This is a genomic window from Marinobacter sp. CHS3-4 (genome assembly GCF_030053415.1).
GTDB lineage: Bacteria > Pseudomonadota > Gammaproteobacteria > Pseudomonadales > Oleiphilaceae > Marinobacter.
Genome location: NZ_JASGBJ010000001.1, coordinates 56,270 through 170,329, shown reverse-complemented (window position 1 = coordinate 170,329; position 114,060 = coordinate 56,270). Strand labels below are relative to the sequence as shown.

The 114,060-nt window shown below is 57.1% G+C and carries 106 protein-coding genes (2 of these 106 only partly in view); 61 read left to right on the top strand and 45 right to left on the bottom strand.

The annotated features are described in order from the left end of the window. The 7 genes from QLQ17_RS00805 to QLQ17_RS00775 form a co-directional block, all read right to left on the bottom strand. A protein-coding gene (locus QLQ17_RS00805) for a DoxX family protein (protein ID WP_283207638.1) crosses the window boundary here: on the bottom strand, positions 1-359 show its 5' portion. It extends 28 nt beyond the left edge of the window; only the first 359 of its 387 coding nucleotides appear in the window; it begins with the start codon at positions 357-359; its stop codon lies beyond the left edge, outside the window. 25 nt (positions 360-384) lie between these two features. Beyond that, positions 385-831, bottom strand: coding sequence for a group I truncated hemoglobin (locus QLQ17_RS00800; protein WP_283207637.1), 447 nt, complete (start codon positions 829-831; stop codon positions 385-387). Positions 832-847: 16 nt separating this feature from the next. After that, a complete protein-coding gene (locus tag QLQ17_RS00795) occupies positions 848-1,729 on the bottom strand; it encodes a DUF3034 family protein (RefSeq protein ID WP_283207636.1) in 882 nt (293 codons plus the stop codon). Beyond that, on the bottom strand, positions 1,726-4,101 hold the full coding sequence (locus QLQ17_RS00790) for a putative bifunctional diguanylate cyclase/phosphodiesterase (protein ID WP_283207635.1): 2,376 nt from the start codon (positions 4,099-4,101) through the stop codon (positions 1,726-1,728). Before QLQ17_RS00790 ends, QLQ17_RS00795 begins: the two co-directional genes overlap by 4 nt. Next, positions 4,101-4,757, bottom strand: coding sequence for a methylamine utilization protein (locus QLQ17_RS00785; protein ID WP_283207634.1), 657 nt, complete (start codon positions 4,755-4,757; stop codon positions 4,101-4,103). The genes QLQ17_RS00790 and QLQ17_RS00785 overlap by 1 nt, the downstream gene beginning before the upstream one ends. Before the next feature lie 26 nt (positions 4,758-4,783). After that, positions 4,784-5,431 carry a hypothetical protein gene (locus QLQ17_RS00780; protein ID WP_283209025.1) on the bottom strand — a complete coding sequence of 216 codons (648 nt, stop codon included), beginning with the start codon at positions 5,429-5,431 and terminating at the stop codon, positions 4,784-4,786. 162 nt (positions 5,432-5,593) lie between these two features. Beyond that, positions 5,594-6,898 (bottom strand): MATE family efflux transporter, encoded by a 1,305-nt coding sequence (locus tag QLQ17_RS00775; RefSeq protein ID WP_283207633.1) that lies wholly within the window; start codon positions 6,896-6,898, stop codon positions 5,594-5,596. 271 nt (positions 6,899-7,169) lie between these two features. Here QLQ17_RS00775 and coxB point away from each other — a divergent pair, with 271 nt between their 5' ends. The 3 genes from coxB (at position 7,170) to QLQ17_RS00760 (ending at position 10,894) form a co-directional block, all read left to right on the top strand. Further along, positions 7,170-8,294, top strand: a complete 1,125-nt coding sequence (coxB, locus tag QLQ17_RS00770; protein ID WP_283207632.1) for a cytochrome c oxidase subunit II — start codon at positions 7,170-7,172, stop codon at positions 8,292-8,294. 46 nt (positions 8,295-8,340) lie between these two features. After that, positions 8,341-9,927, top strand: a complete 1,587-nt coding sequence (ctaD, locus tag QLQ17_RS00765; RefSeq protein WP_283207631.1) for a cytochrome c oxidase subunit I — start codon at positions 8,341-8,343, stop codon at positions 9,925-9,927. 79 nt (positions 9,928-10,006) lie between these two features. Next, positions 10,007-10,894 carry a cytochrome c oxidase subunit 3 gene (locus QLQ17_RS00760; protein WP_283207630.1) on the top strand — a complete coding sequence of 296 codons (888 nt, stop codon included), beginning with the start codon at positions 10,007-10,009 and terminating at the stop codon, positions 10,892-10,894. 18 nt (positions 10,895-10,912) lie between these two features. Here the strand turns inward: QLQ17_RS00760 and QLQ17_RS00755 are convergent, their stop codons facing one another. Beyond that, positions 10,913-11,116 (bottom strand): twin transmembrane helix small protein, encoded by a 204-nt coding sequence (locus QLQ17_RS00755; protein ID WP_283207629.1) that lies wholly within the window; start codon positions 11,114-11,116, stop codon positions 10,913-10,915. A gap of 50 nt (positions 11,117-11,166) precedes the next feature. Here QLQ17_RS00755 and QLQ17_RS00750 point away from each other — a divergent pair, with 50 nt between their 5' ends. The 6 genes from QLQ17_RS00750 to hrpB are packed head-to-tail and all read left to right on the top strand — an operon-like array spanning position 11,167 to position 17,823. Continuing rightward, complete coding sequence (locus tag QLQ17_RS00750) at positions 11,167-11,901, top strand: SURF1 family protein (protein ID WP_283207628.1); 735 nt, start codon at positions 11,167-11,169, stop codon at positions 11,899-11,901. Continuing rightward, positions 11,888-12,532, top strand: a complete 645-nt coding sequence (locus QLQ17_RS00745) for a redox-active disulfide-containing membrane protein (protein WP_283207627.1) — start codon at positions 11,888-11,890, stop codon at positions 12,530-12,532. The genes QLQ17_RS00750 and QLQ17_RS00745 overlap by 14 nt, the downstream gene beginning before the upstream one ends. 30 nt (positions 12,533-12,562) lie before the next feature. Next, a complete protein-coding gene (locus QLQ17_RS00740) occupies positions 12,563-13,675 on the top strand; it encodes a COX15/CtaA family protein (protein ID WP_502867343.1) in 1,113 nt (370 codons plus the stop codon). Continuing rightward, complete coding sequence (cyoE, locus tag QLQ17_RS00735; protein WP_283207626.1) at positions 13,672-14,595, top strand: heme o synthase; 924 nt, start codon at positions 13,672-13,674, stop codon at positions 14,593-14,595. Before QLQ17_RS00740 ends, cyoE begins: the two co-directional genes overlap by 4 nt. 18 nt (positions 14,596-14,613) lie before the next feature. Then, positions 14,614-15,282 carry an SCO family protein gene (locus QLQ17_RS00730; protein ID WP_283207625.1) on the top strand — a complete coding sequence of 223 codons (669 nt, stop codon included), beginning with the start codon at positions 14,614-14,616 and terminating at the stop codon, positions 15,280-15,282. A gap of 3 nt (positions 15,283-15,285) precedes the next feature. Beyond that, positions 15,286-17,823 (top strand): ATP-dependent helicase HrpB, encoded by a 2,538-nt coding sequence (hrpB, locus tag QLQ17_RS00725; RefSeq protein ID WP_283207624.1) that lies wholly within the window; start codon positions 15,286-15,288, stop codon positions 17,821-17,823. Between the two features lie 66 nt (positions 17,824-17,889). Here hrpB and QLQ17_RS00720 read toward each other — a convergent pair whose 3' ends face one another. The 5 genes from QLQ17_RS00720 to QLQ17_RS00700 are packed head-to-tail and all read right to left on the bottom strand — an operon-like array spanning position 17,890 to position 22,574. Continuing rightward, a complete protein-coding gene (locus QLQ17_RS00720) occupies positions 17,890-18,627 on the bottom strand; it encodes a sulfite exporter TauE/SafE family protein (protein WP_283207623.1) in 738 nt (245 codons plus the stop codon). After that, positions 18,624-19,409, bottom strand: coding sequence for an SDR family oxidoreductase (locus QLQ17_RS00715; RefSeq protein ID WP_349306784.1), 786 nt, complete (start codon positions 19,407-19,409; stop codon positions 18,624-18,626). The genes QLQ17_RS00720 and QLQ17_RS00715 overlap by 4 nt, the downstream gene beginning before the upstream one ends. Further along, the gene (locus QLQ17_RS00710; protein ID WP_283207621.1) at positions 19,409-20,350 is read right to left on the bottom strand and encodes an SDR family oxidoreductase; all 942 of its coding nucleotides are present in this window, start codon (positions 20,348-20,350) and stop codon (positions 19,409-19,411) included. The genes QLQ17_RS00715 and QLQ17_RS00710 overlap by 1 nt, the downstream gene beginning before the upstream one ends. A gap of 4 nt (positions 20,351-20,354) precedes the next feature. Beyond that, a complete protein-coding gene (locus QLQ17_RS00705; protein WP_283207620.1) occupies positions 20,355-21,257 on the bottom strand; it encodes a bile acid:sodium symporter family protein in 903 nt (300 codons plus the stop codon). A gap of 6 nt (positions 21,258-21,263) precedes the next feature. Beyond that, entirely contained in the window at positions 21,264-22,574 is a 1,311-nt protein-coding gene (locus QLQ17_RS00700) for a flavin-containing monooxygenase (protein ID WP_283207619.1), read from the bottom strand. Between the two features lie 98 nt (positions 22,575-22,672). Here QLQ17_RS00700 and QLQ17_RS00695 point away from each other — a divergent pair, with 98 nt between their 5' ends. The 3 genes from QLQ17_RS00695 (at position 22,673) to QLQ17_RS00685 (ending at position 25,889) form a co-directional block, all read left to right on the top strand. Beyond that, the gene (locus QLQ17_RS00695; protein WP_283207618.1) at positions 22,673-23,641 is read left to right on the top strand and encodes an AraC family transcriptional regulator; all 969 of its coding nucleotides are present in this window, start codon (positions 22,673-22,675) and stop codon (positions 23,639-23,641) included. Between the two features lie 128 nt (positions 23,642-23,769). Beyond that, positions 23,770-24,588 carry an ATP-grasp domain-containing protein gene (locus QLQ17_RS00690; protein ID WP_283207617.1) on the top strand — a complete coding sequence of 273 codons (819 nt, stop codon included), beginning with the start codon at positions 23,770-23,772 and terminating at the stop codon, positions 24,586-24,588. A 125-nt stretch (positions 24,589-24,713) separates the two neighbouring features. Continuing rightward, complete coding sequence (locus tag QLQ17_RS00685) at positions 24,714-25,889, top strand: type III PLP-dependent enzyme (RefSeq protein ID WP_283207616.1); 1,176 nt, start codon at positions 24,714-24,716, stop codon at positions 25,887-25,889. A 113-nt stretch (positions 25,890-26,002) separates the two neighbouring features. Here QLQ17_RS00685 and QLQ17_RS00680 read toward each other — a convergent pair whose 3' ends face one another. The 4 genes from QLQ17_RS00680 to QLQ17_RS00665 all read right to left on the bottom strand — a co-directional run bounded on the left by QLQ17_RS00680 (position 26,003) and on the right by QLQ17_RS00665 (position 30,528). Then, complete coding sequence (locus QLQ17_RS00680; RefSeq protein ID WP_502867342.1) at positions 26,003-27,154, bottom strand: MFS transporter; 1,152 nt, start codon at positions 27,152-27,154, stop codon at positions 26,003-26,005. A gap of 65 nt (positions 27,155-27,219) precedes the next feature. Next, the gene (locus QLQ17_RS00675) at positions 27,220-27,615 is read right to left on the bottom strand and encodes an ectoine synthase (RefSeq protein WP_283207615.1); all 396 of its coding nucleotides are present in this window, start codon (positions 27,613-27,615) and stop codon (positions 27,220-27,222) included. Between the two features lie 49 nt (positions 27,616-27,664). Continuing rightward, a complete protein-coding gene (locus QLQ17_RS00670) occupies positions 27,665-29,095 on the bottom strand; it encodes a GTPase/DUF3482 domain-containing protein (protein ID WP_283207614.1) in 1,431 nt (476 codons plus the stop codon). Then, a complete protein-coding gene (locus QLQ17_RS00665; protein WP_283207613.1) occupies positions 29,095-30,528 on the bottom strand; it encodes a DUF2868 domain-containing protein in 1,434 nt (477 codons plus the stop codon). Before QLQ17_RS00665 ends, QLQ17_RS00670 begins: the two co-directional genes overlap by 1 nt. Positions 30,529-30,623: 95 nt before the next feature. On the opposite strand from QLQ17_RS00665, the gene QLQ17_RS00660 reads away from it, so the two are divergent. The 8 genes from QLQ17_RS00660 to QLQ17_RS00625 all read left to right on the top strand — a co-directional run bounded on the left by QLQ17_RS00660 (position 30,624) and on the right by QLQ17_RS00625 (position 41,142). Continuing rightward, positions 30,624-30,983: a DUF6164 family protein gene (locus tag QLQ17_RS00660; RefSeq protein ID WP_283207612.1), complete on the top strand. Its 360-nt coding sequence runs from the start codon at positions 30,624-30,626 to the stop codon at positions 30,981-30,983. 13 nt (positions 30,984-30,996) lie between these two features. Beyond that, a complete protein-coding gene (locus QLQ17_RS00655; protein ID WP_283207611.1) occupies positions 30,997-32,409 on the top strand; it encodes a sigma-54 interaction domain-containing protein in 1,413 nt (470 codons plus the stop codon). 229 nt (positions 32,410-32,638) lie between these two features. After that, positions 32,639-33,691, top strand: a complete 1,053-nt coding sequence (locus tag QLQ17_RS00650) for a TRAP transporter substrate-binding protein (RefSeq protein WP_283207610.1) — start codon at positions 32,639-32,641, stop codon at positions 33,689-33,691. Positions 33,692-33,807: 116 nt separating this feature from the next. Further along, a complete protein-coding gene (locus QLQ17_RS00645) occupies positions 33,808-34,446 on the top strand; it encodes a TRAP transporter small permease subunit (protein ID WP_283207609.1) in 639 nt (212 codons plus the stop codon). Further along, the gene (locus QLQ17_RS00640; protein WP_283207608.1) at positions 34,446-35,810 is read left to right on the top strand and encodes a TRAP transporter large permease; all 1,365 of its coding nucleotides are present in this window, start codon (positions 34,446-34,448) and stop codon (positions 35,808-35,810) included. The genes QLQ17_RS00645 and QLQ17_RS00640 overlap by 1 nt, the downstream gene beginning before the upstream one ends. A 13-nt stretch (positions 35,811-35,823) precedes the next feature. Beyond that, positions 35,824-36,603 carry a 3-hydroxybutyrate dehydrogenase gene (locus tag QLQ17_RS00635; RefSeq protein WP_283207607.1) on the top strand — a complete coding sequence of 260 codons (780 nt, stop codon included), beginning with the start codon at positions 35,824-35,826 and terminating at the stop codon, positions 36,601-36,603. 51 nt (positions 36,604-36,654) lie between these two features. Next, a complete protein-coding gene (locus QLQ17_RS00630; protein WP_283207606.1) occupies positions 36,655-38,640 on the top strand; it encodes an acetoacetate--CoA ligase in 1,986 nt (661 codons plus the stop codon). Positions 38,641-38,889: 249 nt separating this feature from the next. Beyond that, positions 38,890-41,142 (top strand): NADP-dependent isocitrate dehydrogenase, encoded by a 2,253-nt coding sequence (locus QLQ17_RS00625; protein WP_283207605.1) that lies wholly within the window; start codon positions 38,890-38,892, stop codon positions 41,140-41,142. Between the two features lie 24 nt (positions 41,143-41,166). Here the strand turns inward: QLQ17_RS00625 and QLQ17_RS00620 are convergent, their stop codons facing one another. Next, the gene (locus QLQ17_RS00620; protein ID WP_283207604.1) at positions 41,167-42,357 is read right to left on the bottom strand and encodes a cation:proton antiporter; all 1,191 of its coding nucleotides are present in this window, start codon (positions 42,355-42,357) and stop codon (positions 41,167-41,169) included. Between the two features lie 10 nt (positions 42,358-42,367). Next, positions 42,368-42,838 (bottom strand): Cys-tRNA(Pro) deacylase, encoded by a 471-nt coding sequence (ybaK, locus tag QLQ17_RS00615; RefSeq protein WP_283207603.1) that lies wholly within the window; start codon positions 42,836-42,838, stop codon positions 42,368-42,370. A 129-nt stretch (positions 42,839-42,967) separates the two neighbouring features. Between ybaK and QLQ17_RS00610 the strand changes: the two genes are divergently transcribed. Both QLQ17_RS00610 and QLQ17_RS00605 read left to right on the top strand, forming a co-directional pair. Beyond that, positions 42,968-44,551 (top strand): sensor domain-containing diguanylate cyclase, encoded by a 1,584-nt coding sequence (locus tag QLQ17_RS00610; RefSeq protein ID WP_283207602.1) that lies wholly within the window; start codon positions 42,968-42,970, stop codon positions 44,549-44,551. Positions 44,552-44,561: 10 nt separating this feature from the next. Further along, entirely contained in the window at positions 44,562-45,848 is a 1,287-nt protein-coding gene (locus tag QLQ17_RS00605; protein ID WP_283209022.1) for a serine hydrolase domain-containing protein, read from the top strand. 14 nt (positions 45,849-45,862) lie between these two features. Here the strand turns inward: QLQ17_RS00605 and QLQ17_RS00600 are convergent, their stop codons facing one another. Then, the gene (locus QLQ17_RS00600) at positions 45,863-46,207 is read right to left on the bottom strand and encodes a hypothetical protein (protein ID WP_283207601.1); all 345 of its coding nucleotides are present in this window, start codon (positions 46,205-46,207) and stop codon (positions 45,863-45,865) included. Positions 46,208-46,374: 167 nt separating this feature from the next. Here QLQ17_RS00600 and QLQ17_RS00595 point away from each other — a divergent pair, with 167 nt between their 5' ends. After that, the gene (locus QLQ17_RS00595) at positions 46,375-46,629 is read left to right on the top strand and encodes a hypothetical protein (RefSeq protein WP_283207600.1); all 255 of its coding nucleotides are present in this window, start codon (positions 46,375-46,377) and stop codon (positions 46,627-46,629) included. Here QLQ17_RS00595 and QLQ17_RS00590 read toward each other — a convergent pair. Next, positions 46,623-47,681, bottom strand: a complete 1,059-nt coding sequence (locus QLQ17_RS00590) for a hypothetical protein (RefSeq protein ID WP_283207599.1) — start codon at positions 47,679-47,681, stop codon at positions 46,623-46,625. The two genes, QLQ17_RS00595 and QLQ17_RS00590, sit on opposite strands and share 7 nt — an antisense overlap. Positions 47,682-47,854: 173 nt before the next feature. Here QLQ17_RS00590 and QLQ17_RS00585 point away from each other — a divergent pair, with 173 nt between their 5' ends. The 3 genes from QLQ17_RS00585 to QLQ17_RS00575 all read left to right on the top strand — a co-directional run bounded on the left by QLQ17_RS00585 (position 47,855) and on the right by QLQ17_RS00575 (position 52,397). After that, positions 47,855-51,370, top strand: a complete 3,516-nt coding sequence (locus QLQ17_RS00585) for a response regulator (RefSeq protein ID WP_283209021.1) — start codon at positions 47,855-47,857, stop codon at positions 51,368-51,370. After that, a complete protein-coding gene (locus QLQ17_RS00580) occupies positions 51,363-51,911 on the top strand; it encodes a hypothetical protein (RefSeq protein ID WP_283207598.1) in 549 nt (182 codons plus the stop codon). Before QLQ17_RS00585 ends, QLQ17_RS00580 begins: the two co-directional genes overlap by 8 nt. 72 nt (positions 51,912-51,983) lie before the next feature. After that, complete coding sequence (locus tag QLQ17_RS00575) at positions 51,984-52,397, top strand: response regulator (protein WP_283207597.1); 414 nt, start codon at positions 51,984-51,986, stop codon at positions 52,395-52,397. 44 nt (positions 52,398-52,441) lie between these two features. On the opposite strand, the gene QLQ17_RS00570 is transcribed toward QLQ17_RS00575, so the two are convergent. After that, complete coding sequence (locus QLQ17_RS00570; protein WP_283207596.1) at positions 52,442-52,714, bottom strand: hypothetical protein; 273 nt, start codon at positions 52,712-52,714, stop codon at positions 52,442-52,444. A 311-nt stretch (positions 52,715-53,025) separates the two neighbouring features. Further along, the gene (locus tag QLQ17_RS00565) at positions 53,026-53,562 is read right to left on the bottom strand and encodes a 3'-5' exonuclease (protein WP_283207595.1); all 537 of its coding nucleotides are present in this window, start codon (positions 53,560-53,562) and stop codon (positions 53,026-53,028) included. 193 nt (positions 53,563-53,755) lie between these two features. Here QLQ17_RS00565 and queC point away from each other — a divergent pair, with 193 nt between their 5' ends. Both queC and queE read left to right on the top strand, forming a co-directional pair. Further along, positions 53,756-54,421: a 7-cyano-7-deazaguanine synthase QueC gene (gene queC / locus QLQ17_RS00560; RefSeq protein WP_283207594.1), complete on the top strand. Its 666-nt coding sequence runs from the start codon at positions 53,756-53,758 to the stop codon at positions 54,419-54,421. After that, positions 54,421-55,077: a 7-carboxy-7-deazaguanine synthase gene (gene queE, locus QLQ17_RS00555; protein ID WP_283207593.1), complete on the top strand. Its 657-nt coding sequence runs from the start codon at positions 54,421-54,423 to the stop codon at positions 55,075-55,077. The genes queC and queE overlap by 1 nt, the downstream gene beginning before the upstream one ends. On the opposite strand, the gene QLQ17_RS00550 is transcribed toward queE, so the two are convergent. From QLQ17_RS00550 to QLQ17_RS00540, 3 genes are all read right to left on the bottom strand, one after another. After that, entirely contained in the window at positions 55,061-56,107 is a 1,047-nt protein-coding gene (locus QLQ17_RS00550) for a helix-turn-helix transcriptional regulator (protein ID WP_283207592.1), read from the bottom strand. The genes queE and QLQ17_RS00550 overlap by 17 nt on opposite strands. A gap of 144 nt (positions 56,108-56,251) precedes the next feature. Then, positions 56,252-58,012, bottom strand: coding sequence for an ExeM/NucH family extracellular endonuclease (locus QLQ17_RS00545; RefSeq protein ID WP_283207591.1), 1,761 nt, complete (start codon positions 58,010-58,012; stop codon positions 56,252-56,254). Between the two features lie 5 nt (positions 58,013-58,017). Next, entirely contained in the window at positions 58,018-58,923 is a 906-nt protein-coding gene (locus tag QLQ17_RS00540) for a BrxR family helix-turn-helix transcriptional regulator (protein ID WP_283207590.1), read from the bottom strand. Positions 58,924-59,243: 320 nt separating this feature from the next. Between QLQ17_RS00540 and QLQ17_RS00535 the strand changes: the two genes are divergently transcribed. The 6 genes from QLQ17_RS00535 to QLQ17_RS00510 all read left to right on the top strand — a co-directional run bounded on the left by QLQ17_RS00535 (position 59,244) and on the right by QLQ17_RS00510 (position 66,039). Continuing rightward, positions 59,244-60,530, top strand: coding sequence for an MFS transporter (locus tag QLQ17_RS00535; RefSeq protein WP_283207589.1), 1,287 nt, complete (start codon positions 59,244-59,246; stop codon positions 60,528-60,530). 132 nt (positions 60,531-60,662) lie between these two features. Then, positions 60,663-61,088: a MarR family transcriptional regulator gene (locus QLQ17_RS00530; protein WP_283207588.1), complete on the top strand. Its 426-nt coding sequence runs from the start codon at positions 60,663-60,665 to the stop codon at positions 61,086-61,088. A 38-nt stretch (positions 61,089-61,126) separates the two neighbouring features. Then, positions 61,127-62,524 (top strand): DHA2 family efflux MFS transporter permease subunit, encoded by a 1,398-nt coding sequence (locus tag QLQ17_RS00525; protein WP_283207587.1) that lies wholly within the window; start codon positions 61,127-61,129, stop codon positions 62,522-62,524. A gap of 207 nt (positions 62,525-62,731) precedes the next feature. After that, the gene (locus QLQ17_RS00520; RefSeq protein WP_283209020.1) at positions 62,732-63,667 is read left to right on the top strand and encodes a L,D-transpeptidase family protein; all 936 of its coding nucleotides are present in this window, start codon (positions 62,732-62,734) and stop codon (positions 63,665-63,667) included. Between the two features lie 90 nt (positions 63,668-63,757). After that, positions 63,758-65,257 (top strand): NfeD family protein, encoded by a 1,500-nt coding sequence (locus tag QLQ17_RS00515; protein WP_283207586.1) that lies wholly within the window; start codon positions 63,758-63,760, stop codon positions 65,255-65,257. After that, positions 65,254-66,039 carry a slipin family protein gene (locus QLQ17_RS00510; RefSeq protein WP_283207585.1) on the top strand — a complete coding sequence of 262 codons (786 nt, stop codon included), beginning with the start codon at positions 65,254-65,256 and terminating at the stop codon, positions 66,037-66,039. The genes QLQ17_RS00515 and QLQ17_RS00510 overlap by 4 nt, the downstream gene beginning before the upstream one ends. A 74-nt stretch (positions 66,040-66,113) precedes the next feature. Here QLQ17_RS00510 and QLQ17_RS00505 read toward each other — a convergent pair whose 3' ends face one another. The 5 genes from QLQ17_RS00505 to QLQ17_RS00485 all read right to left on the bottom strand — a co-directional run bounded on the left by QLQ17_RS00505 (position 66,114) and on the right by QLQ17_RS00485 (position 70,978). Continuing rightward, positions 66,114-66,395 carry an Lpp/OprI family alanine-zipper lipoprotein gene (locus QLQ17_RS00505; protein WP_283207584.1) on the bottom strand — a complete coding sequence of 94 codons (282 nt, stop codon included), beginning with the start codon at positions 66,393-66,395 and terminating at the stop codon, positions 66,114-66,116. 228 nt (positions 66,396-66,623) lie between these two features. Continuing rightward, a complete protein-coding gene (locus tag QLQ17_RS00500; RefSeq protein ID WP_283209019.1) occupies positions 66,624-67,079 on the bottom strand; it encodes a L,D-transpeptidase family protein in 456 nt (151 codons plus the stop codon). A gap of 186 nt (positions 67,080-67,265) precedes the next feature. Next, positions 67,266-68,990 (bottom strand): potassium/proton antiporter, encoded by a 1,725-nt coding sequence (locus QLQ17_RS00495; RefSeq protein ID WP_283207583.1) that lies wholly within the window; start codon positions 68,988-68,990, stop codon positions 67,266-67,268. An 11-nt stretch (positions 68,991-69,001) separates the two neighbouring features. Next, a complete protein-coding gene (locus QLQ17_RS00490) occupies positions 69,002-70,312 on the bottom strand; it encodes an NAD(P)/FAD-dependent oxidoreductase (protein WP_283207582.1) in 1,311 nt (436 codons plus the stop codon). Positions 70,313-70,372: 60 nt separating this feature from the next. Further along, on the bottom strand, positions 70,373-70,978 hold the full coding sequence (locus QLQ17_RS00485; RefSeq protein WP_283207581.1) for a TetR/AcrR family transcriptional regulator: 606 nt from the start codon (positions 70,976-70,978) through the stop codon (positions 70,373-70,375). Positions 70,979-71,096: 118 nt separating this feature from the next. Between QLQ17_RS00485 and QLQ17_RS00480 the strand changes: the two genes are divergently transcribed. Next, positions 71,097-71,651, top strand: a complete 555-nt coding sequence (locus QLQ17_RS00480; protein ID WP_283207580.1) for a carboxymuconolactone decarboxylase family protein — start codon at positions 71,097-71,099, stop codon at positions 71,649-71,651. Between the two features lie 9 nt (positions 71,652-71,660). On the opposite strand, the gene QLQ17_RS00475 is transcribed toward QLQ17_RS00480, so the two are convergent. Next, entirely contained in the window at positions 71,661-72,398 is a 738-nt protein-coding gene (locus QLQ17_RS00475) for a spermidine synthase (RefSeq protein ID WP_349306783.1), read from the bottom strand. Between the two features lie 29 nt (positions 72,399-72,427). On the opposite strand from QLQ17_RS00475, the gene QLQ17_RS00470 reads away from it, so the two are divergent. The 5 genes from QLQ17_RS00470 to QLQ17_RS00450 all read left to right on the top strand — a co-directional run bounded on the left by QLQ17_RS00470 (position 72,428) and on the right by QLQ17_RS00450 (position 76,309). Next, positions 72,428-73,279 carry a putative RNA methyltransferase gene (locus tag QLQ17_RS00470; RefSeq protein WP_283207579.1) on the top strand — a complete coding sequence of 284 codons (852 nt, stop codon included), beginning with the start codon at positions 72,428-72,430 and terminating at the stop codon, positions 73,277-73,279. A gap of 87 nt (positions 73,280-73,366) precedes the next feature. Continuing rightward, positions 73,367-73,987, top strand: a complete 621-nt coding sequence (locus tag QLQ17_RS00465; RefSeq protein WP_283207578.1) for a YbhB/YbcL family Raf kinase inhibitor-like protein — start codon at positions 73,367-73,369, stop codon at positions 73,985-73,987. 33 nt (positions 73,988-74,020) lie between these two features. Then, a complete protein-coding gene (locus QLQ17_RS00460; RefSeq protein ID WP_283207577.1) occupies positions 74,021-74,668 on the top strand; it encodes a TVP38/TMEM64 family protein in 648 nt (215 codons plus the stop codon). A 110-nt stretch (positions 74,669-74,778) separates the two neighbouring features. Further along, a complete protein-coding gene (locus QLQ17_RS00455; protein WP_283207576.1) occupies positions 74,779-75,603 on the top strand; it encodes a DUF547 domain-containing protein in 825 nt (274 codons plus the stop codon). Positions 75,604-75,613: 10 nt separating this feature from the next. Further along, positions 75,614-76,309, top strand: a complete 696-nt coding sequence (locus QLQ17_RS00450; protein WP_283207575.1) for an SDR family NAD(P)-dependent oxidoreductase — start codon at positions 75,614-75,616, stop codon at positions 76,307-76,309. Positions 76,310-76,330: 21 nt separating this feature from the next. On the opposite strand, the gene QLQ17_RS00445 is transcribed toward QLQ17_RS00450, so the two are convergent. Beyond that, on the bottom strand, positions 76,331-77,506 hold the full coding sequence (locus tag QLQ17_RS00445; RefSeq protein ID WP_283207574.1) for an ADP-ribosylglycohydrolase family protein: 1,176 nt from the start codon (positions 77,504-77,506) through the stop codon (positions 76,331-76,333). Positions 77,507-77,615: 109 nt separating this feature from the next. Between QLQ17_RS00445 and QLQ17_RS00440 the strand changes: the two genes are divergently transcribed. The 3 genes from QLQ17_RS00440 (at position 77,616) to QLQ17_RS00430 (ending at position 80,308) form a co-directional block, all read left to right on the top strand. Beyond that, positions 77,616-78,569 (top strand): DUF3179 domain-containing protein, encoded by a 954-nt coding sequence (locus QLQ17_RS00440; protein WP_283207573.1) that lies wholly within the window; start codon positions 77,616-77,618, stop codon positions 78,567-78,569. Between the two features lie 112 nt (positions 78,570-78,681). Beyond that, positions 78,682-79,500, top strand: a complete 819-nt coding sequence (locus QLQ17_RS00435; RefSeq protein ID WP_283207572.1) for a cytochrome c peroxidase — start codon at positions 78,682-78,684, stop codon at positions 79,498-79,500. Positions 79,501-79,570: 70 nt separating this feature from the next. After that, positions 79,571-80,308, top strand: a complete 738-nt coding sequence (locus QLQ17_RS00430) for a DUF6969 family protein (RefSeq protein ID WP_283207571.1) — start codon at positions 79,571-79,573, stop codon at positions 80,306-80,308. On the opposite strand, the gene QLQ17_RS00425 is transcribed toward QLQ17_RS00430, so the two are convergent. Together QLQ17_RS00425 and QLQ17_RS00420 are read right to left on the bottom strand one after the other, a co-directional pair. Then, a complete protein-coding gene (locus QLQ17_RS00425) occupies positions 80,272-80,523 on the bottom strand; it encodes an anti-sigma factor family protein (RefSeq protein WP_283207570.1) in 252 nt (83 codons plus the stop codon). The two genes, QLQ17_RS00430 and QLQ17_RS00425, sit on opposite strands and share 37 nt — an antisense overlap. Next, positions 80,517-81,137, bottom strand: coding sequence for an RNA polymerase sigma factor (locus QLQ17_RS00420; RefSeq protein ID WP_283207569.1), 621 nt, complete (start codon positions 81,135-81,137; stop codon positions 80,517-80,519). The genes QLQ17_RS00425 and QLQ17_RS00420 overlap by 7 nt, the downstream gene beginning before the upstream one ends. A gap of 225 nt (positions 81,138-81,362) precedes the next feature. Between QLQ17_RS00420 and QLQ17_RS00415 the strand changes: the two genes are divergently transcribed. From QLQ17_RS00415 to QLQ17_RS00385, 7 genes are all read left to right on the top strand, one after another. Next, positions 81,363-83,552 carry a dihydrolipoyl dehydrogenase family protein gene (locus tag QLQ17_RS00415; protein ID WP_283207568.1) on the top strand — a complete coding sequence of 730 codons (2,190 nt, stop codon included), beginning with the start codon at positions 81,363-81,365 and terminating at the stop codon, positions 83,550-83,552. Positions 83,553-83,585: 33 nt separating this feature from the next. Beyond that, positions 83,586-84,548 carry a radical SAM protein gene (locus QLQ17_RS00410; protein ID WP_283207567.1) on the top strand — a complete coding sequence of 321 codons (963 nt, stop codon included), beginning with the start codon at positions 83,586-83,588 and terminating at the stop codon, positions 84,546-84,548. Between the two features lie 418 nt (positions 84,549-84,966). After that, positions 84,967-86,370 carry a sodium:solute symporter family transporter gene (locus QLQ17_RS00405; RefSeq protein ID WP_283207566.1) on the top strand — a complete coding sequence of 468 codons (1,404 nt, stop codon included), beginning with the start codon at positions 84,967-84,969 and terminating at the stop codon, positions 86,368-86,370. A 25-nt stretch (positions 86,371-86,395) separates the two neighbouring features. Continuing rightward, on the top strand, positions 86,396-87,343 hold the full coding sequence (locus tag QLQ17_RS00400; RefSeq protein ID WP_283207565.1) for a hypothetical protein: 948 nt from the start codon (positions 86,396-86,398) through the stop codon (positions 87,341-87,343). 147 nt (positions 87,344-87,490) lie between these two features. Continuing rightward, positions 87,491-88,006 carry a diaminobutyrate acetyltransferase gene (gene ectA, locus QLQ17_RS00395; RefSeq protein WP_283207564.1) on the top strand — a complete coding sequence of 172 codons (516 nt, stop codon included), beginning with the start codon at positions 87,491-87,493 and terminating at the stop codon, positions 88,004-88,006. A gap of 98 nt (positions 88,007-88,104) precedes the next feature. Then, a complete protein-coding gene (locus QLQ17_RS00390) occupies positions 88,105-89,547 on the top strand; it encodes an aspartate kinase (protein WP_283207563.1) in 1,443 nt (480 codons plus the stop codon). 93 nt (positions 89,548-89,640) lie between these two features. Then, the gene (locus QLQ17_RS00385; RefSeq protein WP_283207562.1) at positions 89,641-90,636 is read left to right on the top strand and encodes a sigma-70 family RNA polymerase sigma factor; all 996 of its coding nucleotides are present in this window, start codon (positions 89,641-89,643) and stop codon (positions 90,634-90,636) included. Positions 90,637-90,660: 24 nt separating this feature from the next. Here the strand turns inward: QLQ17_RS00385 and QLQ17_RS00380 are convergent, their stop codons facing one another. From QLQ17_RS00380 to pdxH, 5 genes are all read right to left on the bottom strand, one after another. Then, positions 90,661-91,107 carry a DUF3429 domain-containing protein gene (locus tag QLQ17_RS00380; protein WP_283207561.1) on the bottom strand — a complete coding sequence of 149 codons (447 nt, stop codon included), beginning with the start codon at positions 91,105-91,107 and terminating at the stop codon, positions 90,661-90,663. Then, the gene (locus QLQ17_RS00375; RefSeq protein ID WP_283207560.1) at positions 91,104-91,409 is read right to left on the bottom strand and encodes a DUF6482 family protein; all 306 of its coding nucleotides are present in this window, start codon (positions 91,407-91,409) and stop codon (positions 91,104-91,106) included. Before QLQ17_RS00375 ends, QLQ17_RS00380 begins: the two co-directional genes overlap by 4 nt. A 73-nt stretch (positions 91,410-91,482) precedes the next feature. After that, on the bottom strand, positions 91,483-92,061 hold the full coding sequence (locus QLQ17_RS00370; RefSeq protein WP_283207559.1) for a DNA-3-methyladenine glycosylase I: 579 nt from the start codon (positions 92,059-92,061) through the stop codon (positions 91,483-91,485). An 18-nt stretch (positions 92,062-92,079) separates the two neighbouring features. Beyond that, the gene (locus QLQ17_RS00365) at positions 92,080-92,856 is read right to left on the bottom strand and encodes a 4'-phosphopantetheinyl transferase family protein (RefSeq protein WP_283207558.1); all 777 of its coding nucleotides are present in this window, start codon (positions 92,854-92,856) and stop codon (positions 92,080-92,082) included. After that, positions 92,810-93,445 carry a pyridoxamine 5'-phosphate oxidase gene (gene pdxH, locus QLQ17_RS00360; protein ID WP_283207557.1) on the bottom strand — a complete coding sequence of 212 codons (636 nt, stop codon included), beginning with the start codon at positions 93,443-93,445 and terminating at the stop codon, positions 92,810-92,812. Before pdxH ends, QLQ17_RS00365 begins: the two co-directional genes overlap by 47 nt. Positions 93,446-93,657: 212 nt before the next feature. On the opposite strand from pdxH, the gene QLQ17_RS00355 reads away from it, so the two are divergent. Both QLQ17_RS00355 and QLQ17_RS00350 read left to right on the top strand, forming a co-directional pair. Continuing rightward, a complete protein-coding gene (locus tag QLQ17_RS00355) occupies positions 93,658-94,929 on the top strand; it encodes an MHYT domain-containing protein (protein WP_283207556.1) in 1,272 nt (423 codons plus the stop codon). A gap of 102 nt (positions 94,930-95,031) precedes the next feature. Then, a complete protein-coding gene (locus QLQ17_RS00350; RefSeq protein WP_283207555.1) occupies positions 95,032-97,953 on the top strand; it encodes a DUF748 domain-containing protein in 2,922 nt (973 codons plus the stop codon). A gap of 1 nt (position 97,954) precedes the next feature. On the opposite strand, the gene QLQ17_RS00345 is transcribed toward QLQ17_RS00350, so the two are convergent. Then, positions 97,955-98,782 (bottom strand): transporter substrate-binding domain-containing protein, encoded by an 828-nt coding sequence (locus QLQ17_RS00345; RefSeq protein WP_283207554.1) that lies wholly within the window; start codon positions 98,780-98,782, stop codon positions 97,955-97,957. 110 nt (positions 98,783-98,892) lie between these two features. Here QLQ17_RS00345 and yfbR point away from each other — a divergent pair, with 110 nt between their 5' ends. Beyond that, positions 98,893-99,486, top strand: a complete 594-nt coding sequence (gene yfbR / locus QLQ17_RS00340) for a 5'-deoxynucleotidase (protein ID WP_283207553.1) — start codon at positions 98,893-98,895, stop codon at positions 99,484-99,486. 33 nt (positions 99,487-99,519) lie between these two features. Here yfbR and QLQ17_RS00335 read toward each other — a convergent pair whose 3' ends face one another. After that, positions 99,520-100,554: an SPFH domain-containing protein gene (locus tag QLQ17_RS00335; protein ID WP_283207552.1), complete on the bottom strand. Its 1,035-nt coding sequence runs from the start codon at positions 100,552-100,554 to the stop codon at positions 99,520-99,522. Between the two features lie 2 nt (positions 100,555-100,556). Continuing rightward, positions 100,557-101,015: an NfeD family protein gene (locus QLQ17_RS00330; protein WP_283207551.1), complete on the bottom strand. Its 459-nt coding sequence runs from the start codon at positions 101,013-101,015 to the stop codon at positions 100,557-100,559. 192 nt (positions 101,016-101,207) lie between these two features. On the opposite strand from QLQ17_RS00330, the gene QLQ17_RS00325 reads away from it, so the two are divergent. From QLQ17_RS00325 to QLQ17_RS00310, 4 genes are all read left to right on the top strand, one after another. Beyond that, positions 101,208-102,023, top strand: a complete 816-nt coding sequence (locus QLQ17_RS00325; RefSeq protein ID WP_283207550.1) for an SDR family NAD(P)-dependent oxidoreductase — start codon at positions 101,208-101,210, stop codon at positions 102,021-102,023. 122 nt (positions 102,024-102,145) lie between these two features. After that, a complete protein-coding gene (locus QLQ17_RS00320; protein ID WP_283207549.1) occupies positions 102,146-103,222 on the top strand; it encodes a GGDEF domain-containing protein in 1,077 nt (358 codons plus the stop codon). A 107-nt stretch (positions 103,223-103,329) separates the two neighbouring features. Beyond that, positions 103,330-104,400, top strand: a complete 1,071-nt coding sequence (locus QLQ17_RS00315) for a DUF2156 domain-containing protein (protein ID WP_283207548.1) — start codon at positions 103,330-103,332, stop codon at positions 104,398-104,400. Continuing rightward, positions 104,397-107,171 carry a winged helix-turn-helix domain-containing protein gene (locus tag QLQ17_RS00310; protein ID WP_283207547.1) on the top strand — a complete coding sequence of 925 codons (2,775 nt, stop codon included), beginning with the start codon at positions 104,397-104,399 and terminating at the stop codon, positions 107,169-107,171. Before QLQ17_RS00315 ends, QLQ17_RS00310 begins: the two co-directional genes overlap by 4 nt. Before the next feature lie 15 nt (positions 107,172-107,186). Here the strand turns inward: QLQ17_RS00310 and QLQ17_RS00305 are convergent, their stop codons facing one another. Next, positions 107,187-108,080, bottom strand: coding sequence for a metal-dependent hydrolase (locus tag QLQ17_RS00305; protein WP_283207546.1), 894 nt, complete (start codon positions 108,078-108,080; stop codon positions 107,187-107,189). A gap of 244 nt (positions 108,081-108,324) precedes the next feature. On the opposite strand from QLQ17_RS00305, the gene QLQ17_RS00300 reads away from it, so the two are divergent. Next, complete coding sequence (locus QLQ17_RS00300; protein WP_283207545.1) at positions 108,325-109,431, top strand: helix-turn-helix domain-containing protein; 1,107 nt, start codon at positions 108,325-108,327, stop codon at positions 109,429-109,431. A gap of 350 nt (positions 109,432-109,781) precedes the next feature. Next, entirely contained in the window at positions 109,782-110,192 is a 411-nt protein-coding gene (locus QLQ17_RS00295) for an NINE protein (protein ID WP_283207544.1), read from the top strand. Between the two features lie 8 nt (positions 110,193-110,200). Here QLQ17_RS00295 and QLQ17_RS00290 read toward each other — a convergent pair whose 3' ends face one another. Next, positions 110,201-111,568: a WS/DGAT/MGAT family O-acyltransferase gene (locus QLQ17_RS00290; RefSeq protein ID WP_283207543.1), complete on the bottom strand. Its 1,368-nt coding sequence runs from the start codon at positions 111,566-111,568 to the stop codon at positions 110,201-110,203. A gap of 182 nt (positions 111,569-111,750) precedes the next feature. Between QLQ17_RS00290 and QLQ17_RS00285 the strand changes: the two genes are divergently transcribed. Next, complete coding sequence (locus QLQ17_RS00285) at positions 111,751-112,833, top strand: efflux RND transporter periplasmic adaptor subunit (protein WP_283207542.1); 1,083 nt, start codon at positions 111,751-111,753, stop codon at positions 112,831-112,833. Next, positions 112,833-114,060, top strand: partial view of an efflux RND transporter permease subunit gene (locus tag QLQ17_RS00280; RefSeq protein WP_283207541.1) — the beginning only. Its footprint extends 1,943 nt past the window's final position; the window shows 1,228 of its 3,171 coding nt (coding positions 1-1,228); its start codon is at positions 112,833-112,835; its stop codon lies beyond the right edge, outside the window. The genes QLQ17_RS00285 and QLQ17_RS00280 overlap by 1 nt, the downstream gene beginning before the upstream one ends.

The window sequence follows — 114,060 nt, the reverse complement described above, 5'->3', positions numbered from 1 at the left end:
CCCAGAAAAATGACGCTAATCGCGATAAACAGGAAGAAACCCTGAAGCTCAAGCGCCCAGCCACCCGACTGGCTCAGTGACAGCAGCTCTCCCGAGTGCACCAGTGCAATCGCCACCAGCATATTGAAGACAATAATCAGCGCGCCGATTCGCGTCTGATATCCCAGTATCACCATCAAGGGTGCCAACAGTTCCCCAATGAACACGCCGTAGGCCAGAAACGTGGGAAGTCCGTGGCTGGCCAACTGACCTTCGATAAATCCGACACCGTGGAACACCTTGGCAATACCGTGAAACAGGAGAAGTCCGCCCAGGGTGAGTCGAACGATCAGTTTTCCGAGGTCAGCATTTTCCAACAAAATGTGGGCTCCAATAAGCAGTGAGTTATAGGTTACGGATGTCAGGATACATAGGGACCAGGCGTTCTATCAGTCTGTTCTGGGCGCTGGAGGGCACCCCATTCTCTTCCATGGCCAGAATCAGGTTTTCTGCCAGAGCGTTGAATTCGGTGTCTGTAATGTTCATGTCGGCATGGCTCTCGCGCATATTACGGCCGGTGTAGGTGCAGGGGCCTCCGCTGACATTGCAGAGCTGGTCGGTGAGGTTGGTGTGAAATTCCTTCACGTCAATGCCGGCAAAATGATCGTTGATTCGATCGTCCTCCACAATCAGATACAACAAGTCCTCGACGATGTCGGCGATACCAGAGCGCTTTCCGAGTTGCTCGTAAAGATTACCTGAAGGGTCAGCGCTATTGGTGGTCTGGCAGCCTCCGATTGTGAGGACTGCCAGCAAAAACAGGGTGAGGGTCATCGGATTAATCGGCTTCATGGTGTCCTCCGGGAATTCAGAAACTGGCTTGCACGGACAGGTAAGCGCCCTTCTGGTTGCCGAGATCGGCGATGTCCGCAACCTCACCCAGATCGACATAGGCAGCTGTCACGGAGACCCGGCGATCCGGCACCCAGGCAATGAAAACGTCCCACCAGTCTTCTTCCTTCGCGAATCCGAGGTTATCGGGTTTCTGGCGATACTCGACACCAACAAGCCACTGACGGGTCAGGAACAGGCTGACGCTGCCTTCGGCCATGGCTTCATAGCTGTCATTTTTGTCACCGCCAAAACCCAGAAGCCCACCCTGGTTGGCTTTGGTCGCGCGAACCGTCCCGTTGACCAGCAAGTTGCGGCCGGCAATGGCTGCGAAGAAGAGCTTGCTGCCACTGGCGTAAAAGTCGGTTCCCGTTTCGTCCTGTGACTGCACGAACTCGGGGACCGCGTATTCCCGGTTCTTTTTGTACTGGAATCCTGCAGACCATTGCCCCCAGGGTGAATAAAGCACATCGCCAATCAACCTGAGTTTCAGTCCCCAGATGTCCTGGGTCAGCTCGTCTTCGTCCAGCCCAGCATTGCTCAACGGGAATACCAGAGAGTCCAGATCGAGAGTCTGCCGTGCAAACGTCAGCTCTACCCGGTTCTGCCAGGTTAGCCCTGCCCCGGTAACATCCAGTGAATAGTCATCGGTGACTGCGCGTGACAGTGTGACAGTACCGCCCCACTCTTCATCGCTGGCGTAGCCGTTCAGTAAAGCCCATGGCGACAGGCCACCGCCGGCACTGCCTTCGATTGAGGTCACGCCTCCGGTTGCCCAAAGACGGCTGCCGACATCCGCGCTGGCCACCGCTGGTAGCGTCAGGCAACCCGCGACGATGGTCAAAGCGAGTAGTCTCATGAACTGGTTTCTCCTGCATGGTCCAATTCGGGCTTCATTTCCCGGAGAGCGTCCAGCGTGGCCTCAAGGTCGGCCGCCGCTACCGGCCGGCTCATATAGAAGCCCTGACCCGTCTCGCAGCCCCAACTTTTGAGTAGATGCCAGGTTTCCCGGTTTTCAATACCTTCAGCAACCACCTTCAGGTCCAGCCCGTGAGCCATATCAATGGTGGATTTCACAATCAGTTGATCCTGAGGTTCACAATTGAGCTGAAGCACAAAGGATTTATCAATTTTAAGTTCCTGAACGGGCAGCTTTCGTAGCTGAGAGAGCGATGAGTAACCGGTTCCGAAATCGTCCACAGAAAGATGAACCCCAAGATCGCGTAACCTTTCCAGGGTACCTAGCGCGGATTCAGGATCGTCCATCAACGCGCTCTCAGTGACTTCCAGAGTGATGCGGGACATGGGCAAACGCCAGTCAGAAAACGCGTCTGCGACCTCGGATGCGAGGTTACCGCGGGTCAGGTCCAGCGCGGAAAGGTTGATGGCAACGCCGATGTCCAATCCGGTCGCGTGCCAGTGGCCGGCATCCTCCGCTACCTGGTGCAACACGTACCGAGTCAGGTCGGTGATCTGGCCAGATTGTTCGGCCAGAAAAATGAACTCCTCGGGCGATATAAAACCCAGCTCGGGGTGAATCCAGCGAACCAGGGCTTCCACCTGAAGCGGTTGGCCGTCAGACATCCGGAGTTGCGGCTGATAGTTCATTTTCAGCCCTTTGTCGGCAATCGCTGCGGTCAGATCGGAAATGATCTGCAGTTCGCGAAGATGATCCTCGTCGCGACCAGGCTGGTAGTGGGTAATCTGATGGCGGTTGCTTTGGGCCAGCTCGAAGGTCAGATTCAGTCTTCGCCGAAGTTGATCCGTATCCTCGGCGTCTTCAGGCAACCGCATGGACACAATGGTGCAATGCAGCGAGAACGGCGTTTTGTTGATGATGATCGGTGCTTTCGCCGTATCAAGCAGTGCCAGTATCTGCGGTTCCAGATCACGTTCGTTCGTGCTGTCGCTGAGTATCAGAAATTCCCGGCCACCAGTACGAGCAATCTCCGTATCCTGGGGCAGCGCCTGGGCCAGTCGCTCTGACACGGCACACAGGACCTGATCACCGAAAGCAAGACCCAGGGTGTCGTTGATATTTGAAAGGTCGCGGATGCGAAGCCCGTATAACCGGTAGGACCGTTTTTTTTGTAGGCCCTCACGGACCTGATCGAAAAAAGCGTTGGCGTTTGGCAGGTCTGTAATTTCATCATGACTGGCGGCGAAGCGAATCTGTTCTTCCCGATCCTTGAGCTTGACCAACATGTCGCCCAGCGCCTGTCGAAGCTGTGCCAGCTCTCCGCCAACCCTCACCTGGGGCGGCTCCGGCGACTGGCCTTCACCTATGGCCTTGGCGTAGTTCGCGAGTCGTAGGACCGGATGGCCAAGACTTCGGGCGATGATAAGCGCAATCAATGCCGCCAGAACCAGAACACCGCTCACCAGTAACAAAATTTCGATAGCGCGCTGGTAATAGGCCTGAAGGCTGGCATCCCGATTGATCAACAGCAGCAGCTGCAGCTCTTTTTCGGATTCTCCGCCCAACTCTACAATCCGGGTAAAGTAATGTTGGCTGCTGACGAATTTGGCTTCACTTTTCTGGCCGCTGGCCATGCGGTTCAGTTCAGTTAGCCGGTCGTCTTCGATGGCCGCGGCGCCCGATATGAACTGGAAGGATTCGTCGCTTCCGTCGCGCGCGCGGAACAGAACCTCCGTGCCGCTGAGTTTTTCGATGATGGTTGCTACTTCATCGCCCAAACGGAAACCGGCGATCAGTTGGGCCCGCAGCCCCGGCGCCTCCACCGGCAGGGTGACCAGCTCTATGGCTTGATTTTCCACCAGGGTGACCTGGCTTGCGAATCCGTTCACTTGTGCTTCAGACAACAGATTCGCGGTTTCGGCACGATCTGCCAGGCTGGAAGGAGGCTCGTCTGCGGTTGCCAGTATCTTGTTATCGATGTTCAGAATCATTGAGAATTCAGCGCCAACCCGTCTGCTCTGATTTTCCAGGGCGCTATCCGCAGTTGGCCTGTCCTGGCTGGCCAGGGCCGAACGAAAGCCGAAGTCCTGGACGACGACGTCGAGGCGGGAAAGGATCAGGCTGGTGCGACGTTCCAGGATTTCGGCGGCTACCCGCTCGCCCAGATTCAGTTGTTCGAGAGCTCGGGATTGTTCATCTTCGAACAGGTACAGCATCATCAGTGCACCAATGGCGACACTGACGATCGCCACCAGCCCGACCATGGCTGAGACAAGTCTGCCCCTGAATCCGATTCGGTTGCCTTTCACCATCAAAGATCCCGGTAGCGATTCTGAAGACTATCCAGGCGCCCGGTTTTCGGGGGTTCGGGTGACAGTTCAAGTGTGAGTTCAACCGGATTGTCTGAAGGCAGGTTGAGGGTGAGCTCGACCATTTGCGTCACGTCAGTCAGCCTGGGGTGCCATAACTGAAGCTTCAGGTCTCCAGTCGCGAGGGTTTCCGGCAGCGACAGACTGGCATTACCGGTGTCATCCGTCTGTGCCGTCAGGTCACTGTCAGTGACCACGATGAATCCCTGCATTTGGTCATGAATGTTGCATCCGACTTCGACAATGCCGGTTTTGTCGAAAACGATGGGCGCTTCAGGCTGGTCCGCAAACAGCTCAAGATTGAACGATTTGGCGGGTGAAAAAGAATAAACATGATGTTGGGTCGCGTCTTTATTCGGGAAATTCACTTCCGAGCCTTTGGCGACCAGCAGAGTGTGGGGCTGGAACTGCCGATTTTTCTGGACCATTTCGGTACTGACGGGGCTTGCCGGTGGCCCATTGGTCGCGATGATGCGTGCATCGGCGACGGGGTCACCTGTCCTGGCATCCATCACCGTGATGGAAAGTTCGGACGAAGCGGCGGTTGCCATTCCGGAATACAGGGCAAGCCACGCCAGAGCTACTAACGTTCTGAACATATCTGGAAATACCACTCACGTGTTGACTACTCGAGGCCTCCCAGGGAGAGGCGAATGTGATTGCGATCCAGCAGGTTATCCCAATACTGTTTCATCCAGTCCCACGCAGTGTTCCTCGTCTGTTCAACAAATGGATCCAGATTCAATTCATAATAGTCCGGTGAACCGGCAATCTGAAGCACCGTGACAGTGATTGACTCGTCAAGTTCATTCGCGAAGGGCTCGCCGATCAACTGATGAGCCAGCAGGTTTGCCCGGGTTGCCTCCACGTCCACAAGTTCACTGGCCCGTGTACAGCGATTGTTTTCGCACATCTCTTCCATGAGTCGGTGGCAAAGGTAGGCGCGGATTAATAGCCCACCCAGCCCGTCATAGCGTACCAGCAGGACAGAGGGCTGAGTAAAGTAACCGATGGCGGCCTTGATAAACGGGGAAAAAAGATCAGACTTTCCGGCCTCGTTGGCGCAGGCTTCTACGCATTCTATAAGGCGCGGCGCCATCTCTATATATTCTAGCGCGAACTGAAACAGGCAACTGGCGGGCTGGTATTCCTCGATCACAATGGTAGATGGCAAAGAGGTGGCCCTTTCCTGCATCTGCCTGAGGAAGCTGCCAGAGCGTGCTTCCTGGCGCCTGGCCTGGTCGATAATGTCTAGCACGGCCTTTGGTGTCATTTCGGGGAATGCCAATGTCTCAACGGAATGGGGTCGCAAGGCGCCTCCCGCAGTCAGGAGCCAGTTCACTGGTCGCAGGCGGGGCACACGCGGTACCTCAGCCAGCTGCTTTTCCCTCAAGTGTAGACCAGATTCCCCGGTCTGCCCGCATCGCTTGCCGGTCTAACCATCCGCGTTTCCAGCGGTCTGCCGCCGACGGTTTCCCTCGAACCATCGATCATGGCGGGTGTGCTGGAGGCATAGCCAGCCCATGGTGAACGCGCGGGCCAGCATCAGGCTGATCAGTGCGAACCACAGGCCATGGTTACCCCATCCGGTGGTAAGCCACCAGATCGGCAAAAAGACCAGCCCCGCAGAGATCAGCATGGTGTTCTGCATGTCACGGGTTCGAGTGGCTCCAATGAACACGCCATCGAACAGGAACCCCCAAACGGCAGCTATTGGCAAGGACCAGAGCCAGGGCAGATATTCCCAGGCGGTCTGTTCCACTTCCTGGATACTGGTCAGCAGGCTGATCAACCAACGACCGCCCAGAACAAAGGCAGCGGTAAACAGTAAAGAGCCCCAGAGGGACCAGCGCAGTGCCACCCGAAAGACATCGTTGAACTGCGATCGGCTGCCCCGACCAACTGCTTCACCGATCAGGGCTTCAGCTGCGTTGGCAAAGCCGTCCAGGCCGTTGGATATTACCAGTAGAAAGGTAATCAGCACGGCGTTGGCAGCGAGAATGGTGTCGCCCTGCCGCGCGCCCTGCGCGGTGAAAAAGGCCAACACCAGCAGCAGCGCGATGGTGCGAACCATGATGTAGCGGTTGACCTGAAGAATGCCGAGATAATCGGTGATTTGGCCGATCAGCGCCCGTGTTAGTGTCTGGCCAGCTGGCATTTTTTTCAGAACCAAATAGAAGCCGACACCTGCCGCAGAATACTCCGCCATGACGGTGGCGATGGCAACACCGGCGCTGTTCCAGCCCAGCAGGGTCACGAACACGACATCCAGCACAATGTTGAGTCCGTTTGCAGCGATCAACATCAGCATCGGGCCCTTGGGAGATTGAGTGCCAATCAGCCAGCCCACCAGGGTGTACTGGCACAGCACGGCAGGCGCACTCCAGATGCGGATGCTGGCATAGCCATAGGCTAACTCTGCCACACGCTGGCTGGGGTTCATCAGTTCCAGGCCCAGCTTGATCAGCGGCTGGTGGGAAAGAATCAGCAGCAACCCTATGATTGTTGCCAGAAGGACGGAACGCAGTAGCAGTGCTACCTGGGCAAATTCATCCCGCTTTCCCCACGCCTGGGCGGCCAGCCCGGTCGTGCCCATGCGCATGAATCCAAACGTCCAGTACAAGATGCTGAACAGATTGGCACCGACGGCAACGGCCCCAAGGTATTCCGGGCTTTCCAGATGTCCCAGCACCGCAGTATCTACCAGCCCCAGCAAGGGCACGGTCAGATTGGTGAGCATCAAGGGCCAGGCCAATGCCCAGAGTCGGCGGTCTGTCGAATCAAGAGCCGTGATAATCGATTGATCGCGTCGATTGTTCAGAAAAACGTCCTTCTTTCGTCCAATTATGGTTTCAGGGACTTTCGAATTGTTGCGATATGTGCCTATACTTGATCCTGTTTTATCCATAGCAGGCTTCCGCTCTGAGCAAGAACAGTGTGTGCGAGCGCTGTTCAGACCAGAGGGATTGGTCGCGAAATCCGACAAGAATAACACTCTGTGGAGACACAGTATGCGCGTGCAAGCTCGACGGGCAGGTGCTCTCTTGGGCGGACTTATGTTACCAGCGGTGTCCCTGGCGGACTGGACGCTGAACATGAGCCCCGGGGTCACTAGCTCCAGTAATGAAATTTTCAGCCTACACATGACCATCCTGTGGATTTGCGTCGCCATCGGCGTCGTCGTTTTCGGGGTCATGTTCTGGTCTATCTTTGCCCATCGGAAATCCGATGACCGCAAACCGGCCAATTTCCACGAAAACACCCTGGTGGAAATTCTCTGGACGGTCATCCCTCTGGTGATCCTCGTTGTCATGGCCATCCCGGCCACCGCCACGCTGGTGGATATGTATGACACGTCCGAAGCCGAGATTGATATCAAGGTCACCGGCTATCAATGGCGCTGGAAGTACGACTACATCGACCAGGAATTCGGTTACTTCTCGAATATTTCGACCAGCGACGACGAAATCTACAACCGCACGGAAAAGAGTGAGCATTATCTGCTCGATGTGGATAATCCCATGGTCATTCCGACCAACACGCGTGTTCGTCTCCTGTTGACAGCCAATGACGTGATCCACAGCTGGTGGGTGCCGGAGTTTGGCGTCAAGAAAGACGCGATTCCTGGTTTCATCAACGAAGTCTGGACCCAGGTCGACGAGCCCGGCATCTACCGTGGGCAGTGCACCGAACTGTGTGGCGTCAAACACGGCTTCATGCCCGTGGTGGTTAAAGCCGTACCACGTGAAGAATACGACGCCTGGGTCAACGAGCAGACCGCCGCTGCCGAGGCGGAGCGCGAACTGACTCAGAAAGACTGGACCATGGCCGAGCTGATGGAGCGGGGCGAAAAAGCCTACGCCACGGCCTGTGCGGCCTGTCACCAGCCTGACGGCACCGGTGCGCCACCCGCCTTCCCGGCTCTGAAAGGCAGCCAGATGGCGCTTGAGGATATGGAAGGCCACATTGATATCGTGGTGAACGGGTCAGCCGGAACGGCCATGCAGGCCTTTGGCAATCAGTTGAGCGAAGTGGATCTGGCGGCGGTGATTACCTACGAGCGTAACGCCTGGGGCAATAACACCGGTGAAATGGTGACGCCCAAGCAGATCTTCGACTACAAGAACCAAGAATGATTAATGACATCACCGTCCGGGTTGAGCGGGCGGTAACGGGGGTTTTATGAGTGCGGTTACCGATACCCACGCCCATGACGATCACCACCACGGCCCGGCCAAGGGCATCACGCGGTGGTTGCTGACGACTAACCATAAAGACATCGGGTCCATGTACCTGATCTTCAGTTTCACCATGTTCCTGTTGGGCGGGGCCATGGCGATGGTGATCCGGGCCGAGCTGTTCCAGCCGGGCCTGCAGATTGTTGAGCCGGAATTCTTCAACCAGATGACGACCATGCATGGTCTGATCATGGTGTTCGGCGCGGTGATGCCGGCCTTCGTGGGCCTGGCCAACTGGATGCTTCCGCTGATGGTGGGCGCGCCCGATATGGCCCTGCCGCGGATGAACAACTGGAGCTTCTGGCTGCTGCCATGCGCCTTCCTGATTCTGGTGTCCACTCTGTTCATGCAGGGCGGTGCGCCAAACTTCGGATGGACCTTCTACGCGCCGCTGTCAACGACGTACGGACCTCCGAGCACCACCTTCTTTATCTTTGCCGTCCACATCATGGGTATCTCATCCATCATGGGCGCCATTAACGTGATTGCCACCATCCTGAACATGCGCGCACCTGGCATGACCCTGATGAAGATGCCGCTGTTCGTCTGGACCTGGCTGATCACCGCTTTCCTGCTGATTGCCGTTATGCCGGTGCTTGCGGGTGTGGTCACCATGATGCTGATGGACATCAATTTCGGCACCAGCTTCTTTGATGCCTCTGGTGGTGGTGATCCGGTGCTGTTCCAGCATGTGTTCTGGTTCTTCGGGCATCCCGAGGTGTACATCATGATCCTGCCTGCTTTCGGGGCCGTGTCTCACATCATTCCTGCCTTCTCACGTAAACCGCTGTTCGGTTACGCATCCATGGTGTATGCGGTGGGTGCGATTGCGCTGCTGTCGTTCGTGGTTTGGGCTCACCACATGTTCACTGTGGGCATCCCCATCGCCGGCCAGCTGTTCTTCATGTACGCAACCATGCTGATTGCGGTACCGACCGGCGTGAAGGTGTTTAACTGGGTGGCGACCATGTTCCGTGGCTCGCTGACGTTTGAGGCACCTATGCTGTTTGCGGTGGCCTTCGTGATTCTGTTCACCATCGGCGGCTTCTCTGGCCTGATGCTGGCGATTGCACCGGCGGACTTCCAGTATCACGACACCTACTTTGTGGTTGCTCACTTCCACTATGTTCTGGTGCCGGGTGCGATCTTTGGTATCTTCGCGTCTGCCTACTTCTGGCTTCCGAAATGGACGGGCCACATGTATGACGAAACCCTGGCCAAGACGCATTTCTGGCTGTCTTTCGTGGGCATGAACCTGGCCTTCTTCCCCATGCACTTCCTTGGCCTGGCCGGTATGCCTCGCCGGATTCCGGATTACGCGCTGCAGTTCGCCGATTTCAACATGGTATCCAGTGTCGGAGCCTTCATGTTTGGCGCGACCCAGATCCTGTTCCTGGTGATTGTGGTCAAGTGTGTGCGTGGCGGTGAAAAAGCTTCGGCCAAGCCCTGGGATGGCGCGGAAGGTCTTGAGTGGACCGTGCCCTCACCGGCGCCTTACCACACATTCGCGACGCCGCCGGAAGTGAAATAAGCGGGCTTAGGAAACAGAGGGGGCACGATGCCCCCGAACAGAACAACAATTGAAAACGGATTAGCCATCGGAGATTGTCATGGCGGAAAACCAGACCTATTACGTTCCGGAACAGAGCAAGTGGCCAATTGTGGCTACTGTTGGCCTGGGTGTGATGCTTTTTGGGCTCTCATCCATCATGGTTAACGGCAAGCAGGGCGCTGAAACCACCGGCTCCTGGATTACCTTCTGGATTGGCTCAGCCATCATGGTATACATGCTGTTCGGCTGGTTCGGCAACGTCATCAAGGAAAGCCGTTCCGGGCTTTACAGCGCCCAGATGGATCGCTCTTTCCGTTGGGGGATGACCTGGTTCATCTTCTCGGAAGTGATGTTTTTCGCAGCGTTTTTTGGTGCGCTGTTTTACGCCCGCATGTTCGCTATCCCCTGGCTGGGTGGCGAAGGGGATAAAGGCAGCACCAACATGCTTTGGGAGGGTTTTCAGGCGACCTGGCCTCTGCTCAACACGCCGGATCCCGAAGCCTATCCTGCGCCGGAAGGCATTATCGGACCCTGGGGACTGCCGCTGATCAATACTATCCTGCTGGTAACGTCGTCGTTCACCGTAACGGTGGCGCACCACGCGCTGAAAGAGAACCATCGCGGTAAGGTCAAGCTCTGGTTGGGAACCACTATTGCGCTGGCATTGGTGTTCGTGTTTGTTCAGGGTTACGAATATGCCCATGCCTATCAGGATCTGAACCTGACGTTGCAGTCTGGCATCTACGGCAGCACTTTCTTCATGTTGACCGGTTTCCACGGTGCCCACGTGATTCTGGGTACGCTGATGCTGACGATCATGCTGATCAGGATCAATAAAGGACACTTCACCGCTGAGAATCACTTTGGCTTTGAAGCGTCCGCCTGGTACTGGCACTTTGTAGACGTTGTCTGGCTCGGACTGTTTGTGTTCGTCTACGTGCTGTAAGGAAGGTTCTTTATAAGGTCAGGGGGTCGGATTAAGCGTCAGGCCCCCCTGCCACAACGCCAGAAGAATAACCGCCAGCAGCGCAACGCTCAGCGCTACCCGCAATGCCAAAGAATTCAGAACCCTATTGGTTTTCCCGCCGTCCTTGATCAGGAAGAATAATCCGCTGAACAGGCTCACAAGAACAGCCAGCATGAGTACAACGATGAGAATTTTCAGCATGATGATTCCTGTGTCGCGAAGCGTGAGTTCAGCGGGCACTATATCAGACCATGGTTGATTCAGTCCCCGGCCGCAGACGCCGCTGGCAGTTTGACTGGCGGTTGCTGCTGTTCTCCGGCTTGTTTCTGCCCCTGCTTCTGGCATTGGGGTTCTGGCAGATTGACCGTGCTGCACAGAAACAACAACAGTTGGACCGCTGGGATCGTCAGAGTACGCAACTGGCCTGGGCTGAACAGTTGAATCAGGGCGTGGCCGAAGGCCAGCCGGTGACCGTGGATGGTCACTATGGGGACAAGACCTGGCTGCTGGACAACCGGACTCGCGACGGTATTGCAGGGTACGAGGTACTGACACTTTTTCAGCCAGTCGCCGGCGAGGCGTTAATCGTTAATCGTGGCTGGGTTCAGGCACCGCGACGCCGGGACGAATTGCCGCAAATCGACACACCGCCTGGCAATGTGGTGTTGGCGGGGCGGCTGGATGAGTATCCTGAGCCGCCCGTGCTGGTCGAGACAACCGGAGTGGATACCAGATGGCCCAGACGGGTGCAGGCTCTGACACAATCGGATGCCGAGGCAGATTCACCGGAGCTGGCGCCTATGATTCTCCGGCTACAAGGGCCGGATCAACCGGGCGCTTATCGAGCCGATTGGGCGCCAGACAGAATGGGGCCGCAAACTCACTATGGCTACGCGGTTCAGTGGTTTTCACTGGCGACCGCACTGGTTATATTGACGGTCGTAGCCAGCTACCGCAAAACTGAGCAAAACAATGACAACGGCTGAATCCATGGATCAGAACAACGAGAATGACAACGTATCGCCAGAACAGGTAAAGCGTGGTCGCAGGACCGCACTGCTTTTATTTGCCATCGGGTTTGGCCCGATGGTGCTGGCAACCGTGATGTATTACACCGGTTGGCTGAACCCGACCGGAAATAGTAACCATGGTGAGCTTCTGCAACCGCCTGCCCCGGTTTCACAGCTGCAAATGCAAGGTGCAGACGGTTCCCCCCTTGAGGATCGCTTCGGACCAGAACTCAAAGAACCGGAGTGGCTGATGATTGTGGTCTCTGCAAATTGCGGATCGGAATGCGAGGATCTCCTCTACCGCACCCGTCAGGTCAATATCGCCCTTGGAAAGAATGCGAACCGGGTAAACCGCTCCGCCTGGTTGGGAAGCATGTCTGATGACCTTGCCCAACGTTGGTCCAGTGAATATGCCGCTACGGAGCAACTCAGCCTGTCTGGCATTGGGGAACCTTCCTGGCCAGCGGGAGTCGATCCAGTTCAGCAGCCGAGAATTCTGGTTGTGGATCCGTTTGGCAATGTCGTCCTTCATTACGGCAGTGAGCACACGGGCAAACAGATGCTGAGTGATCTCAAACACCTGCTCAAACTTTCGCAGATTGGCTAGTGATATTTCGGAGAAACCAGAGTGAATCCAATGCAGTCCGCAGTATCTGGTAAGGCAAACCTGATGGCCAAGCTCTCGCTGATTGCCACCCTGCTGGCAGTGGTGGTGATCATGCTGGGTGCCTGGACACGATTGGTTCACGCCGGCCTGGGGTGCCCTGATTGGCCAGGCTGTTATGGTTTTCTCACCGTTCCTCAGAATGAGGCGAACATTGCCATCGCCAATGCCAGATTCCCGGAAACGCCAGTAGATGTGGAAAAGGGCTGGCCAGAGATGATTCATCGCTACGCTGCCGGATTTCTGGGGCTGGTGGTGTTTGGCCTCGCTGCATACGCTTTCCTTCACCGCAAAGAAGGTCTGCCGTTCCGGCTACCGATGTTCATTGCCGGGTTTATCGTTTTACAGGGTGCGTTCGGCATGTGGACGGTGACTCTGAAGCTTTGGCCCCAGGTGGTGTCTCTGCACCTTTTGGGTGGGTTTACCACCCTCAGTTTATTGACCTTACTGACATTGCGGCTGCGTGCGATGGTTCGAGGTCCAACCCTCACGGACGCAAACCGCAAGCTCCCTAAAGTGTCTCAGTCACTCGACCGTTTTCGATCCTGGCTTTATGGCGGGCTCTTTCTGGTGATTGTGCAGATCGCATTGGGCGCATGGACGGCCGCAAATTACGCAGCCGTCGCCTGTACGGACCTGCCCACCTGCCAGGGTGAATGGTGGCCGGCCGATATGGATTTTCAACACGGGTTTGATATTACCCAACACGTGGGACCGAACTATCTTGGTGGCCAGCTCACCGCGGACGGCCGGGTGGCGATTCATGTGACCCATCGGGTCGGGGCAATTGTCGTGCTTGCGTATATGACGGTATTTCTGGCATTGCTGTGGCGACGCGTCAAAGGCACACTAATGGCCCGGCATGTGGTACTGGTGGCGGGTGTTCTGACCCTGCAGATTCTGTTGGGCCTGGCGAACATCGTGTTTCACATTCCCCTGTCGGTTGCAGTGGCGCATAATGCCATGGGGGCGGGTTTGCTGCTGAGCGTGATCAATCTGATCTGGCGTCTCCATCTGGCCAGAGATCACCAGCCTGAAACGGCAACACAACACACAACAATGAATGATCGAGAGGTGACGGCATGAGCGAGCACGTTGAAAGGCTGCCCGCACAGGCTTCGGAAGAACGAGACCAGTCTGCGAAAATTACCTGGCGCGATTTCCTGGAGCTGACCAAACCCACTGTCGTTGCCATGATGATTCTGACATCGGTCATCGGCATGTTGCTGGCAACCTCGGGCGTTCCCGGCTGGGAAGTCCTGGTCTACGGTAATCTGGGTATTGCCCTGCTGGCTGGCGCCGCTGCTGTGGTGAACCACGTGGTGGATCAGAAGATTGATACCGTCATGGCACGCACCCGCAAGCGTCCGGTGGCGACGGGTAAGATCGCACCGCTTGAGGCTCTGCTGTTTGCTACGGTTTTGGCGTCAGCTGGCATGTTCATTCTGATGTGGCAGGTTAACGATCTGACGGCATGGCTGACGCTGGCTTCGCTGGTGGGTTACGCCGGTGTCTACACGCTGTTCCTGAAACGGATGACCCCCCAAAACATCGTGATTGGTGGTCTGGCTGGCGCGATGCCGCCGCTGTTGGGCTGGACAGCTGTCACCGGGCAGGTAGAAGGCCACGCGCTGCTGCTGGTACTGATCATATTCGCCTGGACTCCGCCGCATTTCTGGGCGCTGGCTATTCATCGCAAGGAAGAGTACGCCAAAGCGGGCATTCCCATGTTGCCGGTCACCCACGGCAATCGTTACACCGAATTACACATTCTGCTGTACACCCTGATGCTGCTCGCGGTCAGCCTTTTGCCCTTCGTAACGGGCATGTCGGGCATGATCTATCTGGTGGGCGCCCTGGCCCTTGGTCTGCGGTTCCTGCAGTATGCTATCCGATTGTTGCGTGGTGACGATCGGCGAGTGGCTCTGAAAACGTTCAAGTTCTCGATCACTTACCTGATGGCATTGTTTGTGGTTCTGCTGGTCGACCACTTCGTGTATTTCTGAGTAGCCGACGGAGACTTCATGACGCGCTCCATCCGTCTGACACTGGTCGTTTTGTTACTGGTGGTGGCCGCTGTTTTTACGATGGTCATTGCCCGTCAGACCTTTCTGGCGGATTCCCAACAGCCGACCCCGCCACCGGTCCTGGACGACATCAACACCTATGTCTACGAGAAACCCAGACCACTGACGGATTTCCAGCTAAAGGACGAGCACGGAGACGCATTCACGCCTGAGGACCTCAAGGGCCAATGGACATTCGCGTTCGTGGGCTACACCAATTGCCCGGATATTTGCCCGGCCGCCATGGCCAATCTGCGCAAAACGGATAGTCTTCTGCCCGAGACGCTGCCACAGCCTCAATACCTGCTGGTTACCGCTGACCCGGAGCATGACACTCCGTCACGGTTAAAAGACTACGTCGGTTTCTTCGGCGACCATTTCCATGGCGCCACAGGGGAATTGGAGATGCTCCGAAGCTTCGCGAAAAGCCTGGGCGCTGTGTTTGTTCACCGTGAAGTGGAAGGGGATTTGCTGGTGGACCACAGTGGCCATTTCGCGCTGATCAATCCCGAAGCCAAACTGGCAGCGATCATTCAGCCCCCTCACAACCCTGAGGACATCGCGGCCGCCTTCCGGAAAATTTATGAATGGGCCCGGGAAAACCATCCGCGCGCGTCACAAACCTAGAACATGCCTACTCACAATCATTCCATGACTGGCGCAGGCGACCCCCTTCCCATCGATGGATTGTTGCCCGACCTGATCGCCCGCCTGGAGTCGAATTCCATCGTATTGTTACAGGCTTCCCCCGGCGCCGGCAAAACCACTCGGGTACCCCTGGCCTTGCTGGATGCTTCCTGGTTACAGGGCCGGAAAATTCTGATGCTGGAACCAAGACGACTGGCGGCAAGGGCGGCCGCAAGGTTCATGTCGGCTCAGCTGGGTGAGAAGGTGGGTGACACCGTCGGCTACCGAACCCGGCTGGATACTCAAGTGTCGAAACAGACCCGGATCGAGGTCGTCACGGAGGGCATCCTCACCCGTATGATTCAGGCGGATCCGGCTTTGGACGAATGCGCGGCCGTCATTTTCGACGAGTTTCATGAACGTTCCCTTCAGGCAGACTTGGGGTTGGCGCTGGTTCGGGAATCCATGCAGGCATTGCGAGAAGATCTGCGGGTGGTGGTCATGTCCGCCACACTGGATACCTCCCCCCTTGCCGCCTTGCTGGGCGATGTACCGGTACTGAGTTCTGAAGGCCGCTCGTTTCCCGTAGAGGAGCGTTATCGACCGGTACCCGCCCGTGGTCGTTTGATCGATCAGGTCTGCAGCGTCATCGAAGAAGCGCTCAAGGACGAAGCCGGATCCCTTTTGGTGTTTCTGCCGGGTGTGGGCGAGATTCGCAGGGTAGAGCGTCAGTTAAAAACCGGCCTGAGCGAACATCTTCGGTCCAACGTGATCATAGCGCCGCTGTTCGGCCAGCTCCGGCCGGCCGAACAGGATCTAGCCATTACCCCCGCACCGGCCGGCAAGCGCAAAGTCGTTTTGGCCACAGCGATTGCGGAATCCAGCCTGACCATTGACGGTATCCGGGTGGTCATCGATGGTGGCCAGCAAAGGCGGGCTGCATTTGATCCCAACAGCGGGATGACCCGTCTGGTCACAGGGTGGGTATCCAAAGCGTCTGCCGAGCAACGTAAGGGCCGTGCCGGACGATTGCAGCCCGGTGTGTGTTACCGGCTCTGGTCAGAATCCACGCAATTTTCCCTGGCTGATTTCGCCCCGCCCGAAATCGAGCAGGCTGACCTGGCACCGTTGGCATTGGAACTGGCCCAGTGGGGCGCGCGAGCGCCTGATCAGCTCGACTGGATTGACCCTCCACCGGCTGCTCACTGGCAACAGGCCTGTGCCCTCCTGCAGTGGCTGGATATGATCGACGCCGAGGGTGCTATTACCCAACACGGCAAAGAGGCCAGGGATCTGGGCGTGCACCCAAGACTGGCTCACATGATGCTCAAGGCCAAACCGTTAGAGCTCGAGTACCTGGCAGGCGAACTGGCAGCGCTATTGGAAGAAAGGGACATTCTGGGCCGGAACGCGGGCAGTGACATGGAAGAGCGGGTGCGGGCGCTGCGCTTGGCACCCGCGGATGACCGCCTCAAACAGGTCCGCCAGGCGGTGCGCAAACTGGTTGGCAAGGCAGAGCAGCCAGACGATTTGCCGGTGCCGGAAGACATCGGCCGGTTGTTAGCTTTGGCTTATCCGGATCGGATTGCCCGCCGGCGAAAATACGGCAGCGCACGTTATCAGCTCAGTAATGGAAAAGGGGCCGCCTTGCGAGACCATGACGCGCTGGTTCGCTATGAGTGGCTGGTGGCCGCAGAGCTGGATGGCAAAACCCGCGAATCCGCCATTTACCTCGCGGCACCGTTGGATACTCAGGTGTTTGACGCCGAGCTGAGGGCCCACGTCGAGGAAAAAGAGGAAGCTCACTGGGATCAGCACCGGGGCACGGTTGTTGCCCGAAAGGTACGCCGAATAGGCCGACTGGAGATCAGCAGTTCGCCCCTGTCGATCACCGATCCTGAATTGTTCAGGCAGGGATTGCTGGCCGCGGTCCGAGACAAAGGCATTCACAGCCTGCCGTGGTCGGAAGGAGCGCGCCAGTGGCAGGCCCGTGTTGAACTGGCTCGATCCGTTGCCCATTCCACTTCCTCTGGAGACGGAGCAGAGCCCTGGCCAGACGTCAGTGACGAAGCACTGTTCGCCACACTGGACACCTGGCTCGGCCCTTTTCTGACCGGTGTGACTCACTGGCGGGAAGTCCAGAACCTGGACTTGCGAGCCGCATTGAGCAGCCTCCTGGACTATTCCCGTCAGCAGTGGCTCGCCGAGCAGGTACCTGAGCGGATGACGATTCCCACCGGACAAACGGTGAGACTGGACTACACCGCGGAAAATGGTCCGGTTCTGGCCGCCAAGCTACAGGCCCTGTTCGGATGGCAGACTACGCCCAAGGTTGCAGAAGGTCGTGTGCCGGTGGTTATTCATTTGTTGTCTCCGGCGCAACGTCCCCTTGCTGTGACGTCAGACTTAGCCAGTTTCTGGCAGAACGGCTATGCGCAGGTGCGGAAAGAACTTCGCGGACGCTATCCCAAGCATCCCTGGCCAGAAGACCCTCTTGCTGCACCGCCTCAGCAGGGAACCAAAAAACGTCCGCCGGCCTGAATCCAGCCGGTCACAGCCACCGGGATGTCTTCTCAGAGAAGATCGTCGCTGGAAAGACTGGGAACATTACAGAATGGCACGGAGCACCAACAGAATGCCGGTAACGAGCAAAACCCCGTAGACGGCGCGTCGAAACAGTTCTTCATCCAGTCGGTGGTGCAGAAAATCCCCGACCATTACACCAATCACCAGCATCGGCAGATACCAGGCAATCTTGTCGGCGTTGGCAATCAGGCGTCCGTCCAGCAGGAAGAGCACAGTCAGCGTTACGTTCAGGGTCAGCCATACCGTGACCAGGGTGGCGCGTATTCGGCTCTTATCCAGCCTGATGCCAGCCAGGGCATAGACCAGCAATGGCCCGCCAGAGGCGAATAATCCCTGGGTGACGCCGGCGATGAATATGATGCCCCGGCTGGTTTTAATCCCGTGAGGACGGGCATCGTGGCCACCGAACATGCGTCGAAGTTCCTTGGCGGCGAACCAGACGATCAGGCAACCCAAAAGGATCTCCAGACCACTGTCCCCCAGCCAGGGCATCAGCAGGTAGCCGGTGATCGTTCCGGTCAGCATTAGCGGAAGGATCAATCGGGAGAGCCGGTGCCAATCAATGTGATGACGGTTTTGCCACGTCAGATAGCCGCTCATGATAACGCTGAGAGGCACAAGCACGGGCAGTAGTTGCGGAATGGGCAACATCAGTGCACCCAGTGCCAGGGCAATAACGATGGAACCGAAGCCGGTGATGGTTTCGATGGTAAAGGCAAGAAGAATGGCGAATCCGAGCCACAGCCAGGGGTCGATCATGCCGGAATATCCCCGGCGAATTTTTTTCGCACGGTGCGCAGGTAAAGATGCGGTGCTATGCGCCATAGAAGGCTGCCAAAGCGTGAGACGGGTTCCGGCAGCAACCAGCGTTTACGGCTGGTCAGTGCGCGACTGATCATCGTCGCCATGTCATCCGCACTGGCCATAACGCCGACAGTGGAGCGTGCGTGACTGGCTTTTTGACCGTCGGCCCCCAGAGCATTCTGTTCAATCGGGGTGTCGAGAAAACTGGGATACACCATCAGCACATGGATGTCCCTGGGTTCCAGTTCCAGCCTGAGTACCTCAAAAAACTGGCTCAGCGCGGATTTGGCGGCGCAGTATCCGGCGCGACCCGGCACCGGCATCCAGCCAGCCATGGAACCGATGCAGACGATGCTGCCACGGGATTTTTCCAGCAGTGGTAGGGCCATCTGGGTCAGCTCCACGGGCCCCTGAAAGTCGACCGCCATCACTTTTAGGAATACATCAGGATCGGTTGTGGCCGCGGGTGAGCGGTGGGTAATGCCAGCGTTGTTGACCAGCAGGTCCAGCCGACCGAAAGCACGCTCGGTTTTCTGGATCAGACGCTCCAGATCCGCCCGCTGTGTCACGTCAACGGCGGCAATGCGCACCCGGCGTGAATCGCCCAGCTCCGATAGGCGTTTTGCGAGACCGTTATAATCAATGTCGGCAAGCATCAGTGAATGGCCCGCTTCAAACCAGTGTTGCGCCATGGCCCAGCCAAGACCGCTGGCGGCGCCAGTAATCAGTGTGACCATCAAAGATCCCCTTTCAGACGGGCCTGTTCGATGAAGAATTCAAGGGTTTCCGCCGACGTTTTCTGCAGCCGGTAACCAAACTCTTCTTTCAGCCGCCGATTGCTCAGCACCGGTCGGTAGCGCAGAAAGTTCACCTGTTCCGGCCCAACTGGTTTACCTAGCCACTTTGCGATTTGCAGGGCTGCTTTTACCACACTGGCGGACAGAGTGACCACCGGCTTTCCCAGCCGTTGGGCAATCTCTCGAATGGTCAGAGCGCCGTCCCCGGCCATATTGTAACGGCCGGTCTTATCCTCGCGAATCCCCTGCTCCATGGCGTTCAGTACGTCCTGATCCCAGATGAAGACGAAAGGCGACTCGCTGCCCCGAATGGCCAGCAGACGAGGCGCCAGGAACAGGTCGGTGATCTGGTTGCGGGTGTCGGCCCCCAGCACCGTTCCGGGCCGGAAGATCAGTTGCCGCAGCTGTGGATGGCTCTCGCGGTGTTTCGCCAGTAACTCTTCCACCTGACGTTTATGATCCGAATAGGCGAACTCGGTATTGCCGCGCAGCGCGTCGTCTTCGTCGATCCATTCCGGATTGTCAGCATGATAGCCGTAGGCGGCGCCGGAACTGGTGACGGTCAGATGCGATACTTTTGCGGCCAGACAGGCCTCAATGACGTTGCGGGTACCATTCACATCAATGTCGTGGTCTCGATTGCGATCCGGCGAGGCCTGGAGGACCGACGCGAGATGAATGACGTGGGTAATCCGGTACTCGGCCAGCGTCAGCACCAACTTGGAATCCCGAACGTCCAGCACTTCCAGGGGAAAGGTCAGGCCGTCCCGTTTCTGGATGTCAGTGCCCATCACGAAATAGTCCCTGGCCAATCGGTTGCCCAACTGGTGGCCAATGTAGCCGGCTGCGCCGGTGATCAGAATGCGTTTCTCGGTGATCATGAAGTCAGCTTTGTTGAGGGGCCGGTTCGGGAATTGGGCGGCGAGCCCAGATCTGCGACAGGGTTAGCCCGGATATCAGATGCCACACGCCCCAGAACGCTGTGATCAGCATCATCCCGCCGGCATCGGGAAAGAAGGTAAACAGGATTACCAGACCCAACCCGGAATTTTGAATCCCCACTTCCATGGTAACAGCCCGTTGGTCAGGCACCGACAGCCGCATCAGTTTAGCGATACCAAAGCCGAGTGCCAGCGCTAACAGGTTATGGCCAACCACCAGCCAGAAGAAGGTATGGAACTTCTCGAGGAACAGATCCACGTTGTTGAGAAAGGCGATGGCCACGAAGGCCAGGAACACCAGGAGCGAGATCAGTCGCAGCGGTTTCTCGCTTCGCACCGCCAGCCGGGGAAAGCGCCCGCCGGTCATCATGCCCAGCAGCAACGGCAGCGCCAGAACCAGAAGCACCAGCATCAGCAGGTTTTCCGGCGGCAGGGCAATGTCCTGCAGATAGCTGCGGGTGTGGGGATTCAGCCAGCCATAGAAGGCAAAATTCAGCGGTGTCATCACCGTGGCGGCCAGGCTGGATACCGCCGTCATACTGACCGACACGGCCACACTGCCCTTGCCAAGCCAGGTCATGATGTTGGAGAAGCTGCCGCCCGGGCAAGACGCCACCAGAATCATGCCCAGAGCCAGTTGTGCGTCGATGCGGAATGCCGCCGTGAACAGGCAGGTGGCTGCTGGCAATAACAGGAATTGCGCGACCAGGCCCGCCACTGGGGCTCTGGGAATGGTCAGCACCCGCCGGAAATCTTCCGGTTTCAGGTTCAGGGATACGCCAAACATCATGAACGCCAGAATCGCGTTCAAAAGCACCAGACTGGCGGGGTCAAACTGCACCGTCATGCGGGTTTATCCCTCATCACTGGTTTCAAGTTCGGTGATGTCCTCGGCAAGGGCCTCCAGGTAGGCGTCTTTGTTCACATAGTAAGCCATGCGGGCCAGTTTGATGTAGTTGTAACCGCCGTCCAGGCGTTGGCCGGCCTGCTCCCGCTTCTTCCGATCCAGTGCGTGGGCGCCTGACGCGTTGTTCTGCTTCTTGCGAATGTACATGGCCGCCAGCCTTGCCTGCTGGTTACGGCCTTCCCAGCCCAGCCCGGTGGCTTCCACCATACCCATCAGGAACAGGTTGTCGTACTGGGGATGAAGCATGTTCAGGTACAGGCGCGGCGCGTCTTCCTGATCTGGCCAGTTCAAATGGGCGCGGTTAATGAACGGGTAATCCAGAAGGTAGCCTGTGGCCATCAGTATCAGATCGTACTCGCCTGTTTCACCATCGCTGAATTGTACCGTCCGCCCTTCCACCCGCTCGATACTGCGCCTGGGGTGAATGTCCCCGTGGCCCAGGTGGTGGAGAATCAGTGAATTGATGACCGGATGGGATTCGTACATGCGGTAATCCGGGTCCGGCAGGCCGAAGTCGGACGGTTTGCCCATCACCGTACGGATCAGTGCAGCGTCCAGCCGCTGCTTGATCGGCCGGGGCAGCTTGAATTTGCCGCCGATGGTGTCGATGGGCTTGCCCTTGAGAAACTTTGGCAGAAAGTAATAGCCCCGGCGCAGGCTCATGTCCACCGAGCGGGCATGATGGACCGCGTCCACGGCAATGTCGGCCCCGGAGTTGCCGCAGCCGATAATCAGTACCCGTTTGTCGTGGAAGACCTCGGGGTACCGGTAGTCGGCGGAATGCATCAGCTCACCGGTGAAGGTGCCGGGCAGTGGCGGTTTGTTAGGGGTGTGCAGCGTGCCGTTGGCAATCATCACACCGTCAAAGGTACGGGTTTGTCGCTCGCCTTCGTGTTCGTTGGTCACCTGCCACTGTTCACCCTCGGCGCCGACGGGCTCGACGTTGACCACCCGGGTATTAAACTCGTAATGCTCTCGCAGGCCGAAATGATCCACGAAATCCTGGAAGTAGGCTCTCAATTCGTGATGACTTGGGTAAGCCGCTACTGAGTCCTTCATCGGGAATTCTGCGAATTCCGTCATCCGCTTCGACGAGATCAGATGGGCGGTCTCGTACATGGTGCTGTGGGGATTGTCGATGTCCCACAGTCCGCCCACATCTCTGTGAAGTTCGAAACCGATAAAGGGAATGCCCTGTTTCTGAAGATTGCGGGCGCAGGCAAGGCCCATGGGGCCAGCGCCGATCACTGCGTACATGCTGGATGTCCTGCATTTGTTATTGTCTTGCCGTATCTTAGGCCCATACAGTTCGGATTTCCTGACCGGACGGGACATAAACCAAGACAATTCAGGTCATGATCGAAACCTCTACCGTCACCCATCTTTATGCCCAGGCGATCCTGCAGGCGGCCAAGCGCCGTGGCATGAAGCTACCCAAGGAACTGTTGAGTCAGGTGGTGCCCGGCCAGCGGGTGGCGCTGTCGGTTCAGGACCGTCTGTGGGACGAATACTGTCAGATGGCGGACGGCGCCATGGCCGGGTTGGACATCGGTCTGGCACTGCAGGTGGGGCACCTGGACAGTGCGGGTATGCTGCTGATCAGCTGCGATACCTTGCGGGATGGCCTGGAAGCACTGGTGGAATACGCCCCGATCATTGGTGATGGTGGTGAGTTCAGGCTCGAGCAGGACGGCGATGACATGCGGCTCCGTTATCGCCCAGCGTATCAGGTGCGTGTCCCGGAACGGGTCGAGGCCGTGATGGCGTCGTTGGTCCGCCTGACAGGCTGGGCTACCGGAGAGGCTTTTCAGCCGTCACAGCTCTGCATGAGGCATCGGCCGCTGGCGGCGCTGTCGGAGTACGAATCGCGGCTAGGCATTCCGGTGTTGTTTGAGGCTGACTATAACGGCTTGTCATTGACCGCAGCCCAGGGCGAGTTGCCGCTGATTCAGGCCAACAGCGGATTGCGGGAACATCTCCGGCAGCTGGCGGACCGGACCCTGGCGTCCCTGGGTCAACAGAGCCTGAGCGGTCAGGTAACGCGGCTGGTGCGTGATCACCCGGCCTGGGGTAAAGAGCGTGTGGCCTCGGAACTTTCGGTCAGCGGCCGTCACTTGAACCGATTGCTGGAGGGGGAGGGTCTGTCATTCAAGTTTCTGCGAGAGCGGGAGCTGCACCGGCGGGCGCTGGATCTGCTTCGCATGGGCCAGTCGGTGGCGCAGGTCAGCGAACAGTTGGGCTTCTCCGAAGAAGCAGCGTTTGCCCGAGCCTTCCGTCGATGGGAAGGCATTAGCCCGTCCAAATTTCGTCTCGAGAGCCGGTAAAAACAGACGCCGGGATTGGCGATGTGGCATGGCTGTCTGCGTTGAATGCACCCGTCATGGAAAACATCCGTTGCGGATTTAGAAAAGCCGTATAGAATGCGCGCAATTTGATCACCGTCCCACATTCCATGAAACTTGTCTCATTCGATATCTTCCGCACGCTTGGCTTCCCGAACACCACCGTACTCAAACCGGATCAGTTCCTGGCTCATAAAGAGTTGCTGAAAAGCGCTGATTGGGTGCTGTTTCCCGAGTATTGGCAGCTGAATGCCCTGGTTTACGGGCTCAACTGCAGGGTGTTCCCCAGCATTTCTAGCTATCGAATCGGTCACGACAAGGTGGAAATGACCCGAGCCTTTCAGGCGGTGGCACCCGAGCACACGCCCTGGACGTTAATTCAGCCCAACTGCGCCCATGAGCAGCAGGCGGTATGGGACGCGATGGCATTACCGTTTGTCGCCAAGCTACCAAAGGCCAGCATGGGAGAAGGCGTTTGGCTGATAGAGACTCGGGCAGATTGGCAGCGCTACTGTGCGCAGACCAGCGTGCTTTACGCTCAGGAATATCTACCCATTGATCGGGATCTGCGGATTGTGATTGTGGGGAACACCGTGGTGTCTGCCTACTGGCGAACCCAGTCCGATCAGGGGTTCTACAATAACGTGTCCAAGGGCGGTCAGATTGACCGTAGCGACATTCCTGAGGCCGCGATCACCCTGGCTTTGCGCCTGGCAAGGGAGCTCGGTGTGGATCATGCCGGCTTCGACATTGCGCTGGTAGACGGCTACCCGTTTGTACTGGAATTCAACCGTCTGTTTGGCAATCAGGGTCTTGGCGAGGGCTGTGATCTGAAGGCGGCCATTCTGGATCATCTGCAGGGGCAAACCGAGCCGGAAGACCCGGATGGGCCGACGGAACCGGTACCTTTGTGGCCGGTGGCGGTCTAACGCGATTTTTCGTGCCAGATCCTTCCCTGAACGACGGATCATTCATGGGTAAATATGCGCATATCAGGCCTCTGAAAAAAGCCTGATGATCGCGCAAATTCCTCAAGGAGGGGAACCATTCACCCATGACCGAATCCGCCAACGCCCACCTGTCTGACTACTACAGCGCTGATACCTTCCGCCGCATCAAAGACTTTGCGGACACCCAGGAAACGCCGTTTGTGGTCATTGATACTGCCACCATCGAACGCCAATACCACGAACTGGTGGAGGGCTTTCCTTATGCCAGCGTTTACTACGCCGTCAAGGCCAACCCGGCGCCGCAGGTTCTGACCATGCTGCGGGACAAGGGCGCGAACTTTGACATCGCGTCGGTGTACGAGCTGGAAAAAGTGCTGGCTCTGGGTGTGACGGGTGAGCGAATCAGTTATGGCAACACCATCAAAAAGGCCCGTGACATTCGTACCTTTTACGACAAGGGTGTGCGCCTTTTTGCCACGGATTCCGAGGCCGACTTGCGCAACATCGCCAAGGCTGCCCCAGGCTCGAAAATCTACGTGCGTATTCTGACCGAAGGCACCCTGACGGCTGACTGGCCGCTATCCCGCAAGTTCGGCTGCCAGACCGACATGGCCATGGACCTGCTGATTCTGGCCCGTGACCTGGGCCTGGTGCCTTACGGTGTGTCGTTCCACGTGGGTTCCCAGCAGCGTGAAATTGGCGCCTGGGATGCCGCGTTGGGCAAGGTGAAAGTCATTTTCGAGCGCCTCAAGGAAGAAGACGGGATTGAGCTGAAGATGATCAACATGGGCGGTGGTTTCCCGGCCAACTACATCACCCGGACCAACACCCTGAGCACCTACGCGGAGGAGATCTACCGCTTCCTGCGCGAGGACTTCGGTGATCAGCTGCCGGAGATCATCATCGAGCCGGGCCGCTCGCTGATTTCCAACGCTGGTGTGCTGGTGAGTGAGGTGGTGCTGATTTCCCGCAAATCCCGCACTGCCCTGCACCGCTGGGTATTTACCGATGTGGGCAAATTCAGTGGCCTGATTGAAACGCTGGACGAGTCGATCAAGTTTCCGATCTGGACGGAGAAGGTCGGCGAGGGTGAGGACTGTGTGATTGCCGGCCCCACCTGCGACAGCGCGGATATTATGTACGAGCATCACAAGTACCCGTTGCCGTTGAATCTGGCGATTGGGGATCGGATGTACTGGCTGTCTACCGGTGCCTATACCACCACTTACAGTGCGGTGGAGTTTAATGGGTTTCCTCCGTTGAAGGATTACTACATCTAAACTCTGCCACTGGTGGCTGCCGCGGGGCGGGGGCTCTGTTTTCCTTGGAAACGGAACTCGCTTCGCTCAGACACCCGTTTCTGGCGGAAAACAGAATCCCCGCCCCACGGCGTTCAGGCTGGGGGTGGGGTTTCTTTTTTTCGGTTCAGGTTGATGGTGAAGGTTAAGGGATACGCCAGGGCGCAGTAGGCGATGATGAACGCGACGGCGTATCGGGCGTCGTTACCCCAGTCGGCCAGCAGGCCGCCGAGCATGGGCACCGAGAACGCCAGGGTGTAGCCCACCAGAAAATTGCCCGCGGACAGGCGACCGGTTTCGGCTGAGTCCACCAGAACCGGTGGCAGCGCCACCAGCAGTATCAGCATGATTCCGGCGGCCATGCTCATGAATGTGGCGCTGGCGATGCTCCACCAGCCGGTGAGCAAGACGGTACCAATGGCACCAACAAGGCTGCAGCTGGCGACACAGATCAGAGGGAGTTTTCGCCCGACCCAGTACTTCGCCATTTTAAGCATGACCGTGGAGGCCACCAGCTGGGCAAAGTTAAACCAGAAGAGTGCGTCCGCCAACAGGTCGAAATGGCCCTGCTGTTCAAGCAGGCTGCCCATGTAAGCGTTGAAGCCGAAAAACAGTGAACCGGATAGCCCCAGAAGCACACCGATGCGCAGGGTGTTGGGGTTTTTCCAGTCGGGCAGCCATTCCGGTTTTTTTGTCGGACGCCCCAGGTCTCGTTTCGGCAGGTAGAGCGCGGCGGCCACCAGCAAGCCCGGCAGTGACCAGGCCAGCAAGGTGGCCTGCCAGCTGTTGCCCATCAGTGGCATCAGCACGGGCAGTGTGATCCCACCTCCGATGAACTCCCCGATCAGCATGCCATTCATGTAAATGGCGGTACCCAAAGCCAGGTGTTTGGGTTCGAGCCATCGGGGCAGCAGTGCCGGCAGTGAGGGCTGCATCATGGAGATGCCCAGGCCCATGATGGCGCTGGCCAGCATCAGCGTGAGTGCGTCGGGAGAGACGCCGCGACCGGCAGAGCCGATGACCATAATGACCATGGCCAGTGCCAGGGTGTTGCGGGGCCCGAGTCGTGAAATGGCCAGTGATCCGGGCATGGACCCGACCGCCAGCATCAGGATGGGTAGGGTCGTCAATGCGCCGGTCAGTGCCTGGGACAGTCCCAGGTCGTCGCTGATAAATGGCGCCAACGGCGGTGCGACCAGTATGGGTATTCGAAGGTAAACCCCGGCCAGCCAAAGCAAAACCGCCACCGGGAGCAGGTTAGCTCCCGATGGCGGTGTTTTGGTCTGGGGTTGGTCAGACGCTGGGGACAGAATCAGTCCTCGCCAGTGTCCGGCAGGTAGGCACCGTCTTCGTCGTGGACTTCGCGGCCGGTGACTGGCGGGTTGAAGGCGCAGATCAGACGCATGTCTTCGGTGCCGCCATACAGGGTGTGCTGGTCATGCTTATCCAGCGCGTAGAGCGTGCCATCCTCGATCTGATGGGTCTCACCAGTAGCTTTATCCAGAATGCTGCCGTTGCCCGCAACGCAGTAAACGGCTTCCAGATGGTGTTTGTACCACAGGTTCAGCTCAGCGCCGGCCGGAATAATGGTTTCATGAAAAGAGAAGCCCATGCCATCTTTCTTCAGCAGCATGCGGCGGCTGGTCCAGCCTGGACCGGTCACTTCACGTTCTGAGCCAATAATGTCCTGAACTCTTACGATTTTCATATCGTTTCCTCGTTTTTGGATGGCAGTCGCTCAAGTATAAACATTCCGATTACGACTGATTCAAGCGCCATTGGTCGAAGGCGCTCATGGCTGACTGGATTGCCAGGATGAAATCCTGTCGCATTTGCTCATCTATCGTGCGCTTTTTGCGGCAGCGATCAAACACGCGATGGATGGTTTGCCGGCTTTCCCGATCCAGTTCGTTCAGCCAGTGGTCATTGGCCGGGGCAAGGTCCAAAAGCTCCCGACCGGCATGATTGCGCTGGCTTACGTGCCACCAGTGATTGATGGCCCTGCCCAATACAACATAGCCGAACTGGCTGTCCTGTACAGGACCAAAGCTGGCGGTTCGTAACCCATCCTTCAAAACGCCAATCTTCAGCACCGGCAGTGACAGCCGGTCGCCGTAGAAATAGCTGCCGGCTGCGCCGATCAGTCCGCCGATCAGTGCACCGGTGCCCAGCGAATGGCCAAGTGTGACAGCATCAATGCCGGCACCGCCAACCGCACCGGCGCCAAAACCCGCCGTCGCCAGGTAGCGCTTGTCGACACCCCAGGCGGCGCGGCTGCGTTCGCTGAACAGGTCGTGTTCGCTGTGCCAGACCAGTTCGGCTTCCTGGCGCTGAATGCGAGTGTGTTGGTAAAGGCGTTCAATGGCAATGCGCAGGTGCTCTTCTTTCTTACGCTGATTTTTGTACCAGTGCTCGCGAAGTTGATCGGCCAGAGCCTGATCCGAGGTTTCAGCGGTTTGTTGAACGGTCAGTGTGCGTTTTTCCCGAAAAGACATCATGGCTTCGAGGGTATTGGCGATCAGCGCGGCAGCCTCTCTGCGGCGTTGCTCGCGCTGATTCGACAGGTGTCTGGTGGCCTGTTTGAGGGGTTCCTCCCAGTCGGGTTCCAACTGACCAAAGGCATTTAACAGGCTCAGATGCTGGTCGAACGAGGCACGCACCGCGTCAAAGCGACGAACCACCTGGAAAAACTGCCCCAGGGCGCGCTGCCAGGTATCGCTGTGGTCCTCGGCGCCGATGCTGTTGATCAGCGCCAGGCTGGGCCGTCCGGTCCAGCGCAGAATGGTCATTTCCGCTTCGTGTTGGGGGCTGTAGGGAATGGAGCCATCCACCACATAGATTATGCCTGCCCCTTCAATCAGGGGCGCCAGCAACTGGCACTCGTCGGCAAAGCGGGAGTCGTCCTGGAACTGGGTGAGGAAAGCTTTCACCGTTTCCTCGCGGTCAGAGACCGAAACGCTGTGCGCTTCGAGCCATTCCAGAACCCGGCGCGGGCGCTGAAAGCCCGGGGTGTCGACCAGCGTGTAGATGACCTGTCCGTCCACGGAAAGCGGATAGTCCTGGCGTTTGCGGGTGGTGCCCGGCTCCATGGCGATGGCAATCGCGTCGTTCTGGGACAGGGTGGCCACGACGCTGGATTTACCTTTGTTTGGGTGTCCGACCACCGCGAATACGGGTGCCTGGGCCATCAAGTCAGGCCCTCCGGCTGATGCTCGAACGCTCTGGAATCCGGCGAACTGAGATCCGGTTGACTGATGCAGATCTGGTCGTCTTTCAGGCGCTCGACAAATCGCAACCACTGGCCGAGCTGATTCGGGGTGGTCAGTTGGGCGGTATCGCCGGCCAGGGGTAAAATGGCGAGCCGGGTGTTGTTTGGCCAATCCTCTCGCGCCTGTTGAATAAAATCGGCCAGCTCGGCAATCGGGGGCTCCCAGGCTCGAGTCACCAGCGTGACCGCAGGCCGCTCCTGCTGCTTGAGCAAATCCGCGCAGCGTTTGATGGTTTGATGATCCTGCGCCAGAGAGAGTTGTCCGCCAGCAGCTCCAGTCAGCAGGTGCCCGGCAGACAGGCTGTCTGGCAGTTCCGGGTCGTTGGCACCCGCCCAGTAGATCAGGATCTGGCTGTGGGGCAGTGCCTGACATTGGGACGCAATGTGTTCATCCGGACTGTTCGCGGCGTCGTGTTGGTCGTTACCGGTGTCGACGATGGGGGTTTCCATTCGGTATTCCAGCGCCACCATACCCGGATGGTTGGCCAGTGCCCGGCCCGCGCGGACACGCAGCAGTACCTGGGCAATGACCAGCCCGAACAGCCTGGGCAGAACCACATAAAACAGCCAGGTCATCAGTACGAACGGCCACCAGTCGCCCCACCTTGCCGGATTGACCGATGAGGTGTCCGGCCCGGCCCGGAAGAATCGGGTCGCCTCGACCAGCGACAGATCCGGAACCGCCGCAGGCCAGATCGTGTGCCAGGGCCAGGCAATCGCGGACAGTAGCTGATGAAAGCTGTCCCCACGGGTATCCAGGGTAGTACTCCATCCAAACGCAAGGTCTTCGACGACCACCAGAACCAGTAGCGTCGCGACGCTGGCAAGGCCGAAACACACGCCACCGACATGGGCGGTGCGGGCCATCAACACGGGTGTCAGGGGCTTTAGCGGCGAATCGGAGTCTCTGAGTTTTACCCGTTTAAGCAGGGATCGCCAGGGCTGCCAGTTGACGGCGGACTGGCCGATAGTGATCAGTGCAAGCAGGCATTGAAGGGCAGCAAACGCCAGTAATAGGGTCAGGTTGATGCGCTGTCCACCGTCATAATAGAGCAGCCCGGCCATGGTGATGGTGCCTAGCACCACACCGGACAGGGTGAAAGCGGCGGTCAGTTTTTGCCAACGCCTGAGAGGCTGGTCAGCAGAGGTAGCGTTACCGCTGGCTTCTGCGCCGGGTCTTCCCACCCGTTCAAGATGCGCCAGCCAGTGTTCTGTCGAAGGGGTTTGTCCACGGGCTTCACAGTCCAGGAAAAACCGCCGGTCGCGGCGATGCAGGAACACCGGAGACTGTGCCCGGTCACGCCGTATCTGGCGGTCAAAGGCCAATAGTCTTCGTAATGTGCTGTTTGCCATGGTGGTTCCTGAAAGGCTATGACTTACTGCCAACTCCCGCAGCGCTGTGTTGATGCTAGGATAAGGGTATCTCAATTCCCGACAACAGACCTACCATGCCCCATCACCTGATGAATTTGAGACATGTACCCGATGACGAGGCGGAGGAAATTCGCGCCTTGTTCGATGAACATGCGGTGCCCTTTTATGAAACGCCGCCAAGCCGTTGGGGAATCAGCATGGGTGGTTTCTGGGTGCACGACGATCAGGAAGCGGCGCGAGCCCGGGCGCTGCTGAAGACCTATCAGGATGAACGCTACCAACGTCAGCGCAGTGCTTACGAGCAACAACTGGCGGAAGGCCAAGTGGGTGGGTTCTGGCAGCGCCTGCGACACAAACCAGTGACCATCCTTGCGGCCTGCGTGGCGATCCTGGTGATTCTGGCGTTCAGTCTGGCCCCGTTCGTCACTTTATAAGGGTTGGCCCCACATGACCGAACTGTTTACCGAGAGCAATAAAAGTGGCCTCACCAGGGATCTGATTGACGCGTTGTTCCCCATGTTTGAAGAGGCCAGCGCAGGCGCCATCGCCGTCGACCAGGATAGCCGCATCACCTGGATCAACAGCAGCTATGCTCATCTGCTGGGCCTGGGCGACCCGAAGTCGGTGATCGGCAGGCTGGTAGGTGAGGTCATTCCACAGACCCGTATGCCGGAGGTGGTGGAGAGTGGCAAGCCATTGCTGCTGGATATCATGGAACACAATCAGCAGCAGCTGGTGGTGACCCGTCTGCCTTTTTACGATGACGACGGCCATATTATCGGGGCAGTGGCCTTCGTGCTCTATGATGACCTTCAACCACTGACACCGTTGGTGGCCAAGTACCGTCGCCTGCATCAGGATCTGGCCGCAGCCCGCAAAGCCCTGGCCAGCAAGGCTCGCGGTACCCGTTATAGCCTGGCGGACTTTGTGGGCGCCAGTCCGGCAGCCCTCGAAGTCAAGCGCCGTGCGCGTCTGGCTGCAGGCCGCGACATGCCGGTGTTGCTCCTTGGTGAAACCGGCACTGGCAAAGAGGTGCTGGCACAGGGTATCCATTCGGTGTCCCCCCGGGCTGACAGACCCTTCGTGGGGGTGAATCTTGCCGCTATCCCCGACAACCTCCTGGAGGCCGAATTTTTCGGCGTTGCTCCTGGCGCCTACACCGGCGCAGATCGCCGTACCCGCGATGGCAAATTCCAGTTGGCGAACGGCGGCACTCTGTTCCTGGACGAAGTGGGCGATATGCCGCTTTCTTTGCAGGCGAAATTGTTGCGGGCGCTTCAGGAAGGCGAAATAGAGCCGCTGGGGTCTAACAAGGTGACGTCCGTCGATGTGCGCGTTATTGCGGCGACCAGTCGCAACCTGGAAGCCATGATTGCCGATGGCGAGTTTCGATCGGATCTTTACTATCGCTTGAACGTACTAGAGATTCCCATTCCACCGCTGCGTGACCGGTTGGCGGATCTGGGTGTGTTGTGCGAGGCCTTGTTGGGCGAAATCTGCGAAGGTCTGGAAATGCGTGGTGAAATCACGGACGCCGGGGTGGCCGCGCTGGGTGGTTATGACTGGCCGGGCAATATCCGCGAGCTGCGCAACGTGCTGGAGCGGGCTCTGACCATGGGTGAGCAGGGGGGCTTACTGGATGCCGACGCCGTGTTCAAGGTGCTGCCCCGAAGTACCAAGCGCCCGACGGCTTCATTGTCACCACGTCCGGTGCGGCCACTGACCAAAACCCTGGCCGACGCCGAGGCTCAGGCGATCGAGGAAGCGCTGGTGGCCAGCCGCGGAAACCGCACCCGGGCTGCCAAGATGCTGGGCATATCCCGATCCGTCCTTTACGAAAAGCTCCGCAAACTGTCCTGATTTCCGGACAAGTGTCCTGGGATCTGGACATCTCCCTACGACGACCGTCTAAGTATGTCCGGATTTTCAGACACTTTTTGCCTTCCCGTCGTCAGTTCGAATTGTTATCTATCTGATAAATATACAGAAAATATGTTTGGCACAGTCGCTGCTATACTCGTTGTGAAGTCGTCAAAAGAACGAAGACAACAAAACTGACTCTTACAATAACAATTCAGGAGACCTGCCAATGAGACTCTTCAAGGCGCTTACGGGTATTGCCAGTGCAATCGCGTTGACCACAGGATCGGCCGTCGCAGAGGACCTGCGTTGGAAAATGCCAGTCGCTTTCGCCACCAACCTTCCCGGCCTTGGCTCCCCCGCAGCCTGGGTAGCTGACAACCTGACCACTGCCTCTGACGGCAGCATACAGGTACGTGTCTATGAGCCGGGCAAACTGGTTCCGCCCTTCGACATTCTGCAGTCTGTCTCAGACGGCAAGGTGTCCGCTGGCTATACCTGGATCGGCTATGACCAGGGCAAGGTGCCGGCCATTCCGCTGTTTGCGGCTGTTCCGTTTGGCATGAAGCCGCCGGCCTACATTGGCTGGTACTACTTCGGTGGCGGACATGAAATGCTGCAGGAAACCTATGCCAACAAGGGCTTCGATGTCCACGCACAGTTGTGCGGAATCATTGGGCCAGAAACAGCGGGTTGGTATTCTGAGCCAATCACTTCATTGGAAGACTACAAGGGCCTGAAGATTCGCTTCGCTGGCCTGGGTGGCAAAGTGCTCGAGAAACTGGGCGCCTCCGTCACCATGATGCCCGGCGGTGAGCTTTACCAGGCGCTGGAAAAAGGCACCATCGACGCCACTGAATTTTCCATGCCCGCCATCGACCAGATCCTGGGCTTCAATCAGGTGGTCAAATACAACCTGTTCCCCGGATGGCACCAGCAGTTCACCGCACAATACATGCTGATCAACAAGGATGAGTGGAATCGTGCAACCGAGGCCCAGAAGGCATTGGTTGAGGCTTCCTGTACGGCGGCGACCACTCGTGGCCTGGCCGAGGGCGAATACAAGAACGGTAAGGTTCTGGCCGAGTTTCAGGACAAAGGCGTTCAGGCCGACCAGATTCCCCGCGATGTTCTGATCAAGCTGAGAGAAGTGACTCAGGAAGTCCTTGAGGAAGAGGCTTCCAAGGATGCGGACTTCAAGCGTGTTTACGAAAGCCAGCAAGAGTTTATGGAGTCGTACAAGGTGTGGGATACCCGCGCCTATGTTCCGGCGGACCTGTAAGCTCCGGCGCTGACCGGGCGCGCGGGAAGCCCTTCCTGTGCGCTTTGTTCCAGTCTGGATGGCCCTGCGGGGCCATCCTGCTTTAGTGGCAGGCTTTGTGAACGAGGAACGTTTGTATGGCAGTGTCTGGTAAAGGCTCACCTAATGGTGTGCGGTCATCGGCGTCGGATGCCGGTCAATTTATTCATCATCACACAGAATTTCCCACAACCTCGGTGAGCCGGGTTATGGACGCTGTGATTTCCGCCATTGGCAAAAGCGCCTCCTGGATGTGGATTGTGGTCACCGGTGTGATCATCTACGCCGTGGTGGGTCGCTATGCCTTTGGCATGGGGTCGGTGACACTGGAGGAAGTTCAGTGGCACCTCGCCGGTGCAGGCTGGTTGCTGGGTTTGGGCTACACCCTGGTCACTGATGATCACGTGCGGGTGGATGTCATTCATGAGCGCCTGTCGCTCAAAGGTCAGGCCTGGATCGAACTGTTTGGCCTGGTGTTCCTGCTGCTGCCGTTTCTCGGTCTGGCGGTGTACGAAATGATTCCCTATGCCGTCAGCTCCTGGGAACAGGGCGAGACCAGCCAGGCACCGGCGGGTCTTCCGTATCGCTGGATTCTGAAAGGTATTCTGGCCCTGTCTTTTGTGCTTCTGATACTGGCTGCCCTGTCCCGTCTGCTGAAAGTCACTGCCCTGCTTTTCGGCTTCCCCAAGCCAATCCGGATCGAATCCGGTGATAAAAAGAAAGAGGACGCGTCCTGATGGAGCTTGAAACCCTATTCGTCATCGGCATGTTCCTGACTTTCGGGGCGCTTCTGATGACCGGTTATCCGGTAGCGTGGGTCCTGGGTGGCACCGCGGTTATCTGGACCGTTGTCGGCGTGATCGCCGTTGAGAACTTTGGCGCTAACCTGTGGTTCGACTATCCCTCCTCCATGGGGCTGGTGCCCGAGCGTATATGGAAAGTGGTCAGTAGCGAGACCCTTGTCGCCCTGCCCATGTTTATCTTCATGGGCATTATGTTGGACCAGTCAGGTGTGGCCGAGCGGTTGATGAACAGCATGGTCAAGCTGTTCGGCGCCGTGCGCGGCGGTTATGCCGTCACGGTCATTGTGATCGGCGTTTTGCTGGCGGCAACCACCGGTATCATTGGTGCCTCTGTGGTGCTTCTGGGCATGCTGTCACTGCCTGTGATGATGGAGAACAAATACGACAAGGGGTTCGCTGTGGGCACGGCCTGTGCGACCGGCACCCTGGGTATCCTGATTCCCCCCTCGATCATGCTGGTTCTGATGGCCGATCGACTGGCGGTTCCCGAAGCGTCAGTCGGTGACCTGTTCATGGGCGCATTCTTTCCCGGCCTGTTGTTGGGTGCCATGTACGTGGCCTACGCCATCATTCGTCCGATGCTACAACCGAGCATTGCACCGGTGCCCGAGGGTATCGAGAAAGTCACGTGGGGCATTGTCTGGGAAGTGGCCAAGGCCGTTGTACCGACGGCCGCCCTGATTCTGGGGGTGCTGGGGTCTATCTTCGCCGGCATCGCAACACCAACTGAAGCATCCGGTGTGGGTGCGTTGGGCGCGCTGCTGTTGGCCCTGATGTCCGGTCGACTGAATCTGAAGGTGCTCAACTCGTCCATGCAACAGACCACCCGCACGGCGGCCTTCATCTTTGCCATCTTCCTGGGTGCGACTGCGTTTTCTGTGGTACTTCGCGGCCTCGGCGGCGACCAGGTGATCGAAGATGCCCTGTTGGGTCTACCGTTCGGACCCTACGGCGTGATTCTGACCATCCTGTTTGGGGTTTTCCTGTTGGGATTCTTCCTGGACTGGGTGGAAATCACCCTGATTATCCTGCCCCTGGTGGCGCCCGTCGTTCAGTCGCTCGGATTTGACCTGGTGTGGTTCACCATCCTGTTTGCCATGTGTCTGCAGACGTCGTTCCTGACGCCGCCGGTCGGCTTTGCGCTGTTCTACATCAAGGGCGTGGCCCCGCCGGAGATCAATGTCACTGACATCTACCGGGGCGTGGTGCCGTTCATCATTATTCAGCTGGTTGCCTTGTCGATCGTTTTCCTGGTGCCGGAAATCGCGACCTGGCTACCGAGCGTGGCTTACGATTAAGGAGACAATAACAATGCGACTGAACAATCGTATCGCGCTGATCACCGGTGCTGGCCGGGGCATTGGCCGGGCTATCGCCGAACATTACGGCCGGGAAGGCGCCCGGGTGGCTGTGGCAGATTTAACTCTGGAAAACGCCCAGCCGGTGGTGGACGCCATTGAGCAGGCCGGCGGTACCGCCATGGCCCTGGCCATGGACGTCACCGATGAACAGGCCGTGGATGCCGGTGTGGCTGCGATCGTCGAGCGCTGGGGTGGCCTCGACATAGCGCTGGCCAATGCCGGAGTTCAGCACATCGACCCACTGCACAAGCTGGACTACAAACACTGGCGTACGGTGATCAACGTTCACCTGGACGGGGCTTTTCTGGTGACCCGTGCAGCGCTGCGGGAAATGTACGCTTCCGGTGGCGGCACCCTACTTTACATGGGGTCGGTGCATTCGGTGGAAGCCTCGCCCCTCAAAGCGCCTTATGTGGCGGCCAAACATGGCATGCTCGGCCTGTGCCGCGCCGTGGCAAAAGAGGGTGCCGAGCACAATGTGCGCAGCAACATTATTTGCCCCGGTTTCGTTCGGACGCCGCTGGTCGACAAGCAGATTCCGGAACAGGCGAAAGAGCTGGGCATCTCCGAGGATGAGGTGATCCGCAACGTGATGCTGAAAAATACCGTCGATGGCAAGTTTACGACCCTGGAGGATGTCTCTGAGCTGGCGGTGCATCTGGCGGCGTTTCCGTCAGCCGCGATGACCGGGCAATCCATCGTAGTCAGCCATGGCTGGCACATGCAGTGAACACGCAGGTTTCGGGAACCGGATTGGAAGAGCGCAAGAGGATTTTGGTGAATGGGTAACACAGAACAGTCCCCGGTGGTTTGGACGCCCTCTGAACAGTCGTTGTTGAATAGCCAGATGGGGCGTTTCAAGGCTTGGCTGGAAAGTGAAGGTCATGGGCCCTTTGCGGATTATCACGCCCTGCACCAATGGTCTATCGACGAATTGGAGGCCTTCTGGCAGGCGGTCTGGGATTACTGCGGACTGGTTAGTGATGTACCGGCCCAGAAGGTGCTCGGCAGGCGTGCGATGCCCGGCGCAGAATGGTTCCCCGGCATGAAGCTGAATTTCGCCGCCAATCTACTTCGCCACGCCGATGGCGACAAAGCGGATGACGAGGCGGTTGTTGCCTACTGCGAAACCCGACCTGTGTTGCGCCGCACCTACCGCGAACTGAAAGCGGATGTGGGCGCCCTGGAAGCTTTTCTTCGCAAACAGGGCTTACAAGCGGGTGAACGGGTGGCCGGTGTTGTGACCAACGGGTACGAGGCCCTGGTTGGCATGCTGGCAGCGACCAGTCTTGGCGCCATCTGGAGTTCGGCGTCACCGGATTTTGGGGTTGGTGCGATTCTGGATAGGTTCGGCCAGATAGAACCGTCCGTCCTGATCGCGGTGAACGGTTATGGCTACGGCGGCAAGGTATTCCCGCGTCAGGAGGCGTTCGGCGAACTGCTGGAAGGCCTGCCGAGCCTGCGCTGCGTGATCAGCGTTGAACAGTTGCCCGGCGAAGTGCCTATTCAGGGAGAGCGTGTGGTGACCTGGGCGGATGCCCTCGCCGACGGTGCGGGAGCGGAGCCGACGTTTACTGCGCTGCCACCGGATCACCCGGTGTATATCCTCTATTCCTCCGGTACCACCGGCAAACCCAAATGCATTGTTCATGGCGCCGTCGGGCTTCTGGTCAATCACGCCAAGGAGTTGATGCTGCAAGGGGATGTGGGGCCGAACGATCGCTTTCTGTACTTCACCACCTGCGGCTGGATGATGTGGAACTGGCAGGCATCCGCCCTGCTGACCGGCGCCGCCGTGGTGACCGTCGATGGCTCGCCGGGTTATCCAGACCTGAACGCGCTCTGGCAGATTGTAGCGGACGAAAAAGTCACCCATTTCGGCACCAGTGCCCGGTTCATTGCAGGCTGCCGCAAAGCCGAACTGGCACCTGCTAACACGCTGGATCTATCGCCGCTGCGCGTGGTGTTTTCCACCGGTTCTCCTCTGCTACCTGAGGACTATGACTGGGTCTATTCCGATGGTGCACCCGGAGCTCTGCTGGGCTCCATCGCTGGCGGCACTGACATCTGCGGGTGTTTTGTTGGCTCCACCCCGCTGCTTCCGGTAAGACGGGGTGAAATCCAGTGCCGATTCCTGGGCGTCGATGCCGTGGCCTACGGTGACGATGGCCAACCGGTTAGCGAAGGCCGCGGTGAGTTGGTGTGCCGACAGCCACTGCCCTCCATGCCCGTGCGATTCTGGAATGACCCGGAGGGAGAACGCTACCGAGACGCCTATTTCACGACATTTCCCGGCGTGTGGGCACACGGAGACTTTATCGAATTCACCGAACATGGAGGTGCGATCATTTATGGTCGTTCCGACGCCACCCTCAACCCCGGCGGCGTGCGCATCGGCACCGCCGAGATTTACCGTCAGGTTGAAACCATCGACGAGGTTATAGACAGCCTGGTGGTGGGAAGGCAGATCGACGGCGACGTGGAAGTGGTGCTGCTGGTTGTTCCTGCCGACGGCCAGTCCCTGACCGACGACCTTCAAACAACTCTCAAATCAAGAATACGCTCCGGCGCCAGCCCCCGACATGTGCCCAAGCACATCATCGAGGTGGCGGACATTCCCTACACCCGCAGCGGCAAGAAAGTAGAGCTGGCGGTCGCCAGGTTGATCAACGGGTCGAAAAAGGCAGACAACCGGGATGCGTTAGCGAATCCCGAAGCGTTGGACGGGATCCACGACCGCCTGATTCATGAGGGGCTGCTGGAATGAAGGCAGCCGAATACTGGAATTCGAAAAGCTCGAAAGTTTTATAAAATCGACGCATTTCATCGCCCTGTCACGGCATTTCGGCAATCTACGATCCGTCCTTCTACTAAAATCGTAAGCTGAAAGGCCGAAAAAATGCTATCTTAGTAATTCTATCAATTTTGTATTTCAGTCACTGCAGGGCTCGGCGTTCACAAGACGCTTGGCCACGCTGTGGCCGTCCTGAACTCACTTATCAGCCTGAGGACGAAAATGACATCATCCAAAGCCAAGATTATCTACACTCTGACCGACGAGGCGCCCGCCTTGGCCACCCGGTCACTTCTTCCCATTCTTGAAACCTACGCCAAACCGGCCGGCATCGAATTCGGAACCAGTGATATTTCCCTGGCGGCCCGGATACTGGCTCTGTTTCCCGATTACCTGGATGAAGACCAGCAGGTGGCGGATGATTTGAAAGAGCTCGGTGAGTTCACCAAGGACCCGGAAGCCAACATCATCAAGCTGCCCAACATCAGTGCGTCGATCCCGCAGTTGCGGGCTGCTATCAAAGAGCTGAATGAACAGGGCTACAAGGTTCCGGAATACCTGGAACACCCGAAGACTGACGAAGAGAAAGAAGCCCAGAAGCGTTACTCCAAAGTGCTGGGCAGCGCCGTGAATCCGGTTCTGCGCGAAGGCAACTCAGACCGTCGAGCGCCAACAGCAGTAAAAGCCTTTGCCCGTAAACACCCCCATACCATGGGCGAGTGGAGCCCGGCATCCCGCACCCACGTGGCCCACATGCGCGGTGGTGATTTCTACTCCAACGAGCAGTCGTTGACCCTGGACAAGGCCACCAATGCCCGCATTGTGTTCGAAAACGCCGAGGGTAAGCAGACGGTCCTGAAGAGCGACTTGCCGCTGCAGGAAGGTGAGGTTCTGGACGGCATGTTCATGAGCTGCAAAGCGCTGCGCAAGTTCTTTAATGACTGCATCGAAGACTGCCAGAACACCGGCGTGATGTTCTCGCTGCACGTGAAAGCCACCATGATGAAAATCTCTCACCCGATCGTGTTTGGCCACGCTGTGAAGATTTTCTATAAAGACCTGTTCGACAAGTACGGTGATCTGTTTGATGAGCTGGGCGTGAACGCCAACAACGGCCTGTCCAGCGTTACCGACAAAATCAAACAGCTGCCGGAATCCAAGCAGGAGCAGATTCTGGAAGACCTCCACGCCTGTTACGAGCACCGCCCGGAAATTGCGATGGTGGATTCGGTGAAGGGCATTACCAACCTTCACGTGCCTAGCGACGTGATTGTCGACGCCTCGATGCCAGCCATGATCCGTAACTCCGGTAAGATGTGGGCGCGGGACAACAAGCTGAAGGACACCAAGGCGGTTATGCCTGAGTCCACTTATGCCACCATTTATCAGGAAGTGATCAACTTCTGTAAGACCCACGGCGCTTTCGATCCCACCACCATGGGTACCGTGCCAAACGTCGGTCTGATGGCCCAGAAAGCGGAAGAATACGGATCGCATGACAAGACGTTTGAGGTCAAGGAAGACGGCATCATGCGCATCGTCGACGAGGACGGCAAAGTACTGACCGAGCACAAGGTCGAAAAAGGCGACATCTGGCGTGCGTGCCAGACCAAGGACCTGCCTATCCGGGACTGGGTGAAGCTGGCGGTGAATCGCTCACGCGCAACCGGCATGCCGGCGCTGTTCTGGCTGGACGACGAGCGTCCGCACGATGCCGAGCTGATCAAGAAAGTCGAGATGTACCTCAAAGAGCACGACACCGAGGGCCTGGAGATCCTGATCAAGTCGCCGGTTCGTGCCATCCGCTGGACGATGGAACGCCTGATTCGCGGCTTGGACACCATCTCTGTGACCGGTAACGTGCTGCGCGACTATCTCACGGATCTGTTCCCCATTCTGGAACTTGGCACCAGCGCCAAGATGCTGTCTATCGTGCCGCTTCTCAACGGCGGCGGGCTGTATGAAACCGGCGCCGGCGGATCTGCGCCCAAACACGTTCAGCAGCTGCTGCAGGAAAACCACCTGCGTTGGGATTCACTCGGTGAGTTCCTGGCGACGGCCGTGTCTCTGGAAGAGCTGGGTGAGAAGCAGAACAACGAGCGTGCCCGTCTACTTGGCCTCACTCTGGATAAAGCGACCGAGAGACTGCTGGAAAACAATCAGTCGCCCTCGCGCAACACCGGCGAACTCGACAACCGGGGCAGCCATTTCCATCTGGCTCGCTACTGGGCCGAAGAACTGGCCAACCAGAGCGACGACGCGGAACTGAAAACCTTCTTCGAGAAATTGTCGAAGCAACTGGAAGACAACAAGGACAAGATCCTTGAAGAGATGAGCGTCATCCAGGGTCATCCTGCGGACATCGGTGGTTACTACCACCCGCCTGCGGAAAAGGTCTGCAAGATCATGCAGCCCAGCGAGACCTTTAACAAGATCCTGGCCGATGCCAGGGCTTCGGTTCCGCTGCCTGCATAACGCAGGTCACGAAGAAAGGCCGGGCTAGTTGCCCGGCCTTTTTTTATGGATCTGGCCGGTTTCTCCGGCCTTACGAAGTTGAATCAGCGTTAATGGCGGGCCAATGAATTCAAAAATAACCGTGGCAGCAATGACCAGTGGTAACAGGAAGCTCACTTCCGGAAGTCGTTCTGATGCGACCAGCGCCAGCCCAAGTGCAATACCGGCCTGGGGCATCAGGCACAGGCCAATACGATGCTGAACCTCTGGCGTGGACCCGGCCAGGCGGCCGCCAAGATGGCCGCCGACCATTCGTCCTGCCACTCTGGCGGCCACGAAGGCCAGACCGACAGCCCCCAGGGCAGGCAATGCTTCCCATTCCAGTTTGTATCCCGCCATAAAGAAGAACAGTGCCAAAAACGGCTCTGAGATTCCTTCGATCGACCGAAAGGGTCGAATATGGTGTTTCGCCCGGTTAGCCACCACCACACCAAGTGTCATACAGGTCAGCAGATAAGACAGCCCGAAAACGCCGGCCAGCCCAGCGGCTACAAACACAAATCCGGCGGACTCCAGAATCATGGGTTCGCCGGGCTTTAGACGCCCGGTTAACCAGGACATGGGAAGCCCCAGGCAAACGCCCAGCGCAATGGAGCCCCCAACCTCGTACAGTCCGTGCAGGGCCCCTGACATTCCCGTACCAGCCCCATTTATAGACAACTCCGCGATGACTACGCACAGGCTGAACAGCACGGTGCCCCAGACATCATCAATCGCCACCACCTGGTAGACCAGTTTGGTCAGCGGGCCTTTGGCGCCTGCCTCCTTGAGCACATCCAGCGTTGCGGCAGGTGCTGTCGCGGTTGCAATAGCTCCCAACAGCATAGAGGCCGCCGGTTGCCCGGTAACCGCCCAGACCGCAGCGGTCACCATAGCCGCTGTCACCACCGTGACGATCAGGCTCAGGATCAGCGCTTCGCGTCCTTGGCCAAGGTCTCTGACGGCCATTCTTTCACCCAACAGAAACCCCACCATGGCAAGGGTTAGCTGGGTAATGAAGCTGAAACTCTGGTCAGCCGAGGCAGGCAATAAATCCAGCAATTGAGGACCGGCGAGGGCCCCAAGAAACAACAACAGAGTGACCCGGGGAATGTGGATTTTACGGCCCAGCGCATGCGCGCCCAGGGCCAGAAGCAAGGTGCATCCAATCAGCAAAAGATCCGGTGCATGATTCATGTGATCACATTCAGGTTTGCCGTAGTGGCGAGTATTGACCACCGGTCAGAGCGAGCAAATCCGACGGTGACAGTTCTATTTCGAGGCCCCGGCGGCCTGCGCTGACAAAGACGGTCTGACACTGGCGGGCGGATTCGTCAACAAAGGTACGAAGGGCTTTTTTCTGGCCCAGGGGGCACACCCCACCGAGTATGTAGCCTGTGCTGCGTTCAACCAGTCTGGCTTCTGCCATAGACGCTTTCTTACCGCCAGCGGCCTTGGCCAAAGCCTTGAGGTTTAGCTTGGTATCTACCGGAACCAGTCCAGCCAGCAATTCACCGTTATCGAGTTGTGCTATCAGGGTCTTGAACACTCGTGCAGGCTCAACCCCCAGTTTTTCCGACGCCTCCATTCCCCAGGATTCCCCGCCTTGTCCAAGTGGGTACTGGTGAAGCGAAAAGTTTAGCCCTGCAGCTTCAGCGGCTTTGATTCCTGGCGTCAATTGGCCCCTCCGGTGTGACACATAGGCGTCACTTTCAGCTAAGCTTAGCGTCAGACATCTATCTCCTATAGATGATAGTGCAGTTGGCGCCGGAAGCGGGGCTCAGAAGTTAGAAATCAGGGATGGGTAATGGATAAACAGAAAGGCCAGGGTATTCCGCTCAAGCGCGCGCTATCAGCAGTTTTGCCGTATCTGGTGGTTGGTTGGTTATGGATCTCGTTTTCCGATTTGATCGTGTCCCGCTGGTTCAAAAGCCCGGAGGCCATCAGCCTGGCCCAGACATACAAAGGAGCGCTGTTTGTCCTGGTGACAGGGCTGGTATTGTTCATTTTTGTGTACCGCCAGTTGAATCAGGATCGCACGCTGCTCTCGCTCCAGGCCGAGCAACAGGACGAAATCCTGAAGCTTAATCAGTTTCGTGAAAGCATTATTGACCGGGCCAATGTATGGATCAACGTCCTTGATACTGAAGGCAAGGTGGTGCTCTGGAATCGCGCTGCCGAGGAGATCAGCGGCTACACCCGTGACGAGGTGATGAATTCGGATGTCGTCTGGTCTTTACTCTACCCGGATGAAGAAACTCGTGAAACTGTGCTGGCCAAGGTGTCTGAAATTCTTCGGGATCAAGGTGAAGTGGTTGGCTTCGAGACGACGATTTGTAACAAGTCCGGAGAACAACGGATTATTTCCTGGAACTCTCGCAGCCTGAAAGGTATTGACGATGAGATAGTTGGCTCGATTGCCATTGGCCAGGACGTGACCGACATCCGCGAAGCCGAACACATGATTCGTCGGCGTGATCGTCAACTGCTTACCTTGATGGACAACCTTCCGGGCATGGCGTATCGATGCCTTTATGACGAGCACTGGACCATGAAGTTTGTCTCCAGTGGCTGCTATGACGTAACGGGGTACGCCCCGGATGAGTTAATCGACAACCAGGTTGTCAGTTGGGCCAGTCTGATAGACAGCACGGAAAATGATCGCCTGACGAACGAGGTAGAAGTCGCCATCGGCAACGCTGAACCTTTTTCTCTGGAATACCCCATTGAGCGCAAGGATGGCAGCAAGGCCTGGATGTGGGAGCGGGGTCGCGGTGTCGTGGAAGGTGATGAACTGATGTTGGAAGGCATCATTATGGATGTGTCTGACCGCAAAGCGCTTGAAGACGAACTGTCTGAAATGGCCACGCGTGATGCATTGACCGGATTACTGGATCGTCGGGAGGCCTCCAGGCTCCTAGATGAAGAAATCGGGCGTGCACGGCGTTACGAACGTCCGTTGGCGATGTTGTGGATTGATATCGACCATTTCAAACAGGTCAATGATGAGCTTGGGCATGCAGCTGGTGATACTGTGCTGCGTGGTTTCAGTGAGCTGTTGTCGTCGCGGGTTCGTCAGGTAGATCTGGTCAGTCGGTTTGGTGGCGAAGAGTTTGCGGTGGTCATGCCAGAGATGTCCGCCGAGGAGGCCAGACAGACTGCCGAAAGGCTGCGGCAGCTTGTGTCCGACACGCCACAGCGTCTTGAAAATGGCAAATCGGTCGACTTGACCATCAGCATTGGCGTCGCCTTGTTCCCCGAACACGGCGACAATGGTCCGAGTCTGATAGCGGCTGCAGACAAAGCCATGTATGAGGCTAAAGCTGAAGGTAGGAATCGTGTGGTGGTGGCGTCCGCAGACCAGGCCGCTCATACTTCGGAAAACACATGAAGGTTGAATGATGAATCGAATAGCACGTCGTGCCCTGCACAGCTCCGTGATCCCCAGGGATCTGTCGTCGGTCACTTACAGAGATGCAGCGGGAGAAAACCCGGAACGGGTCGGCGTCAGCCAACAGGTTGTAGACGATATCTGGAAAGGCGTAGAACGGCTTTACCGGACCGGCGTTCATCCCGGGCTTCAGCTGTCCGTACGCCACCGTGGTGAGCAGATTCTTCACCGCGCTATCGGCCATGCCAGTGGCAACGGTCCTCATGATCGCCCGGATGCCACCAAAGTGCCGATGACCACCGATACGCCGATTTGCTATTTCTCGGCCTCCAAAGCTGTCACGGCGCTGCTGATTCATATGCTGGTGGAACAGGGGCTGGTCAATCTGATGGATCCGGTGTCTTACTATTGCCCCGAATTTGCCCAGAATGGCAAAGGTACCATCACGGTTCACCAGATCCTGTCCCACCGTGGTGGCATTCCCGCAATCCCCCGCGAAACGCCGATCGACGTGCTGTGGAACCGCGATGAGATCTGGCGCCTGCTGTGTCAGGCCAAGCCCGTGGAAGTGGATGGTGCCAAGGTAGCTTACCACGCAGTGACCGGCGGGTTTGTTCTGCAGCGAGTGCTTGAAAAAGTGACGGGCGACAGCATTGAGGCCTATATCGACCGTTTCCTTCGAAAACCCATGGGCATGCGCTGGTTCACCTACGGCATCAGCCCTGATCATGTGAACGAACTGGCGACCAACTACGCAACCGGCCCGACTCCAAGGTTCCCGGTAAGCTGGATTGTGCGTCGGGCCCTGGGCGGGGATATTGGCACTGTGGAAACCGTGGTCAATGATCCACGGTTTCAGGAAGCGGTGATACCGGCGGGCAATCTCTGCGGTACCGCCGAGGAAATGGGGCGTTTTTTCCAGATGATGCTTAATGGCGGGCTCTGGGAAGGTCGGCGTATCTGCAGTGAGTTAACGGTCAAACGGTCTATTCAGCAGTTCGGTTCCTTGCAGATCGACCGGACCATGATGATCCCCATGCGATTCAGCGCCGGCATGATGCTGGGAGGCGACCCACTGGGTTTGTGGGGGCAGCGAAGCCGCCACGCATTTGGCCACATTGGCCTGATTAACAAACTCTGCTGGGCGGATGCCGCGCGGGACATTTCGGTGAGCCTGCTCAATACCGGCATACCCATTGTGGGACATCATTTGCCGGCACTGGCCAGATTCGTTTACACCGTCTGCGACCGTTTTCCACTGATTCCGGAAAGTCAGAGGCCACTGGTAGCAGCCTGAACGGCCAGGAAAGGTCAGACGGTGCGCAACTGACTTTCGAGGATCCCAAGCACAGACGACAGAATATCGCGGAAGTCGGTGAGCGTCTGGGTGCGCTGGATCACGTCTTCCCGCTGCTCGTCCAGGCGCTCCAGTTTCGGGACCACCCGACGGATTCCCTCGGTAATGACTTCGTAGGGATAGTGGTGGTCCATGACGCTCAGCTTGTTCATTTCAGCCACTTCCTGACTCAAGATGCTGATGATGTCGTACAGCATGTCCTTGTGACGAATAGTGCTGGCTTCCCAGTAGGCGTCGTCCAGTAATTCGAGCAGGGATTGGTATTCCCGCAGTGTGTCGGCAACGGAGGTTTGACGCATAGGCTGGGATTCCTCTAGTGAAAATATGAAACCTTATTCATTTTAATTGCAGTTTGTCAGACAGTTGGGCATAATTTAACCATCTGGACGTTTTAAATAAAGAAACAGGGAAAGCCAATACCGTCAGAGTGACGTATTGATCGAGGACTCACTGGAAGAGAACCGTCATGGACAAGAATAGCGCGTCTTCAGCCCCGCCGGAGCCTTTACGCTCCGTCAATCTCGACCATCACGACAGTGTCAGGTCCCACGTCAGGCAGCAAATCAGCAGCGAAGTTGAACGTCTCGAGCGTCGAATTGAATCTTTGCGTTTGATTGAAGCCCCCCACGCAGCCATCATGATCTCAACCTATGAACGCATGATAGACCGCAAGCGGGGTTTTCTTCGTAACTGGGATCTTCAGGAGTCCGCAGCTCACTGACGAGAGTCGATGGTGATGGTCTCGAAGGTCAGTAGCTCTTCATTATCAGCGCTCCGCTTGAAGCCGCAGTAGTTCGCGTTGAAGGCCTTGCAGTCTGATGTGAGGGGTGCCTCGCCGCGAGAGGTAAATACCCTTGCCTGTGAATCTTCGTAGTCCAGCACAATGCGCAAACAGTCCGGATTCTGGCCGCCGATGGTCAGCCCAAGGTCGTTCTCCGGTGGGACATTCTCGCAGCGTTCGCCCTCTTCGGTTTCCGATTCGGAGGGCGGCAGAGCGAGAAATACAATGTCCGTTTTCAGTCCCGTATAGTCCGTTTGAAGCTCCAGATTGCCCAGTGTTCTGGCGGTCAGGCTGAATAGCGCGACGTCGGGCTGATTGTAGCCGCTGACGGCAAAATTGGCGTCGTCAAAGCGGGCGCTCCAGATCACATCCTGAACTTCCGGCTCTGGTTCCGATTCGCTAGCTGGCGAGCCTGCATCAAAACGTCTTGCGGTGGCCACAGTGTTAAACGATGGGTTATTCCGCCAGTCCAGCAACGGAAAGCGCCAGACCTGATCCGAGCCAGACGATTCGTTGCCCGTTTCGGTGAACAAAATCGTTGTCCCATTTTCCGGGCTGCTGTTGTAGAGCGCAGGCACGCCACTGGTGATCACCCGCCGCATCAGCTGCCGACCTTCGTTGAAATTGCCAACCAGATTACTGTTGATCACGAAGTTCAGGAAGTCGATGGGATTTCTCGCCGCCACGTAGGTTTTTCCGTCGGCACTGGGGGTCAGTCCCATTAACGTATCCAGCCTTCCCCGAATCGCCGCAGCCGTGTTCTGATCGTCCTCGCCTTCTGCAGGTTCAATCCCCCGGTAGAAGTCATAGAACAGTGTGTCCGGCAATACCGGGGGAAGCCCTTCCTCGTTCTCGAGGGTGAACGTCTCGAAGCTCTCGACCACGGTCTGTGCCGGGTTGGGCGGCCTGCTGTCGCCCGATGTGTCTGGACCGCAGCCTGTCAGCAGCGTCGCAGCCAATAACAGCATGAGCGTGTATCGAGTAGTTATCATTTCAACGTTCCCAAGATGCGTAATCGAGCGTGAAAGGCTAAAGTAACGTGTCTCGATGCCCGTGAAAATCGGGCAACTGAGGTTGAAGTGGCACAATAAAGCATAACAACGGTATCTGCCCTCGCGGAGATCACATTTTGCATCAACGGCAAGCCTCCCGTTTCTGGCTTGTGATGATTTTGTCGCTTGTGGCAGCAGCTCTGCCAGGCACAGCTTCAGCGCAGGACGGTTGTCAGAACGGGCAAATCGTTATTCAGCAGAGCACCAGCAGCATCCGGGATCTGGGAAACTGCATCTGGTACCTGGAAGACCCTGACCAGAGCCTCGAGATCGGCGATGTGTTGGCGTCCGAGAATCACCTCCAATCCTCGTTCACCCGTCATTCTGGCGGGGTGTTGAATTTCGGTTATACAGAATCCGCTTACTGGACCCGCTTTGATCTGCGGGCCAGCGATAATCTTCCAGGGCAAGGTTATATCCTGGAGCTGGCCCTTCCGTTGGTGGATGAGGTGCAGCTATTTGTGGTCCGCGACGGCGAGGTCATTGACCAGCGCCGAGCCGGATATGAGGGCGACTGGACCGAGCGGGACCTAGCCGTTCCCAACCCTACGTTCCGGTTGGAGCCGCAACCCGGCGAGATCACCCGCGTGTATCTGCGAATCACCAATACCAACACCTTCCGTTTGCCTATTAGCCTTTGGCACCCCGATGCGTACATTCAGAAAGTGTCTGTGGACGAGGCCGTGCGAGGTATTCTGCTGGGCAGTGTGCTGGCCATTCTGGCTTACAACCTGTTTGTGGCAGTGTCTGTTCGGGAGCGCAGCAACGTCTATTACGTGCTCTACCTGGTTTCAGCAGTGACGTTTATCGCCACCGAGCAGGTGCACGTGGTGCAGTTGCTGGATGAGCGGCCAGACTTCCTGAACAAGGAGTATCTGCACTTCACCATCATCATGACCTGGTTCTGGGGATTGTTGATGGCTCGTTCGCTGCTGGAAACCAAGGAGCGTTCGGCGGATCTGGACAAAGTGATCATGCTCTGTCTGTACTCGATTGTGGCCACCTTCGTGTTGTCGTTCTTCCTGCCCTACCACACTGCCATGGAGTGGATCGTGCTGGCGTCCATTCTGCTGAGTGTGATCATGATCGTGGTCAGTTATCTCTCCTGGCGCTATTACAATCCGGCGGCGCGCGCCTACTTTTTTGCCTGGACAGTGGCACTGATCGGCTTCGGCATCTATGCGTTAACGGTGACCGGCTATCTGCCGCTGAACCTCTACACCTCTTATGCGCCGCAGGTGGGGCTGACACTTCAGATCGTCCTGTTCTCGTTTGCACTGGCCGACCGGATCAAACAGGTACAGGGCGAAGCCCTGAGCTGGAGCCAGCGAGCCCTGGCCAATCTGCGACGTTATCAATCGCTATTTGATAACGCGATCGAGGGGGTTTTCCAGATGTCCCTGCAGCGCCAATTTGTGACTGCCAATCCGGCGATGGCGCAGCTTATCGGCTATGACAGCAGCCGCGAATTGCTGAAAGAAAACCCGGACGTACTGGAAACCTGCTTTGCCGACGAACGGGTCCGTCGCTGGGTCATTGGCCAGCTGGAAACCACAGGCACCGTGAAAGGCATTGAGGCCCGCTACATCAACAAGCAGGGCGAAGAGCGCTGGGCCACGATTTCGCTGCATACGGTCTACGATTACGAAGGTGAGCCGGCGCATCTGGAAGGCACCTGCATTGACGCCACCGAGCGTCACCAACGCCAGCGTATAGAGCGGGAGCGAGAGCAGGAGCGGCTGGAAAAAGAGCTGGCCCGAAACTCGGCAGAGGCCAAAAGCCAGTTCCTGGCCAACATGAGTCATGAAATTCGCACGCCCCTGGCTGCGATTATCGGATATGGCGAAACCCTGCTGGATCCGGACCTGACCGATCAGGACAAACGGAGCAGTGCCGAAACCGTGGTGCGCAGCGGCCGTCACCTGTTGGATCTGGTGAACGACATCCTCGACCATTCCAAAATAGATGCGAACAAACTGGATGTGGATGTAGTGCCAGTAAACCTGCCAGAGTTGCTGGACGAAATCCGTGCGTTTTTTGCGCCGAGGGCGCGGGAGAAGGGGCTGGCGTTTCATGTGGTGTGTGAGTTTCCGCTGCCGGAGATGATTGCCACCGACCCCACGCGCTTGCGGCAAATAATCATCAATCTGTGTGGAAATGCGCTCAAATTCACAGAAAAAGGCACAATATCCCTGAACGTCCGCTTCGATCGTACAGAGCAGAAGCTGGTGGCCCGGGTCGTCGACACGGGAATTGGAATGAAGCCGGAGCAGTTGGGCCGACTGTTCGATCCGTTTGCCCAGGCCAGCCCCGCCATTGCGCGCCAGTATGGGGGGACAGGGCTGGGGCTGAATATTTCCCGGCGGCTGGCGGAACTGCTGGGGGGCGATATTTCAGTGACCAGTACCTATGGCGAGGGCAGTGAATTCGAGGTATCGATTGATACCGGGCCAGTGGATAACGTGCATTTCCTCCGAGATGCTTCCGAGCTGTCCCAACGGCGGCGCCAGATTCCCATGGTGGTCGCTCCCAGACTGCAGGGCCGGATTTTGTGTGCCGAAGATAACGACGTAAATCGCCGTCTGGTGTCGCTGTTGGTGGGTCGAACGGGGGCGGACCTGGTGCATGTCAGTAACGGGGCCGAAGCGCTGGATATTGCGCTGAAGGAGCCCTTCGACCTGATTCTGATGGACATCCAGATGCCGGTGATGAATGGTCGCGATGCCACGGCAGCGCTGCGGGAAGCCGGTGTAAATACGCCGGTGATCGCCCTGACGGCCAATGTGATGGCAGAAGACATTTCGGATTACCGGCTGGCGGGCTGTAACGATCATCTGGCCAAGCCCATCGACAAGCAGCGGTTTTACGAAGTCCTGGCGAGGTTCCTGGAGACGGACCGCGAGGAAACACAGCGGGCCTCGCAGCAGTTCAGTGGAACCGTATTGGTTGCAGAAGATAACGAGGACAACAGTCGCCTGGTCGAGCGAATGCTGCAAGGTATGGGGTTATCAGTCATCACCGTGACCAGCGGAGACGACGCCGTGCGAGCAGCGCTTTCAGATTCGGTGCAACTGGTGTTGATGGATCGTCATATGCCGGGTATGGATGGGGTCGAGGCCACCCGACTGTTGCGACAGACCGGCTTTCGTCGGCCCATCGTCGGATTCACCGCAGGCGATCAGTCAGAGAACGAGGCGCTGATCAGCGCCGGGTGCGATGGTGTGCTGAACAAGCCGATTGATAAGGCCCATTTGTTGACTACGCTCAGGCGGTACTTCCAGGAAGATACTGGTGACAGAGAGGCCGCCGAGGAGGGAGAGGATATCGCCCATCTGGTGGATCAGTTTCTGGACGGGTTGGACGCTCGCAAGCAGGCAATGAATACCGCCTGCCTGGAAGCGGATCGCGACACTCTGCAATTGGAAGCGCACCAGATCAAGGGCACTGCCGGCGCTATGGGCTACCCTGAGATGACGCGACAGGCTGGCAGGTTGGAGTCGCAGCTGAAGACGGATTCACCGGACTGGGATCGTGTTCAGGTGGAACTCAAGCCGCTCAACGACTTGATCGATCAGGCCCTCCAGGGTCGGATGCAGAAAACAAACACAGGAACCAACAGTGATGAGTGAAACACGACCCCAAAATGAGCAGCAGTCGCTGAGTATGATGTACGGCACTTACGCCGACATTCTGTTCGTGCTCTTTCCGTTTCTGGTCATCAGCATGCAGCGATTATGGGATGGAAATTTGTATGAAACCCTCATGAGGGCAGACCTCAGCATTGCCGCTGCGATTCTTGCAGGTTTGGCGATTGGCAAGTTCGTGCTAGGACTGGTGACGAACCGCGATCTGGGGCGTTTCAAGGAGCGAATTGTCTTTTTTATCGCCCTGACTTTGTTCATTGTACTGGGGCCGGCGATTATTCTGATGCTGAGCATTACCGGAAATACCGAACTACCGGGATTCGTCGCCTTTGTGCAGCCGGTGTTGCTGATTATTGCCATTTCGCTCTACACGACAGCGGTCAGTATCAGTAATATTCTCACACAATCCGGAGCCCATCAGCAGCAAGCAGCATTATCAGAAGCTCAGGCTCACGATGAGACAGAGCCTGCTGCACCACCCAGTGAACCCCTGTCGATTCCCCGGCGAGGTGGTGAGCAGAGATGATAAGCGACATGGAACCAGTTAGATTTGTGCGACTGACGATACAGGCTGTCGGTATTACATTGGAGTCAGGTTATGAGTAATTTGAAAATTCTGGTGGTTGAAGATGAACCGATCATGCAGGAAAGGCTGGTGAACATGCTCTACCATGCGGGTGCCAACCAGGTGGTAGCGAAAGAAGACGTCAGCGGAGCCAGGGCAGCTTTTGATTCGGACAGGTTCCAGATCATTTTGCTGGATCTGGGGCTGCCGGATGGCAATGGTCTGGAATTGATGGAAGAGTTCAAGGCCGCGAAATCTGAGCAGCACATTGTCCTGGTGACCGCTGATGACTCGATTGAAAGCATCCAGAAGGCGATCAGTGCAGGGGCCAACGGCTACGTCGTCAAGCCCTACTCACAGGAAAAGATCTACGACGTCGTGAATAATTATGTAATGGTTCATAGTAGCGACGTGGACATGGTGCAGGGCCTGAACCGTCGTCACTGATGTTCAGGCCCTGACTCTACCTTCATGGAGCCCTCCTGTTCTCCTCAGGCTACCTGTCGGGCTATCCATGAGTTATAGCGAGTCGCCAAGGCTCGCACGTAACGGGCTTCCGCCTCGCTCATGTTGGCCAGGACGCCGTTAAAAATCCATCCGCGCTCGTAGACACCCAGTACCCGCTGTTCATCGTTCAGGTCCACCCGCTGGTTGAATTTCTTGCAGATGGCGTCGAGCAACGGAAGTTTGTTCGGGCAGCGAATCGCTCCTGAACGGTTACCGGCCGGCTGATTGGCGGCACGTGTTGAGGTGTGTTTTTTCATGGCTCTCTCCTTATCGTTGCCCGCGTTCGATCGAAACGACAATAAAAAACCCCGGCGCCAGGGCGACCGGGGTTCTTCGGAGAAGCTATCCCGGCCGCTGAAACAGCCCCGGGACTGACCAGAAGCTGCTAGCGATCAATTACCATCTTTGAGACAAATGCCAAACCAAAGGCATTGCCTGCGAGAATCGTCGAAAGGTCCGTTGTCTTCAGCTTCATAGGTTAAAACTCTGTTCGGTATTCAGTCTCTGTATTCCCAGTGTATGGGCTGTTATCAGGTTTGCAAGTGTCGTCAAAGGCAGTGCTTCGACTCTATCGGCTGCTGCCCTGATGTGCCACAGGGTGGTGCCCCGCATCCATGCCCATAATCTCTTCCCAGGTTTTATGCAGTATCAGCGCATCGTTGGCAGCGCGGTGAACGGGCAAGCCCAGCTTGCCAATGACAATCTGGCGAAACTCCGACCAATGACGGATCTGATCTGCATCCAGCAGCATGGAAATCGATTCCAGCTGGAACTCCGGAGTCACATTGGCGGCCTTGAAAAGGCGATGAAGCCAAAAGCTGTCGAACGTCCAGGCGTCGCAGAAGACCTGATCTTTCAACAGGTGGTTGAGATTGGCAGCAACCTCTGAAATGGGTGTGCCCTCCCTTTGCAACGTCTCGCGGGAGATTCCGTGCACCTGCTCGGCACTGTCGGACCAGTCCAGCCAGAGTACGTGAGGCTGTATCAACCAGCTGTGCAGCGTTCCATCAGGCATGCAGATGCCCACCTCAATAGGGTAGCTTGCAATGAGGTCGAGGCTGGAAGCCTCGAAATCTATAAACGCTGGGTACTGATTGGTTGTCATTATGTCGTTATTGGTTGATGTGCCGTTGAAAGAGTTTAACTGCCCGTATGGAAAGACGCGAACTCATCCTTGCATTCCACTGTTACACTATGTCGAAACATTGTAAAACCGGGCCTGGGGATCTGCCGATGCGCAATAACCGGCACAGGTGTGAAGTGACCATCCAGAAAGGCAGTCGTTGTAGAAGGTACTGATGACCAGAACTGTTGTAGTGATTTATTCCGGGGGTATGGATTCCTATACCCTTCTCCATCGGGCCCTGGCACAGGGCTTCGACGTACATGCGTTGTCGTTTGATTATGGGCAGCGGCATGTGAGGGAACTCGAGTGCGTCAGGGAGGTCTGTCAGTCACTGTCCATTCCCCACAAAGTAGTGGATATACGTTCGCTCAACGTCGTCATGGACGGCTCCGCACTGACGGCAGACGTCGACGTGCCCGAGGGTCACTACGAAGAAGAAAGCATGAAAGCAACGGTGGTACCCAATCGAAACATGATCCTGCTGTCACTCGCAACGGGTTATGCCGTTACCGCTGGTGCTGACTCGGTCTGGTACGGTGCCCACGGCGGCGACCATGCGATTTACCCCGATTGTCGCCCGGAGTTCGTGGAAAAAATGGACGCCGTATGCCGGGTGGCGAATTATCAGCCGGTGGCGATCGAGGCCCCCTTCATGGGCGCGGACAAGAGCCAGATCCTGACCGAAGGCTTGAACATGGGGCTGGATTACAGCAAGACCTGGACCTGCTACAACGGCCGGGAACGGGCGTGTGGTCGCTGCGGGTCTTGCGTGGAACGGCTGGAAGCTTTCGCGGCCAATGGGGTTACGGACCCTTTGCCCTATGAAGGCCAGGCCTGATGTACCGGGTTAAAGAAGCGTTTTATACCCTTCAGGGTGAGGGCGCCCAGGCAGGTCGCGCTGCCGTGTTCTGTCGGTTCAGCAAGTGCAACCTCTGGACCGGGCGTGAGAAAGATCGGGCAAGTGCCGTGTGCACCTTCTGCGATACGGATTTCGTTGGCACGGATGGCCAGAATGGTGGGCGCTTTGACACTGCCGACCAGCTGGCCCGGCATATTCGTCAGCTCTGGCCGGAACAGTCGGGTAAACCCTATGTGGTCTGTACCGGGGGAGAGCCACTACTGCAGCTGGACGACGCGCTAGTCCGCGCGTTTCATGATCAGGGTTTTGAAGTGGGGGTGGAAACCAACGGTACCTTGCCGGCCCCTGTGGGCATTGACTGGTTGTGTGTCAGCCCCAAGGCCGATGCCCCGGTGGTCATCGAGCGTTGTGATGAACTGAAACTGGTGTACCCCCAACCGCTGGCCATGCCGGAACGGTTTACCGACATGCTCGCCACGCATTTCTTTCTGTCTCCGATGGCATCGCCTTCGGTGGCAGACGGTCAGCCGGACACGATCAAACAGAGCAATACCCGCAAGGCTACGGATTACTGCCTGGCCAATCCCCGCTGGCGGCTGACACTGCAGATGCACAAGATCATTGGCATAGACTGAGAGGGGGCATGACCTGCTGCCGGTATTGGCTTGGGCTCTGATCTGTCCAGCGCTTGAAGGCCCTGGTGAAATTGGCGGCGTCCGCGTAACCCAGAGCATCGGCGATCTGCCCCAGATTCATTGATGTCTTGCCCAGCAATTCTCTCGCCCGTTGTAACCGAACTTCGTCTACCAGCGTTTGAAAACTGATGCCCTCGCCCTGAAGGCGGCGTTTGAGGGTGCGCTCAGAGACAAATAGCGTACCCGCTACCCTGGAAAGTTTGGGAGGAAAAGGATGGCTGGTTTCGATCACCCGTCTCACCCGGCAGGCAAAGCCAGAGTCCCGGGTTAATTCGCTGAGGGCGGCCTCGCACTGGGCCTCTGAGGAAGCCGCCAGTTGCTCGTTGGAAAACTGAATGCTGCTGCCCAGTTCGCTCACCGGAATCTGGAAGGCATCTTCCGCGGCGTTGAATTCGACTGGAAGTGGAATGCTTTGACGAAAGCGATGAAAGTGCGCCGGTTCCGGACCGCGCCGAAGAATTCTGGCGCCACTGGCCGTCGTGCCAGTTAGCTGGGGACCCATAAAGGCAAAGCCAAACAGAACTGCGTCCAGCACGAACTGATTCAGCGATCCCGCCTCCAGGCCGCTGGTCAGAATGAACAGGGCCTGGTCTTTACGTTGCTGACTGCGAACCGATAAGTAGGGCGCCCGGAGTGACAGAAAACGGGTGACCAGATTCATCACATCCATAATTGACCGGCTGCTCATCACGGCAGTACCGAGTTCACCATGCAGGGGCAGTTCCAGTTCTCTGGCCAGCAGAATGCCCAGACCGGGTTCGCCGCTTTCAATCACCGCACGGGTCACGAATTCGTTGGCCTGCGCCTGACTGACCCGTAAATCCATGGAATTGAGACGGGCCGGGTCCAACCCGACGCGAACCAGAAGGGCCTGCTCATTCACGCCAATGCGTTCCAGCAGTTCGGCAAGAAGATGAAGGTAGATGGCAGGCAGCCCAAGGTCCTGCTTGCCAGTAACGACTGCGGACATGGATGATCTCACTGTTCTGTTATTGTTGATTAGATACTATCAATCTGTAGTCAGTATGAACGGATACCCGGTCAGACCCCATGACATAGATGACGGGTCAACAGGTTAAGCGGGCCAACTCGGCCGCTTACAGCGATAAAAGGTTTACAGAGCCAGGTCTATGTACAGCGGGTTGTGGTCTGAGGATCGCCACGGGGTATCCGTCGGGCTGGCCAGAGCCCCCTGATAACCCAGCGCGCCAAATTCTTCGGCATTGATTGGCCAGGCACCGGCTGCCACAACGCGGGGCTTCAGGTTTTCTGAAACCAGCGCGTGGTCAAGGCTGCCGTGGCGTCCTTGATAACGGTAGGTGGTATTGGGACAGCGATCGGCACCGCAGGTCTGGCGGTCGCGGATAATGTTGGTCAGACCACTGTCTTCAAGCGTTGTCAGCGGCCATTCTCGGGAATAGCTGTTCAGGTCCCCGGTCAGCAAAGTGCCTGCCAGATGGGGTTGAGCGGGCAGCAGGGCCAGCCAGTCTGCCACCGCTTCGGCTTCCTCAGTGCGACGGTGAGCGTAACAGCCCTGGCCGTCCTGCTGATCCCGGTTTTTGCCGGTGGCGCCACCACAGGCCTTCGACTTGAAGTGTGGAACGACGATTCTCACCGATGAATCCGTGGCCGATCCGAGCGGCTTGAATATCTGGGCGAGCGGCGGGCGTCCACGAAGGGCGAAGTGGCCCGATGTCAGTCGTTGGGGATTGCCGATGGCCTGGACCCGGTCACTCCGGTACAGCAGATCAGTTCGGATTGCGTCCTGCCCGGTGCTTCCGGGTGTTCGGACGTAATGCCATTGTCGACCCATTGCAGTGGCTAATTCGGCAATGGCGCTGTCGCGTTTGTAATGGTCGTTCTCCATTTCGGACGCGGCGATGATATCGGCATCGAGTCTGCTGAGCATTGTGACAAGACGGGCTTTCTGCACGGCAAATTGCTGTGAATGACGGGCGCCCCGGCTTTGTTCAAAGCTGCGGTCGGAACCTTTGCCATTGAAGAAATTGCCCAGGTTCAGGGACACCACTCGCAGATTGGAGCCGTCCGATCTGGCAGGAGCTTCCGGTCGCATGGATGGCTTCGATAACCGGGGTTGGCTGGTCGGCTGCAAGCGCCAATGGCCGAACCGGTAATCCAGAACCCCTGTAAGGTTGGTCAGGCGGTCTCCGCTTCTCACCGGTTGTCCCTGGGTCAGCAATTGGGCTGGCCAGGGCAGAGGGCTGGGGTTCTGCGTGCGTCTGCCGTCGTCCAGGTAAACCCTGCCCATGATCTGTTCCATGGCCATGGAATGCGCCTTTGGACCAGGCTGCGTATGTTCAGTGGGGATAACCTGGGGCTGGTCCGACAGAACCAGCTCGCCGAACCGCGTAAAATTATAGTGGCCAATGAGCGTCAGTGGTTGGGTGAAGGTCACCCGCATATTTTCCAGGTGTTCTGGAGGGGCCTGGCCTGGCCACGGTAGTTGTAGAAGAATCGGGTCTGGCAGTTTTGCAAGGCCGCAGATCGTTAGTCGCGACACCCGGGTCAGTTCAGTCAGGCCGTGAAATTCCTTGACCCTGGCGGTCACCTGAATTTTCGAACCTACTTTTCCACCGGGGCGATCCGTGTAGACGAAGAGCGCGTCTGACGTCCGGGGATCATTGTCGGACTGATCGGACGTCGACTGAAGATAAAAGCCACGCCAGCCATTTGGTTGACGGGAGTCCAGAGTGATCACGCCTTCGACGGTAACGGTCTTGCCTGTGAGTGCCGACCGGTCTCCAGCGCCCTGCACATCCGAGGGTGCCAGTGCAGGCGCGTCGCAGCTGGCATACAGGTGGCCCGACAACAGCAGAAGGCCTGACAGCAGGCCATTTAGAAACCAGTAGGGCACCTGCTTCAGCTTAGGCCGGCGACGGCCTTGATCGCACGCTCCCGAGCCGATTCTCCGATGCCCATCTGATCTTCGTTCGCCAGTTCCAGCTGCTGGGTCATTGGGTCCGGATGTTGATGATCCAGGCCCAGCCCCATCCGGGACAGGAGATATGGCGCCAGGGCTGCACGGGTGGTGAGCTCCATGCGCCGGTTTTCCATGCCGTAGTCCGCTGCAATGATTTCCTGCTGCTCCGGATTTAGTCGGCTGTCCGGCGTGAGAACCATTGACACCTGGCGATGCCAGTCATCGTCCTGCTGCAGGTTGTGACGGGTCTTCTGACGTAACACTTCCGGCGCGCCACGGAAGCGACTCAGGGAGAAGTCACGGAATTCCCGGTTTTTGTCGCACCAGGCTCTTAAATGCCAACTGTGGCCGACGCAAACAAGCGTGTGGGGCTCGAGCGTTTGCTCATGAATTTGCGCCGGGCTCAGGGATGCGTAACGCGCTTTCAATATGCGCCCCTGGCGCGTGGCGGCAACGACCGCTCGCATGACTTCCGGTCGCACGACCCGCTGAGGCCCCCTGACGATGGTGCTTTCCGACACACTGAGGTCCAGCGATTCGAAGGTGTCACTCAGGCTGTCCTGCCTGGCAAGCAGGTCCTGATACTCGGAAACCTCGCCGGTGGTTACCCTGGGTGTAAACCTGTCGGAAGGTACATAGCCTTTCAAATGGCGGTCGTAAACGAGGTTGCCGGGTGCCAGCTCTCTCAGGTAAGTGTTGATGTCCTTGGAAGCTTGTTGCCGTCCGATACCAAAGCTATGGCAGATGTGATTGGTTGTGAGTCGTCCTTCCCACAAGGCAATAATCTCGATCAGCCGATAGCGAAGTAACAGATCCCAACGAATGGGCCAGTCCGTTTTTTTCATAACCAGAGGCTCATGGTTAATGTGAATTGCATCAAATGATATGCATCATTTCAAAGACTTGCGGATGGTATGATTGCAGTCCAATGCGCTCATGTTACCCGCGAACGTCTAAGGCGTCTGTTACGTCAGCTTAATGTAAAATAATGTTAAATCCAGACCTCTGTTGGCCGCAAGCGCTATTGTCGATTTCGGCAATTGCCTATCGTTGGACGGTGGCATGGAAATTCCTGCGCTGCTTTAATTCAGAATAGCGTCAGCGACCGGCGTTGTATCGACTATATTCTCTTTCTTGTCACCCACCGCATTCCGGAGTCTGACTGATGACCAACACGGTCGCTTCCCTTTCTGCCCTGATTCTCAGCATTGTTCTGCTGGTCAGCGGCAATGCGTTTCTCATGACCCTGCTTGGCGTGCGTTTGAGCCTGGAGTCCGTGTCTCCGGACATTATAGGCTGGATCCTGGTCTGCTATTCCATCGGTTTTGTTCTGGGTACGCTCTACGTTCACCGCATTATCAGTCGCGTAGGCCATATTCGTGCATTTGCCGCTTTCGCTGCTATGGCCGCAGCCTGCACTTTGCTCTACCCAATGGCCGTCTCGGAGCCGTTATGGGCAGTGTTGAGGGCAATATCCGGATTCAGTGTGGCCAGCGTGCTAGTGGTTATTGAAAGCTGGTTCAGCAGCCGGGCGACCAACACCAATCGCGCAACTCTGTTTGCCATCTACCAGATTGTGTTTTACTCGTCGGCCGCCGGAGGGCAGCTGTTGATCAATGTGGGCGAGCCTTCGTCTTTTGTGCCGTTCTCATTGGCAGCAGTACTCTTGACGGTGGCATTAATCCCTCTGGCGCTGACCCGTATGCAAGCGCCGAACGTCGAGTCCCATGGCCGATTGTCGTTTTTCACGCTTGCCCGCGAATCGTTCAGTGGTGTTTCCGGAGCGCTGATCTGTGGCGTCATGATTGGCGCCTTCTACGCCATGGGCCCGGTCTACGCCACGATGGTCGGGCTGGACGTTAGCCGGGTGTCCACCTTTATGGCCAGCGCCATTGTTGCCGCGATGGTTCTGGCGTGGCCACTGGGGCGTCTTTGCGACCTGTTTGACCGCCGTTGGGTCCTGTACTGGGTTGCATTGACGGCCGCGACCGCGTCTGCCCTTGTGGTATTTGTTGGTGCTGATCGGTTGTGGCTGCTGATGCTTCTTGTGGGAATTTTTACGGGCCTTTCTGCGGCGCTCTATCCCATTGCCGTTGCCATTACCAACGACCGCATGGAGAGTCATCGGATTGTTGCAGCCAGTGCCACCCTCTTGCTCAGCTATGGTGTCGGTAGCGTCATTGGCCCAATCGTGATGGCCAAACTGGTGGCGGTTCTGGGGCCGGAAGGGTTGTTCGTGGGCAGCACAATATTTCTGATTCTGCTGGCTGCGAGCACCCGCTATCGCATCGTCAGTACCCCCGATATCCCCGTCGATCAGCAAGAGCACTTTGTGCCGGCCATGCCGGAGAGCTCAACAGCGCTGGCGGAAATCGACCCCCGTAATGAAGACTTTCATGAGTTACAGGAAACATCTGCCGCTGACCAACCGTCATCGACAGAACCACGTTAGTTATCGGCCTTTCGGTATTTACGGGTTTGCGTCAGAACCCAAACCTGTTTTTATCGCAATGGTTAGCTTACTATTAGTGACAGTTTGAATCAGCCTGAACGGTCAGAACCGTCGAAACAGAGAGTATCGAACATGAGAGATGAGTTTCCCTTTGCCGTTGCCCGGGTAACGCGACGCTGGCGCAAGCTGCTTGACGAGCGCTTGAAGGACCTGGGGGTCACTCAGGCTCGCTGGACCACCATGGTGTATCTCCAGTTGGGGGGCGAAGGACTGACTCAGCGTGAGCTGGCTCGTTTGATGGCCATTGAGAATCCCACACTGGTGCGCCTGTTGGACAGCCTGGAGCAACAGGAGCTGATCGAGCGGCGGCCCTGCCCGAATGATCGCCGCGCTCGCCGGCTGTACCTGACCAGTGCTGGTACATCCTTCATGAATGTGCTCAATGAACGCGCTGCCGAACTGCGCGAGGAAATGCTGGAGGGCGTAACCGATGAGGAAATCGCCAGCTCCATCAAAATTTTCCACAAGATCCTGAGCAACGCTGAACGCCAGCGCTAATCCTTCCTGACACTGCTGACTCCTGACGGCGGAGTGCCATGAAACCGATGGATAACACGGTAGAAGGCCTCAGGGCCCGCTATGGCGAACGCTGGCGTTGGCTGGCGGTTGCCACAGTGATGCTGGGCACCATGGCCACAGTGCTCAGTGCCACGGTGGTTAACGTGGCGTTGCACGACATCATGCTCGAATTCGGCATTCGCCAGGGCGAGGTTCATTGGCTGGCGACCGGCTTTATTGCGGCCATGACCACCACCATGCTGACCAGTAGCTGGCTGCTGGATCACTTTGGTTTGCGCAAAACGCTCGGCACTGCGATGGCTCTGTTTAGCCTGGTGTCATTTCTCGGCGGGTTCGCCGACAGCCCGGAACTGCTGATCCTTGCGCGGATTGCCCAGGGTGCGCTGGCGGGTTTGATGCAGCCGATGGGCATGTATCTGGTTTTTCGGATATTCCCCCGCGAGCGCCGTGGCCGGGCCATGGGCATTTACGGCATGGGCGTTATTCTGGCGCCGGCGTTGGGTCCGGTACTGGGCGGATTTCTGGTGGACGAGCTGGATTGGCGCTATGTGATGTTCGCACCCGTGCCCGTGACTCTGTTGGGTGTTTTTATGGCCTGGCGATTCCTGCCATTACCGCCCAGCCGGCCCGAGCCCTACCGATTCGATTTGCCGGGCCTGGTTTTGCTGGGGTTGACGATCACCTTGAGTCTGGATGCGCTGAACCGCCTGCAGCACGGCGTCGGCGACGGCCACCGGGTTGCCATTGAAGCCCTGATTGCGACGGCATTGCTGGTGCTCTTTGTTCGCCGTGAGCGCCGTACGCGCCATCCACTGCTCAACGTGAGCCTGTTCCGCCGGCGAAGCTTCCTGTTTGCCAACCTTGGGGCAGCGGCGTTAGGGCTGGCATTGTTTGGGTCTACCTATCTGGTGCCCCTGTTTGTGCAGACCGCGCTCCACTTTTCTGCGACGGAAGCCGGGCTTTTGATGTTGCCGGCGGGGCTGGTTCTGGGCATGACTTTCCCGATTGCCGGCAGACTGGCCGACAAGCACAGCGCGCGAAGCCTGGTGCTCTTTGGTATCGGAATGTTCGCATTGTCGGCAACGTTGTTTGCAGTGTCTGATGTGACTCTGGCGTTCGGTTGGCTGGCACTCTGGACCATATTCGGCCGTATCGGTCTGGGTTTTATGTTACCGGCATTGTCGACAGGGGCGCTGAATCCACTGAAGTCCCACGAGTTGGGCGCGGGCTCAAGTACCATCAATTTTACCCGTCAGCTTGGTGGCGCCTTTGGTGTCAATATGGTGGCTCTGACCATAGAGTTCGGTCCCCACAGCGGCGGAGTGCCTACGATTGATGCCTTTCATTCTGCCTGGTGGCTGGTTGCCCTGTTTGTAACGGTGGCCGCCCTGCCGGTCTGGAAAATGCGAGCCTGATCCTAACGTAATGTCATGAAAAGCCGGCCCGGTTATGATAAAACCATCGGATGCAGTACCTGGAAGAGATGTATGGTGAATAAGAGCCTCACAGTCTGGTTAATAACGATGTCGCTGATTTCGGGCGCAGGCTTTGCTGTGGCCGCCTCAGAACCAGACAGAGAGCAGACTGCGCCGGCCCAGTCAGGCGATCAGACAATCACCGAGATGGACGAAAAGCCCCGCGTCCCTGTCTTTTCGATCGAAGGCGATCTGGCGGGCCAACTCGGCGTCATGACCACCCGTTACGAGGACACGTTTGCCGCGATCGGCAACCAGAACAGTCTGGGCTATCTCGAGCTGGTCAAGGCCAACCCTCAGGTCGACCCCTGGCTGCCGGGCGAAGGCACCGTCATTACTGTGCCTCGCCGTTACGTGCTGCCCGATGTGGAACGCAAAGGCATCGTGATCAATCTGGCGGAATATCGCTTGTATTACTTCACAGAAACGGGCGTTCAGGTGTATCCGGTAGGTGTCGGTACCGAGGAAAACCCGTCACCACTCACCGACGCCCAGGTAACCATGGCGCTGGAGTCACCGGCCTGGTACCCGCCGGCCAGTATTCGAGCCGAATACGAAGCCGATGGCGACTATCTGCCTCGCATGATTCCTCCGGGCCCCGACAACCCTTTGGGCAGCCATGCCTTGATGTTGAGTGAAAAGGGCTATCTGATTCACGGGACCAACAAGCTGTTTGGTGTCGGCATGCAGGTGAGTCATGGCTGTTTTCGCATGTACAACGAAGACATTTCCCGCTTTGTTCACGAAGTTGGCAAAGGCACGCCGGTGCGCGTCATCAAGGAGCCGGTAAAGATCGGTATGCGCGGGAATGAAGTGTGGCTGGAAGTGCATCGCCCGGAGGAAGACTACTCGGTGGAGGACCGTGAAGCGCTTTGGCAGGCAGTATCCCGCGTAGTAGAAGCTTTCCGCGATCAGCGACCGGGTGTGGAAGTCCAGCGCAGCGCCATTGACCGTGCTGTTGACCTGGCAGATGGCTTGCCCAGGATGATCGGTGAACAGTTGACTCAGGTTGCCAGAGAAAACGCCAGTCCCGGACGCAGTACCCCCAACAGCGATGGTGTTCCTCAGCAGCTGTGGTTCTGATTGGGCGCCGATCAGCCTTCCAGAACGGTATTTCCTCTCTTTGTCCACTATGATTCAGGTATGACCCCCGAGTATTAACGGGAAGGAGACATGCCGTTGAATTCAAAGATCCCGGCGATTTACCGCCTACTCTGTTTCCGGATCCTGTGTTGCCTGTCGCTTCTGGGCGGACTCGCGCTGTCCCTGGGAGCTCTGAATCAGACGGTGCATGCGCAGCAGCCTGAGGTGCCCTCGGGACGTGTGTTGACGATCGACGGGGCCATTGGTCCCGCGACCATGGACTATCTGGTCCGTGGCATAGAGCAGGCGGAAACCGAAGGCGCTGATCTGGTTGTCATTCGCATGGATACGCCAGGTGGCCTGATGGAATCCATGCGGAGCATCATCAAGAAAATACTGGCCTCAGAGGTGCCTGTGGTCACCTGGGTAACCCCTGCTGGCGCAAGGGCCGCCAGTGCAGGGACCTATCTACTGTATGGCAGCCACGTAGCGGCGATGTCGCCGGCGACCCACCTTGGCTCTGCGACGCCCGTTCAGATGGGCGGCCTGCCAGGGCTGGACGAGCCGTCCGAGAAGCCGGCTGATCAAAGGGACGACAGCAACGCCTCCGGTGCCGGCGAATCCAGCGCGGAAGATCCCGGTGTTACCCCCGATGAAAATGCCGACAAGCGTCGCGGCGGGACCGCCATGGAGCGGAAAGTGCTAGAGGATGCCGTGAGCTACATCCGCGGGTTGGCAGAGCGTCATGGTCGCAACGCTGACTGGGCTGAACAGGCCGTGCGAGAGGCCGTCAACCTGAACGCCGATGAGGCGCTGAAACAGAACGTTGTGGATGTGGTTGCCGACAGCCTGCCTGACCTGATGGAGCAGGTGCATGGCCGCAAGGTAGTGATGACCGGAGCGGAGAAAACCCTGAACACCCGGAATATTGAGCTGGTGCGTTCCGACCCGGATTGGCGGACCAAACTGCTCTCCGTGATCACCGATCCAAACGTGGCGTATTTTCTGATGATCATCGGGTTCTACGGCATCGTGTTTGAACTGGCCAATCCAGGCTCAATCGTGCCGGGTGTGATCGGCGCTATCTGTCTGGTTCTCGCCCTGTTCGCCTTCCAGGTGCTCTCTGTGAATTATGCGGGGTTGGCGCTCATTCTGTTGGGCCTGGGCTTCATTGTGGGTGAAGCCTTTCTGCCCAGTTTTGGAATATTGGGCATTGGGGGCATCGTCGCCTTCGTGACGGGTTCGATCATTCTGATGGATGGCAGCCACCAGGACATTTCCCTGCCCACCATTGGCGGCACCGCCATTGTTGCCGCAGGTTTCATTCTCTGGACGGTGGTTCGATTTGTTGGCCTGCGGCGACGGCCGCCAGTCAGTGGAACCGAAAACAGCGCCCACGCACCGGTCACCGCGCTGGATGATTTCCAGAACGACAACGGCCAGTTCAAAGGCCATGTTCGTTATAGCGGTGAGCGCTGGAACGCAATCAGTAATGCACCTGTCCAAGAAGGACAGCAACTTGAGGTAAGTAAGATCGACGGGCTCACCATAACGGTGGCCAAGGCGAACGCTGAGGAGAACGCGCAATGAATCTGACGGAATTGATTCCCTATGTAGTCCCCACGGTGGTGCTGCTTCTGATTTTGGGCTCCGCCATCAAAATTCTGCCCGAATACGAACGTGGCGTGGTGTTTTTCCTGGGCCGTTTCCAAGGCGTAAAGGGTCCCGGCCTGATCATTGTCATCCCGGTCATCCAGCAAATTGTGCGGGTTGATTTAAGGGTCATTACTCTGGATGTGCCCAGCCAGGACGTGATCTCACGGGATAACGTCACGGTAAGGGTGAACGCAGTGCTCTATTTCCGAGTCGTAGACCCGGAGCGGGCGATTATCCGGGTTGAGGACTTTGGCTCGGCAACCAGTCAGCTGGCACAGACGACTCTGCGCTCTGTGCTTGGCAAGCACGATCTGGACGAAATGCTGTCAGAACGGGACAAGTTAAACTCTGATATTCAGGAGATTATCGATGCCCAGACTGAGGAATGGGGCATTAAAGTGGCCAACGTCGAAATCAAGCACGTGGATCTCAACGAATCCATGATTCGCGCTATCGCCCGTCAGGCTGAAGCAGAGCGGGAGCGCCGCGCCAAGGTCATTCATGCCGAGGGCGAGCTTCAGGCCTCGAAGAAGCTGGTTGAGGCAGCAGATGTAATGTCCACCAATTCAGGCGCCATGCAGCTTCGCTACATGCAGACCCTGTCGGACATGAGCAACAACAACTCATCTACCATCGTGTTCCCGTTACCGATGGAAATGATGTCGACGTTTATGAGTAACCACCCGTCTGGGAACAAGCCACCCAAAGGTGATTAGACCTGATCGATGGCCTTTTCGACAGGCACAAAAAAGGCCGGCGGTTGCCGGCCCTTTTATTTGTCGAGACAGCCTTATTTCTGGCTGGCACGCTCGAGCATGCGCTTGGCGCGCTCGTTAGCTTCGTTTGCTGCTTTCTGAGCAGCTTTTGCAGCCGCCAGAGCCTGATCAGCAGTTTTCTGGGCGGCAGCCGCAGCGCTAGAGGCGCTGTTAGCGGTGTTCAGTGCATTGTCTGCAGTCTGCTCGGCAGACATGGCAGTTGAATTTGCTTCATCAAGAGCGTCTTGATTGGTTGATGCACAACCTGCGGTCAGTGCGGTGGCCAGTGCAAACCCTGCGATAGTGATCTTGCGCATTCTGTATTCCCCTTATTGGTCGTCTTATTTCCTGCTTTTCAGAAGTCTGTTTCGTCAGACTTCCTTTTAACGCGGGTCCGTAGGCCAGCGGCCATCGGAGTCGTCAAACAGTGTAAAACAGTCTGAATGGAAATGTTAACTAACTATACGTAAAAGTGCTTGCCGAATGACAACAAGTTAATATAGCAGTCATTCCCAGTGGGGTACGAATAGGTCGCATGAATCGGATCAGGGGAGAATTCGGATTGGAGTACCATCGCTGACCAACTGCCAGATTTCGTCCATTTCCTCGTTACTGACGGCAATGCATCCGTCGGTCCAATCCAGGCCCAGGTAGGCGAATTCCATTCCTTCCGCTTCGTTGGGCAAGCCGTGAATCATGATGCTGCCACCGGGGTTCAGTCCCCAGGCAGAAGCCAGTTCGCGATCCTTTTCGTTGGGGTAGGAGATGTGGATCGATTTGTAGAAATCGCTGTTGGGGTTGCGCCAGTCAAGGATGTACTCACCTTCAGGCGTTCTTTCATCACCTTCATACAGTTTGTGGCCGGAGGGATTATCACCAAGCCCTATGCGGTAGCTGCGTACCACCTCGTCACCCGACAACAGGTAAAGGCGCCGCTCTTTTTTACGGACAAGAACCTCGCTGACTTCCGGGTTTTCAAGTGGCCTGACGGAATCCAGCATGGCCAGCTCCGTTGCTGTGGAAGCGTGGCTAAACATCAGCAAGCTCGTAAGTAAAAGAGCGCTGATGAGGAAGCTGAGGCCTTGTTGAGTAGTGCGATATACCAACATGATTTTAATACATTAAAGTTTTTCCATGTTATAGCACAGGAATCCGATGGAGCGAACCTTCGTTTCTACGGGTTTTTGTTAACGAAGTTGTCGGTTATCCATTTTGAGACCCACTTTTGTCACCCGATCCGCTTCGGTTGCCCGGGCGACCAGAGTGACAGGGCCGAGTACGACTTTATCGCCCACAACCGGGTGACCTTTGGTGCGCCGCGCAAAGCTCTCTGCCAGTGACAGCTCCGGAGGCAGCTCGTCGAATTCTATGCCGTAGACTTGTTCCACATCCCCCAGCAAGGCGTCGCCATTGAGTACGAAATCCCCGAAGAACGCGCGCTCGGCCAGGTGGCCCGGGGTATGACGACCACTGAGTGCTCGCCCCAGTTCCGGCACCACCGCGGGTGTGGCAAACATGGCGATGACATCCCCGGTGGAAACGTCCAGGTCTGGGTTCGGCGGCAAACAGGTCCGTTTGCGAAATACGCCCGCCAGAGCGGTGTTTTCAGGAAGCCTTAGTTGTCCCAGCTTTTTGGGTGATTGCCAGGCTTCGCCTCGTAGCGGGAAGAGCATGAGTTCATGGTCTCCGGCAGCGGGTACGTCCAGGGGCAATCGCCGGTAAGGATCCTCGCCGGCCGGTACTTCGAGATTCAGTTTGCGCGCCAGTGGTGCCATGGTCGTACCCTGCACCATCAGCGACACCAGAACGGTAAAGAAGGCTACGTGAAAGATCAGCTCCGCCGAAGGCAAGTCGGCAATGACCGGAAACAGAGCCAGCACAATGGGTACGGCGCCGCGCAGGCCCACCCAGCTGATAAAGCCCAATTCCCGCCGGTTGAAACCAAAGGGCCAGAGGGTCAGTAGAACCGCGACGGGGCGAATCACGAAAATCAGTGCGAACGCCAGGATCAAACCGCCACCGGCCAGCGGCAGCAGGTCTGACGGTGTGACCAGCAACCCGAGTATCAGGAACAGACACAGCTGCGCCAGCCAGGCCAGGCCATCGTGCACCTGCAGGATCATTGGCATCATCCGCACCGGTTGATTGCCGATGATAACGCCGGTCAGGTAAATCGCCAGAAACCCGCTGCCTCCCAGCTGGTTGGTACCGGCAAACACGGCCAGTCCGGCGGCGACGACCAGCAGGGGATACAGCGAGGGCATCAGGCGAGCACGGTTGGCCAGTTGAACAATCGCATAGCCGCCCAGGACCCCGACAATGCCACCGATGCCAAACTGTTTGGCGAGCATCCACAGGGCTGATCCCCACTCAGAGACCCCACCAGCGCTGATCATAGAGACCAGCATCAGAGTCAGGAAGATTGCCATCGGATCGTTGCTGCCGGATTCGATTTCCAGCGTTGCGCTGACCCTTTCGTTCAGGTGCAAACCGCGTCCCTGAAGCAGGGAAAATACAGCGGCAGCGTCGGTGGAGGAAATGATCGCTCCGATCAGGAGCGCCGTCAGCCAGCTGAGATCGAACACCCACCAGGCCACCAACCCAGCGCCTGCGGCGGTGAGAAATACACCCAGCGTCGCCAGCACCAACGCAGGCCGCAGGCCGACACGGAAGGTTTCCGCCCGGGTGCGCATTCCGCCGTCCAGCAGAATGACGCCGAGTGCCAGATTGGCGATGGCAAAGGCAAGCTCGAAGTTGTCGAACTCCAGCCCGCCCGGGCCGTCCTCGCCCATCATCATGCCGACGATCAGGAAGATCAGCAGCACTGGCATGCCCACGCGGCTGGACAGCGGGCTTAGCAGGATGCTGATCACCAGCATCAGAGCGCCAATCAGTGTCAGGGTGGCGTCCATCGAGGCTCCGGTCAGTGCAGCTTGAGTTTGGGCTGCATGGCCCGACTGATTCGATCCATCAGCCAGATAACGCCAGTTCTGATAAGGCCGTGAAGGGCCACCTGATGCATTCGATAAAGCGACGTATAAAACAGTCGTGCAACACGCCCCTCGATATACATACTACGGCCGGACAGGTTCCCCATCAGATTCCCCACCGTGGTGTAGCGACTGAAATTGATCAGTGAACCGTGATCGTTATAGACAAATGGAACCGGGTCCTTGCCCTCTAGACGATTGCACAGGGATTTGAACAACACGTCCGCTTGCTGATGCGCGGCCTGAGCCCTGGGAGGCACAGGTTGATCCGAACCCGGCTGTGGACATTCCGCACAGTCGCCAAAAGCGAAGATCTGATGATCAGACACCGATTGCAATGTCTGCTCGACCTTGATCTGGTTGCTGCGATTGGTTTCCAGTCCTTCCAGGACCGAAAGGAAAGCAGGCGCCTTGATGCCCGCCGCCCAGATGGTCATTTCGGAGGGAAGCTCGGTCCCATCCTTCATCACAATGCTGGCTTCACTGATGCTGCTGACTGGTTGGCCAGTCAGAACTTCCACATTCTGATGTTCGAGTTCACGCCGGGCCGCATCGGATATGCGAGGTGGCAGCGCCGGAAGTATGCGGTCGGCGGCTTCGATGACTGTAATAGACACGTCGGTCGGTCGCAGGTGATTCATGCCATATACCGGCAGCTCACGGGACGCGAGTCGAAGTTCTGCGGCCAACTCCACGCCGGTGGCGCCAGCGCCAATGATGGTGATCGGCAGTTCGTGGCTCTCCCCGCTCTGGGATTCGTGGTTCTTGCTGAGAAAGGCGTTAAGCAGGCGGTTATGAAACCGACGGGCCTGCTTGAGGCTGTCCAGGAAAATGCAATGCTCCTGGGCCCCAGGGGTACCGAAATCATTGGCATTGCTGCCAACAGCGATCACCAGCGTATCGTAATGAATACGTCGCTCAGGCACCACTTCGTTCCCTTCGTCGTCCAGAAACGGAGCAATCACCACGTTGCGGCCGATCTGATCCAGATCCGCCATACGGCCCAGCTGAAACTCGTAGTGGTGTTTGCTGGCGTGCGCTCGATAGTTGATTTCATTGGCGCTGGCGTCCAGAGAGCCGGAAGCAACCTCATGCAGCAGGGGCTTCCAGACATGAGTCAGGCCGGAGTCGACCAGAGTGATCCGGGCCTTTTTCTTCTTGCCAAGTTTGTTTCCCAGCCGCGTAACCAGCTCCAGGCCGCCGGCACCACCGCCGACCACTACGATATGGTGTAGGTTTTCCATCACGGGCAGTTCCTATAAACGATTTGAACTTCAAAAGAGTCGCGCTTGTCGCCACAGCCATCAATGAGTTGCCCGGTAAGGTTCTAGCAACGCTGCCATGTCATCGGCCAGTTCCGATACCTGCTGTGCACTGGTCTCGCGCTGCGCAAAGGCGCGCAGCCCCATGATCTGGGCCTGGATCAGCCGGGCGAGTCGCTGGCAATCGGTATCCGGCATCAATTCACCCTGATCGCGTGCGCGCAACAGGGCGCTGGCGATCGACGCTTCGATACCCTGAAGAAGCTGATTGGCCTGCTCCGAGATGCTGCTATGAGTGTAGCTGGCTTCCAGCAGGGTTTTTACCAGCATACAGGCTTTGGACGGCTCCGGGCTTTCGGGATGGCAGGCATTTGCAATGTCCCGCAAGTGCTTCTGTAGACCATCGACAATGCCGCCGTCCGCTTGGAGAACTTCTTGCAGCACGGCATTTCCATCATGGGCGTAGGCATCCAGGGCTTCGCTGAATAACTGGTCCTTGCTGCCAAAGGCTGCATAGATGCTACCCGGCCTCATATCCAGCGCCTGCTCAATCTGTTTGATGGAGGTCGCGTGATAGCCGCGCGCCCAAAACAAATGGACCGCTTTGCCGAGCGCGGTCTGGCGATCATAGCGTGCGTTTCTGGCCATGGAACTGCTCACTGTGGGCAAAACTGCTTATCCTTAATGCTAACTTGAATGATCACTCAATAATAGCTAGTGTGTAACGCAAGTTCTTTCAATACATCGGTTTTCCAAGGAGAACGACATGGCAGAATTTACCCTGCACACGATCGACACGGCACCCGAAGATTCCAAGCCGCTGCTGGAAAGCTCACAGCAGGAATTTGGCATGATTCCGAACCTGCACGCCGTGATGGCGGAATCGCCGCAGGTGCTGGATGCCTACCAGAAGCTCCATCAACTGGTTCTGGACAGCAGCTTCGACAACGATGAGAAGACCGTTGTCTGGCAGACAATAAACGTCGAGAATGCCTGCCACTACTGTGTTCCGGCGCATACCGGTATTGCCAAAATGATGGAGGTGTCTGATGACATCACCAATGCGCTGAGAGACGAGACGCCGTTGCCTGAGGATCGACTGGAATCGCTGCGCGACTTCACATTGTCTGTGGTTCGCGAGCGCGGCAATGTCGATGAGCAGGCTGTAGCAAAATTTCTTGAGGCCGGGTTTACCAAACGCCAGGTACTTGAGGTCGTCCTCGCTGTATCCCAGAAGGTGTTGAGCAACTACATCAACCACCTGGCGGAAACGCCTGTCGACGAGCCCTTTAAAAGTTTCGAGTGGACCAAGAAACGCTGAGCGTTTTTCTCAGCCCAGTCGGATCACCCGCGTCATTAATCGGCGCCAGTCGATGGGTAGGGCTTTTTCCAGATCGCCCAGTCGCGGGTCTTTGCTGGCGGGCAAGTCCACCGGCTGTTTGCAGCCGAAGAGAACCGTGTTGTTGGTTTTGCTCTTGAACGCCAGGACCATCGCAAACTCGCCCTGAAGCTGCCGGAAGAAGGCACCGTTAAGATCGGGGGTGCGATGGTAGTTCAGGGCAATCCAGCCAGCATCGGACAGAACGCGGCTGCATTGTTTGATAAACTCTTTCTGAACCTGGGTCGGGCTCATCCGGTCGGCGCTGTACATGTCCGCGAGTATCAGGTTTGTGTGGTCGTCGGGCATTGATTCCAGAGCATGGCGAGCGTCGCCTGAAATCAGATTTAACCGGGGAGAGTCCGACAGGCTGAAGTACTCCCGGGCAACGTCGACCACCCGTGGACGAAGCTCCACGGCATCCACCTGACACTCGGGTAGCAAATGCAGCAATGCGTTGGCCATGATGCCGCCACCTAAGCCCAGTATGGTTGCGTGTCTGGGTGACTGGAACGCAATGGGAAGGAGCATCGCGCGGCAATATTCATGCACGGGCAGGTGCGGAAAGCGGCGATCAATTTTGCTCTGTTCAAAGATGGAATCGAAGGTCATGACCCGATGTTTGCGATAGTCGATTACCAGAATCCCTCCCATCGCATCGCGGGTGAAATGAATGATGTCGCCCTTCAATTCGCTGTCTCCAGTGTTTGCCTTATTCTATGACCTGTCATCGGTTTTCAGCGCTCGCTTGTCCGCTGGACGGTGAGCCTCTGCTTCTTGAAGGTAGCAGCTGGCGTTGCTCACAGGGCCATAGTTTTGACGTTGCGCGCCAAGGTCATGTGCATCTTTTGCCAGTACAGAATAAACGCTCCCTTCAGCCTGGCGATAGTAAAGAAATGGTCGCCGCCCGCCGCCATTTCCTGTCCACTTGTCTGTACCAGCCGATTGCCGACGCCGTAAACCGCGCGGTGCTGGCCTCAAAAGGGGACAGGCAAGACACCTTATCCTGTCTCGATGCAGGCTGTGGTGAAGGTTATTACCTGCTGTCGCTCGGGCAGGCGGCAGCCGATCGGGAGCTGTCGATGGTTGGTCTGGATATTTCCAAATGGGCCGTGCTGGCGGCCGCCAAGATCATGAAAGACGCTCAGTGGGTCGTGGGGACCAATGCCCGTTTGCCCATCCTTCCCGAATCCCTTGATCGGGTTCTGTGCTTGTTCGGGTTTCCGGTGTACGAGGAGTTCCATCGTGTGATCAAAACCGGAGGACGTCTGATTCAGGTGGATGCAGGGCCGAATCATTTGCGGGAGCTCAGGGAAATCGTTTACCCCACGCTGAAGCCAGCAAGGGAACCTGACCAGTCGGTACCAGAGGGCTTTGCGCTTGAGTCAGATGATCCACTTTCGTTCGATATCACACTGGATTCACAGCCACTCATACAAGATCTGCTGGCAATGACGCCTCACCTTTACCGAGCGTCGGTGGAGGGCCGTGAGCGCGCGCAGACGCTGGAGTCCCTGGCGGTCACTGTGGATATCCGACTACGGGTTTTTGAGCGGATCGCCACTGGATAACCCGTCTGTCGTCTAGACAAGCCCGGGATGCCGCTGTTAAAAACGTCAGACGGTCCTATAAAAGCCAACCAACAGGAGAGCAGAACAGTGAAACTCACCGTTCAAGGCGTAGAAGAAGGCAAACCGGTACCGGAGCATTTTGCATTCGGCGTTTACAACGAAGAAGACCACATGAGCTTCGGTCCCAACAAAAACCCGGAAATGACCTGGGAAGGCGCGCCTGAGGGCACTAAAAGTTTTGTTGTCATGATGTTCGATCCGGACGTGCCCAGCGTGGCTGACGACGTAAATCAGGAAGGCAAAACCGTATCCAAGGACATTCCCCGTGTGGATTTCTTTCACTGGCTGCTAGTGGATGTTCCGGCGACGACGTCCTGTATTCCGGAAGGGGAAGACAGCGACGGCGTTATTCCCAAAGGCAAGGATCAGGATGGCCCCATTGGTCGTCGCGGCATCAATAACTACACCCAGTTTCTGGCCGGCAATCCGGATATGGCCGGTACCTACGCCGGTTATGACGGCCCATGCCCGCCGTGGAACGACGAAATCATGCACCACTACCATTACGAGATTCACGCACTGGACGTGGAGAAGCTCGATGTCTCCGGGGAGTTTGATGGTGCTGCCGTGCGTGAAGCCATGAAAGGCCACGTGCTTGCCAGTGATCGAGTGACGGGTACCTATACCCTGAATCCGGACCTGTTTTGATTATCCGGTTCGAATGACTGTGCCCGGCTTCCCATGATCCCATCACCCTGGCCGCTTCGGCTGGCAACGGTAGCGGCGGTGATGTTGATCATGGCGGCGCTCTGGCTGACATTGAGTCAGCTTGGTATGCCCACCAGCCTGAAACCTGGCGATCTGGCGGGTTGGCTGAACCAACACGGCATGCTGGGCCCAGTCTTCCTCATGCTGATGATGGTGCTGGCGGTGGTCGTTGGCCCCATTCCGACATTACCGATCAGCGCCGCCTCAGGGCTTGCCTTTGGGGTGGTTACCGGCACTTTGATTGCCGCCGTGGGCGCGCTGGCCGGCGCGTTGATTGCGTTCTATGTGGCTCGGCTGCTCGGCCGTGAGGCCGTGCGGAACAAGCTGCACACCCATCCGCTGTTGGCAAAAGACGGCTCTCAACGAGTGTTGTTCTGGACCATCTTTCTGACCCGGCTGATCCCAATTTTCTCGTTTGCCCTGATCAGCTATGCGGCGGGCGTTACGGCGATCAGTGCCTGGCGATTTGCACTGGCATCCTTTCTGGGTATGTTACCGATGACCTTCGTGTTTGCAGGGCTGGGCCACACCTTTGAGCTCAACCCGGCGCTCACCGTGGCGGCAGCGGGACTTATTCTGTTGGTCATGACCGTACTGCCTTTTTTCCTGAAAAGATCCTGACCGGACGGCGTTTTAGCGTTCTTCTTTGTGGTGTAACAAAGGCAGTGATCCGGTGTCTGAAGCACTGCAACGTTCAAGTATCAGAGGTGACTATGAGGTGTTTCCGGTCTATGCGTGCCGCAATTTTTGTTTTTTTGGGTTTGTTGCCTGCACTGGCGGCGGCTGAATCCTACGAGCCTTTCGCAAAGCTGCTGCAGGATCACCTGATCGAAAAAACGCTGCCCGGCAATGGGCTGGTGACTGCGTTTGATTATCAGGCAGCCCTTGAGGATCCACAGACCACCACGCGCCTGACGGCCCAGCGGAATGCCCTGGCGAACTTCGATCCCTCGTCCCTGGATGGCCGGGAAGAGTCCATCGCTTTCTGGATAAATGCGTATAACTTTTTCATGCTCGACCAGATTCTCACTCAGCGCCCGGATGGCGAACTGGTCGGGTCCGTGTGGGACTATGGAGGCCGCATCAACCCCTTTGTCGACAGCGTATTTGACCGCAAGAACTTTACGATTGGTGGCCGTCAGTACAGCCTGAACGAGATCGAAAAAGACATTCTGCTGGGCGATGACTATCAGGCCCGGGGCTGGAAAGACGCGCGTGTTCATTTCGCCGTGAATTGTGCGTCGGTTGGTTGCCCGCCTCTGCGCAGGCAGGTCTACACGGCGAACAATGTTGAGCCGCTGCTGACGGAAAACACCCGCCGGGCGTTCAATACCGACCGGCATCTGAAGGTGGAAGGCGATACGGTCCATGTGACGGAACTGTTCAAATGGTACGAGCAGGATTTTACCGAGGCCGCCGGGACCCGTTTTGACTATATTCGTCGATGGGCCACGCCAGAGATCGCCCGTCAGATTTCGGATTCCGCGACGCTGGAGTTCATCGATTACGACTGGTCCCTGAATCGCCCGGACAATTTTCCAAATGTCGAATTTTGAGGAGCCCGAAATGAACAAGGTATGTGCAATCATCGGTGTGGGCCCGGGTAATGGTGAAGCACTCGCCCGAAAATTCAGTGACGAAGGCCATGTGGTGGTGATGTTGGCGCGCAGTGAGGCTTACCTTAAAAGCCTGGAACATACGATCCCCAACAGTCATGGCCAGGTATACGACGCCACCGATATGAGTGAAGTTGAAGCCACGTTTGCTTCCATCGAGCAGAGCTTCGGGCCAGTTTCTACCTTGCTCTATAATGCGGGCGGTGGCGTTTTCAAGTCGGCGGAAGAAGCCAGTCTGGAGGATTTTGAAGCGAACTGGCGCATCAACGTGCAAGGGTTGGTCGCGGCCACCAAAGCGGTATTGCCTCAGCTGCGCAAGCACGAGCGCGCCAATCTCATTGTGACCAGTGCGTCAGCGGCCACACGAGGCCGTGCCAATACCGCGCCTTTCGCCTCAGCCAAGGCCGCCCAGCGCAGCTTGGCCCAGTCCCTGGCACGACAGCTGGGACCGGAGAAAATCCATGTGGCCAATGTGCTGATTGATGGCGTTGTCGACCTTCCCCGAACTCGGGAAAAGCTGCCGGAAAAACCTGACGATTTCTTTGTAAAGCCTGATGCCCTCGCCGATGCGATCTGGGCCCTGTGCCAGCAAGACCCGTCTGCCTGGACGTTTGAGCTGGATATCCGACCGTTTGGAGAAACCTAGTAGCGACTGATCAAAAGGCAGTTACCTATATCTGACCAGTGACTCGATATCGCGCAGAATGGAAGTTGAGTCGGTCACGCGGGTCAGCCAGCTCAAAGGTATGCCGGTTTCTCCTCCTACCCCGTGAATGGCGGCCATAGCGGGTCCGATAATCCAGGATCGACCGCAGGAATCCCCGCCGCACTGAATGTTCGATCTGGCGGCCTCGACGAAACTATTGGCCTGACTGAGAATGTGGAAAATCACCGGCATGGCTTCGTACAGATAACAGGTGCGTCCGAAGGTGTCGCCCGCTTCTGGACCGTTCAGCGAGGCGCCTGATCGAGCTTGTTCAAGACGCGTTACGTCCGGTGCCAGGGGCATGGCGGCATCCATGGCTGAAGAAACCGACTCACCGAGAAAAAGCTGATTCAGCAGGGTTGCTGCGCACCTGGCCCAGGCGACGGCCTCGTCGCTGTGGTTGGTCACCCGGACCGCCGCTTCCGCCACCTGCAGCAGGTCGTCCTGGCCCAGATAGCAGGCGACCAGAGGCGCCAGCTTGGAAACGGCCGGCAGTTGGGTATCATCGGCGCCGCTTTCCGGTGCCAGATTCCGGTCAATGGTTTCGGCCAGATGAACGCCTGCCTGTTGGATTTCCGGCTCTTTGTACGTCAGGTTGACGGCCTCGCGAACGGGTCCCGCGAGGTCTGCGCCCGACAAGTGTCGGGTGTAGGGCAACACTTTCTGAACCAGAACGCGGCGCTGTTTGTCCGAGAGGTCGACGTTGACCGTAGCAAGGGCTTTATCGATGGCCCGGTGTTCCAGCGACGTTAGGTTTTCCAGGGTAATCCGTGTGGGGTTGTCCAGAAACCCTTGCCAGCCGCCGCCCGGGCCAAAGTAAGTACGGAAACGTCGCTGGTAGTCCCGAATCGACAACGCCCCCTGGTTAGCCAGCAGGCTGTCGGTGAGTACCCGGGTAGCCGCGGCATAATGGCTGGTATCGCCTGCTTTTTTACCACCGTGGGCAAAATAGCCAAATACCCCGTCAAAATAGTCGCCCCTGGGTTCGAGGAATTCCGGCTGGTTACCCGCAACCTCGGCGATTCTCGGGCTGTCGTACAGCCAGTGCAGGCCAAGGCTCGCGGCGTCTGCGACCCAGCCACCGGCAAGGGCATTGATCAATCGGTCATTGTGTCTGGATGCTGCCTCTTGGGCCATGTTGCTGTCTCCTGCCTGTATCTCTTTTCAATTGAGTGTAACGATTCGCTGAAAGGTTTGTCTGTCATAAGACATTGACTCTGGCCGTCCGCTGAGGGGAGGCGCACTGATGAACGTTTTACAGCCCTTGTTGGTGACACTGGTTGCTGGCCTGTTCGCGGTACTTTTCGCGACACCCCTGAGTGCCGCTGCCCAGCAGAAAAACGGATTTAATCTGGACAACGCGCTGGTCCCCGCCGACGAGGTGCTTCAAGGTGGCCCGCCACGGGACGGCATTCCCTCGATTGACCAACCCGTGTTTGTCCCACCTGCCAAGGCTACTCTGTGGCGGCAGGATGATCTGATGCTGACCTTTGATGGCACCAGTGGCAGCTATGCCTACCCGGTCGGCATACTGAACTGGCACGAAATCGTCAATCACGATCCCGATGGCAAGCCACTGCTGATCACCTTCTGCCCGCTCTGCGGCACCGGAATTGCGTTCGATCCGGTGGTCGACGGCAAGCGACTGAGCTTTGGCGTCTCCGGCCTGCTCTACAACAGCGATCTATTGATGTATGACCGCCAGACGGAATCGCTATGGTCCCAGATCGAGGGCCGCGCCATCGCCGGCCCTCTGGCGGGTAAGCGTCTGGAGCCAGTCGCGATTCGCCACGAGCGCCTGGGGCAGTGGCGGGAAAGGGTAGGCAGCAACGGCTGGGTGTTGTCTACCGATACCGGCCACAAGCGTGACTATCGCCAGTCGCCCTACGGTGAGTACGATCATTCCGAAAGGTTGTATTTTCCGGTGACCCACACCAGCCGGAAATACCATCCGAAAACCTGGGTACTGGGCTGGACGCACAACGGTGAGAGCAAAGTCTGGCCGTTTCCGGAGCTGGCTGAGCGCGATGCTCCTCTCGAAGACCGGATCGGTGGCAAGAAAGTACAGGTTCACTATGACCCGACGGTGCCTTCGGCGGAATTGCGGGATGAATCCGGCAAGCTGCTGCCCGCGACGAGGGCCTTCTGGTTTGCCTGGTACACTTTTCATCCCGAAACCCTGATCTTTGAAGCCGATTAATTTTCCATATTGATGTAATAGTTCCTGAACTCATGTGTCTCTTTACCTATCGCCTCTTTGGGCGGTAGGGCCCGAAGGTCCAATTGAAACGTCGTGATTCAGGAGAGACACCATGAACGCAATCCATCCCCTAAGAAATGCCGTTCGCATAGCCTATGAGCATCGGCGCACTACCTGGTGGTCTGCCGCGCTGGTAACCGCCCTGCTTGGAACCGGCGGCCTGGCGATCGCCGCCTGCAGCCCCTGTTCCCCCTGCAAGAACAAATGCAAGGCGGGGCAGCACTGTAAGGCAGGCTGCAAAGCAGGGTGCAATCCCTGTGCGGCCAAAAATCCCTGTGCCACTAAAAATCCATGCGCGACTAAGAACCCCTGCGCCGCCAAGGGCTGCAACCCGTGTTCCGCGGCCGGTAAGTGCGGGGCCAAGCCCAATCCCTGTGCCGCCAAAAAAGTCAGTCGGCCGTCCGGTTACCAACCCTACGAGGGCAATCCCTGCAAGCTGATGGCGCTGGGCGAAAAGCTGTTCAACGATCCCTCACTCAGCAGCAACGGCCTGACCTGCGCAACCTGTCACAACGATGGCGCCGGCTACAATGCAACGTTTGCCAATGCCTATCCGCATTCCGTAGCCATGGCCAAGAACATCTTTGGGATGAGTTCGGTTCACCTGGACGAGATGGTTCAGATCTGCATGGTTCAGCCGATGGCCTCCGAGCCCCTCGACTGGACCAGCAAGGAGCTGGCGGCGTTGACCACCTATATGGGTAAGGTGCAGAAGCAGTTGTCGGCCAACCCCTGTGCCCTCAAAGGGGGTAAATGCGGAGCCGGCAATCCGTGTGCCGGAAAAAATCCCTGTGCCACCAAGAATCCGTGCGCGGCCAAGAATCCATGTTCTGCCAAGGCGCCCAAGCGTTCCGAGAATGCGGCGGCCTGATGAGTGTGAACGTGAGATACACGCGGCTTCCGGAGGGTCCGGTGGCCGCGTCTGAAGGAGGTGAATGATCATGAAGGAGTTGCAGATTCCAGAACTGGCGACACTCAGTGACCGCCAGTTGAAGGAAAGCCTGGAGGCCGTCGCCGATATCCGCGAATGCTACCGGGTGCTGGAGAAGGGCGGGCTGAACATTGTGGGTGAAGTACTGCGGGATCAGGGCCCGTTCTATGAGATGGATCACTACCCGAAAGACGATGTGTACGACAAGGACAGCGCGTCCCAGTATTACTATCACGCCCACCGGGAAGACCAGGATGAGCATGGCCATTTTCATCTGTTCCTTCGCAACGGAGCATTGCCCGCCGACGAAGCACCACTGTTAGGACCGGCGGGGGAGGACCGGGTGGCCCACGTGGTAGCTATCTCCATGGACGCCTGGGGCTTTCCAACGGATCTGTTTTCGGTGAATCGCTGGGTTACCGACGAAAGCTGGCTTCCCGCCGAGGCCATCATTGCGTCACTGGACCGTTTCTGCATTGATCATGCCTATCCAAGCTGGCCGGTGAATCGTTGGATGAGCGCAATGGTGCGCTGTTTCCGGTTACAGATCGAGGCCCTGCTGACCCATCGTTATGCGGTGCTAGCGCGTCAGGATCCGTCCGAGCAAATGTCGGTTCTGGAGGATCGCGGGCTGGAAGTGGTGGGTTCGTTGCCGATTCACCTGGACAGCTGGGCTGACCTGCTGATTGATGAGACGACGCGACGGGCGCATCAATCCTGTTCGTCGTCTCGGGCGATGAGCGCCTGACTGATCTGCTCGTCGATCCGGCGAGCAAAATCCTCATCCAGCTGATGACTGGAATGACCGCGCATCAGTTCCAGGCTTGTGCGCAGACTGCCAATAAACGTCCGGCAATGGCCGCACATCAGCAAATGAAGTTTCACCGAAACAGTGTCCATGGGGCCTAATTCGCCGTCAATGTAATCACTGGCGATTCTGGCCAGGTCTCGACACATCAACATTCGCCTGTCTCCTGGAAGGTTTCCACCATCAGAAAGATTTTCTGTCGCGCCCGGTGGAGAAGCACTCTCAGATTAGAGGCACTGACGTCCAGAATGTTACAGACGTCGTCGGATTTATGCTGGTGGGCTTCGTAAAGCATCAACGCGGATCGCTGTGCTTCCGGCAAATGAGACAGGTGTTTATCGAGGCAGTCGCTGAGGGCACCGTTTTCCATCAGTGCCTCGGCGGATTCGTTGCTCCTGAGGCTGGGCGGTGTGGCCCAACGGCCGTTCGGAGCGAAGCGCCTGGCAAGGTCCGGGTCCAGGGATTCAGAGAAATCGGTACTGACTTCCCGCTGATGTTTTCTGAGGTAGTTTTTGGCCCGGTTGGCCACAATCCGGTGCAGCCACGTTTTCAGTCCGGAGCGGCCTTCGAATGAATGGATTGCGTTAACTACGGCTAACCAGCAGTCCTGCACCATGTCTTCGGCGGCGCCATGGTCCAGATAAAACCGCGCAACGGCCATCATGCCCGGAGTGTAAAGCCTTACTGCCATTTGAAAGTCGGCCTCGTTGGCCGCTTTGAGGCCCTCGATCAGTTGTTCTTCGTCAGTCTGATAGTTTGCAGCTTCCATTGCGTATACCTATGCCGTCGGGACGCCGTTTTTAGAGCTTCGTGATAAAGATGTTATTGGACATCTGCAGCTAGCTAACCGATGGTATGTTCATGTCTTGTATGGATAGTTCCCGAATATATGAGTAACCGCTCAAAAAATATTAGTCGCAACGAGGTGTAACATCCAGCCTCTGTCCGTGTCTTTCAGAGCAACTTGTGTCTCTTATCAACAATGGATTTTGTTATGAACCTAAAAAAGCTCATTCTTCTGCTTCTGATCGGCGCGGTAGTGGCGCTTTTCATCGGTTTTGGCGGTCCGGAACTGCTGACTCTGGAGAACCTGCAAAAGAACCAGTCATCGCTTGAGCAGTGGATCAGCCAGAACCTGCTGGTCGCCGTCCTCGGTTTCGCGGGTATTTATGTGATCGTTACCGCGCTCTCGTTGCCGGGCGCCGCGATCATGACGCTGGCGGGCGGTGCCTTTTTCGGCAATATCTACGGTTTGATGGCGGTGTCTGTGGCGTCGACCATTGGTGCATCACTGGCTTTTCTTGTGGCCCGGTTTCTGATGCGGGACACCTTGAAAAACAAGTACGCCGAAACCGTGGCGAAAATGGACCGTGGCATCCAGAAAGACGGGGCGTTCTATCTCGCCACCTTGCGGCTGGTGCCAGTGTTTCCCTTCTTTCTGATCAATCTGGCCATGGGCCTGACGGCGATGAAGCTGAAAACCTACGCGCTGGTAAGCTGGGCAGCGATGCTGCCAGGCACCTTTGTGTATGTGAACGCCGGTACCCAGCTTGCCCAGATTGAATCGACTGGAGATATTCTCTCTGCAGATCTGCTGCTGTCGTTTGCCCTGCTTGGGCTGTTCCCGCTGATCGCCAAGTTCATTGTTGGCTTTATCCGCAAGCGTCGGGTCTATGCCGGTTGGCAGAAACCCAGCTCGTTTGACTACAACCTGCTGGTGATCGGCGGCGGCTCAGCCGGACTGGTGTCCGCCTACATCGCGGCAGCCGTCAAGGCGAAGGTGGCGTTGATCGAGCGCGACAAAATGGGCGGCGACTGCCTGAATACCGGCTGTGTACCCTCCAAGGCGCTGATTCGCAGTGCCAAGGCGGCGGACACCATGCGCCATGGCAACCGCTATGGTCTGGAATCGGTACCGGTTAAAGGCTCCTTTGCCAAGATCATGGGTCGGGTGAAGGAAGTCATTGCCAAAGTAGAGCCCCACGATTCGCCCGAACGTTACCGCAGCCTGGGCGTGGACTGCATCTCTGGCACCGCCAGTTTCGTATCTCCCTGGGAGCTGGAAGTGGTTCATAACGATGGCCGCACCGAGCGCCTGACGGCAAAGAGCATTGTGGTGGCAACCGGCGGCAAACCGGCAGTACCGCCGATTCCCGGGTTAGCGGACATGGAGCCGCTGACATCGGACAATCTGTGGGATCTTGAGGAACAGCCAGAGCGCTTGCTGGTGTTGGGTGGCGGCCCGATTGGATCAGAGCTCGCGCATGCGTTCCAACGGCTGGGCAGTCAGGTCACTCAGGTGGAAATGGGCGATCGCCTGCTGGCCAAGGAAGACACCGATGTGTCGGAACTGATTCGGGCGCGGTTTGAGGAAGATGGTATCGACGTGCGCCTCAAGCACGCGGCGAAAGAATTTGCGATTGAGAATGATGAAAAAGTGGTTTACTGCGATCACAACGGCGAGCGGGTTCGAATCGCTTTTGATCGGGTGCTGGTCGCCGTAGGTCGCGCGGCGCGCACAGAAGGCCTGGGCCTAGACAAAATCGGCATTGAAACCCTGCGCAACGGCACGGTACCGGTGGAAGAAGACATGAGCCTGCGGTTCCCCAATATCTTTGCCTGCGGCGATGTGGCCGGACCTTACCAGTTTACCCACGCGGCGGCGCATCAGGCGTGGTATGCGGCAGTGAACGGACTGTTCGGCCAGTTCAAACGGTTTGCGGTGGACTATCGGGTGATGCCCTGGGTGACCTTCACCTCTCCAGAAGTGGCTCGTGTCGGGCTGAGTGAGGCAGAAGCCCAGGAAAAGGGCGTGGCCTATGAAGTTACCAAATACGGTCTGGACGATCTGGACCGCGCCATTGCCGAAAGCGAGGACTATGGTTTCATCAAAGTGCTGACCCCGCCCGGCAAAGACAAGATTCTGGGGGCGGTGGTTGTCGGTACCCATGCAGGCGAGATTCTGGCGGAATTTACCCTGGCCATGAAGCACGGTCTGGGTCTGAACAAGATCCTCGGTACCATTCACCCCTATCCGACCTGGAACGAGTCGGCGAAGTTCGCCGCGGGTGAATGGAAGCGCGCCAACGCCCCGCAGGGCATTCTCCGGCTGCTGGAAAAGCTGCACGCCTGGCAGCGTGGCGGCCGGGCTGACCGGGAATCGGCAATCGAACGTACAACCTGAAAATGACTGAATTGACGAATTAACGGAGCATCTATGCCCCTGACCCAAACGGCAGAAAAGCGCATACCGACGGTGGAAGTTCTGGAACCGAGGGCCCGCGATAGCTGGACGCATACCCGCAACGGCGACCCGCGTGGTTACATCGATTCCGACAAGCTGAAAGAGCTCTGGATTCATACCGGCACCGCCTGCAACCTGGCCTGCCCCTTCTGTCTGGAGGGCTCGCATCCGGGTGACGGCCGTATTCCGGGTATGAAGTTGAGTGATGTGAAACCTTTCATTCATGAAGCGCTGGACATGGGCGTGGAGCAGTTCTCGTTCACCGGCGGCGAGCCGTTCGTGATACGGGATTTTGTCAACATCCTGAATTACGCCAGTCAGCACCGGCCCTGTTTTGTGCTGACCAACGCCACCGATCCCTTGTTGAAGCGCAAGCACCAGGTCACACCCTTGCTGGACAATCCCTTTCCGATCCATTGGCGGGTGAGCCTGGATTTCCCGGATCGCGCCCGACACGACGTGGATCGTGGCGAAGGAAGTTTCGATAAGGCGCTGGAAGGCATCCGCTGGCTGGTGGATCAGGGCTTTGAAGTCTCCATTGCGCGGCAGACTGATCAGAACGAGATCCCCGCGGAAGTGGAAGCGAAATTCCGCGACATCTTCCGCGAGTGGGGTATCCCGGAGACACTGGCCTTCACCGCGTTTCCTGATCTGGGCACGCCCGGCTCTGAAGACGGCAGCCCGGAGATTACCGAAGGCTGCATGGAGAAGTATCCGACCAGAGAATCGCGGTCGCATTTCATGTGTACCTACACGCGAATGCTGGTGAAACGGGATGACCAGGTGCGGGTTTATGCCTGCACGCTGGTGGACGACGATCCGCAGTATGACCTTGGCGGCACGTTGGCCGAGAGCATGGACGAGCGGATTATGTTGCGGCATCACCGGTGTTTTGCCTGTTATCGCTTTGGGGCGAGTTGTTCGGCGCCTTCCTAGTTTTGGTGGGGGCCTTGTAGGACTGGTTGCTGGGGGTTGGCGGCCTGGGGATGGGGGTTTATTTCCTTGGGAAAAAGAACTCGCTTCGCTCAGACACCTTTTTCCTGGCGGAAATAAACCCCCATCCCCAGACCGCGGTAAGCCAGTGCTATTCGTTGGTTGAAGACACACGGCAAAAGACAAAAGACTTAATGGCGTTTTGAAGGCGCCTGTATAGCCGGGGACGGCATAGGGAGAGGTTAAGCAAGGGGCGGTGGATTGGGTGTCAAAAAATGTGGCGCGCCAGGGAAGGCGCGCCTCAAGCCCCCATGGATGGGCTCGTAAGCGGTTTTTTGACACCCGATCCATCGACCCGGAACTCCCAAGCTAGCAGTAACCAAGCAAACCCCGGAACAAAAAAGAAGAGGAAACCAAAACAATGAATTTCACGGAAGCCTCCCTGTTCTGGGGATTCCTGGTGGTCTACGGCGTGGTGATGTACCTGCTGTCGCCCAAGAGCAAGAACGCCAACTCGTTCTACAAAGGTGCGGATGATCAGGGCAACCCGGTAGGTCAGTGGTCACTCACTGCCAGTATTTTTATAAGCTGGATCTTTGCCAAGTCGGTGACCAATGCGGCGAACCTGGGCGCTGCCTACGGCGTGACCGGTGGTCTGGCTTATGCCAGCTACTGGCTGTCGATTCCGGTGGCGGGGTACATCATCTACCTGATTCGCACGCAAACCGGCGCCAGAAGCCTGCAGGATTTTCTGACGTCGCGTTTTGGCCGGCTTGCCGGCCTGGCCTTTGCGGCGGCGATTCTGATTCGTCTGTACAACGAAGTCTGGAGTAACACCGCTGTGGTGGGTGGCTATTTCGGATTGCCGGGCGAGTGGGAATATTATTCTGCAGCAATGCTGTTCACCGTGTTTACGCTTGCCTATAGCCTGAAAGGCGGCTTGCGGTCGTCGATTTTCACCGATGTGATTCAGGCCGTGGTGTTTGTGTTCTTTGTGGGCGCTGTACTGTTTCTGATCGTGCCAGCGAACGACACCAGTGCATTGCTGAGCAATGGTGAATTCAGGCTCGATGCCGGATTTGACCTGTTACTGGTCGCCCTTTTGCAGATGTTCAGCTACCCCTTCCACGACCCTGTACTGACCGATCGTGGCTTTGTGAACAAAGAAAAAACCATGCTCAAGAGCTTTGTGGTGGCGGGTCTGCTCGGGTTCGTGGCGGTGTTCATCTTCAGTCTGGTGGGCGTGCATGCGCGCCTGAACGGCATTGAAGCCATGGGCAATGCGCCGGCGGCTGTCGGCCAGTCGCTGGGCCTGGCGGCACTGTTCTTTATGAGTGTGGTGATGATGACCTCCGCAGGATCCACGCTGGATTCGACGTTCAGCTCCCTTGCCAAGTCGTTGGCGGTGGATCTGCCGCAACTGGCCAAGCGTGCAAAAGACCGCCTGCCAAGTGTGCGTGTGGGCGCGATCATTATGATCGTATTTGCGCTGCTGGGTAATCTGCCGATGTTTGCGGGTACCGATATCCTCAAGGCCACCACCATCTCCGGCACGATGGTGATGGGTTTGGCGCCGGTGTTCCTGTTCTACGGATTTACCCGCTGGTCGCCCTGGAGTTTTCATCTCAGCTTTTGGACCGGCCTGGCTCTCGGGGTCTTGCTGGCCGCGGGCCTGATTCCGGCAAGCTGGGCCATTGGTGAAGGAAAGTACGCCATGCTGCTGGGGGTCAATGCCTACGGCTTCCTGATCTGTACAGCCGGTTTCTTTGTACCCTTGGTGATGCGGCGTGTGTCAGGGCGTTCGATGGCCGCAGGCGAAGCATAAACGCACACCTATTGAGAGACTCAAGATGTCTGAAGGCCGAAGTTGCCCACTGGCTTATCGCTACAATCCTGAAACACTCTGCTCGGAACCAGAGTCAGTGCATGCCGACGTGCTATACGTGATCGGCGGGCTCTACGGCAACCTCTGCGCACTGGATGAAATCGAGCGAATGGCGCAGGAGGAGGAAAGTCAGGGTCGCTCGGTGGCGTTGGTGTTCAATGGTGACTTCAACTGGTTTAACGCCAGTGACTCCCTTTTTCGCGAAGTGAACGAGCGGGTGCTGAAGCATCGGGTCAGCCTGGGTAATGTGGATTATGAGCTGGCGAACCCCAATGACGGCGCCGGATGCGGCTGCGCCTACCCCGATTTTGTGGATCAGGGGGTGGTCGAGCGTTCCAATTTGATGATGGAGCGTCTTCAGGAAGTGGCCAGTCGGCATCCGGATATCCAGTCCAGACTGACAGATTTGCCGAGATATCGCTGCTTGATATTTGGAGGCCTAAAGATTCTGGTGCTTCATGGCGACCCTGAGTCTCTGGCGGGTTGGGGGCTGGCCTACGAAGCCTTTGCGGAAGGGAATGCGTCAGAGCTGGATGACTGGTTCGGTCAATGCGATGCCGATGTCATAACCTGTACCCACACCTGCCTGCCAGTGCTGTGGTCGGGGCAGGCCGCTGGCAGGCCAAGGGCTGTGGCCAACAACGGGGCGTCGGGCATGGGTAATTTGCAATCTGACCCAGCTGGCCTGGTAACCAGGCTGGCGCTTGAGGCACCGGATCGCCCCATCATTGGCGCCATTGAGCATCTTGGCCTTCACATATCGTTGTTACCCGTGGCTTTCGACCTGCAGGCGTGGCTGACGATGTTTGATCAGCTTTGGCCCGCAGGATCGCCGGCTGCAATCTCCTACCGGAATCGACTGAGTTCCGGCACCTCCTTGAATTCGGCGGATGTTCGCTTTCCTCGCCAGTAAAACATCATCTTTTCTGGAAAACGGTACAGGCCGGTCTATTCTGATAATAGACACTGATACCGGAATGAGCGGACGTGGGCCTCACTTGATAAATATTTTGTGGTCTATATAATTCTCCCCTAACTTTTACAGCGATCCAATCACGACATGACCTCAGACAGCTCGAATACCACCGCCATCGTTTTACGCCCACCGGTCAAGGACGATGGCTATCGACTGCATCAGCTGGTGGCTGAGTGCCCACCGCTGGACCCCAATTCCATTTACTGCAACCTGCTGCAGTGCAGCCACTTTGCTGCAACTGGCGTTGCGGCTGAGAAAGACGGCGATCTGGTTGGTTTCATATCCGGTTATATCCCGCCCCAACAACCGGAGACTGTTTTTGTGTGGCAGGTGGCCGTTCATGCACGGGGTCGCGGTGCAGGTCTGGCCAAGAGAATGCTGAAAGACATTGTGGCCCGCGATGCCTGTCGCGATGTGACTCACATGGAGACCACCATTACCGAGGATAACGAAGCATCCTGGGCCTTGTTCCGATCTTTCGCCCGGGATATGGGGGCCGAACTGACCTACCACGAGCACTTTGAAAAAGAGGCTCATTTTGGTGGCCACCACGACTCCGAGTTTTTACTCCGGATCGGTCCGTTTACCAAACCGGCCTAAGCGTTACCCCGTATAGAAATGCTAAACTCAGCAGACAAAAACACGGTAAAACGGTGTTTTCGACTTCTGCAAAGATCAAAGATACTGATGGAAAGATTATGAGCAGCCAACAGCACACCGTGGAGAAAATCGGCGGCACCTCAATGAGTAACTACGAGGCGGTCCGCGATAACATCATCATCGGTGACCGTGAAAAAGACGATCTGTACCAGCGAATCTTTGTGGTCTCGGCTTACGGTGGCGTCACCGACGAACTTCTGGAGCACAAGAAAACCGGCGAACCCGGTGTTTATGCCCTGTTTGCCGATGCTGAATCCGATTGGGCCTGGGGCGATGACCTCACCAAGCTGGTCAAGTTCCTGACCGACAAGAACAGCGAACTGTTCCAGGATCCCATGTTGAAGCAGCAGGCAGACCAGTTCATTACCGACCGCATTGAAGGCGTTCGTGGTTGCCTGATTGACCTGCAGCGGCTTTGCTCCTACGGGCAGTTCCAGCTGGAAGAGCACCTGCTGACTGTCCGTGAAATGCTGGCCGGTATTGGTGAGGCACACAGTGCGTTCAACACAGCACTGAAACTCCAGCAGGAAGGCATCAACGCTCGTTTTGTGGATCTGACCGGTTGGCGAGATGCTGAACTTCTGCCACTGGATGAAAAGCTCAAGCAGGCTTTTGACGCGGTAGACCTTACCCGCGAACTCCCGATCGTGACTGGCTATGCCCAGTGTCAGGAAGGCCTGATGCGGACTTTCGATCGTGGTTACAGCGAAATGACCTTCAGCCGGGTGGCGGTGATTACGGACGCATGCGAAGCCATTATCCACAAGGAATACCACCTGAGTTCGGCAGATCCCAAGATCGTGGGCGCTGACAAGGTCGTGCCTCTGGGACGTACGAATTACGACGTTGCTGACCAACTGGCCAATCTCGGTATGGAGGCGATCCACCCCAAGGCCGGTAAAGGACTGCGGCAGAAAGAGGTGCCACTGCGCGTGATGAACACGTTTGAGCCGGAGCACACAGGCACCTTGATTACCGCCGACTACGTGAGTGAGAAGCCTCAGGTGGAAATCATCGCCGGCGCGAAGGGCATCTTTGCGATCGAAGTATTTGATCAGGATATGCAGGGCGAGCCTGGCTCTGACAGGCGCATCCTGGATGTACTGAGTCGCTACAAGGTGCGATTTGTGTCAAAGGATACCAATGCCAACACCATCACCCACTACGTGGACAGCACGCTGAAGCACGTCAAGCGAGTGGTGAAGATGTTGAAAGAGGAATTCCCCAACGCTGAGATCAACACTCGCAAGGTGGCACTGGTTTCAGCCATTGGCAGCGATATGAAAGTGCCTGGCATTCTCGCCCGCTCTGTAAAATCGCTGGCGGATGAAGATATCAGCATCCTGGCCATGCATCAGTGTATGCGTCAGGTGGATATGCAGTTCGTGGTAGATGAGGATGATTACGAGAAGGCCATCGTCGCACTTCACGGTGTTCTGATTGAGCCTCACAACCACGAGTACGCAATTGTAGCCGCCTGATAGAGGTCATTGACGGGGCCTATTCCGTTTAATCAATCCAGCTCAGTGACGATCACGTATCTCTTAAACACATACGTGATCGGAACCTGAGCTATGAGTGATATACAGAGCCTGGCGCCGTCTCCGACACATGCCCACGCCGGCGAATCCGAATCACTGGTTGGGCTGTACTTCAGGGATGCGTCCCGCTATCAACTGTTGACCGATGCGGCGGAAAAAAAGCTGTCACGTCGTCTCTCCTTCTGTTACCGGATAATCTCTGGTGAACTGGCTTTGCCCTCTGATACGCCGCAAACCTACCGTGAGGTAATCGGCAGTCTCGGGGATGCCTGTGCGTTCTCGACTCGTTGCCGTCGTGCCTATCACCTTGCGTCTGCAAGTCGCCGCATTCTGATTCAGAGCAATCTCAGGCTGGCCGTTCATATCGCTCGCCGGTATGCCAATCGCGGCATCCCGATGACCGACATTATTCAGGACGCCAACGTGGGGCTGATCAAGGCCGTTGAGCGTTTCGACCCCACGAAAGGCTTTCGTTTTTCTACCTATGCTTACTGGTGGATCAGCGAGGAAGTAAAACGCTGCATGAAGCGTGGTACTCGTCTGGTTCACACGCCAGAAAATGTGGTGGACGAAATTCGTCTGTTGCAGAAAGCGTCTCTGGCGCTTCATAAAACGCTGGGCCGAATGCCTTCTCAGTCAGAGCTTGCGGAGGAAATTGAAGTCTCGCCTTCGCGTGTCGGAGAGCTGCGTGCACTGGCTATTTCCGAATTGTCAGTGGATTCGCCGGTTTCCTCCGGGGCAGACATGACCCTTGGCGACAGCCTGAGTGCTTCGGATCATTCCGCTCCGGATCACGATATGGCGGATCGTGATCGTAAAAGAACGTTGGCGGCATTGTTGTCAGAGCTGAATGAACGGGAAAAGGACGTTTTATCACGTCGTTTCGGTATTGGTCTGCCAGAACCGGAAACCCTTCAGGTTATTTCTGACGATCTGGGAATCAGCCGGGAACGAGTGCGCCAGATTGAAAAGGGCGCGCTCCGAAAACTGCAGGAACGCTATGGTGATTTAGAAGAAGCTATGGAGTGATAACGACCGGACAATAAGTGGGCTTCAGTTGTAAAAAACGACAAAGCCCGCTGCCAGTTGGCACAACAGAACAACCATCGTTAAGCCCATCCTGAGTTGCAGGTACCAATGCGGCCAATAGTCGCGCATCCAGCGTGCATCGACAATGTAGAGTCCCAGGTAGGCCAATGAATAGACAATGGCTTGTCCGGTAACAGGAAGGAGAAGACCCAGACCGGCCGTCAGGAAAAACACCTGGCTAAGCAACATCGTGACCAGCGGTGACAGAGGATAACAACGATTGTCCAGTTGCATGGCGAGTGGCCAGTAAATGCCGGCCATGAAGGCGAGGATGCCAGCACTGTAAAGATAGAAATAGTGCAACACCAGATCGTTGTTCTGGGGCATCACGAAAAAGGAAATGATGGCCGTTATAAATGGGATGAGGCCACCGATGCCGACGAGAATCGCCAGTCTGGCGACAGCAATCATGTATTCTGCCCCTGCACCCTGATCCGCATGGGTTCTATTTCCGACGGTTGCATACCGACCATTTCATGATAAGCAGAAGGGTGAACCACATCTGTCGCTGTAATTCGGATTGCACCCAGCGTGTCCTGCACTTGCCAGCTACTGCGAAACAGGCATGTTTTGCCGTCGGAATCGGACAGAAGAAAGTAGTCGCCGCCGATGAGGAGCCGCGCCATATACTGCTGACCCTCGAGAGATAAAATCTCCAGAAGATCAATGGTGAGGTCCGATGTTCGCTTGAGCTCGTCTAGGGTAATTCGCACAATCAACTCCCGGAAAGTGTGCAGCCTCAGGAGTTACGACCGATGGATTGCCAAGGATCAGTCGGCGATGGAATTAATTTGCCAAAGCCTGGCATGCGGCGTGGCGGGGGCAATCCACAAGGTGATCGTTCACCATACCCGTCGCCTGCATAAAGGCGTAGACGATGGTCGGCCCGACAAAATTGAAACCGGCCTTTTTCAGGGCGCGGGACATGGCTTCGGCTTCCGGTGTGTAAACCGGGACTTCCTCAAACACTTTCCAGTGGTTCTGCACGGGCTGCCCGCCCACGAATGACCACAGAAATTGACTGAACGATGTGCCGTCAGACGTTAACTGCAGGAAGCTGCGCGCATTTCGGATGATGGAATTCACTTTCAGTCGATTGCGGATAATTCCTGGATTCTGTAACAGCGACTCGATTTTATCTTCGTCGTAGCGGGCGATTTTATGCGGATCGAATTGATCATAAGCCTCTCGGTAGGAGGCCTGTTTTTTCAGAATGGTGATCCAGCTCAGTCCGGCCTGCTGGCCGTCCAGACATAGCTTTTCAAATAATGCCAGCTCGTCGTATTCCGGCACGCCCCAGACGTTGTCATGGTATTCCACGTAAATTGGGTCGTCTCCGCACCAGGGACACCGTTGTTCCTTCATTCTTCCCCCTCTGGCCTGTTAAGGGTTGCTGTAAGTCTGACAGTGAATGGGAGTGTGAAAGTACCATTCAACTGCGATCTGGCGATCATCAGCGCCGTCGTCGAAAGTATCGGAGAACTCTGGCAGCGCAATCCGATGGCCGTTTGGCGGTTGGTCACCCTGATACACGACGGCGACCAGATGTTCGCCACAATGGCCAAGAGAGGCTTGCCAGGCCTCACCCGGTCGGTCACCGGTCAGAGAGAAATTCCGGCCAACGCTCAAAGTCTGCAGGTTGTCGGCAATTCCCCGCCCGGTTGCCTTCAACCAGGCTTCTTTCAATGTCCAGACCTTCAGAAAGGCCTGATCATCGTTGGCTTCCAACAACCAGGTATGCTCTGTGGGTGCAAACCAGCGGGCGCTGACTTTCCGCCAGCGAGGGCGCCGCGTCAGTGGCTCCAGATCCAGCCCGATCGCACTGCCACCGTAAATTGCGCAACCGGCCAGCCCCTGGCTGTGGCTGATGGACAGTTGCCAACCGGGCGGTTGGGAGGACGCTCTGACTTTTCCAGGCGCCGGGCAACACCGCTCGGCGGGTTGGCCGGAAGCTTCGGCCAGTGCCCGACGGACAAGCCAGCGGCTGGCCAGGAATTCCCTGCCAGACTGATGGTTCAACCTGCACAGTTTCTGGCTTTCCTCTTCCGTCAGCCAGAAAGGCGCAAACGCCGGCTCGAAAGTACTGGCACAAAGCCAGACAGCCGGTGCTGATTCAGGGCTGGAGGCGTTCAATGGTCCACCCGTCGCCGTCGCGGACATACTCAAACCGATCGTGAAGCCGGCTTGGCCGACCCTGCCAGAACTCGATGCGTTCGGGAATCACGCGGTAGCCGCCCCAAAAATCGGGCAGTGGTACCTCGCCCTTGCTGAATTTGCGTTTCATTTCAGCCACCTTCTGCTCCAGCAAGCCACGCGAGGTGATCGCTTTGCTTTGCTCGGATACCCAGGCACCAATCTGGCTGCCCCGCGGTCGGGAAGCGAAATATCTGAGGGATTCGGTTTTGCTGACTTTCTCCACGGCGCCCTGAATTTTCACCTGTCGGTTCAGGTCCAACCAGGGAAACAGAAGAGCCGCCCGCGGGTTGTCCGCCATTTCCGCGGCTTTGCGGCTGCCGTAGTTGGTGTAGAACACGAAGCCGCTATCGTCGAAGTATTTGAGCAAAACCGTCCGAACATCCGGCAGGCCATCCTTACCGGCCGTCGCGAGTGACATCGCGTTTGGTTCAAGCAGACCGCCACGGCGGGCGTCTTCGAACCAGCGCTCAAACTGGCGGACGGGGTTGTTGTCCAGTGATTCCCGGTTCAGCCCGTTACTTTCGAAATCACGCCGCATATCGCCGATGTCCAAAGCTATTGTCCTTTTCGTCAATCAATGCAGGTAAGAGTCTGTGTCAGGGTATCCAGTTCAAGGAATATTGTCAGTCTTTCCTTTCAGCGCCCTGCGGTTACAAAAGATTGCATTTCTCTGTGCAACCTCCGGCGACATATCCACGTATTTGCTCAGTAACTTGATCAGACAAGCTTCTTATTCAGACACAAACTGACGGCGGAGATCCTAACATGCTGGAAAATTACGACCTTTCTCTGGTGGCTGCATCTTATGTAGTTGCCGTTTTTGCGGCATACACCGCTCTGTACTTCGGGGCCAGGTTAACCGATGCGTCGGGTAACGAAAGAACGATATGGTTGGGGGTTGGCGCCCTGGCGATGGGCACCGGCGTGTGGACCATGCACTTCGTAGGTATGCGTGCCAGCCCGATGATGGCGGAAATGACCTACGGTGCAGGGCTGACCGCAATTTCATGGGTCGCTGCCTTGATTGCATCCGGCATTGCGCTCCACCTGATTGGTCGTGACGAACTCAAGATGCGGACGCTGTTGATTGCCAGCGTTGCGATGGGCGCAGGCATTGTGGCCATGCATTATTTGGGCATGTACGCGATGAATATGTCGCTTCCGCCTGTGTTTGATGTGGTTTGGCTATCGATTTCCGTTTTGATCGCGCTGGGGGCGTCTGGTGCTGCCCTGGCGATCTGCCGTTGGGTCCGGCAGGAGCAAGGAAGCAAAGCTGTAGTCCTTCAGTTTGTGTCGGCGCTGGTTATGGCCGCAGCGATCTGTGGCATGCATTACACCGGTATGCTTGGCATGTTCTATTCAGAGGCTGCGTCACCTGCGGCAGATAATCTGTTACACGGTGACTATCTGGGTCTGCCACTGGCGGTCCTTTGCATCACCTTGTTGTCAGTCGCGATTTTCGTGACCGGTATGGATATCAACAGCCGGCGAATCGCGAGGATTCAGCAGGAAGAGGAAGCCAAATGGGTGACTTCGGCTGCATTCCAGGATGCCAGTACCGGTCTGGCCAACCGTTCAGGCCTGGAACAGCAGGTGCTTGAAGCAATCGCATCGGAAACCGGCCCGGATTCATTCGCGCTCATCTATCTCGACATTGCCAATTATCGGGAAATGTCGGTCAGTCAGGGCGCGAAGACGGTCGAGAAGACGGTCTGCTTTATCGCCGACAAGATCAAGGACTGCCTGAGCGAGGGGGTCTTGCTATCGCGTTACTCCAATAGCTCTTTCATGGTTCTGGTGCCGACCCCCCAAAATGATGATCACCAGTTTATGTTCAGGCGCCTGAGACAGCTGGAAAATCTCGAGACAGGCGGTGGTCAACCTGTATTGTGGCGCGCAGGTCAGTCCCTTTATCCGGATTCCGGGCATTCCAGCCGCCGGCTGATTCGTGCGGCCATGGTCAACCAGTCGCTGTCCGTGGTTGGTTCCTTTGACAATCTGGCTCAGGATCCGAACCTGATTCGCACAGGTTCTTGATCAGCACGGCTGACAAACCTGTCCTCTGCGGACTATCCTGTATTTCATAACAAAGGCTCCAGATGGAGCCTTTTCTTTATTTGTGGCAGGGAGCATCCGGTTTTGGTCCGCAAGCTTTCAATTGGTGTTGTCATTCTGGTCGCGCTTTACGCGCTGGCTGGTTTTGTGGTTTTGCCTTGGTGGCTGGAACGCACGATTCCTGAACGGCTGGCCCAGCACATGGGCTGGGAAGGCTCGGTCGAAGACGTCAAGGTAAACCCCTTTGCCATGAGCATTGAGGCGCTGGGCCTGACGGCCCGCGATGGCGACGGAGAACCGGTATTGAGTTTCGACCGGTTATACGTGAATCTGGGCGTTTTGCGGTTGGCAACCGGCGTGATTGCTCTGCAGGATCTGGAGCTGGCGTCGCCTTTTGCCCGTCTCGATTTGCGAGACGATTACAGCGTCAACTTCGCCCGTGACTGGCAGGCTAATAACCCGGCGACGGATGAAGTTCCCGAAGCCGAGCCAGGTTCCGAAGCAGCTGAGCCATCCAAGTTGGTTCTCGATCGCATCCGGATTATTGGCGGCGAAGTTCTGTTCCGGGACTTCAGTCGTCCCGACGCGGAAGAATTTCAGATCGCGCCGCTGGATCTTGCGCTGAATGATCTGGCCACCTGGCCCCGGGAAGGCAGCCAGAGTGACTATTCCCTGCAGGCAGCCATTGGCAATCAAACCGTCGAGTGGGACGGCAATCTGACCATAGCGCCCTTCGCCTCTGACGGTTATCTCCGCATTTCAGACATCAGTTACACCACGCTGGCCCATTTCCTGGGGCCATTTCTGCCTTATTCACTCCGTGACGGCAATCTGAGTGTCAGCTCCAGCTATGAAATGCGCTCGGGTGAACAGTTCGCACTGTCGACCTCGGATGGTGAGGTCACCATGACAGGTCTGGCGCTGGCAGAAACAGCGGACAGTGAAACCGATCTACTGAAAGTCGCCCGTGTCCACCTGCCCGCGGTGATGTTTGATCTGATCGGCCGCGAGCTTTCCGTCGGGCGGGTTGCGCTGGACGATTTCCAGATGGAGCTTGAGCGGGATCCACAGGGCTCGCTGAATGTTGTTCGGCCTCTGGGCACGGCGGAGCCAGCGGATACCGAGGGAGCGGACACGACTGATGATGGCGCGCCCGACCCCACTCAACAGTCACCTTTTCGATGGTCAGTGGCGGGTGTGGAGCTGAAGAATGGCTCCGTTAACTGGTTGGACAATCAGCCGTCGACTTCCGCCAATCTGAGCCTTCAACAGCTCAACCTGACGCTAGGCCGCCTGTCTGATCAGCTTGCCGAGCCAGTAGACTATGAAGCGGACATGAGGTTGGCAAACGGCGGGAGGATGTCATTCAGGGGGCAAACCACTCCGCAGCCCTTCACGCTCGAGGCAGGCATCAGCCTGAACGATTTGAACCTGGCACAAATCGATCCTTACCTGGGAGACATAACCAACCTCACACTCCGTGACGGGCTGCTGACCGTGGACGGAAATCTGAATCTCGATAATCAGGAATCGCCCCTGACCGGGACATTCAGCGGCACGGCTCAGGTAGCTTCCCTGGATCTGGGAATGACCGATTCCGGCGGCCCGCTGTTGGCCTGGCGGAACATGAGACTGGAGCCGCTGGAATACAATATTGCCCCAGCTCGGCTGGAAATTGGCACCCTCACCCTGTCAAACCCCAACATTAATGTGGTTCGCGAGCAGAGTGGCCAGCACAATTTCGCCCGTATCCTTCCGGAGTCGGCATCCAACGCGGATGTGACCGAGCCGACCCAAGTCGAGGTACAGACGGAGGAAGGGCTGATTTTCCGAATTGGTCAGATTTTGCTGGAAGACGGGGAAGTGTCCTATGCTAATCGCACTCTGAATCCGGTTTTTTCAACTCGGCTCGACCGTCTGAACGGCTCTGTTTCCGGTTTGAGCAACGTGTCGCCTCAGCAAGGAAAGGTGGCCATTCAAGGTCGAGTGGGCGACGTTGCCAGCCTTAAATTTGATGGCTCCATTGGCACGTTGGGCACGGAAGACGTAAGCGACCTGAAACTGATCGTTGACGACATCTCCTTACCTGCTCTGTCGCCTTACCTGGGCCAGTACCTGGGCTACGCCATCGAAAGCGGCAAACTGGATCTGGACCTCAACTACAAACTGGCTGGCTCCAGGATCGACGCGGACAACCACATTTTGCTGGACCGCATGGAGCTTGGCGACACGGTAGACAGTGAACAGGCAGTCAATGCGCCGGTGAAGCTGGGCTTGGCGCTGTTGAGAGATACCAGAGGTCTGATAGACATCGACCTGCCGATTGAAGGTGATCTGGACGACCCCCAGTTTCGGATCGGTCCGGTGGTGATGAGAACGTTTGTAAACCTGATCGCAAAAGCCGCCACATCGCCTTTCAGTATGCTGGGGTCTCTGGCGGAAATGACCGGCCTGACCGGAGAAGAGCTCGGGTATGTCAGTTTCCAGCCAGGCAGGGCGAAGCTGGCACCGGGAGACCTTGAAAAGCTGGAGGTGCTGTCTGACGCACTGGCTGAGCGACCCTCGTTGCTGTTGAAGGTGCGTGGAGCAGTATCACCAGAGACTGATGGCGGTTTCCTGCGCAGGCAGGCTTTGGCCGAGCAGCTCTCCATCAGTGAACTGCCGTCGGCCGCAGACCGAATTGCCCGTCTTGAAAGCCGCTACCAGGCTGCCGGGTTCGAGCAATCCCTGGCGGCGTATCGTGAAGAAGTCGCGGGTTCTGCAAATATGGAACCTGACGAACAGGCCTGGGAAGCAGCGTTGGTGAACCGTCTGCTATCGACGGTTGAGCTCAGGCCCGAGAGATTGGCAGACCTCGCCCGCGAGCGAGGCGTTGTCCTCAGCACGACATTGCAGGAAGAGTTTGACGTGTCGGATGACCAGTTGTTCCTCTTGGAGCCCCTGCAGGACGCAGAACAGGATGAAGCCGGTCAGGTCAAAGTCAATTTCGAGTTGGAGGCGCGCTGACTCAGGGGGACCTGACCATTCCCGTGGGCAGCTGAAGGCCATGCTGGCGAACCATTTCCTGGTAGCGGCCGCTTTCGATCAATGGCTTTAGCAGGCGTTCGATTTGCTGTACGTCGACTGGCCCTGAATGCCGGGTAATCACGTTCAATTCGTAGGACTGGTCGACTTTGTCTGATACCAGAAAAAGGTTCTGTTTATTCGGATGTTCGTCGAGATATTGGTTCAGGAACGAGCGGCTGACCACGGCGACCTCTGCGACGGAAGGGCGGTCCGCCTCGATCAGATAGAGATTCCGGATATGGCTGTGCGAGAGCTCGATGTCGAAATTTTTACGCAGTTTCTCGCTGTCGGTCTCCCAGCCTGCAAAGCCATAATGATAGCCCGCAATCGCCACGATCCGGCGTTTTCGGATGTTGTCGAAAAAAGACTGGTCCCGGTCGTCCTTGTTCAGGGCTACATAGACTTCGTCGTCGCGCAGAATGGGGTAAGAGATCTCGATGGCTTCGCTTCCCCAGCTCCATGTCGGGTGTTCGAAAAACATCACATCGAACAGACCCGTTCTGAAATCCAGTTGGCGGCGCATGGGGGAGGTATGCACCACCTGAAAGTCCAGCCCTTCATGGGTTTTCTCAAGTTCGCCAAGCAGATCGCCCAGAAGCCCTTTGGCCTGGTGCTTCTTTCTTACCATGGCAATCGGTGGAAAGTCGTAAACACCGACTTTCAAAGGGCTGGCGATGAGTTCGCCGTGTGAAGACGCAAATGCAGGCTGGGTGCAGATGAAAGCCAGATAGATAGAAAGGGCGAGTGGCCGTTTCAGGACAGTAATCATTGATTCTCCGAACTGCGCATTCAAGAATTGAACGCGCGTTCATTCTAGCACCCCTGGGATGGCCCTGATAGGCCATATATTGAACAATTGTTAAATAGGAGTGGCCACTTATGAGTCGTTCGCTGAGCCATTTTTTTGCCTATGTGTCGCGCTTGCGATGGATCAAACGCTGGGGGCTGATGCGCAATGCCATTGAAGAAAATGTGGCAACTCACAGTTGGGAAGTCGCTACCCTGGCCCATGCACTGGCTATGATCCGCAATCGCCATTTTGGCGGCCAGGTAAACGTTGACCGTATCGCTACGGCCGCCCTGTATCACGACGCCACCGAAGTCATTACCGGCGACATGCCGACCCCGGTGAAATATCACTCCAGAGTCATGCGCGAGGCCTTTGGTGATATCGAGCACAAGGCGGAAGCCGAACTCCTTGCGCTTTTGCCAGAAGAGCTTCAGGCAGATTTCGCGCCTTACATTAAGGAATCCGGCTGGTCAGCAGAAGAGAAAGAACTGATCAAGGCAGCCGACAGGTTGTCAGCGCTGCTGAAATGTCAGGCCGAGATTCAGGCAGGGAATAAGGAATTCGAACCGGCTGCGGGCCACATTCGCCAGAAGTTGGAATCCGATGGGCTGCCCGAGGTGCGGTATTTTCTGGACGTGTTTGCCCCGAGCTACCAGCAGCCGCTGGACAACCTGCTCGGTTAACAGATTGAGGGCCGCTGGCGCCTGGGAAAACCGTCAGTCAGTGCCTGATCCGGCGACAAATCCGCCCCGGAAAGCCTCTTTGTTTAGGCTTTTGCGCACCAGATCATCCGGGCTGCCAGCCAGTTCCCTGAACATGCCCATCGAGCCAAGCAACGCAGAGGATTCGTAAGGAACAAATACCCGCTCGCCCTCTTTGGCCATGTTGGGCAGCACCTTGATGTAGCTCTGGCCCAACAGGTAGCCGATAACCGTCTGCTTGTTCTCTTCCGATTCGCCCATGGCACTGAGCACCAGACGGATGGATTCCTGTTCGCCCTGGGCCCGCAGAATTGCAGATTCTTTATCACCCTGGGCATTCAGAATGGCGGATTCCCGCTCGCCCTGGGCCATGGCAATGGCCGCGGATTTCTCACCTTCAGCCTCGGTCACCGTGGCACGCCGCTTACGCTCGGCGGCCATCTGAAGGCGCATGGCTTCTTCGACTTCTTCCGGCATGCTGATGTCCTGAACCTCAACGCGGGTCAGCTTGACGCCCCATTTGGACGCCGCTTCTTCCATTTCGGCCTGGATGGCATTGTTGACCTCGCTGCGGGATTCGAACAGTTTGTCCAGCTCCATCTTACCGACTACCGAACGCAGGGTGGTCTTGGCCAGCACTTCCACCGCCTGGCTCATGTTCGCGACTTCGTAAACGGCGCGACGAGGATCAATAATCTGGTAGTAGAGAGCACCGTTGATTTTCACGGTCACGTTGTCGGTAGTCACCACCGGTTGTCCCGGGAAATCCATGACCGTTTCGCGGCGGTCAATGCGGGTTTCATCGCTGCTGGTGGGATGGTAGTCCTCCCCAATACGTACGTAGCGGATCATAGTGATGGGCCGTGGGCGGTCGATGAACGGCACGATGATGTTCACACCGCTTTCAAGCACCCGATTAAAAGACCCCAGCCGTTCAATGACCATGACCTCGGACTGGCGAACAATCACCAGGCCCTTGGCGATGATAAAAATGCCGATAACAACAAATATAAGGCTGAGTACCAGCCCGGGCGACAAAAGACTTTCCATGTTTACTGCTCCTTTTTTCGGTCCAGACGAACGACAGCGGTAGTGCCGTCGAAGTGTTCAAAAATGACTCGGGTGTCGGCAGGTAATTCAGTCTCGCCCGTGGGGCTGACCCGAAGACGATAGAAATCGCCATTGACCTTGATGCCAGTGGCGCCGTCGAAATCCCGTTTGAGGGTGCTGTAAGCGGTGCCTCGTTCGACCCCGGTGCCAGTGGTACCGTAGTCCACGCCTTTGGGCGAAAACCGTGGCCGTATCCACAGAATGGCAACCGGCACCAGAATGCCGGAAAACAGCCCCATACCCGCCAGCTGCCACTCCAGAGCAACACCGATTGACGCCAGAATGGCCGTCAGCGCAGCGGCAACACCCAGGGCCAGTAGTACCAGCACGCCGGAAGTCAGTTCTGCCAAGCTGAGAACCAGGGCCAGAATCAGCCAGAGATGAGTCAAACTCCATTCCATAGAAGGTATTCCACATGTGGGTAAGTTGGTCAGGGACCGGCATTGTACCTCGGGGATTTGTGGTGGTCACCGACAGTGGCTCAGGTGCCAGAACCAGTGCTCATAAATTGCCATAGGTTCCGGCCAGACAGCTGCTAAAGTAACTTCAGTTCAAACACCCGAATGATTCAACACAACAAGAGGTCATCCAACATGAAGGATCTGAACAACAGGGTTGCTGTGATTACCGGTGCGGGCTCTGGCATTGGACGTGCGCTTGCGGTAGCCCTGGCTGGAAAGGGTTGTCGACTGGCGCTGTCTGACGTTAACGAAATGGGCCTGGCGGAAACGGCGGCTGCCTGCAAAGAGACCGAGGTACGCACCTACATTCTGGACGTGGCCGATCGCGATGCCATCTATGCGCATGCCGATCAGGTAGCCAATGACTTCGGCGCGGTGAACCTTGTGATCAACAACGCCGGTGTGGCGCTGAATGCCTCGGTTCGTGAAATGACAGACGAAGACTTCAATTGGGTCATGGACATTGATTTCTGGGGCGTTGCCAATGGCACCCGCGCTTTCCTGCCTCATCTGATTGCGTCTGGTGATGGCCATGTGGTCAATATTTCCAGCGTCTTTGGTCTGATCGGTGTGCCCAAGCAAAGTGCCTACAATGCGGCAAAGTTCGCAGTTCGAGGCTTTACCGAGGCATTGCGTCAGGAAATGAAACTGGAAGAACAACCGGTGGCCGTAAGCTGCGTGCACCCGGGCGGCATCCGTACCAATATCGCCAATTCTGCCCGCACGGGCGCGTCGGACAACGCTGCGGCCCTTCGCGCAGGTTTTGACAAACTGGCCATGACAACACCGGAAAAAGCGGCAACCACAATCATTAAAGGGATTCTTCGTGACGAGTCACGGATACTGGTCGGCCCGGATGCCTGGGGCATTGATGCCTTGAACAGAATGCTGGGGTCGTCTTATCAAACGCTTGTGCAGCGGTTCTCCAAAAACAATCTGTACATCTGAATCGCGAGCTGCCGAGGATACAGGCCTGTCTCGCCGGGGCCGTGTTGCCGGTCTGATGCGGGCCTTGTATATTGCTGTAACGGGGGCGGCCACAATCGCCTCGCGTTTCGGAAGCACACCCTATGGATATACCCCAGGAGACGGATCTTGACGTCTCTATTGAGCAGAGTCGCTCGGGCCTGAGAGAGGGGCACCGCCGTTCTCTGATGCGCACTCTGTTTCTGGTCACCGCCTGCGCACTGGTGGTGTTCGGGACGCTTCAGGTTCTGAATAACAATGGCTGGTTTGCATTGTTCGAATTTCTGGCAGCGGGGTTGTTGTTCTGGGGCCGTGGCCGCATCCAGTCGACGCCCAACCTCCATCGCTGGATATACTCTTATCTGGTCTCCGGTTTCTTTTTTGCGCTTGTGATTCTGGTCCTTCCGGACGTGTCCATCACCGCATTCGTGTGGATTCTGATGATTCCGGTGCTGGCTTATCTACTTCTGGGCAGGGCTGAGGGCCTCCGATTGAGCCTGCCGTTCCTCATTGGGGGCTGTGTGATCTACGCCCTGTCGTTGGGCAGCTTCGACAGTGCCATGGCGCTGATCGACCTGCTGAACCTTGTGCTGTGTGCGGTTCTGATGCTCTGTTTCGTGCATATCTACGAAACCCGCCGTGAAGAAGCAGAGCGCAAGCTATTCAGTGTGGCACAGACCGATTACCTGACCGGCCTGGCGAACCGGGCCAGTTTCCAGAGTGTGCTGACCCGTAACGTCGCCGAATGTCACCGAAGTGGCGGCGGGTTTGCACTGGTGATTATGGACGTCGACCATTTCAAGCTGGTCAATGACACCATGGGGCACGATGCCGGTGATCGGGCTCTGGTGCAGATCGGTCAACTTCTGACGGAGCGGTTGCGAAACACGGATTTTGTAGGCCGACTGGGCGGTGAGGAATTTGGCATTATCCTGAGAGACGTCAAGCCTGATCATTCCTATGAATTGATGGAAGAGCTTCGTCAAAGAATTGCTGATACCCCGGTAGCATACGGCGAGGCGACCATCCGGTTAACAGCGTCTTTCGGTATTGCTCATTTTCCTGACCATGCCCAGAGCGCGGATACACTCTACCGAGTGGCTGATCGCTGCCTGTACGCCGGCAAGCGGGCAGGCCGTAATACCGTGGCCAGGGCGGGTGTGTCAGTCGTCGGCCTTTGATTGTGAGCTAGTTCCGCTTTTACCCTCGGTACTAAACCTTTTGGCCGATGGCCACCCACGCTAACGGTCTTAGCATAGATCCATCAGGATTCATCAGGATTTACCAAATGGGCGCAACCAATCTCTCCGTCATACTTGATCAACGGTCTCCTGGCATTGAAACCGGGTATCAAGACGTCACCTCTGAGCAATGTGATCCTCGGGTGTCAGAGCAGTTCCTGCGAGCATTTGGTCGCCAGTCCAGCAGCTATTTTTCTCTCCAGCCAGATTGCCATCACTACCTTGACCCGTGTCTGGGATACGTTCCTTACGTGCCTGTCTATCAGTTCGGACAACGTATCAATGTGGTTCCGACCCGGCCGGTGGTGGCGGATCAGCACCTGCCTGCCCTGTTGAAATCCTTTGAAAATGAGGTGCCCGGGCAGGCTCTGTTCGTGGGTGTGGATGGTGCCACCGCGCAACGTCTGACTCGCCGTGGCTACGATGCCACCATGATGGGGACAGAGTTTTCGGTTGATCTGGCCGACTTTTCGGTTCGCGGACGCGCGATGAAGCAGCTTCGGCACGCAAGAAATCTTCATCGCCGCCTGCCGGTCCAGGTTGATGAATTACCTTCCAGGGCGGTCAATCGGCATGAAGTCGAGGCCATTTCTGAAGCCTGGCGCCAACGAAAGGCCGTCAAACAAAGAGAGTTGGGTCTTTTAACCCGGCCGCCTGTACTCGAGGATGAATGGGGCGTTCGCAAGTTCTACGCATTTATGGATCAAAAACTGTGCGGATATGTCTTTTTCGATCCCTATTATGACAATGGCAGGCTTCAGGGGTATTGCGCCAACATATTACGGGCCTCGCCAGAGGCCAATCGACTTGGGGTTCTGGATCACATTGTACTCAGAGCCATTGAGCAGTTTCGCCATGAGGGCGTGGCCGAAGTGTCTTTGGGTATTGCGCCTCTCCATGGGCTCCGACCGTTTCCGGGAGATCGCCCTGGCCTGAGGTGGGCGCAGCAGGGATTTTATCGTTTCGGCAACCGCCTATACGCCTTTCAGCCCCTGGCCTATCACAAATCCCGGTATCGCGGGCGGGAAACTCCGTGGTTCCTGTGTGCCCGGAACACCAGCAGCCTTCGAGTTATTACCACTTTGCTAAAGGGAACAGGACTGATTGCGGCGTCATGAGCCGAATTCCTGAATCCGGGTCTCAGAACGAACCCGCGATTGTGGCTGACCAGACGGACGATCGTTATTCTGACCATCATCACTCGTGGATGATGTGTCCCATGGTTGCAGCAACAAAACTGACCCGGCCTCGGCTGCCCAGCCGGTTGATCGAAGAAGAGTCCCGCCTTCAGTTACTCGACCGTTCCGCTGCGGTTCCCTTTACTCTGGTATCGGCGCCGGCCGGGTTTGGAAAGACCACACTGGTTACACAATGGCTGGATGCGCGCAAATCGGTTCACGCCTGGCTGACGATCGATGCCCGGGACGATTCTCCTCACCTCTTCTGGCGCTCGATCAGTGCTGCTCTGGCACGCGTGGATTCGTCATTGGGGTTGCGGGAAAGCACTCTGCTGGCAGCTCTGGAGCCCGGAGCCGCCGTAGATCCGGTGGCCCTTCTGATTAACCGTTTGATGGAGTACGCCCGAACCTGGCAGGCGACCCAGCGGCTGTTTCTGGTGCTGGATGATTTTCACCAGATCCGACACGTGGCGTTACTGGAACAATTCCGGCGGTTTATTGATTATGCGCCCGGGCTGCTCCGAGTTATCTGCATTTCCCGGACAGACCCACCCATTCGTATCGCCCAGTTGCTGGCCAGAGACCAGATTTTGAAGCTGGGTGCTGATCAGTTGTGTTTTGATCTGGAGCTGACGCGTCGTTTTCTCACTCTGCGCCGGAAGGAAGCCAGTCAAAGTGACATTACCAGGCTGCATGCTCGCACCGGTGGATGGCCGGCAGCCCTGCAGCTATCTGCCCTGTCGCCAAACCTGAATGACGTGGTCGGCGATGAACAACCCAGCTCGGAAATGCTGGCGGCGTACTTGTTGGAAGAAGTGTTTGGTCAGCTGGAGACTCCTCTTCAGCAGTTTCTGCTGGATGTGAGCCTCTTGCCGGTGTTTTCCGAATCCCTGGCGAATCAGGCGCTGGATCAGGAAAATGCGGGCCGGCACATCGCGGAAATGCGACGGCATAATCTGCTGTTGCAGCGTTACGGCTCAGGCCAGGGTTGGTATAGGCTGCACGATCTGCTGGCAGACTGGTTAAGGCCACAGGTTCAGGATGTCCAGCGCAGGCGACGAATCCGAATGGCCGCGGCAAACGCATTTGAAAAGCTCGGGCTGATCAACGAAGCCCTGGATTTGCTAATAGCGGAAGAATGTTACGACGAAGCCGAGGCCCTCATCCCAGCTTTGTTGCAAACAGAGGACCTGGCCGGACATCAGGGATTGGCGGAGCAATTTCCTTCGGAGATACGCCAACGCTCTGCGCCCCTGTTGGTGTTACAGGCCTTGTTCAGCTTTCTGGATGGACGATTTGACCAAACCATGGCCTATGGCGAGAAAGCCGAAGTGATCTTGTCAGACCAGGTGGGTGAAATACCGGACGATCTTCGTTTCATTGCATTGTTGTTGCGTTATCCCTCGGCCCGATTCACTGGCCAGCAGTTGATTGCCGAAACGTCCATTCAGGAATTGTCCGCGAGACTGGATTCCAGTAACAGTAGCCTCCGGAACTGGGGGCTATACACCCTGGGGCTGGACGCCTTTATGGATGCGGACCTGGAACTGGCTTATGACATCCTGAGCCGTGCAATGGCAGGCGCGTTCAGCGTCGGAGATCTCAATTGCGTACTGCGTTGCCTGGCAGTACTGCTTCCGGTGCTGGTTCATCAGGGGCGGATCCTGGAAGCGGTGCGATGTTTCAACAGGACGGGCGAGAAACTGGCTTCTTTGCCTGCTGTACGCGATCAGGAAGCCATGCTGTCCTACCTTGACGGGCTGCTTGCATTGGAACAGAACCAGTTGGACAGAGCCAGATCAAGCCTGGAAGAAGCGTCCAGGCTTGCGCCCGAACGAATGAACCTGCTGGATCGAATGTACCTCGCCTTCGAATGCTTCCGGGCAGGCATGGTGGCGAGCGACGAAGCTGTCTGGCGTTCGAGCCTGGATGACATCGTTGAGCTGCATCACATGATGGGTGGCGGTGACTGGACCTACAACATACCAGAACCCTCCGCGCTTCTGGCACTGGCGCGGATCGGCCAGGGTGATTGGTCAGGGTTGATCGCCTGGAGTAATCGCGCCGACGATTCCATCGACCCGAAGGGAAAGAGCAGCTTTTCGTGCCTGCACGATCGGCTATTGGTGCTAGCTGGCCGCATGCTGATGGGCGCTGCGGTGGATGGCGAATTGGAACAACTGGCGCTGGACGCCGGAAAAGGCAGCAACGGTATGCTGTTGTGTCGCGTTCGGGTTATGCAGGTGCTGATTCTGATTTACCGGGATGACGATTGGGCGTCAGCGACCCGCTTACTGGCAAGTACCCTTGATCACTATGTGCCTACGGGCGTTGTCCGGCCGTTCCTGGATGCTGATCCCAGGCTGGTCGAAGTTCTCGAGAAGTGTGTTCACAGTGGCCAGGCAAGCAACTCAGCGAAATACATACTGACCCAATTTGCCGGCAGTGATTCTCAGGTTGGTTCGGTCAGCGAGCCAGCCCTTCAAGAGCACGACAGCGCCAGCGAACCACTGCCAGAGCCGCTGAGCCAGCGTGAACGGCATGTTCTGCGTCTGCTTTCGGAAGGACTGAGCAATAAAGTGATGAGCCAGCACCTGGGAATAACGGTCGCGACGGTAAAGTCTCATCTGAGTAATATCTACGGCAAGCTGGACGCCTGCAATCGGGGGCGGGCTGTGGCCCGCGCCCGGTCGCTTGGGATTCTGGAATGAATGCGTCTGACCGTTTTACTGCAGTGTCCGACGATTGCCGTTTCGATACTCTGGCGCGATGTACTCCTGAATGTCGGCTTTGAAACGAGCGATCAGATCGCTATTGTCGTGGTCCCATGGGTGGAAGCCGGGTTTAAAATATTCCAGCCAGTTCGGGATCAGGCTCGAGAAAGTGCCTTTTGGCCCCCACATCTGCCACAGGCCTGTGACCGCTCCTTTCAGTGAGAAACCCTTGCGATCATTCAGCATCATGCGTGTGGTGAAATAGCTGGCCATCACGCCCAGCGCCGCCGTGCTGAACATCAGATAGAAACTGCGTTCGATGTAGGTTCCGCCGGCTTGCCGGAATACGTCGTAAGCCACCGATTTGTGCTCGGTTTCTTCAATGGCATGCCAGACCCACAACGGGCGCATGGATTCGTGCATATCCTCCCGCACATCGTCACGGGCCAATAGCATGTCTGCCATCATTGCCGTCAGGTGTTCCAGCGCACAGGTGATGGCCAGCTGGTGCCGCTCGGGCAGTTTCTGGGCAATGCCCAACACCACTTCCAGATGCTTTTCAAGCTCGTCCACTGGCATGCCGCGGTCTTTCACATGCTGATTCATGGCCAGATGTTCCAGGGAATGCATGGCTTCCTGTCCGATGAATCCTCGAACCTCTTCCTTCAGACGCTTGTCGGTAATGATGCTGCGGAAATTGCGCACCGAATCGACAAAAAACTGCTCACCTTGCGGGAAAAGCACCGACAGCGCGTTCATGGTGTGGCTGATCAGATAGTTTTCAGCAACCCAGTAGCGCGGCACGTTATCGCCGAACTCAAAGCCCATGCGTTGGGGCTTGATGTCGACGTTCTCAGGCGTGCGCGCGGCCGGGGTTGGCGTCGCTGTGCTTTTGGATGTCTGCATGGTGTTCTCCTCAGCGCTTTTGCGCAGTGGCTGTTGTCATGACTCCAGTCTGGGGGAGTAAAGCGAGCCAGAGAATGCGAAAAGGGGACGAGGGTCGTGGAGTTGGGGCCACCGACAGGGCTGATTGACTGCAATGACGGCCCACAATGCCGCCTCCAGCCACAGTAGAGGGGTATAGCGTGTCTGATAGCATCAAGTCAGTGATGCCAACAATACAAATAAACTCGCCCAAGAAGGATGCTGGATGACCAACGCAGGACCGGACAAAGAACGGCAGATGCTGGGGCTCTTTCTGGTACCTGGCGTTTATCTGCGCGTCCTGGCGAATGTGGTTCGGCAACTGGGCCATAACGAGCGTTCGTTGTATGACGGCATGAGCTTCACGCCGGCAGACCTAAAATCCAATGACAGCCGCATTTTTGTGACGGATGCGATCGTCATGACAGAGCGGGCCCTGGCGCTGGCAGGCAAGGAAGGACTGAGCTTTTTGCTGGCCCGGGAGCTGCGGGTCACGATCCACGGCACGCTGGGTTTCGCGGCCCTGACAAGCCCAACGCTTGAAGGCGCGCTGGATTCGGTTCGCCGTTATATGCAGCTGCGCGTGCCCTTCCTGACCATGAATCTGACCGACACGGGCGACCAGATTCTGGTGCGATTGGTCAGCGAGTTCGATATGCCCGGCCACTACGATTTTCTGGCTGAAACCGTCTCGGCCACTCTGATTATGCTGACAGAACAACTGATTGATCGTGAGGATGCGGCCGAGAAGGGTTACCAATTGCATCACGGCAAGCTGCCGGGCGTAAAAGTCCAGTTGAGCGCACCTGAGCCGGATTACTATCGGTCTTTTTCGCCCCACTTGCCGGTGCGATTCGAATATGGCCAGGAACACGAGGCATTGGTATTCCCCAAAGGCCTGCTGAAAGCCCGCATGCGCCTGGCGGACGCGGATGCTTCCCAGATGGCACGGGAACAGTGCGAGTACGAGTTACAGAAAGCTCTGAAAGATCAAGGCGATATTGCTTTTGCGGTGCGTAACGTGTTGCACATGACTCCCGGCCCTCTGCCCTCCCTGGAGGCCATGGCGGAGCGTTTCTGCGTGTCCTCCCGTACCCTAAAACGGCGGCTGGCGGAAAAGGACACCACCTATCGGGAAATCGTCGAGGCTGTTTTGAAAGACCGGGCGATTCAGTTGTTGCGGTACACCAACCAATCGGTCAGTGAGATTGCGTTTGAGCTGGGTTATGCGGATCTGTCCAACTTCAGCCGGGCCTTCCGGAAGTGGACCGGCAAGTCGGCGGGCGAGTTTCGCGAGGGTGGTCCGGATCCGGCGCCTGAGGTGGGGCCTTAGTCCATTGGTGCCAGGGCGCGAGGAGGGGGAGTCTTTTTTTGGTCAAAATGAACTCGCTTCGCTCAGACACCATTCTTGCCCAAAAAAAGACTCCCCCTCCCCACGCCCGGAAACATCGGGTGAAAACGCCCCATCGTCTGTCAATTTGGTAATGACCGCATGCTTTATCCCAGCGGACTATGCCCCCATAGTCTGACGGACGTGGGGGTGGTTTTCTTTTATCGCCGGGAACAAAGGTGTCTGAGCGCAGCGAGTTCTTTTTCCCAAGAGAAAAGAAAACCACCCCCGCGTCCAGCCCCCAGACAACGCAGGCTGGGGCCAGAGCAACCAGCATCACAGGAGCCAAAACCATGGCAAACCACCAGGACACCCACAGCAAACTCATAGGCTACCTGCTCTGGATCTTCGGCTTTCTGGGTTCCCACCGGTTCTATTACGGCAAGCCCATCACCGGCACCATCTGGTTTTTCACGCTCGGTTTGCTGTTCATCGGCTGGATTATTGACCTGTTCCTGATCCCATCGATGGATCGTGAAGCCGATATCCGGTTCGAGTCGGGCGAAGTCAGTTACAACGTCAGCTGGATCGTACTGACGTTCTTTGGCGTGCTGGGCATTCACCGCATGTACATGGGCAAGTGGCTCACAGGAATTCTGTACCTGTTGACCGGCGGCCTGTTTCTGGTGGGTGTGCTTTACGATTTCTGGACATTGAACGAGCAAATATCCACCCGCAACCGAGAGATCGCGGGCGGACTTTGATTGCCGGCTTACACGCCGTAAGCGGCTTCCAGCTCGGTCAGGCCTTCTTCCAGATGGTCCAGCATTCGCTGCAGGCTGGGCAAGGTCCGGCGGCAGCCGATCAAACCGAATTCAATGTGGTCGTCGTAGCTGTTGAGCGTCATGTTCAGTGCCAGGCGATCCATGGCGATTGACACTGGGTAGGTTCCGATCAGTTCTGCCCCATTCCAGTATTGCCGTTCCTTCGGGCCGGGCACGTTGGAGATGACGACGTTGAAGGTCTGCCATTTGGGCGCAAGGCCGGTTAGCAACTGGAAGCTGGCCGGGGCCAGGAGCATGGTGGTGTAGTTGAGGATTTCCTCCGGGCTCATGTCCGCGTAGCGGGCCTTGGACGCCTGAATGTCCTTGTGGATGTACTCCAGGCGCTCCCCGGCGTCACGCAGGTGAGTGCCCAGCGACGCCAGGATGATGCCCACCTGATTGCCTTCCGCGCTGTCGTCATGCCGCAAAGAAACCGGCACCATCGCCACCAGCGGTTTTTCGGGCAGTGCGTCCTGGTTCAACAGAAAGGTCCGCAGGGCTGCAGCACACATGGCGGTGACGACGTCGTTGATGGTGGTGCCGCTGGCCTTGCAGATGGCCTTGATGCGGGGCAGGGAATACGACTGGGCGGCAAATCGGCGGGAGCCGGTTATCTTGCCGTTCAGAATGCACTGCGGTGCGTGAAACAGGGAGTGGTAGACCGGATGGTTGCGTGCTTCCCGAACGGTCTGAAGCAAGGCCTTGCTTACGCCTGGCAGGGTGCTGATCTGTTTGCCGGATTCCTCCAGCATGTAAGAGACGTTGCGCCAAAGGGATGGTCCTTCCTCCCCCTTTTTCTTTTTCTTGCTGCGCGGCATGGACCAGATGGCAGGCATGTTGCGCTTGTTCGGGTCGCTGGTCAGCATTTTCTGGAACAGTCGCATGGCCGACACGCCGTCCACCAGTGAATGGTGAACCTTGGTGTAGACGGCGAATTGGCGCTCGCCAAAGCCTTCTATCAGATGGAATTCCCACAGTGGCCGTTCGCGGTCCATCAGGTGGCTGTGTTCTGCGGAAACCAGTGCCAACAATTCCCGGATACGTCCCGGCGTTGGCAGAGCTTCAAACCGGAAATGGTGTTCCAGGTCCAGTTCCTTGTCCTCGACCCACCCTGGTTGGCCGAATTTGCTGGTCAAGCGAAGGTTGAAAGGCGGTGTTACCTGGGTTTCAGTCCGTAGCTCGTCGGCCAGTTCGGCGACGTAATCATCGCCCGCGTCTTCGGGAAAGCGAAAAAGCTGTAAACCACCGACGTGCATGGGCTGTTGGCGTTTTTCCAGCCAGAGAAAAACCTGATCCACCGGGCTCAATCGTTTCATGGGGAGTACTCTTTTGTTTTGATTATGATCTGGGATCAAGTGTTGCAGCATTTGTAACACGACGAAAGTGTCTGGGAGCCCATTTCCTTCGAAGTATGCCCATGGCAGTAAGTCTGCCTGTCTAATAGGCTCGTAAATCTGTGCATCATCAAGTCCGGCCATCTCGTATAAGGAGAGTTTCCGTGAGATCGCGTTTCTCGCTGTCGTTGCTGTGGGCCCTGAGCCTGAGTGTCATTTCATCGCACACTATGGCTCAGAGTCAGCCGAGCGTTGAACTTGAGCGGGTCAGCACCTCTGACATTATGAGCGAAGTGAGATTGAACGGTACCGTGAATGCTTTGCGTCGCTCGCAGTTGTCTTCCTCGGTGGCCGGTTTGATCGAAACCGTTGCGGTCGACACCGGTGACCGGGTGTCGGAAGGCGATCTGCTGATTGCGCTGGACGACGAGATGGCAGAGTTTGAACGGGACGAGGCTCGCGCGGCGCTGAATGAGGCCGAAGTGCGCCTGGCGGAGGCCCAGCGACGCCTGGATGAGGCTCGCTCGGTGGGGGTCGGACGCAATATTGCCGCTACCGAAGTCAGCAGCCGGGAGAGCGATCTGGCGGCTGCCCGCGCTTCCGTGGCGCAGTTGGAAGCACGGCGAAATCGCCTGCAGGTGGAGTTGGATCGTCACAGGGTTCGGGCACCGTTCACCGGCGTCGTCAGCCAGCGTGCGGTGGACCTTGGCGAGTGGGTTGTACCTGGCAATGAACTGATGACCCTGGTGGACACGACCAATCTTCGGCTGGACTTCGCTGTTCCCCAGAACTATTTCGACCGGGTGTCTGACCGGTCCAGGCTGCTGTTGCGGCCGGGTTCTCCCGGGCAGAAACCGTTGGCAGCGGAGATCGTGTTGCTGGTGCCGGTGACCGACGCTCAGGCCCGGACGTTCCTGTTACGGGCCAAAGGCCCGGAGTCCTTGACTCTGCTGCCCGGCATGTCGGTTGAGGGAACCTTGCATGTCAGCACGGGCGAGCAAGGCCTGACGGTTTCCCGGGATGCCATCAATCGCTACCCCGAAGGCCGCACGACCGTCTGGATTGCCGAACCTGCGGACGAAGACCGTTATCAGGTGCGCGAGAAGCGCGTTTCCCTGGGCGGCAGTTTCAACAACCGGGTGGAAGTGTTGAGTGGCCTGGAAGGCGGCGAGCGCGTGGTCATTCGCGGCAATGAATCCCTCCGCGAAGGTACTCAGGTCCGGCTGGCCGAACGGAGCGCTCGCTGATGTTCGCTGGCGTCATACGACACGGCACGCTGGTCACCGTTATTACGCTGATCTTTGCAGTTATCGGTGCAGTTGCGGCGCTTCGTATTCCCATCCAGATGATTCCCGACCTGGAAACCCGCACGGTCACGGTGGAAACCCGGTGGCCCGGCGCCACGCCCCAGGACATTGAGAAGGAAATCCTGATCGAACAGGAACAGTATCTTCGAAATGTCCCCAATTTGAGCGAAATGGTGTCCAGTGCCTCCAGTGGTTCGGCAGAGATCGAGCTGGAATTCCCGTTTGGTGTCGACATCACCGAAACCCTGATTCAGGTCAACAACGCCCTGAGCCAGGTGTCGGATTATCCCCAGAATGTGGACGAGCCAAAGATCGTGGCCGCGTCCTTCTCGTCCAACGCGTTTATGTATTTCCGCATCACCACCCTGCCGGACAACCCCCGGGAGCTGGACATTGAGCTGATGGGGGATTTTGTCGAGGACCGCGTCCGCCCGCGTATGGAAAGCGTGCCCGGCGTGTCTGAAGTGCGGGTTGGTGGGGCTGCCGACCGGCAGATGCAGATTCTGGTGGACGAAGCCGCTCTGGCGCAGCGCGGCCTGAGTCTGCTGGACCTGCGCGATGCCATCAATCAGCGCAACCAGGATGTGTCGGGCGGAGAGGTGTCGGCTGGGAAACGCCGGTATCTATTACGAACCGTCGGCCGGTTTCGGGATCTGGACGAGCTGAGGAATCTGGTGGTGTCACGCAGTGGCGACAGCGTGATTCGCCTGTCCGAAGTGGCGACGGTCAAACAGGGTCACTCCCGCATTCGGGAGTTGTCCTGGATCGACAGCCAGCGGGCCATCAGCCTCTCGGTCAGGCGGGAAGCGGGCTCCAACGTGATCCGTATCAAGCAAAAGATGCTGGAAGAAGTCGAACGGATCAACGAGGAGGTGCTCAGGCCCGAAGGCATGACGCTTGCCCTCACTGCCGACGACGCCCGCTACGTTCAGGCTTCCATCTCTAACGTCTGGACCAACCTCGGTATCGGTGCTGCTTTTGCCACCCTGGTGATGTTTCTGTTTTTGCGGTCGGGCAAGGCGACGCTCACTGGCGTGATCGGCATTCCCCTGTGTGCGATTGCGGCGTTTCTGGGGCTCATGATCACCGGACGGACGATCAACGTCATCTCGCTGGCCGGCGTCGCATTTGCCATCGGTATGACAGTGGACAACAGCATCGTGGTGC

Excerpts from the sequence above, each read along its gene's own strand:
- QLQ17_RS00800 (WP_283207637.1), bottom strand. The coding sequence starts at position 831 with ATGAAGCCGATTAATCCGATGACCCTCACCCTGTTTTTGCTGGCAGTC.
- QLQ17_RS00795 (WP_283207636.1), bottom strand. The coding sequence starts at position 1,729 with ATGAGACTACTCGCTTTGACCATCGTCGCGGGTTGCCTGACGCTACCA.
- QLQ17_RS00790 (WP_283207635.1), bottom strand. The coding sequence starts at position 4,101 with ATGGTGAAAGGCAACCGAATCGGATTCAGGGGCAGACTTGTCTCAGCC.
- QLQ17_RS00785 (WP_283207634.1), bottom strand. The coding sequence starts at position 4,757 with ATGTTCAGAACGTTAGTAGCTCTGGCGTGGCTTGCCCTGTATTCCGGA.
- QLQ17_RS00780 (WP_283209025.1), bottom strand. The coding sequence starts at position 5,431 with ATGACACCAAAGGCCGTGCTAGACATTATCGACCAGGCCAGGCGCCAG.
- QLQ17_RS00775 (WP_283207633.1), bottom strand. The coding sequence starts at position 6,898 with ATGCTCACCAATCTGACCGTGCCCTTGCTGGGGCTGGTAGATACTGCG.
- coxB (WP_283207632.1), top strand. The coding sequence starts at position 7,170 with ATGCGCGTGCAAGCTCGACGGGCAGGTGCTCTCTTGGGCGGACTTATG.
- ctaD (WP_283207631.1), top strand. The coding sequence starts at position 8,341 with ATGAGTGCGGTTACCGATACCCACGCCCATGACGATCACCACCACGGC.
- QLQ17_RS00760 (WP_283207630.1), top strand. The coding sequence starts at position 10,007 with ATGGCGGAAAACCAGACCTATTACGTTCCGGAACAGAGCAAGTGGCCA.
- QLQ17_RS00755 (WP_283207629.1), bottom strand. The coding sequence starts at position 11,116 with ATGCTGAAAATTCTCATCGTTGTACTCATGCTGGCTGTTCTTGTGAGC.
- QLQ17_RS00750 (WP_283207628.1), top strand. The coding sequence starts at position 11,167 with ATGGTTGATTCAGTCCCCGGCCGCAGACGCCGCTGGCAGTTTGACTGG.
- QLQ17_RS00745 (WP_283207627.1), top strand. The coding sequence starts at position 11,888 with ATGACAACGGCTGAATCCATGGATCAGAACAACGAGAATGACAACGTA.
- QLQ17_RS00740 (WP_502867343.1), top strand. The coding sequence starts at position 12,563 with ATGCAGTCCGCAGTATCTGGTAAGGCAAACCTGATGGCCAAGCTCTCG.
- cyoE (WP_283207626.1), top strand. The coding sequence starts at position 13,672 with ATGAGCGAGCACGTTGAAAGGCTGCCCGCACAGGCTTCGGAAGAACGA.
- QLQ17_RS00730 (WP_283207625.1), top strand. The coding sequence starts at position 14,614 with ATGACGCGCTCCATCCGTCTGACACTGGTCGTTTTGTTACTGGTGGTG.
- hrpB (WP_283207624.1), top strand. The coding sequence starts at position 15,286 with ATGCCTACTCACAATCATTCCATGACTGGCGCAGGCGACCCCCTTCCC.
- QLQ17_RS00720 (WP_283207623.1), bottom strand. The coding sequence starts at position 18,627 with ATGATCGACCCCTGGCTGTGGCTCGGATTCGCCATTCTTCTTGCCTTT.
- QLQ17_RS00715 (WP_349306784.1), bottom strand. The coding sequence starts at position 19,409 with ATGGTCACACTGATTACTGGCGCCGCCAGCGGTCTTGGCTGGGCCATG.
- QLQ17_RS00710 (WP_283207621.1), bottom strand. The coding sequence starts at position 20,350 with ATGATCACCGAGAAACGCATTCTGATCACCGGCGCAGCCGGCTACATT.
- QLQ17_RS00705 (WP_283207620.1), bottom strand. The coding sequence starts at position 21,257 with ATGACGGTGCAGTTTGACCCCGCCAGTCTGGTGCTTTTGAACGCGATT.
- QLQ17_RS00700 (WP_283207619.1), bottom strand. The coding sequence starts at position 22,574 with ATGTACGCAGTGATCGGCGCTGGCCCCATGGGCCTTGCCTGCGCCCGC.
- QLQ17_RS00695 (WP_283207618.1), top strand. The coding sequence starts at position 22,673 with ATGATCGAAACCTCTACCGTCACCCATCTTTATGCCCAGGCGATCCTG.
- QLQ17_RS00690 (WP_283207617.1), top strand. The coding sequence starts at position 23,770 with ATGAAACTTGTCTCATTCGATATCTTCCGCACGCTTGGCTTCCCGAAC.
- QLQ17_RS00685 (WP_283207616.1), top strand. The coding sequence starts at position 24,714 with ATGACCGAATCCGCCAACGCCCACCTGTCTGACTACTACAGCGCTGAT.
- QLQ17_RS00675 (WP_283207615.1), bottom strand. The coding sequence starts at position 27,615 with ATGAAAATCGTAAGAGTTCAGGACATTATTGGCTCAGAACGTGAAGTG.
- QLQ17_RS00670 (WP_283207614.1), bottom strand. The coding sequence starts at position 29,095 with ATGGCCCAGGCACCCGTATTCGCGGTGGTCGGACACCCAAACAAAGGT.
- QLQ17_RS00665 (WP_283207613.1), bottom strand. The coding sequence starts at position 30,528 with ATGGCAAACAGCACATTACGAAGACTATTGGCCTTTGACCGCCAGATA.
- QLQ17_RS00660 (WP_283207612.1), top strand. The coding sequence starts at position 30,624 with ATGCCCCATCACCTGATGAATTTGAGACATGTACCCGATGACGAGGCG.
- QLQ17_RS00655 (WP_283207611.1), top strand. The coding sequence starts at position 30,997 with ATGACCGAACTGTTTACCGAGAGCAATAAAAGTGGCCTCACCAGGGAT.
- QLQ17_RS00650 (WP_283207610.1), top strand. The coding sequence starts at position 32,639 with ATGAGACTCTTCAAGGCGCTTACGGGTATTGCCAGTGCAATCGCGTTG.
- QLQ17_RS00645 (WP_283207609.1), top strand. The coding sequence starts at position 33,808 with ATGGCAGTGTCTGGTAAAGGCTCACCTAATGGTGTGCGGTCATCGGCG.
- QLQ17_RS00640 (WP_283207608.1), top strand. The coding sequence starts at position 34,446 with ATGGAGCTTGAAACCCTATTCGTCATCGGCATGTTCCTGACTTTCGGG.
- QLQ17_RS00635 (WP_283207607.1), top strand. The coding sequence starts at position 35,824 with ATGCGACTGAACAATCGTATCGCGCTGATCACCGGTGCTGGCCGGGGC.
- QLQ17_RS00630 (WP_283207606.1), top strand. The coding sequence starts at position 36,655 with ATGGGTAACACAGAACAGTCCCCGGTGGTTTGGACGCCCTCTGAACAG.
- QLQ17_RS00625 (WP_283207605.1), top strand. The coding sequence starts at position 38,890 with ATGACATCATCCAAAGCCAAGATTATCTACACTCTGACCGACGAGGCG.
- QLQ17_RS00620 (WP_283207604.1), bottom strand. The coding sequence starts at position 42,357 with ATGAATCATGCACCGGATCTTTTGCTGATTGGATGCACCTTGCTTCTG.
- QLQ17_RS00610 (WP_283207602.1), top strand. The coding sequence starts at position 42,968 with ATGGATAAACAGAAAGGCCAGGGTATTCCGCTCAAGCGCGCGCTATCA.
- QLQ17_RS00605 (WP_283209022.1), top strand. The coding sequence starts at position 44,562 with ATGAATCGAATAGCACGTCGTGCCCTGCACAGCTCCGTGATCCCCAGG.
- QLQ17_RS00600 (WP_283207601.1), bottom strand. The coding sequence starts at position 46,207 with ATGCGTCAAACCTCCGTTGCCGACACACTGCGGGAATACCAATCCCTG.
- QLQ17_RS00595 (WP_283207600.1), top strand. The coding sequence starts at position 46,375 with ATGGACAAGAATAGCGCGTCTTCAGCCCCGCCGGAGCCTTTACGCTCC.
- QLQ17_RS00590 (WP_283207599.1), bottom strand. The coding sequence starts at position 47,681 with ATGATAACTACTCGATACACGCTCATGCTGTTATTGGCTGCGACGCTG.
- QLQ17_RS00585 (WP_283209021.1), top strand. The coding sequence starts at position 47,855 with ATGATTTTGTCGCTTGTGGCAGCAGCTCTGCCAGGCACAGCTTCAGCG.
- QLQ17_RS00580 (WP_283207598.1), top strand. The coding sequence starts at position 51,363 with ATGAGTGAAACACGACCCCAAAATGAGCAGCAGTCGCTGAGTATGATG.
- QLQ17_RS00575 (WP_283207597.1), top strand. The coding sequence starts at position 51,984 with ATGAGTAATTTGAAAATTCTGGTGGTTGAAGATGAACCGATCATGCAG.
- QLQ17_RS00570 (WP_283207596.1), bottom strand. The coding sequence starts at position 52,714 with ATGAAAAAACACACCTCAACACGTGCCGCCAATCAGCCGGCCGGTAAC.
- QLQ17_RS00565 (WP_283207595.1), bottom strand. The coding sequence starts at position 53,562 with ATGACAACCAATCAGTACCCAGCGTTTATAGATTTCGAGGCTTCCAGC.
- queC (WP_283207594.1), top strand. The coding sequence starts at position 53,756 with ATGACCAGAACTGTTGTAGTGATTTATTCCGGGGGTATGGATTCCTAT.
- queE (WP_283207593.1), top strand. The coding sequence starts at position 54,421 with ATGTACCGGGTTAAAGAAGCGTTTTATACCCTTCAGGGTGAGGGCGCC.
- QLQ17_RS00550 (WP_283207592.1), bottom strand. The coding sequence starts at position 56,107 with ATGTCCGCAGTCGTTACTGGCAAGCAGGACCTTGGGCTGCCTGCCATC.
- QLQ17_RS00540 (WP_283207590.1), bottom strand. The coding sequence starts at position 58,923 with ATGAAAAAAACGGACTGGCCCATTCGTTGGGATCTGTTACTTCGCTAT.
- QLQ17_RS00535 (WP_283207589.1), top strand. The coding sequence starts at position 59,244 with ATGACCAACACGGTCGCTTCCCTTTCTGCCCTGATTCTCAGCATTGTT.
- QLQ17_RS00530 (WP_283207588.1), top strand. The coding sequence starts at position 60,663 with ATGAGAGATGAGTTTCCCTTTGCCGTTGCCCGGGTAACGCGACGCTGG.
- QLQ17_RS00525 (WP_283207587.1), top strand. The coding sequence starts at position 61,127 with ATGAAACCGATGGATAACACGGTAGAAGGCCTCAGGGCCCGCTATGGC.
- QLQ17_RS00520 (WP_283209020.1), top strand. The coding sequence starts at position 62,732 with ATGGACGAAAAGCCCCGCGTCCCTGTCTTTTCGATCGAAGGCGATCTG.
- QLQ17_RS00515 (WP_283207586.1), top strand. The coding sequence starts at position 63,758 with ATGCCGTTGAATTCAAAGATCCCGGCGATTTACCGCCTACTCTGTTTC.
- QLQ17_RS00510 (WP_283207585.1), top strand. The coding sequence starts at position 65,254 with ATGAATCTGACGGAATTGATTCCCTATGTAGTCCCCACGGTGGTGCTG.
- QLQ17_RS00505 (WP_283207584.1), bottom strand. The coding sequence starts at position 66,395 with ATGCGCAAGATCACTATCGCAGGGTTTGCACTGGCCACCGCACTGACC.
- QLQ17_RS00500 (WP_283209019.1), bottom strand. The coding sequence starts at position 67,079 with ATGCTGGATTCCGTCAGGCCACTTGAAAACCCGGAAGTCAGCGAGGTT.
- QLQ17_RS00495 (WP_283207583.1), bottom strand. The coding sequence starts at position 68,990 with ATGGACGCCACCCTGACACTGATTGGCGCTCTGATGCTGGTGATCAGC.
- QLQ17_RS00490 (WP_283207582.1), bottom strand. The coding sequence starts at position 70,312 with ATGGAAAACCTACACCATATCGTAGTGGTCGGCGGTGGTGCCGGCGGC.
- QLQ17_RS00485 (WP_283207581.1), bottom strand. The coding sequence starts at position 70,978 with ATGGCCAGAAACGCACGCTATGATCGCCAGACCGCGCTCGGCAAAGCG.
- QLQ17_RS00480 (WP_283207580.1), top strand. The coding sequence starts at position 71,097 with ATGGCAGAATTTACCCTGCACACGATCGACACGGCACCCGAAGATTCC.
- QLQ17_RS00470 (WP_283207579.1), top strand. The coding sequence starts at position 72,428 with ATGACCTGTCATCGGTTTTCAGCGCTCGCTTGTCCGCTGGACGGTGAG.
- QLQ17_RS00460 (WP_283207577.1), top strand. The coding sequence starts at position 74,021 with ATGATCCCATCACCCTGGCCGCTTCGGCTGGCAACGGTAGCGGCGGTG.
- QLQ17_RS00455 (WP_283207576.1), top strand. The coding sequence starts at position 74,779 with ATGCGTGCCGCAATTTTTGTTTTTTTGGGTTTGTTGCCTGCACTGGCG.
- QLQ17_RS00450 (WP_283207575.1), top strand. The coding sequence starts at position 75,614 with ATGAACAAGGTATGTGCAATCATCGGTGTGGGCCCGGGTAATGGTGAA.
- QLQ17_RS00445 (WP_283207574.1), bottom strand. The coding sequence starts at position 77,506 with ATGGCCCAAGAGGCAGCATCCAGACACAATGACCGATTGATCAATGCC.
- QLQ17_RS00440 (WP_283207573.1), top strand. The coding sequence starts at position 77,616 with ATGAACGTTTTACAGCCCTTGTTGGTGACACTGGTTGCTGGCCTGTTC.
- QLQ17_RS00435 (WP_283207572.1), top strand. The coding sequence starts at position 78,682 with ATGAACGCAATCCATCCCCTAAGAAATGCCGTTCGCATAGCCTATGAG.
- QLQ17_RS00430 (WP_283207571.1), top strand. The coding sequence starts at position 79,571 with ATGAAGGAGTTGCAGATTCCAGAACTGGCGACACTCAGTGACCGCCAG.
- QLQ17_RS00425 (WP_283207570.1), bottom strand. The coding sequence starts at position 80,523 with ATGTTGATGTGTCGAGACCTGGCCAGAATCGCCAGTGATTACATTGAC.
- QLQ17_RS00420 (WP_283207569.1), bottom strand. The coding sequence starts at position 81,137 with ATGGAAGCTGCAAACTATCAGACTGACGAAGAACAACTGATCGAGGGC.
- QLQ17_RS00415 (WP_283207568.1), top strand. The coding sequence starts at position 81,363 with ATGAACCTAAAAAAGCTCATTCTTCTGCTTCTGATCGGCGCGGTAGTG.
- QLQ17_RS00410 (WP_283207567.1), top strand. The coding sequence starts at position 83,586 with ATGCCCCTGACCCAAACGGCAGAAAAGCGCATACCGACGGTGGAAGTT.
- QLQ17_RS00405 (WP_283207566.1), top strand. The coding sequence starts at position 84,967 with ATGAATTTCACGGAAGCCTCCCTGTTCTGGGGATTCCTGGTGGTCTAC.
- QLQ17_RS00400 (WP_283207565.1), top strand. The coding sequence starts at position 86,396 with ATGTCTGAAGGCCGAAGTTGCCCACTGGCTTATCGCTACAATCCTGAA.
- ectA (WP_283207564.1), top strand. The coding sequence starts at position 87,491 with ATGACCTCAGACAGCTCGAATACCACCGCCATCGTTTTACGCCCACCG.
- QLQ17_RS00390 (WP_283207563.1), top strand. The coding sequence starts at position 88,105 with ATGAGCAGCCAACAGCACACCGTGGAGAAAATCGGCGGCACCTCAATG.
- QLQ17_RS00385 (WP_283207562.1), top strand. The coding sequence starts at position 89,641 with ATGAGTGATATACAGAGCCTGGCGCCGTCTCCGACACATGCCCACGCC.
- QLQ17_RS00380 (WP_283207561.1), bottom strand. The coding sequence starts at position 91,107 with ATGATTGCTGTCGCCAGACTGGCGATTCTCGTCGGCATCGGTGGCCTC.
- QLQ17_RS00370 (WP_283207559.1), bottom strand. The coding sequence starts at position 92,061 with ATGAAGGAACAACGGTGTCCCTGGTGCGGAGACGACCCAATTTACGTG.
- QLQ17_RS00365 (WP_283207558.1), bottom strand. The coding sequence starts at position 92,856 with ATGTCCGCGACGGCGACGGGTGGACCATTGAACGCCTCCAGCCCTGAA.
- QLQ17_RS00355 (WP_283207556.1), top strand. The coding sequence starts at position 93,658 with ATGCTGGAAAATTACGACCTTTCTCTGGTGGCTGCATCTTATGTAGTT.
- QLQ17_RS00345 (WP_283207554.1), bottom strand. The coding sequence starts at position 98,782 with ATGATTACTGTCCTGAAACGGCCACTCGCCCTTTCTATCTATCTGGCT.
- yfbR (WP_283207553.1), top strand. The coding sequence starts at position 98,893 with ATGAGTCGTTCGCTGAGCCATTTTTTTGCCTATGTGTCGCGCTTGCGA.
- QLQ17_RS00335 (WP_283207552.1), bottom strand. The coding sequence starts at position 100,554 with ATGGAAAGTCTTTTGTCGCCCGGGCTGGTACTCAGCCTTATATTTGTT.
- QLQ17_RS00330 (WP_283207551.1), bottom strand. The coding sequence starts at position 101,015 with ATGGAATGGAGTTTGACTCATCTCTGGCTGATTCTGGCCCTGGTTCTC.
- QLQ17_RS00325 (WP_283207550.1), top strand. The coding sequence starts at position 101,208 with ATGAAGGATCTGAACAACAGGGTTGCTGTGATTACCGGTGCGGGCTCT.
- QLQ17_RS00320 (WP_283207549.1), top strand. The coding sequence starts at position 102,146 with ATGGATATACCCCAGGAGACGGATCTTGACGTCTCTATTGAGCAGAGT.
- QLQ17_RS00315 (WP_283207548.1), top strand. The coding sequence starts at position 103,330 with ATGGGCGCAACCAATCTCTCCGTCATACTTGATCAACGGTCTCCTGGC.
- QLQ17_RS00310 (WP_283207547.1), top strand. The coding sequence starts at position 104,397 with ATGAGCCGAATTCCTGAATCCGGGTCTCAGAACGAACCCGCGATTGTG.
- QLQ17_RS00305 (WP_283207546.1), bottom strand. The coding sequence starts at position 108,080 with ATGCAGACATCCAAAAGCACAGCGACGCCAACCCCGGCCGCGCGCACG.
- QLQ17_RS00300 (WP_283207545.1), top strand. The coding sequence starts at position 108,325 with ATGACCAACGCAGGACCGGACAAAGAACGGCAGATGCTGGGGCTCTTT.
- QLQ17_RS00295 (WP_283207544.1), top strand. The coding sequence starts at position 109,782 with ATGGCAAACCACCAGGACACCCACAGCAAACTCATAGGCTACCTGCTC.
- QLQ17_RS00290 (WP_283207543.1), bottom strand. The coding sequence starts at position 111,568 with ATGAAACGATTGAGCCCGGTGGATCAGGTTTTTCTCTGGCTGGAAAAA.